General features: G+C 72.8%; 106 protein-coding genes, 1 pseudogene and 1 riboswitch (1 of these 108 running past the window's edge). Of the genes and pseudogenes, 52 read left to right on the plus strand and 55 right to left on the minus strand.

Translation table 11 applies throughout. The features are described 5' to 3' along the window. A pseudogene (locus ACIGAN_RS33105) lies at positions 1–123 on the plus strand (IS481 family transposase); the annotation flags it as partial. On the opposite strand, the gene ACIGAN_RS33110 reads toward ACIGAN_RS33105, so the two are convergent. Beyond that, a complete protein-coding gene (locus tag ACIGAN_RS33110; RefSeq protein ID WP_399863066.1) occupies positions 120–1226 on the minus strand; it encodes an adenylate/guanylate cyclase domain-containing protein in 1107 nt (368 codons plus the stop codon). The pseudogene ACIGAN_RS33105 and the gene ACIGAN_RS33110 overlap by 4 nt on opposite strands. A gap of 269 nt (positions 1227–1495) precedes the next feature. Then, positions 1496–2362 carry a biotin--[acetyl-CoA-carboxylase] ligase gene (locus tag ACIGAN_RS33115; protein ID WP_399863068.1) on the minus strand — a complete coding sequence of 289 codons (867 nt, stop codon included), beginning with the start codon at positions 2360–2362 and terminating at the stop codon, positions 1496–1498. A gap of 110 nt (positions 2363–2472) precedes the next feature. On the opposite strand from ACIGAN_RS33115, the gene ACIGAN_RS33120 reads away from it, so the two are divergent. From ACIGAN_RS33120 to ACIGAN_RS33135, 4 genes are all read left to right on the plus strand, one after another. Further along, positions 2473–4077 carry an acyl-CoA carboxylase subunit beta gene (locus ACIGAN_RS33120; RefSeq protein WP_365087274.1) on the plus strand — a complete coding sequence of 535 codons (1605 nt, stop codon included), beginning with the start codon at positions 2473–2475 and terminating at the stop codon, positions 4075–4077. 15 nt (positions 4078–4092) lie between these two features. Continuing rightward, positions 4093–4302, plus strand: coding sequence for an acyl-CoA carboxylase epsilon subunit (locus tag ACIGAN_RS33125; protein WP_399863070.1), 210 nt, complete (start codon positions 4093–4095; stop codon positions 4300–4302). A 102-nt stretch (positions 4303–4404) separates the two neighbouring features. Further along, complete coding sequence (mmpB, locus tag ACIGAN_RS33130) at positions 4405–4533, plus strand: morphogenic membrane protein MmpB (protein ID WP_285899634.1); 129 nt, start codon at positions 4405–4407, stop codon at positions 4531–4533. 31 nt (positions 4534–4564) lie between these two features. After that, complete coding sequence (locus tag ACIGAN_RS33135) at positions 4565–5185, plus strand: Maf family protein (RefSeq protein WP_399863073.1); 621 nt, start codon at positions 4565–4567, stop codon at positions 5183–5185. On the opposite strand, the gene ACIGAN_RS33140 is transcribed toward ACIGAN_RS33135, so the two are convergent. Further along, positions 5154–5639, minus strand: coding sequence for a hypothetical protein (locus tag ACIGAN_RS33140; RefSeq protein WP_365735377.1), 486 nt, complete (start codon positions 5637–5639; stop codon positions 5154–5156). The genes ACIGAN_RS33135 and ACIGAN_RS33140 overlap by 32 nt on opposite strands. A 336-nt stretch (positions 5640–5975) precedes the next feature. On the opposite strand from ACIGAN_RS33140, the gene ACIGAN_RS33145 reads away from it, so the two are divergent. Then, complete coding sequence (locus ACIGAN_RS33145; protein ID WP_365087281.1) at positions 5976–7748, plus strand: acetyl/propionyl/methylcrotonyl-CoA carboxylase subunit alpha; 1773 nt, start codon at positions 5976–5978, stop codon at positions 7746–7748. A gap of 146 nt (positions 7749–7894) precedes the next feature. Here the strand turns inward: ACIGAN_RS33145 and ACIGAN_RS33150 are convergent, their stop codons facing one another. Beyond that, a complete protein-coding gene (locus tag ACIGAN_RS33150; RefSeq protein ID WP_365087283.1) occupies positions 7895–8872 on the minus strand; it encodes a DeoR/GlpR family DNA-binding transcription regulator in 978 nt (325 codons plus the stop codon). Between the two features lie 165 nt (positions 8873–9037). Further along, the gene (locus ACIGAN_RS33155) at positions 9038–10486 is read right to left on the minus strand and encodes an NAD(P)H-quinone dehydrogenase (RefSeq protein ID WP_365087285.1); all 1449 of its coding nucleotides are present in this window, start codon (positions 10484–10486) and stop codon (positions 9038–9040) included. A gap of 84 nt (positions 10487–10570) precedes the next feature. On the opposite strand from ACIGAN_RS33155, the gene ACIGAN_RS33160 reads away from it, so the two are divergent. The 3 genes from ACIGAN_RS33160 (at position 10571) to ACIGAN_RS33170 (ending at position 13884) form a co-directional block, all read left to right on the plus strand. Next, positions 10571–11008, plus strand: a complete 438-nt coding sequence (locus ACIGAN_RS33160; protein ID WP_333932521.1) for a gamma-glutamylcyclotransferase — start codon at positions 10571–10573, stop codon at positions 11006–11008. Between the two features lie 94 nt (positions 11009–11102). Continuing rightward, on the plus strand, positions 11103–11927 hold the full coding sequence (locus tag ACIGAN_RS33165) for a purine-nucleoside phosphorylase (protein ID WP_309097319.1): 825 nt from the start codon (positions 11103–11105) through the stop codon (positions 11925–11927). Positions 11928–12252: 325 nt separating this feature from the next. After that, positions 12253–13884 carry a phospho-sugar mutase gene (locus tag ACIGAN_RS33170; protein ID WP_399863076.1) on the plus strand — a complete coding sequence of 544 codons (1632 nt, stop codon included), beginning with the start codon at positions 12253–12255 and terminating at the stop codon, positions 13882–13884. Positions 13885–13944: 60 nt separating this feature from the next. Here the strand turns inward: ACIGAN_RS33170 and ACIGAN_RS33175 are convergent, their stop codons facing one another. Together ACIGAN_RS33175 and ACIGAN_RS33180 are read right to left on the minus strand one after the other, a co-directional pair. Continuing rightward, positions 13945–14304 (minus strand): DUF6204 family protein, encoded by a 360-nt coding sequence (locus ACIGAN_RS33175; protein WP_399863078.1) that lies wholly within the window; start codon positions 14302–14304, stop codon positions 13945–13947. Positions 14305–14620: 316 nt separating this feature from the next. Further along, positions 14621–15322, minus strand: a complete 702-nt coding sequence (locus ACIGAN_RS33180) for a PH domain-containing protein (protein ID WP_399863080.1) — start codon at positions 15320–15322, stop codon at positions 14621–14623. Positions 15323–15444: 122 nt separating this feature from the next. Between ACIGAN_RS33180 and deoC the strand changes: the two genes are divergently transcribed. Genes deoC through ACIGAN_RS33195 form a run of 3 tightly spaced genes read left to right on the plus strand, consistent with a single transcriptional unit; the run spans position 15445 to position 18768 of the window. After that, a complete protein-coding gene (gene deoC / locus ACIGAN_RS33185) occupies positions 15445–16407 on the plus strand; it encodes a deoxyribose-phosphate aldolase (RefSeq protein ID WP_365735386.1) in 963 nt (320 codons plus the stop codon). A 20-nt stretch (positions 16408–16427) separates the two neighbouring features. Beyond that, the gene (locus ACIGAN_RS33190) at positions 16428–17864 is read left to right on the plus strand and encodes an aldehyde dehydrogenase family protein (RefSeq protein ID WP_365087296.1); all 1437 of its coding nucleotides are present in this window, start codon (positions 16428–16430) and stop codon (positions 17862–17864) included. Beyond that, on the plus strand, positions 17857–18768 hold the full coding sequence (locus ACIGAN_RS33195; protein ID WP_399863083.1) for an aldehyde dehydrogenase family protein: 912 nt from the start codon (positions 17857–17859) through the stop codon (positions 18766–18768). The genes ACIGAN_RS33190 and ACIGAN_RS33195 overlap by 8 nt, the downstream gene beginning before the upstream one ends. Positions 18769–18836: 68 nt before the next feature. Here ACIGAN_RS33195 and ACIGAN_RS33200 read toward each other — a convergent pair whose 3' ends face one another. After that, positions 18837–19244, minus strand: a complete 408-nt coding sequence (locus ACIGAN_RS33200) for a hypothetical protein (protein ID WP_365735392.1) — start codon at positions 19242–19244, stop codon at positions 18837–18839. A 56-nt stretch (positions 19245–19300) separates the two neighbouring features. Here ACIGAN_RS33200 and ACIGAN_RS33205 point away from each other — a divergent pair, with 56 nt between their 5' ends. Beyond that, positions 19301–20005 carry a uridine kinase family protein gene (locus tag ACIGAN_RS33205; RefSeq protein ID WP_365735394.1) on the plus strand — a complete coding sequence of 235 codons (705 nt, stop codon included), beginning with the start codon at positions 19301–19303 and terminating at the stop codon, positions 20003–20005. A gap of 170 nt (positions 20006–20175) precedes the next feature. Here the strand turns inward: ACIGAN_RS33205 and ACIGAN_RS33210 are convergent, their stop codons facing one another. Next, positions 20176–20967, minus strand: a complete 792-nt coding sequence (locus ACIGAN_RS33210) for a SigE family RNA polymerase sigma factor (protein WP_399863087.1) — start codon at positions 20965–20967, stop codon at positions 20176–20178. A 237-nt stretch (positions 20968–21204) separates the two neighbouring features. Here ACIGAN_RS33210 and afsQ1 point away from each other — a divergent pair, with 237 nt between their 5' ends. The 5 genes from afsQ1 (at position 21205) to ACIGAN_RS33235 (ending at position 25137) form a co-directional block, all read left to right on the plus strand. Next, a complete protein-coding gene (gene afsQ1 / locus ACIGAN_RS33215; protein ID WP_010048893.1) occupies positions 21205–21882 on the plus strand; it encodes a two-component system response regulator AfsQ1 in 678 nt (225 codons plus the stop codon). Then, positions 21879–23471: a HAMP domain-containing sensor histidine kinase gene (locus ACIGAN_RS33220; protein WP_365087306.1), complete on the plus strand. Its 1593-nt coding sequence runs from the start codon at positions 21879–21881 to the stop codon at positions 23469–23471. The genes afsQ1 and ACIGAN_RS33220 overlap by 4 nt, the downstream gene beginning before the upstream one ends. Then, entirely contained in the window at positions 23468–24190 is a 723-nt protein-coding gene (locus ACIGAN_RS33225; RefSeq protein WP_399863089.1) for a hypothetical protein, read from the plus strand. Before ACIGAN_RS33220 ends, ACIGAN_RS33225 begins: the two co-directional genes overlap by 4 nt. A gap of 85 nt (positions 24191–24275) precedes the next feature. Beyond that, a complete protein-coding gene (locus ACIGAN_RS33230; RefSeq protein ID WP_365087310.1) occupies positions 24276–24860 on the plus strand; it encodes a VanZ family protein in 585 nt (194 codons plus the stop codon). Between the two features lie 64 nt (positions 24861–24924). Further along, the gene (locus ACIGAN_RS33235; RefSeq protein ID WP_365735402.1) at positions 24925–25137 is read left to right on the plus strand and encodes a PspC domain-containing protein; all 213 of its coding nucleotides are present in this window, start codon (positions 24925–24927) and stop codon (positions 25135–25137) included. Between the two features lie 84 nt (positions 25138–25221). Here the strand turns inward: ACIGAN_RS33235 and ACIGAN_RS33240 are convergent, their stop codons facing one another. Together ACIGAN_RS33240 and ACIGAN_RS33245 are read right to left on the minus strand one after the other, a co-directional pair. Next, positions 25222–25578: an ATP-binding protein gene (locus ACIGAN_RS33240; protein WP_365735404.1), complete on the minus strand. Its 357-nt coding sequence runs from the start codon at positions 25576–25578 to the stop codon at positions 25222–25224. Positions 25579–25719: 141 nt separating this feature from the next. After that, on the minus strand, positions 25720–26877 hold the full coding sequence (locus ACIGAN_RS33245; protein ID WP_399863092.1) for an adenosine deaminase: 1158 nt from the start codon (positions 26875–26877) through the stop codon (positions 25720–25722). A 123-nt stretch (positions 26878–27000) separates the two neighbouring features. Here ACIGAN_RS33245 and ACIGAN_RS33250 point away from each other — a divergent pair, with 123 nt between their 5' ends. After that, entirely contained in the window at positions 27001–27759 is a 759-nt protein-coding gene (locus tag ACIGAN_RS33250) for an alpha/beta hydrolase (protein ID WP_365735408.1), read from the plus strand. Between the two features lie 59 nt (positions 27760–27818). Here the strand turns inward: ACIGAN_RS33250 and ACIGAN_RS33255 are convergent, their stop codons facing one another. After that, a complete protein-coding gene (locus ACIGAN_RS33255) occupies positions 27819–28772 on the minus strand; it encodes a LysR family transcriptional regulator (RefSeq protein WP_365735410.1) in 954 nt (317 codons plus the stop codon). Positions 28773–28835: 63 nt separating this feature from the next. On the opposite strand from ACIGAN_RS33255, the gene ACIGAN_RS33260 reads away from it, so the two are divergent. Beyond that, on the plus strand, positions 28836–30107 hold the full coding sequence (locus ACIGAN_RS33260) for an MFS transporter (RefSeq protein ID WP_365735412.1): 1272 nt from the start codon (positions 28836–28838) through the stop codon (positions 30105–30107). A 594-nt stretch (positions 30108–30701) separates the two neighbouring features. Then, complete coding sequence (locus tag ACIGAN_RS33265) at positions 30702–31718, plus strand: sigma-70 family RNA polymerase sigma factor (protein ID WP_399863095.1); 1017 nt, start codon at positions 30702–30704, stop codon at positions 31716–31718. Here the strand turns inward: ACIGAN_RS33265 and ACIGAN_RS33270 are convergent. Beyond that, complete coding sequence (locus ACIGAN_RS33270) at positions 31602–31988, minus strand: STAS domain-containing protein (RefSeq protein ID WP_365087326.1); 387 nt, start codon at positions 31986–31988, stop codon at positions 31602–31604. The two genes, ACIGAN_RS33265 and ACIGAN_RS33270, sit on opposite strands and share 117 nt — an antisense overlap. A gap of 135 nt (positions 31989–32123) precedes the next feature. On the opposite strand from ACIGAN_RS33270, the gene ACIGAN_RS33275 reads away from it, so the two are divergent. Continuing rightward, positions 32124–33044, plus strand: coding sequence for an AEC family transporter (locus tag ACIGAN_RS33275; protein WP_365087328.1), 921 nt, complete (start codon positions 32124–32126; stop codon positions 33042–33044). A gap of 7 nt (positions 33045–33051) precedes the next feature. Here the strand turns inward: ACIGAN_RS33275 and ACIGAN_RS33280 are convergent, their stop codons facing one another. Then, positions 33052–33870, minus strand: a complete 819-nt coding sequence (locus ACIGAN_RS33280) for a GbsR/MarR family transcriptional regulator (protein WP_399863100.1) — start codon at positions 33868–33870, stop codon at positions 33052–33054. 220 nt (positions 33871–34090) lie between these two features. On the opposite strand from ACIGAN_RS33280, the gene ACIGAN_RS33285 reads away from it, so the two are divergent. Further along, positions 34091–34759, plus strand: a complete 669-nt coding sequence (locus ACIGAN_RS33285; protein WP_399863103.1) for a DUF4097 family beta strand repeat-containing protein — start codon at positions 34091–34093, stop codon at positions 34757–34759. A 239-nt stretch (positions 34760–34998) separates the two neighbouring features. Here the strand turns inward: ACIGAN_RS33285 and ACIGAN_RS33290 are convergent, their stop codons facing one another. The 8 genes from ACIGAN_RS33290 to ACIGAN_RS33325 all read right to left on the minus strand — a co-directional run bounded on the left by ACIGAN_RS33290 (position 34999) and on the right by ACIGAN_RS33325 (position 44872). Beyond that, complete coding sequence (locus ACIGAN_RS33290; RefSeq protein WP_399863106.1) at positions 34999–36282, minus strand: thymidine phosphorylase; 1284 nt, start codon at positions 36280–36282, stop codon at positions 34999–35001. 72 nt (positions 36283–36354) lie between these two features. Beyond that, the gene (locus ACIGAN_RS33295) at positions 36355–36759 is read right to left on the minus strand and encodes a cytidine deaminase (protein WP_399863109.1); all 405 of its coding nucleotides are present in this window, start codon (positions 36757–36759) and stop codon (positions 36355–36357) included. Further along, positions 36756–38030: an ABC transporter permease gene (locus ACIGAN_RS33300; protein WP_399863112.1), complete on the minus strand. Its 1275-nt coding sequence runs from the start codon at positions 38028–38030 to the stop codon at positions 36756–36758. Before ACIGAN_RS33300 ends, ACIGAN_RS33295 begins: the two co-directional genes overlap by 4 nt. Next, a complete protein-coding gene (locus ACIGAN_RS33305) occupies positions 38027–39148 on the minus strand; it encodes an ABC transporter permease (protein ID WP_365087340.1) in 1122 nt (373 codons plus the stop codon). Before ACIGAN_RS33305 ends, ACIGAN_RS33300 begins: the two co-directional genes overlap by 4 nt. Then, positions 39148–40737 carry an ABC transporter ATP-binding protein gene (locus ACIGAN_RS33310; protein WP_365087342.1) on the minus strand — a complete coding sequence of 530 codons (1590 nt, stop codon included), beginning with the start codon at positions 40735–40737 and terminating at the stop codon, positions 39148–39150. The genes ACIGAN_RS33305 and ACIGAN_RS33310 overlap by 1 nt, the downstream gene beginning before the upstream one ends. A 210-nt stretch (positions 40738–40947) precedes the next feature. Next, positions 40948–41997: a BMP family lipoprotein gene (locus ACIGAN_RS33315; RefSeq protein ID WP_094054953.1), complete on the minus strand. Its 1050-nt coding sequence runs from the start codon at positions 41995–41997 to the stop codon at positions 40948–40950. 275 nt (positions 41998–42272) lie between these two features. Then, on the minus strand, positions 42273–43316 hold the full coding sequence (locus ACIGAN_RS33320; protein WP_365735429.1) for a BMP family lipoprotein: 1044 nt from the start codon (positions 43314–43316) through the stop codon (positions 42273–42275). Positions 43317–43639: 323 nt separating this feature from the next. Continuing rightward, entirely contained in the window at positions 43640–44872 is a 1233-nt protein-coding gene (locus tag ACIGAN_RS33325; RefSeq protein WP_365087482.1) for a M20 family metallopeptidase, read from the minus strand. Positions 44873–45170: 298 nt separating this feature from the next. Between ACIGAN_RS33325 and ACIGAN_RS33330 the strand changes: the two genes are divergently transcribed. Beyond that, complete coding sequence (locus ACIGAN_RS33330) at positions 45171–45872, plus strand: class I SAM-dependent DNA methyltransferase (RefSeq protein ID WP_399863117.1); 702 nt, start codon at positions 45171–45173, stop codon at positions 45870–45872. A 407-nt stretch (positions 45873–46279) separates the two neighbouring features. On the opposite strand, the gene ACIGAN_RS33335 is transcribed toward ACIGAN_RS33330, so the two are convergent. From ACIGAN_RS33335 to ACIGAN_RS33350, 4 genes are read right to left on the minus strand one after another with little or no spacing between them, the layout of a single operon-like run. Then, positions 46280–47473 carry a hypothetical protein gene (locus ACIGAN_RS33335; protein WP_399863119.1) on the minus strand — a complete coding sequence of 398 codons (1194 nt, stop codon included), beginning with the start codon at positions 47471–47473 and terminating at the stop codon, positions 46280–46282. 47 nt (positions 47474–47520) lie between these two features. Further along, positions 47521–48459, minus strand: a complete 939-nt coding sequence (locus ACIGAN_RS33340; RefSeq protein ID WP_311680053.1) for an N-acetylneuraminate synthase family protein — start codon at positions 48457–48459, stop codon at positions 47521–47523. 14 nt (positions 48460–48473) lie between these two features. Then, on the minus strand, positions 48474–49739 hold the full coding sequence (locus ACIGAN_RS33345) for a cytidylyltransferase domain-containing protein (protein ID WP_399863122.1): 1266 nt from the start codon (positions 49737–49739) through the stop codon (positions 48474–48476). A gap of 35 nt (positions 49740–49774) precedes the next feature. Further along, the gene (locus tag ACIGAN_RS33350; RefSeq protein WP_399863124.1) at positions 49775–51121 is read right to left on the minus strand and encodes a DUF6716 putative glycosyltransferase; all 1347 of its coding nucleotides are present in this window, start codon (positions 51119–51121) and stop codon (positions 49775–49777) included. Between the two features lie 198 nt (positions 51122–51319). Between ACIGAN_RS33350 and ACIGAN_RS33355 the strand changes: the two genes are divergently transcribed. From ACIGAN_RS33355 to ACIGAN_RS33370, 4 genes are all read left to right on the plus strand, one after another. Next, entirely contained in the window at positions 51320–52306 is a 987-nt protein-coding gene (locus ACIGAN_RS33355) for a glycosyltransferase family 2 protein (protein ID WP_365087355.1), read from the plus strand. Beyond that, a complete protein-coding gene (locus ACIGAN_RS33360) occupies positions 52306–53640 on the plus strand; it encodes an alpha-2,8-polysialyltransferase family protein (protein WP_399863127.1) in 1335 nt (444 codons plus the stop codon). Before ACIGAN_RS33355 ends, ACIGAN_RS33360 begins: the two co-directional genes overlap by 1 nt. 178 nt (positions 53641–53818) lie before the next feature. Then, positions 53819–54976, plus strand: a complete 1158-nt coding sequence (locus ACIGAN_RS33365) for an acyltransferase family protein (RefSeq protein WP_399863130.1) — start codon at positions 53819–53821, stop codon at positions 54974–54976. A gap of 63 nt (positions 54977–55039) precedes the next feature. After that, positions 55040–55978 carry a class I SAM-dependent methyltransferase gene (locus tag ACIGAN_RS33370; protein WP_399863132.1) on the plus strand — a complete coding sequence of 313 codons (939 nt, stop codon included), beginning with the start codon at positions 55040–55042 and terminating at the stop codon, positions 55976–55978. A gap of 7 nt (positions 55979–55985) precedes the next feature. Here the strand turns inward: ACIGAN_RS33370 and ACIGAN_RS33375 are convergent, their stop codons facing one another. Continuing rightward, positions 55986–56636 (minus strand): TetR/AcrR family transcriptional regulator C-terminal domain-containing protein, encoded by a 651-nt coding sequence (locus ACIGAN_RS33375; protein WP_399863134.1) that lies wholly within the window; start codon positions 56634–56636, stop codon positions 55986–55988. A gap of 74 nt (positions 56637–56710) precedes the next feature. Here ACIGAN_RS33375 and ACIGAN_RS33380 point away from each other — a divergent pair, with 74 nt between their 5' ends. Further along, positions 56711–58123 carry an FAD-dependent oxidoreductase gene (locus ACIGAN_RS33380; protein ID WP_399863136.1) on the plus strand — a complete coding sequence of 471 codons (1413 nt, stop codon included), beginning with the start codon at positions 56711–56713 and terminating at the stop codon, positions 58121–58123. 10 nt (positions 58124–58133) lie between these two features. Here the strand turns inward: ACIGAN_RS33380 and leuE are convergent, their stop codons facing one another. Both leuE and ACIGAN_RS33390 read right to left on the minus strand, forming a co-directional pair. Beyond that, positions 58134–58781, minus strand: coding sequence for a leucine efflux protein LeuE (leuE, locus tag ACIGAN_RS33385; protein ID WP_365087368.1), 648 nt, complete (start codon positions 58779–58781; stop codon positions 58134–58136). A 63-nt stretch (positions 58782–58844) separates the two neighbouring features. After that, entirely contained in the window at positions 58845–60425 is a 1581-nt protein-coding gene (locus tag ACIGAN_RS33390; RefSeq protein WP_399863138.1) for a methylmalonyl-CoA mutase, read from the minus strand. A 137-nt stretch (positions 60426–60562) separates the two neighbouring features. On the opposite strand from ACIGAN_RS33390, the gene ACIGAN_RS33395 reads away from it, so the two are divergent. Further along, positions 60563–61405 carry a L,D-transpeptidase family protein gene (locus ACIGAN_RS33395; protein ID WP_399863140.1) on the plus strand — a complete coding sequence of 281 codons (843 nt, stop codon included), beginning with the start codon at positions 60563–60565 and terminating at the stop codon, positions 61403–61405. A gap of 176 nt (positions 61406–61581) precedes the next feature. On the opposite strand, the gene ACIGAN_RS33400 is transcribed toward ACIGAN_RS33395, so the two are convergent. From ACIGAN_RS33400 to ACIGAN_RS33415, 4 genes are all read right to left on the minus strand, one after another. Beyond that, positions 61582–62763: a hypothetical protein gene (locus tag ACIGAN_RS33400; RefSeq protein WP_399863142.1), complete on the minus strand. Its 1182-nt coding sequence runs from the start codon at positions 62761–62763 to the stop codon at positions 61582–61584. After that, the gene (locus ACIGAN_RS33405; RefSeq protein WP_311680079.1) at positions 62763–63437 is read right to left on the minus strand and encodes an RNA polymerase sigma factor; all 675 of its coding nucleotides are present in this window, start codon (positions 63435–63437) and stop codon (positions 62763–62765) included. The genes ACIGAN_RS33400 and ACIGAN_RS33405 overlap by 1 nt, the downstream gene beginning before the upstream one ends. Positions 63438–63838: 401 nt before the next feature. Beyond that, positions 63839–64888, minus strand: a complete 1050-nt coding sequence (locus tag ACIGAN_RS33410; protein ID WP_399863144.1) for a hypothetical protein — start codon at positions 64886–64888, stop codon at positions 63839–63841. 163 nt (positions 64889–65051) lie between these two features. Next, positions 65052–65669, minus strand: coding sequence for an RNA polymerase sigma factor (locus ACIGAN_RS33415; RefSeq protein ID WP_365087378.1), 618 nt, complete (start codon positions 65667–65669; stop codon positions 65052–65054). Between the two features lie 347 nt (positions 65670–66016). Between ACIGAN_RS33415 and ACIGAN_RS33420 the strand changes: the two genes are divergently transcribed. Beyond that, on the plus strand, positions 66017–67285 hold the full coding sequence (locus ACIGAN_RS33420; protein WP_399863146.1) for a peptidoglycan recognition protein family protein: 1269 nt from the start codon (positions 66017–66019) through the stop codon (positions 67283–67285). Positions 67286–67306: 21 nt separating this feature from the next. On the opposite strand, the gene ACIGAN_RS33425 is transcribed toward ACIGAN_RS33420, so the two are convergent. The 4 genes from ACIGAN_RS33425 to ACIGAN_RS33440 form a co-directional block, all read right to left on the minus strand. Continuing rightward, a complete protein-coding gene (locus ACIGAN_RS33425) occupies positions 67307–67702 on the minus strand; it encodes a hypothetical protein (protein WP_365087382.1) in 396 nt (131 codons plus the stop codon). A 131-nt stretch (positions 67703–67833) separates the two neighbouring features. Further along, a complete protein-coding gene (locus ACIGAN_RS33430) occupies positions 67834–68388 on the minus strand; it encodes a hypothetical protein (protein WP_399863148.1) in 555 nt (184 codons plus the stop codon). Between the two features lie 108 nt (positions 68389–68496). Continuing rightward, a complete protein-coding gene (locus ACIGAN_RS33435; RefSeq protein WP_365735460.1) occupies positions 68497–69003 on the minus strand; it encodes a hypothetical protein in 507 nt (168 codons plus the stop codon). A gap of 96 nt (positions 69004–69099) precedes the next feature. Continuing rightward, positions 69100–70698, minus strand: a complete 1599-nt coding sequence (locus ACIGAN_RS33440; RefSeq protein WP_399863202.1) for a beta-N-acetylhexosaminidase — start codon at positions 70696–70698, stop codon at positions 69100–69102. Between the two features lie 291 nt (positions 70699–70989). Between ACIGAN_RS33440 and ACIGAN_RS33445 the strand changes: the two genes are divergently transcribed. The 13 genes from ACIGAN_RS33445 (at position 70990) to fxsT (ending at position 86135) form a co-directional block, all read left to right on the plus strand. Continuing rightward, positions 70990–71463 (plus strand): 2-oxo-4-hydroxy-4-carboxy-5-ureidoimidazoline decarboxylase, encoded by a 474-nt coding sequence (locus ACIGAN_RS33445; RefSeq protein WP_365735462.1) that lies wholly within the window; start codon positions 70990–70992, stop codon positions 71461–71463. Positions 71464–71683: 220 nt separating this feature from the next. Next, entirely contained in the window at positions 71684–72064 is a 381-nt protein-coding gene (sdhC, locus tag ACIGAN_RS33450) for a succinate dehydrogenase, cytochrome b556 subunit (protein ID WP_037670267.1), read from the plus strand. Positions 72065–72069: 5 nt separating this feature from the next. Continuing rightward, positions 72070–72552 (plus strand): succinate dehydrogenase hydrophobic membrane anchor subunit, encoded by a 483-nt coding sequence (locus ACIGAN_RS33455; RefSeq protein WP_365087390.1) that lies wholly within the window; start codon positions 72070–72072, stop codon positions 72550–72552. Between the two features lie 19 nt (positions 72553–72571). Then, positions 72572–74326, plus strand: coding sequence for a succinate dehydrogenase flavoprotein subunit (sdhA, locus tag ACIGAN_RS33460; RefSeq protein WP_365087392.1), 1755 nt, complete (start codon positions 72572–72574; stop codon positions 74324–74326). Continuing rightward, positions 74326–75105 carry a succinate dehydrogenase iron-sulfur subunit gene (locus ACIGAN_RS33465; RefSeq protein ID WP_365087394.1) on the plus strand — a complete coding sequence of 260 codons (780 nt, stop codon included), beginning with the start codon at positions 74326–74328 and terminating at the stop codon, positions 75103–75105. The genes sdhA and ACIGAN_RS33465 overlap by 1 nt, the downstream gene beginning before the upstream one ends. 153 nt (positions 75106–75258) lie before the next feature. Then, complete coding sequence (locus ACIGAN_RS33470; protein ID WP_399863151.1) at positions 75259–75879, plus strand: Uma2 family endonuclease; 621 nt, start codon at positions 75259–75261, stop codon at positions 75877–75879. Positions 75880–75967: 88 nt separating this feature from the next. Next, positions 75968–76375: a hypothetical protein gene (locus ACIGAN_RS33475; protein ID WP_399863153.1), complete on the plus strand. Its 408-nt coding sequence runs from the start codon at positions 75968–75970 to the stop codon at positions 76373–76375. 13 nt (positions 76376–76388) lie between these two features. Continuing rightward, positions 76389–76958, plus strand: coding sequence for a thiol-disulfide oxidoreductase DCC family protein (locus ACIGAN_RS33480; RefSeq protein ID WP_399863155.1), 570 nt, complete (start codon positions 76389–76391; stop codon positions 76956–76958). 32 nt (positions 76959–76990) lie between these two features. After that, positions 76991–77731: a TetR/AcrR family transcriptional regulator gene (locus ACIGAN_RS33485; RefSeq protein WP_399863157.1), complete on the plus strand. Its 741-nt coding sequence runs from the start codon at positions 76991–76993 to the stop codon at positions 77729–77731. Positions 77732–77897: 166 nt separating this feature from the next. Then, a complete protein-coding gene (locus ACIGAN_RS33490) occupies positions 77898–78968 on the plus strand; it encodes an effector-associated domain 2-containing protein (RefSeq protein ID WP_399863205.1) in 1071 nt (356 codons plus the stop codon). After that, positions 78961–80472, plus strand: coding sequence for a VMAP-C domain-containing protein (locus ACIGAN_RS33495; RefSeq protein ID WP_399863159.1), 1512 nt, complete (start codon positions 78961–78963; stop codon positions 80470–80472). Before ACIGAN_RS33490 ends, ACIGAN_RS33495 begins: the two co-directional genes overlap by 8 nt. A 123-nt stretch (positions 80473–80595) precedes the next feature. Then, positions 80596–81753, plus strand: coding sequence for an AAA family ATPase (locus tag ACIGAN_RS33500; RefSeq protein ID WP_399863161.1), 1158 nt, complete (start codon positions 80596–80598; stop codon positions 81751–81753). Continuing rightward, a complete protein-coding gene (fxsT, locus tag ACIGAN_RS33505; protein ID WP_399863163.1) occupies positions 81750–86135 on the plus strand; it encodes an FxSxx-COOH system tetratricopeptide repeat protein in 4386 nt (1461 codons plus the stop codon). The genes ACIGAN_RS33500 and fxsT overlap by 4 nt, the downstream gene beginning before the upstream one ends. Positions 86136–86163: 28 nt before the next feature. Here the strand turns inward: fxsT and ACIGAN_RS33510 are convergent, their stop codons facing one another. Together ACIGAN_RS33510 and ACIGAN_RS33515 are read right to left on the minus strand one after the other, a co-directional pair. Next, on the minus strand, positions 86164–88065 hold the full coding sequence (locus ACIGAN_RS33510; protein ID WP_399863166.1) for an aKG-HExxH-type peptide beta-hydroxylase: 1902 nt from the start codon (positions 88063–88065) through the stop codon (positions 86164–86166). Further along, on the minus strand, positions 88059–88340 hold the full coding sequence (locus tag ACIGAN_RS33515; RefSeq protein ID WP_399863168.1) for a hypothetical protein: 282 nt from the start codon (positions 88338–88340) through the stop codon (positions 88059–88061). The genes ACIGAN_RS33510 and ACIGAN_RS33515 overlap by 7 nt, the downstream gene beginning before the upstream one ends. Positions 88341–88557: 217 nt before the next feature. Between ACIGAN_RS33515 and ACIGAN_RS33520 the strand changes: the two genes are divergently transcribed. Further along, positions 88558–88932, plus strand: coding sequence for a CU044_2847 family protein (locus tag ACIGAN_RS33520; protein ID WP_365087416.1), 375 nt, complete (start codon positions 88558–88560; stop codon positions 88930–88932). A 52-nt stretch (positions 88933–88984) separates the two neighbouring features. On the opposite strand, the gene ACIGAN_RS33525 is transcribed toward ACIGAN_RS33520, so the two are convergent. Next, on the minus strand, positions 88985–90322 hold the full coding sequence (locus ACIGAN_RS33525; RefSeq protein ID WP_399863171.1) for a metallophosphoesterase: 1338 nt from the start codon (positions 90320–90322) through the stop codon (positions 88985–88987). A 23-nt stretch (positions 90323–90345) separates the two neighbouring features. Beyond that, positions 90346–90585 (minus strand): SCO4848 family membrane protein, encoded by a 240-nt coding sequence (locus tag ACIGAN_RS33530; RefSeq protein ID WP_365087420.1) that lies wholly within the window; start codon positions 90583–90585, stop codon positions 90346–90348. A gap of 91 nt (positions 90586–90676) precedes the next feature. Here ACIGAN_RS33530 and ACIGAN_RS33535 point away from each other — a divergent pair, with 91 nt between their 5' ends. Then, positions 90677–91984: a D-alanyl-D-alanine carboxypeptidase family protein gene (locus ACIGAN_RS33535; protein ID WP_399863174.1), complete on the plus strand. Its 1308-nt coding sequence runs from the start codon at positions 90677–90679 to the stop codon at positions 91982–91984. Here the strand turns inward: ACIGAN_RS33535 and ACIGAN_RS33540 are convergent. Genes ACIGAN_RS33540 through ACIGAN_RS33555 form a run of 4 tightly spaced genes read right to left on the minus strand, consistent with a single transcriptional unit; the run spans position 91932 to position 94747 of the window. Continuing rightward, positions 91932–92849, minus strand: coding sequence for a YihY/virulence factor BrkB family protein (locus tag ACIGAN_RS33540; protein ID WP_399863176.1), 918 nt, complete (start codon positions 92847–92849; stop codon positions 91932–91934). The two genes, ACIGAN_RS33535 and ACIGAN_RS33540, sit on opposite strands and share 53 nt — an antisense overlap. After that, positions 92837–93292 (minus strand): GtrA family protein, encoded by a 456-nt coding sequence (locus ACIGAN_RS33545; protein WP_365087426.1) that lies wholly within the window; start codon positions 93290–93292, stop codon positions 92837–92839. The genes ACIGAN_RS33540 and ACIGAN_RS33545 overlap by 13 nt, the downstream gene beginning before the upstream one ends. Beyond that, on the minus strand, positions 93289–94233 hold the full coding sequence (locus tag ACIGAN_RS33550; RefSeq protein WP_399863178.1) for a decaprenyl-phosphate phosphoribosyltransferase: 945 nt from the start codon (positions 94231–94233) through the stop codon (positions 93289–93291). The genes ACIGAN_RS33545 and ACIGAN_RS33550 overlap by 4 nt, the downstream gene beginning before the upstream one ends. After that, positions 94226–94747: a phosphatase PAP2 family protein gene (locus ACIGAN_RS33555; protein ID WP_365087430.1), complete on the minus strand. Its 522-nt coding sequence runs from the start codon at positions 94745–94747 to the stop codon at positions 94226–94228. Before ACIGAN_RS33555 ends, ACIGAN_RS33550 begins: the two co-directional genes overlap by 8 nt. A gap of 133 nt (positions 94748–94880) precedes the next feature. Here ACIGAN_RS33555 and ACIGAN_RS33560 point away from each other — a divergent pair, with 133 nt between their 5' ends. Together ACIGAN_RS33560 and ACIGAN_RS33565 are read left to right on the plus strand one after the other, a co-directional pair. Continuing rightward, a complete protein-coding gene (locus ACIGAN_RS33560; protein ID WP_365735486.1) occupies positions 94881–96275 on the plus strand; it encodes an FAD-dependent oxidoreductase in 1395 nt (464 codons plus the stop codon). Positions 96276–96295: 20 nt separating this feature from the next. After that, positions 96296–97051: a decaprenylphospho-beta-D-erythro-pentofuranosid-2-ulose 2-reductase gene (locus ACIGAN_RS33565; protein WP_311680125.1), complete on the plus strand. Its 756-nt coding sequence runs from the start codon at positions 96296–96298 to the stop codon at positions 97049–97051. Positions 97052–97068: 17 nt separating this feature from the next. On the opposite strand, the gene ACIGAN_RS33570 is transcribed toward ACIGAN_RS33565, so the two are convergent. From ACIGAN_RS33570 to ACIGAN_RS33590, 5 genes are all read right to left on the minus strand, one after another. Further along, positions 97069–97647 (minus strand): 2'-5' RNA ligase family protein, encoded by a 579-nt coding sequence (locus ACIGAN_RS33570; RefSeq protein ID WP_365087436.1) that lies wholly within the window; start codon positions 97645–97647, stop codon positions 97069–97071. 143 nt (positions 97648–97790) lie between these two features. Continuing rightward, positions 97791–98804 (minus strand): tryptophan--tRNA ligase, encoded by a 1014-nt coding sequence (trpS, locus tag ACIGAN_RS33575; protein ID WP_365735490.1) that lies wholly within the window; start codon positions 98802–98804, stop codon positions 97791–97793. Positions 98805–98904: 100 nt separating this feature from the next. Continuing rightward, a complete protein-coding gene (locus ACIGAN_RS33580) occupies positions 98905–100350 on the minus strand; it encodes a glycine hydroxymethyltransferase (RefSeq protein WP_365735491.1) in 1446 nt (481 codons plus the stop codon). A 31-nt stretch (positions 100351–100381) separates the two neighbouring features. Then, a riboswitch (ZMP/ZTP riboswitch) is annotated at positions 100382–100468 on the minus strand. Between the two features lie 45 nt (positions 100469–100513). Beyond that, complete coding sequence (locus ACIGAN_RS33585; protein WP_399863182.1) at positions 100514–101695, minus strand: glutathionylspermidine synthase family protein; 1182 nt, start codon at positions 101693–101695, stop codon at positions 100514–100516. 14 nt (positions 101696–101709) lie between these two features. Further along, the gene (locus tag ACIGAN_RS33590) at positions 101710–102057 is read right to left on the minus strand and encodes a hypothetical protein (protein ID WP_365087444.1); all 348 of its coding nucleotides are present in this window, start codon (positions 102055–102057) and stop codon (positions 101710–101712) included. 128 nt (positions 102058–102185) lie between these two features. Between ACIGAN_RS33590 and ACIGAN_RS33595 the strand changes: the two genes are divergently transcribed. Beyond that, the gene (locus tag ACIGAN_RS33595) at positions 102186–103031 is read left to right on the plus strand and encodes a hypothetical protein (protein ID WP_399863185.1); all 846 of its coding nucleotides are present in this window, start codon (positions 102186–102188) and stop codon (positions 103029–103031) included. Between the two features lie 123 nt (positions 103032–103154). On the opposite strand, the gene ACIGAN_RS33600 is transcribed toward ACIGAN_RS33595, so the two are convergent. After that, entirely contained in the window at positions 103155–104576 is a 1422-nt protein-coding gene (locus ACIGAN_RS33600) for a MocR-like pyridoxine biosynthesis transcription factor PdxR (RefSeq protein WP_399863187.1), read from the minus strand. 47 nt (positions 104577–104623) lie between these two features. Here ACIGAN_RS33600 and ACIGAN_RS33605 point away from each other — a divergent pair, with 47 nt between their 5' ends. The 3 genes from ACIGAN_RS33605 to ACIGAN_RS33615 are packed head-to-tail and all read left to right on the plus strand — an operon-like array spanning position 104624 to position 106289. Beyond that, positions 104624–105130 (plus strand): carboxymuconolactone decarboxylase family protein, encoded by a 507-nt coding sequence (locus ACIGAN_RS33605; RefSeq protein WP_365087448.1) that lies wholly within the window; start codon positions 104624–104626, stop codon positions 105128–105130. After that, positions 105127–105573: a carboxymuconolactone decarboxylase family protein gene (locus ACIGAN_RS33610; protein WP_399863190.1), complete on the plus strand. Its 447-nt coding sequence runs from the start codon at positions 105127–105129 to the stop codon at positions 105571–105573. The genes ACIGAN_RS33605 and ACIGAN_RS33610 overlap by 4 nt, the downstream gene beginning before the upstream one ends. Then, on the plus strand, positions 105570–106289 hold the full coding sequence (locus ACIGAN_RS33615; RefSeq protein ID WP_399863193.1) for an isocitrate lyase/phosphoenolpyruvate mutase family protein: 720 nt from the start codon (positions 105570–105572) through the stop codon (positions 106287–106289). Before ACIGAN_RS33610 ends, ACIGAN_RS33615 begins: the two co-directional genes overlap by 4 nt. Positions 106290–106292: 3 nt before the next feature. Here ACIGAN_RS33615 and ACIGAN_RS33620 read toward each other — a convergent pair whose 3' ends face one another. The 4 genes in view from ACIGAN_RS33620 to ACIGAN_RS33635 are tightly spaced (at most 32 nt apart) and all read right to left on the minus strand, a layout consistent with a single transcriptional unit that may run on beyond the window. Then, a complete protein-coding gene (locus tag ACIGAN_RS33620) occupies positions 106293–107249 on the minus strand; it encodes an ABC transporter substrate-binding protein (protein WP_399863195.1) in 957 nt (318 codons plus the stop codon). Between the two features lies 1 nt (position 107250). Next, positions 107251–109200, minus strand: coding sequence for an ABC transporter permease (locus ACIGAN_RS33625; RefSeq protein WP_399863197.1), 1950 nt, complete (start codon positions 109198–109200; stop codon positions 107251–107253). Then, on the minus strand, positions 109200–110273 hold the full coding sequence (locus ACIGAN_RS33630) for a glycine betaine/L-proline ABC transporter ATP-binding protein (RefSeq protein WP_399863208.1): 1074 nt from the start codon (positions 110271–110273) through the stop codon (positions 109200–109202). The genes ACIGAN_RS33625 and ACIGAN_RS33630 overlap by 1 nt, the downstream gene beginning before the upstream one ends. Positions 110274–110305: 32 nt before the next feature. Then, positions 110306–111479: the 3' portion of a GMC family oxidoreductase gene (locus ACIGAN_RS33635; RefSeq protein WP_399863199.1), read on the minus strand. 359 nt of this gene lie beyond the right edge of the window; the window shows 1174 of its 1533 coding nt (coding positions 360–1533); its start codon lies beyond the right edge, outside the window — the gene reads right to left on this strand; it ends in the stop codon at positions 110306–110308.

Below are 111479 nucleotides of genomic sequence, written 5' to 3' on the forward strand. Positions count from 1 at the left end.
AACGAACGAACAGCAGCCCTGGCAGACTTCCTGCACACCTACAACCACCACCGCTGCCACACCGCACTCGGCGGCCACCCACCGATCAGCCGCGTTAACAACCCTGCGGGTCAATACAGCTAGGGCGCCCCGTCCCGCCGGGTGAGCAGCCACGGCTCCACGACGCCGAGGCCGCGCACCGGCCGCTGCCACATCGGCTGCAGTGCGAACCGGTACACGGGCGGTTCCTCGCCCTCCTTCTCCGCCGCCGCGGCCTCCTCGGCCGCCTCCGCCTCGGAAGCCGGGGCGTCCTTCGTGCGGATCAGCTCCTCGGCGAACGCGGTGTCGACGAGGACGGCGTCCTTCGGAGCTATCGAGGTGAGCCGGGACGCCAGATTCACGGTCGTGCCGAAGACGTCGCCCATCCGGGTGGTCACGGTGCCGAACGCCATGCCGACGCGCAGCTCCGGCATGGTCTCGTCGTGCGCCATGGTCTCGATCAGCCGCAGCGCGATCTCGGCGGCCGTGCCGGCGTCGTCGGCGGCGTACAGCACCTCGTCGCCGAGGGTCTTGATCAGCCGTCCGCCGTTGGCGGCCACCAGGTCCGCGGCCGTCGTCTCGAAGGCCTCGACCAGTTCGCCGAGCTCCTCCTCCTCCATCCGGCGGGTCAGCCGCGTGAAGCCGACCAGGTCGGCGAAGCCGACGGCCAGCCGCCGGTCGACCATCTCCTCGTCGTCGGCGGCCTGCACGACCCGTCCGGCCGAGGCGGCGAGCTGGCGGCGCCAGACGTAGACCAGGAACTCCTCCAGCTCGGGCAGGAGCAGCTCGACGATCGGGTAGGTCACCTCGGTGCGTGTCATGCCCGGCTCGGGCGGCTCGGTCAGGCCCTCCAGGAAGGAGTCGATCTGCCACTCGGCGAGCCGCGCGGTGGTCTGCCCGGTGGAACGGGCCACCTGGACGGCCATCGCCTCGCTCAGCAGCCCGGCCTCGACCAGACCGGCCAGGCGCCGCAGGGCGAGCACGTCCGCCTCGGTGAGGGCCTTGGCCTGCCCGATGTCGGCGAAGCCCATCGCCCGCCAGAAGCGGGAGGCCAGCTCCATGGAGACCCCGGCGCTGCGGGCCGCCTGGAACGGGGTGTAGCGGCGCTCGGCGCCCAGGATGAGCTGTTCCAGCCGCAGGGCGAGCGGATCCTCGCCGGGGTCGGCGCCCTGCGCGTCCGTGCCGGAGCCCGAGTCGTCGACGGTCACGCGTGCTGCCCTTCCGATCTGTCACGGTCATGTATCGACCGGCCTCAACTCTACGGCAGGTGTGCGCCAGCTCACTCCGTCGGTTCTGCCGACGGGTGAAGGGCCGGGCGCCGCCGGGGCCCCGGGCGTCTTTCCCGCCGCCCCGGGGCCCGCCCGGCCCCGGGCCGCTGGATCCGACTCGGCAGCGGGCGTTCGCAGCGCCGAGCACGCTCACGCGGGATCACGCGGGATCACGCACGCTCACCCGGGATCACGCGGGATCATCGGGCTCACACGGGCCGCACGTGCACGATGTCCCCCGCCCCGACCGGCTCCTGCACCCCCTCCCCGGTGGCCAGCACCAACCGCCCGTCCCCGTCCACGGCCACCGCTTCCCCCACCAGCGCCCGATCCCCCGGCAGCTCCGCCCGGACCACCCTCCCGAGCGTCGCGCATCCGGCGGCATAGGCCTCGTGCAGCCCGCTCACCCCCGGGTCGCCCCCGGCCGCGCGCCACTTCCCGTACCACTCCTCCAGGGCGCGGAGCACGCCGCGCAGCAGCGGATCCCGGTCCGTGCTCACGGCCCCGGCCAGCGCCAGCGACCCGGCCGTCGGCACGGGCAGCTCGTCCGCCCTCAGCGTGACGTTGATGCCGACCCCGATGACGACCCCGTCGTCACCGGCCCGCTCGGCGAGGATCCCGCCCGCCTTGCGTTCCTCTCCCCCGACGTTGACCAGCAGGTCGTTGGGCCACTTCAGCGCCGTGTCGACGCCCGCCGCCCGGGCCAGTCCCGTCGCCACCGCCACGCCCGTGAGCAGCGGCAGCCACCCCCACCGGGCCACCGGCACCTCGGCCGGGGTGAGCAGGACGGAGAAGAACAGGCCGGAGCGCGGCGGCGCGGTCCACTGCCGGTCCAGGCGCCCGCGCCCGGCGGTCTGCTCCTCGGCGACGAGGACGGCGCCCTCCACGGCCTCGCCCCCGGCCGCCCGGGCGACCAGGTCGGTGTTGGTCGAGCCGGTGCGCTGGACGACCTCGACCCCCGACCACAGCCCTCCCTCCCGCACCAGGCCCCGGCGCAGGGCGGTGACGTTCAGGGGCGGCCGGTCCAGGTCGGACCAGCGGCTTCCGTGCGGCTCTGATGCATCTCGCGGCGTCATGCAAGCCACCCTAGGTGTGGTAAACGCCGCACTGCCGATGTGGAGGGCCCCCACTACTCTACGGATGAGTAACCGTCCCCCCTTTTGAGCAGGCAGGGAGCCGCATCCCGATGTCCGAGCCGGAAGAGCAGCAGCAGCCTGACATTCACACGACCGCGGGCAAACTCGCGGATCTGAAGCGCCGCATCGACGAGGCGACGCACGCCGGCTCCGCACGCGCCGTGGAGAAGCAGCACGCCAAGGGCAAGCTGACGGCCCGTGAGCGGATCGGGCTCCTGCTCGACGAGGGCTCGTTCGTCGAGCTCGACGAGTTCGCCCGGCACCGCTCGTCCCACTTCGGCCTCGACAAGAACCGCCCCTACGGCGACGGCGTCGTCACCGGGTACGGCACCGTCGACGGCCGCCCGGTCGCCGTGTTCTCGCAGGACTTCACCGTCTTCGGCGGGGCGCTGGGCGAGGTCTACGGGCAGAAGATCGTCAAGGTCATGGACTTCGCGCTGAAGACCGGCTGCCCGGTCATCGGCATCAACGACTCCGGCGGCGCCCGCATCCAGGAGGGCGTGGCCTCCCTCGGCGCCTACGGCGAGATCTTCCGCCGCAACACCCACGCCTCCGGCGTCATCCCGCAGATCAGCCTGGTCGTCGGGCCGTGCGCGGGCGGCGCGGTCTACTCCCCGGCCATCACCGACTTCACCGTCATGGTCGACCAGACCTCGCACATGTTCATCACCGGACCCGACGTCATCAAGACCGTCACCGGCGAGGACGTCGGCTTCGAGGAGCTGGGCGGCGCCCGGACCCACAACGCGACCTCCGGCGTGGCCCACCACATGGCGGGCGACGAGAAGGACGCGATCGAGTACATCAAGCAGCTGCTGTCGTACCTGCCGTCCAACAACCTCTCCGAGCCGCCGGCCTTCCCCGAGGAGGCGGACCTGGAGGTCACGGACGAGGACCGCGAGCTGGACCTGATCGTCCCGGACAGCGCGAACCAGCCGTACGACATGCACACGGTGATCGAGCACGTCCTGGACGACGCCGAGTTCTTCGAGACGCAGCCGCTGTACGCGCCGAACATCGTCACCGGCTTCGGCCGGGTCGAGGGCCGGCCGGTCGGCGTGGTCGCCAACCAGCCGATGCAGTTCGCCGGCTGCCTGGACATCAAGGCCAGTGAGAAGGCGGCCCGCTTCGTGCGGACCTGCGACGCCTTCAACGTCCCGGTGCTGACCTTCGTCGACGTCCCCGGCTTCCTGCCCGGCGTCGACCAGGAGCACGACGGCATCATCCGCCGCGGCGCCAAGCTGATCTATGCCTACGCCGAGGCGACCGTCCCGCTCATCACGGTCATCACCCGCAAGGCCTTCGGCGGCGCCTACGACGTCATGGGCTCCAAGCACCTGGGCGCCGACCTCAACCTGGCCTGGCCCACCGCGCAGATCGCCGTCATGGGCGCCCAGGGCGCGGTCAACATCCTGCACCGCCGCACCCTCGCCGAGGCGGAGGCGAACGGCGAGGACCTGGAGGCGGTGCGCGCCCGGCTGATCCAGGAGTACGAGGACACCCTCCTCAACCCCTACGTCGCGGCCGAGCGCGGCTACGTCGACGCCGTGATCCTGCCGTCCGAGACCCGCCGGCACGTCGTACGCGGCCTGCGTCAACTGCGCACCAAGCGGGAATCCCTGCCTCCGAAGAAGCACGGCAACATCCCCCTCTAGCCACCAGGAGCCCATATGACGATCAAGGTCGTACGGGGCAACCCGACCCCGGAGGAGCTGGCCGCCGCCCTGGCGGTGGTCAGGGCCCGCGCCGCGGCGGCGGCCGCCACGCCGCCCGGCGCGCCGACGCCGCGCGACTCCTGGTCCGACCCGTCCCGGATCGCCGCCCGCCGCCTGCCCCAGCCGGGGCCGTCGGCCTGGGGCCGCACGTACTGGCCGGCCTGACGCTCCCGGGCGCGGGGTGCCGCGCCCGGCGGAACAAGGCGGGGCGCCGATCTGAGTACCCCTACTCAGGCGCCCCGCCCCGCCAGGCCGCACGCTGGACTCATGCTGTGGTCCGACCCCGAGAACGAACCGCCCGAGGAACTGCGGGACATGCAGGGCATGCTGCGGCGGCTGAGTGTTCTCCTGGCCCTGGCCATGGTGCTGGCGATGCTCGTGATCGGCGTGAGATGAGGGAGCGCGGCGCCGCCGATACGCTGAACGCATGACAGACCAGCCGCGCCGCCGACTCGTTCTCGCCTCCCAGTCCCCCGCCCGGCTCGGCCTGCTCCGCCAGGCCGGCCTCGCCCCCGAGGTGATCGTGAGCGGCGTCGACGAGGACGCCGTCACCGCCCCCACCCCCGCCGAACTGGCGCTCGCCCTCGCCGAGGCGAAGGCCTCCGTGGTGGCGGCCCGGGCGGACGTCAAGGGCGCCCTGGTGATCGGCTGCGACTCCGTGCTCGACCTGGACGGCCGGGCCCTCGGCAAGCCCGCCGACGCCGAGGAGGCCACGGCCCGCTGGAAGGCGATGCGCGGCCGCGCCGGCACCCTGCAGACCGGCCACTGCGTCTACGACACGCTCACCGGCCGGTACGTCTCCGCCACCGCCTCCACCGTCGTCCACTTCGGCGAGCCCACGGACGAGGAGATCGCCGCCTACGTGGCCTCCGGCGAACCCCTCTACGTCGCCGGGGCGTTCACCCTGGACGGCCGCTCGGCCCCGTTCATCGACGGCATCGACGGCGACCACGGCAACGTCATCGGCATCAGCCTGCCCCTGGTCCGGCGGCTGCTGGGCGAACTGGGCGTCGGCATCACGGAGTTGTGGGCGCCGGCGGAGAGGTGACCGGGGGCCCGCCGTCGCCCGCCCCGCCCCGGGGCGCCGCGTCGGCGGGCCCGGCGGGCCCGGCCGGACGGTCGTAGGTCATCAGCAGGAGCACGATCAGGGCGAGCACCAGCACCATGAACAGGAACGCCGGCCAGCCGACGAGTCCCCAGGTGAAGGCGCCCAGCAGCGCGTGCACGACCGCCGCGCTGATCAGCAGCACCCGCCCGAAGCCCGCCGGGGGCCGGTCGCGCACCGCCACGAGCAGCGCGACCAGGCCGCACAGCGCGAAGTAGAGGCCGAAGGCGATCCCGCCGATCTTCGACGACACCGACATCATGTGCGGGTCGAGCCCGGCCAGCGACATCTCCTGCCGGTCGACGACGACCCCCAGGAACCAGTTGAGCGCCGCGACGCCGAACGCCTCGGCGAACAGCACCACCGCCACGACCCACGCCACCGGCCTGCGCACCACCGCGCCCACCCTCTTCCGTTCGGGACAGCGCGAAGGCTACTCACCGGTAAACCTGGGGACAAGGGTCCGGTGACGGGCAAAGAATCATTGGGCCATTCGTAGGGACTCCACAAAGAAACGGAGTGGCCCGCAGCACGTGATGACAGAGACCTTGACCACAGGGGACGGCTAGGGTTTCCCGGAGGAGTACTGCGTTCTGCGGTGCGACAAGGGATTTCGCGGGTCGAGCGGGCCTCGCATCACGCTCCGTGTGGGCAAGCTCACCACTGGGGACGGGTCGAAGTGCCGTGTCGGCAGTCCCTAAACTCGGCTTGTTTCAAGGAGGGAGCCTCAATCGTGCGCAAGGTGCTCATCGCCAACCGTGGCGAAATCGCTGTCCGCGTGGCCCGGGCCTGCCGGGACGCCGGGATCGCGAGCGTGGCCGTCTACGCCGACCCGGACCGGGACGCTCTGCATGTCCGCGCCGCGGATGAGGCGTTCGCCCTGGGCGGTGACACCCCGGGAACCAGCTACCTCGACATCGAGAAGGTGCTGAAGGCCGCCCGGGAGTCCGGCGCGGACGCGATCCACCCCGGCTACGGCTTCCTCTCCGAGAACGCCGAGTTCGCCCAGGCGGTCCTGGACGCGGGTCTGATCTGGATCGGCCCGCCGCCGCAGGCCATCCGCGACCTCGGTGACAAGGTCGCCGCCCGGCACATCGCGCAGCGCGCGGGCGCCCCGCTCGTGGCCGGCACGCCCGACCCGGTGTCCGGCGCCGACGAGGTCGTCGCCTTCGCCGAGGAGCACGGCCTGCCCATCGCCATCAAGGCGGCGTTCGGCGGCGGCGGCCGCGGCCTGAAGGTCGCGCGCACGCTGGAAGAGGTCCCGGAGCTGTACGACTCGGCCGTCCGCGAGGCCGTGGCGGCCTTCGGCCGGGGCGAGTGCTTCGTCGAGCGCTACCTGGACAAGCCCCGGCACGTGGAGACCCAGTGCCTGGCCGACCGGCACGGCAACGTGGTCGTCGTCTCCACCCGTGACTGCTCCCTGCAGCGCCGCCACCAGAAGCTGGTCGAGGAGGCCCCCGCGCCGTTCCTCTCCGAGGACCAGGTCGCCCAGCTGTACCGCGCGTCCAAGGCGATCCTGAAGGAGGCCGGCTACGTCGGCGCCGGCACGGTCGAGTTCCTCGTCGGCAACGACGGCACGATCTCCTTCCTGGAGGTCAACACCCGTCTGCAGGTCGAGCACCCGGTCACCGAGGAGGTCGCCGGCATCGACCTGGTGCGCGAGATGTTCCGCATCGCCGACGGCGAGGAGCTCGGCTACGACGACCCGCCGCTGCGCGGTCACTCCTTCGAGTTCCGCATCAACGGCGAGGACCCGGGCCGCAACTTCCTGCCCGCGCCCGGCACGGTCACGACGTTCGCCCCGCCGTCCGGCCCGGGTGTGCGCCTGGACGCGGGCGTGGAGTCCGGCTCGGTCATCGGCCCGGCGTGGGACTCCCTGCTGGCGAAGCTGATCGTCACGGGCCGCACGCGCAAGGAGGCCCTGGAGCGGGCCGCGCGCGCCCTGGAGGAGTTCCAGGTCGAGGGCATGGCCACGGCGATCCCGTTCCACCGCGCGGTGGTGAAGGACCCGGCGTTCGCGCCCGAGCTGACCGGTTCGACCGACCCGTTCACGGTCCACACCCGCTGGATCGAGACGGAGTTCGTCAACGAGATCAAGCCCTTCACCGCGCCGGCCGACGCCGAGGCGGACGAGGAGCCGGGCCGCGAGACGGTGGTCGTCGAGGTCGGCGGCAAGCGCCTGGAGGTCTCCCTCCCGTCGTCGCTGGGCATGTCCCTGGCCCGCACGGGCCTCGCGGCGGGCGCCAAGCCCAAGCGCCGCGCGGCGAAGAAGTCGGGCCCCGTCGCCTCCGGTGACACGCTCGCCTCGCCGATGCAGGGCACGATCGTCAAGGTCGCGGTCGAGGAGGGCCAGGAGGTCAAGGAGGGCGACCTGGTCGTCGTCCTGGAGGCCATGAAGATGGAGCAGCCCCTCAACGCCCACAAGTCCGGCACGATCAAGGGCCTGTCGGCGGAGATCGGCGGGTCGGTGACGTCGGGCGCGGCGATCTGCGAGATCAAGGACTGACCCACCACGGCATCACCCACGGCGCGGCCCCTCAGGGGCCGCGCCGTTGCGCTGCGGGCAGTCGTCCCCAGCGCCTCAAGGGCTTGAGAGGTGCCCGCAGGGGCGGCACGGACGGTCGCGGCGACCGCCCCCCGCCGCCGCGACGCTCACCGCCGCCGTAGATCCGCCACCCGGGCCCGCTCCGCTCCCGGCCCCTGCTCGCCGAGCATCGAGGTGGAGCGCAACCCACCGCTCCCGCCTCCCGGCACCTGCCGCCGGGGCCCGGGCAACGGCACGTCCCGGCGCTGCTGACGCGCCGGGGCGGCATCACCCCCGGGGCCCGAAGACCCCGCGGAACCCCCCTGCCCGCCGGCCACGGCGATCTGCACGCCCTGGTCGGCCAGTGCCTGGAGCTCCGTGGCCGCACGCTCGTCGTGGGCGGGCGGCTCGTCCGTCACGAGGCGCGTGATGAGGTCCGTCGGCACGGTCTGGAACATCGTGTCCGTCCCGAGCTTGGTGTGGTCCGCGAGGACCACGACCTCCGCGGCGGCCTGCACCAGCGCCCGGTCGACGGACGCCGACAGCATGTTGGACGTGGACAGCCCCCGCTCGGCGGTCAGCCCGGCCCCGGAGAGGAAGGCCCGGGACACGCGCAGCCCGTGCAGGGACTGCTCGGCCCCGCTGCCCACCAGGGCGTAGTTCGAACCGCGGAGCGTGCCGCCGGTCATCACGACCTCGACCCGGTTGGCGTGGGCCAGGGCCTGCGCCACGAGCAGCGAGTTGGTGACGACGGTCAGGCCGGGCACCCGGGCGAGCCGGCGGGCCAGCTCCTGGGTCGTCGTACCCGCCCCGACCACGATCGCCTCCCCCTCTTCCACGAGATTCGCGGCGAGGTCGGCGATGGCGGTCTTCTCGGCGGTCGCGAGATGGGACTTCTGCGGAAAGCCGGACTCCCGCGTGAAACCGCCCGGCAGTACCGCACCGCCGTGCCGGCGGTCGAGGAGTCCTTCTGCCTCCAGCGCGCGCACGTCCCGCCGTACGGTCACTTCGGAGGTCTGGACGACGCGGGCGAGCTCACGGAGCGACACGGCCCCGTTCGCTCGCACCATTTCGAGGATCAATTGGCGACGTTCTGCAGCGAACACGAAACTGACAGTAACGCCAGCGACCGTCTGCTTTCAGCAGTTTGCGCTGAATAGCAGAAGATGTTCGCACCGAGCAGCGGGAAGTGGTATAGGACCTAGTCGCCCCGCCTATGCCGTACGCATGGTCGAACACTCCCCGTGACCAGCGGGGAGACGGTTTCGGCCTCAGCCGTCGCCGTTCATCTTCCGGGTGTGCAACTGCCGTGCCACCTCGGCGATCGAGCCCGACAGCGAGGGGTAGACGGTGAAGGCGTTCGCGATCTGTTCGACCGTCAGATTGTTGTCGACCGCGATCGAGATGGGGTGGATCAGTTCCGAGGCGCGGGGCGCCACGACCACGCCGCCCACAACGATGCCCGTGCCCGGCCGGCAGAAGATCTTGACGAAGCCGTCGCGGATGCCCTGCATCTTGGCGCGCGGGTTGCGCAGCAGCGGCAGCTTCACGACCCGGGCGTCGATCTTGCCCGCGTCGACGTCGGCCTGCGTGTAGCCGACGGTGGCGATCTCCGGGTCGGTGAAGACGTTCGACGAGACCGTCTTCAGGTTCAGCGGGGCCACGGCGTCGCCGAGGAAGTGGTACATGGCGATGCGTCCCTGCATGGCGGCCACGGACGCGAGGGCGAAGACCCCGGTCACGTCACCGGCCGCGTACACGCCGGGAGCGGTCGTGCGCGAGACCTTGTCGGTCCAGATGTGACCGGACTCGCGCAGCCGGACGCCGGCCTCCTCCAGCCCCATGCCGGAGCTGTTCGGAACCGCGCCGACGGCCATGAGGCAGTGCGACCCGGTGATGACCCGCCCGTCGGAGAGGGTCACCTCGACCCGGTCCCCGACCCGCTTCGCGGACTGCGCCCGGGTGCGTCCCATGACGTTCATGCCGCGCCGCCGGAAGACCTCCTCCAGCACGGCGGCCGCGTCCGGGTCCTCACCCGGCAGCACCCGGTCCCGCGACGACACGAGCGTCACCTTCGACCCGAGCGCCTGGTAGGCACCGGCGAACTCGGCGCCGGTCACACCCGACCCGACCACGATCAGCTCCTCGGGGAGCTCGTCGAGGTCGTACACCTGGGTCCAGTTCAGGATCCGCTCGCCGTCGGGCTGGGCGTCGGGCAGCTCGCGGGGGTGCCCACCCGTGGCGATGAGCACGGCATCCGCCGTCAGGGTCTCCTCGGTCCCGTCGGCGGCGCGCACCACGACCTTGCGCGACCCGTCGAGCGCCTGCATGCCCTCCAGTCGCCCGCGCCCGCGCAGGACGCGCGCCCCGGCCCGGGTCACGGAGGCGGTGATGTCGTGGGACTGGGCGAGCGCCAGCCGCTTCACACGCCGGTTGACCTTGCCCAGGTCGACCCCGACGACCCGGGCGGCCTGCTCGATGTGCGGGGTGTCGTCGGCGACGATGATGCCCAGCTCCTCGTAGGAGGAGTCGAAGGTGGTCATCACCTCGGCCGTGGCGATCAGGGTCTTCGACGGCACGCAGTCGGTGAGCACCGACGCCCCGCCGAGGCCGTCCTGGTCGACGACGGTCACCTCCGCGCCGAGTTGGGCGGCCACCAGGGCCGCTTCGTATCCGCCGGGTCCGCCACCGATGATCACGATCCGAGTCACGTACTCCATTGTCCCGCACCCCCCGGTGCGGCACCGCCCCGGGGCGGCTCTGTTACGCGAGTGACGCCGTTCGGCCTGCCGTACGCTCTCCCCATGTCGCTCTACGCCGCGTACGCCGGCAACCTCGACGCGCGGCTGATGTCCCGCCGCGCCCCGCACTCGCCGCTGCGCGCCACCGGCTGGCTGAACGGATGGCGACTGACCTTCGGCGGCGAGCACATGGGCTGGGAGGGCGCCCTGCCGACGATCGTGGAGGACCCCCTCTGCCAGGTCTTCGTCGCGCTCTACGACATCGCCCCGATGGACGAGGAGTCGCTGGACCGCTGGGAGGGCGTGGGGCTCGACATCTACCGCCGCACGCGCGTACGGGTGCACACCCTGGACGGTGAGGAGTCCGCCTGGGCCTTCACCCTGAACGCGTACGAGGGCGGCCTGCCCTCCGCCCGCTACCTGGGCGAGATCGCGGACGCGGCGGAGTCGGCCGGCGCCCCGCACGACTACGTCATGGAACTGCGCAAGCGCCCCTGCTGAGCGACCGCCTCGTCGGAAACGACAAGACAACGATCGCCACCCCGTCAGCTCCACCATCTACGCGCGTAGGCAATCACCGGCTACCCTCGTCGGCGTGAACGCATCTCTTCTTCCGGACGACATCCAGGGCGACCCCCACGCGGCCGCCGACGCCGCCGCGGCCCGCCTGCGCGAACTCACGGGCGCCGAGACCCATGACGTCGCCCTCGTGATGGGCTCCGGCTGGGCCCCGGCCGTCGACGCCCTGGGTGCCCCCGAGGCCGAGTTCCAGGTCACCGAACTGCCCGGCTTCCCGCCGCCGGCGGTCGAGGGGCACGGCGGCAAGATCCGCTCCTACCGGATCGGCAACAAGCGCGCCCTGGTCTTCCTGGGCCGCACGCACTACTACGAGGGCCGCGGGGTCGCCGCCGTCGCCCACGGCGTCCGCACCGCCGTGTCGGCCGGCTGCAAGACGATCGTCCTGACCAACGGCTGCGGCGGCCTGCGCGAGGGCATGCGCCCCGGCCAGCCGGTCCTGATCAGCGACCACATCAACCTCACCGCCACCTCCCCCATCATCGGCGCCAACTTCGTCGACCTCACCGACCTGTACTCCCCGCGCCTGCGCGCCCTGTGCAAGGAGGTCGACCCCACGCTGGAGGAGGGCGTCTACGCCCAGTTCCCCGGCCCGCACTACGAGACGCCGGCCGAGATCCGCATGGCCCGGGTCATCGGCGCGGACCTGGTGGGCATGTCGACGGTCCTGGAGGCCATCGCCGCACGCGAGGCGGGCGCGGAGGTCCTCGGCATCTCCCTGGTGACGAACCTGGCCGCCGGCATGACGGGCGAGCCCCTCAACCACGAGGAGGTCCTCCAGGCGGGCCGCGACTCCGCCACCCGCATGGGCTCCCTGCTCGCCCAGGTCCTGGGCCGCCTGTAGAGGCACCCGGCGGGCGCTGATCCACAGCCGGCAGGGCCGGAAGCCGGGACGCGCCCGCACTCGCCGGACGGCGTAAAGGGCCGTGCCGGGGGGTGTCCGCCCGCAGCGGTCGGCGCGTCAACGGACGGCGAGTCGGTACGCAAGTCGATCGCGCCGTTCCGAGGACGGGCACCCCCCCGCGCGGGCCCCCCCCCCCCCCCCCCCGCCGCGGCCCCGCCCCACCCCCCACCGTCAGGCGAAGACGCGCACCCCGCCCAGTCCGCCGCAGGCATCCGCACCCGCACCCACACCCACACCCACGACAACCGGAGAGGCTGACCACACCGTGCACGACGAACTCATCGCACAGGCCCAGGCGTGGCTCACCGAGGACCCCGACCCGGACACCCGCGCCGAGCTGGCCCGCCTCATCGAGGCCGGGGACCACGCCGAACTCGCCGCCCGCTTCGGCGGCACGCTCCAGTTCGGCACCGCCGGCCTCCGCGGCGAACTCGGCGCCGGCCCCCTGCGCATGAACCGCACGGTCGTCATCCGCGCCGCCGCAGGCCTCGCCGCGTACCTCAAGAAACAGGGCCACGACGACGGCCTGGTCGTCATCGGCTACGACGCCCGGTACAAGTCGCGCGACTTCGCCCTCGACACCGCCGCCGTCATGACCGGCGCGGGCCTGCGCGCGGCGATCCTCCCCCGCCCGCTGCCCACCCCCGTCCTCGCCTTCGCGATAAGGCACCTCGGCGCGGTCGCCGGCGTGGAGGTCACCGCCAGCCACAACCCGCCCCGCGACAACGGCTACAAGGTGTACCTCGGCGACGGCTCCCAGATCGTCCCGCCGGCGGACGTCGACATCGCCGCGGAGATCGCCGCCGTGCCGTCCCTCACCGCCGTCCGCCGCCCCACCGAAGGCTGGGACACCCTCGACGACAGCGTCCTGGACGCCTACCTCGCCCGCACGGACGCCGTCCTCGCCGAGGGCTCCCCGCGCACCGCTCGCACGGTGTACACGGCGATGCACGGTGTCGGCAAGGACGTCCTGCTGGCCGCCTTCGCCCGCGCCGGCTTCCCGGAGCCGGTCCTCGTCACCGAGCAGGCCGAGCCCGACCCGGACTTCCCGACCGTCGCGTTCCCCAACCCGGAGGAGCCGGGCGCGATGGACCTGGCGTTCGCGAAGGCCCGCGAGGCCTCCCCGGACCTGATCATCGCCAACGACCCGGACGCGGACCGCTGCGCCGTCGCCGTACCGGACGGCGGCGACTGGCGCATGCTCCGCGGCGACGAGGTCGGCGCGCTCCTCGCCGCCCACCTGGTCCGGCGCGGCGCGACCGGCACCTTCGCCGAGTCGATCGTCTCGTCGTCCCTGCTCGGCCGTATCGCCGAGAAGGCGGGGCTGCGCCACGTCGAGACGCTGACCGGCTTCAAGTGGATCGCCCGCGCGGAGGGCCTGCGCTACGGCTACGAGGAGGCCCTCGGCTACTGCGTCGACCCCGACGGCGTCCGCGACAAGGACGGCATCACCGCGGCGCTCCTGGTCACGGAACTGGCCTCGCAGCTGAAGGAGGAGGGCCGCACCCTCCTGGACCTGCTGGACGACCTGGCGGTGGAGCACGGCCTGCACGCGACGGACCAGCTGTCGGTCCGCGTGGAGGACCTCTCGCTCATCGCGGCGGCGATGACCCGTCTGCGCGAGCAGCCCCCGACCGAGCTCGCCGGCCTGCCGATCACCCGGACCGAGGACCTCACCCAGGGCTCGGAGACCCTCCCGCCGACGGACGGCCTGCGATACACGCTCGAAGGCGCCCGGGTGATCGTCCGCCCGAGCGGCACGGAGCCGAAGCTGAAGTGCTACCTGGAGGTCGTCGTCCCGGTCGCCGAGCGCGCCGGCCTGCCCGAGGCCCGAGCGAAGGCGACGGACGTACTGGAGTCGATCAAGCGCGACCTGTCGGCGGTCGCGGGCATCTGACCCGAGCGGCGCCCGGTCGGCCTCCCGGGCGCCCCCGGGCCCGCCCGTCGCCCACCCCGGTCAGCAGCCCCGCTTCGCGGCCTTCCGCCGCTGCCGCTTGCCCAGGGGTGCCAGGGAGAGGTCCTCGGCCGACGACCTGAGGTTCTTGTAGCCGTAGCCGCGCTGCTCCAGCCAGGCCCGCGCGGCGCTCTCGGCCCGCTCCGTCGCCTCCAGGATGTCCTCCTCGGCCTCCCCTGAGTCCAGGAACCGGAACGTGAAGGCGGGGCGGGCGGCCACGTCGTAGGCGAGGTGTCCCCCGGGCGTGAACGCCGCGCGCAGCATGTCGTGCTCGGCGGCGCGCTCCAGCAGCGCGGCCCGCTGCTCGTCGCTCAGTCCGTCGAAGACCCCGCGCACGGTGACGCGGAAGGTGCGAGTGCTCATCCCCGCAACGTAGGCCCGCGGCCCCACCCACTCCACCACTTTTCCGCCCACCCGCCTCACCGCACCGGCGACCACCCGGCCCGCCGAACCCCCGCCCGGCAGCCGTCCGCCCCACCGGCACCCTCGGCCGCCCGCCGGAACCCTCGGCCCACCGCCACCGGAGCCAACGCCTCCGGCGCCACCCGGCCCGCCGAACCGTCACCGCACAGCCACCGGAACAGACGCCAGGACCGGGCCCCCGGGACCAGCCCAGGCCACCCGAGGCACCCGCGGCTGCCCCAGGCCACCCGCGGCTGTCCAGGCCCCCCGGGGCCCCTCAGCCCAGCGCCACCAGGATCAGCACCAGCACCGCCCCCGCGGCCGCCGGGCCCAGGATCTCCCAGGCCCATCGCACGGTCACCTCACCCTGCGCCGACGCCGCCTCGCGCCGGTCCTCGTGCAGCGCGCGCAGATCGTCCATGATCCGGTCGGTCTCGGCCCGCACCGGCCCGTCGGACACGGGCCCCGCCTCGAAGCCGCCGAGCCCGGACCGCGTTCCGGCCGCGCCGCCGCGGCCGCCGTCCTGCCCCAGCTGCCGCCGCGCCTGCGCCGTCGCCCGCATCTCGCGCCGCGCGGCTCTCTTGCGGGCGCGCAGCGAGACGGGGACGGCCCACAGCTGGTACTTCGCGCCGGACTCGGTGAGAACCTCGTTCGAGTAGGCGGACCTCAGCGAGGCGACCCGCCCCCAGGGCACCACGACGACCCGCCAGGGGTTACGGATGCGCAGCCGGTCGCGGCCCACGAACACGGCGGGCCGCAGCGTGAAGGCGACGACCAGCGGTACGACGAGGAGCAGCACGGCGAGGGCCAGCCAGGGCGAGCGGCCCTCGCCGTTGATCACCGCGTCGATGCCGATCCACGCGGCGATGGCGAGCAGCATCGCGCCACCGGCGATGGCCGGAACCGACCGGTGTACCCGGTCCTCGGACTCGGGTTCCGACGGCTGCGGCGCTGGTGACTGGGGTTCGGGGCTCGTCATGTCTCGATTCTGCCGGACCGCTTCCGCGCGTCCGCCATCCGCCCGGGGCAAGGGCCGATCCGTCCGGGAAGGACCGGGGGCTGTACAGCCGCTACGCGCGTAGATATGCTCGTCTGGTGACCATGCCCAGTTCTGCACTCACCGCAGCTCACCCCCTCAAGGACGTCGCCTCGTCCGACAGCGCGCTGCGCCGCTTCCTCCACGGGCTCCCGGGCGTCGACGCGGTCGGGCTCGAAGCGCGTGCGGCCTCCCTCGGGACGCGTTCGATCAAGACGACCGCCAAGGCGTACGCGATCGACCTCGCCATCTCGATGGTCGACCTGACGACGCTGGAAGGCGCGGACACCCCGGGCAAGGTCCGGGCGCTCGGCGCCAAGGCGGTCAGGCCCGACCCGACGGACCGTACGGCGCCGGCGACGGCCGCGGTCTGCGTCTACCCCGACATGGTGGGCGTGGCCAAGGAGGCCGTCGCAGGCTCCGGCGTGAAGGTCGCCTCGGTGGCCACGGCGTTCCCGGCCGGCCGCGCCTCGCTCGACGTGAAGCTGACCGACGTCCGCGAGGCCGTCGCCGCCGGCGCCGACGAGATCGACATGGTCATCGACCGCGGGGCGTTCCTCGCGGGGCGATACTTGAAGGTGTACGACGAGATCACCGCCGTGAAGGAGGCCTGCGGCGGCTCGGCGCGCCTGAAGGTCATCTTCGAGACGGGCGAGCTCTCGACGTACGACAACATCCGCCGCGCGAGCTGGCTCGGGATGCTGGCGGGGGCGGACTTCATCAAGACCTCCACCGGAAAGGTCGCGGTCAACGCGACCCCGGCGAACACGCTGCTGATGCTGGAGGCGGTGCGCGACTTCCGCGCCCAGACCGGCATCCAGGTCGGCGTGAAGCCGGCCGGCGGGATCCGCACGTCCAAGGACGCCATCAAGTTCCTCGTGCTGGTCAACGAGACGGCGGGCGCGGACTGGCTGGACAGCCACTGGTTCCGCTTCGGCGCCTCCTCGCTGCTCAACGACCTGTTGATGCAGCGCCAGAAGCTGGCCACCGGCCGCTACTCCGGTCCCGACTACGTGACGGTGGACTGAGCCCCATGACCATGGACAACGTGTCATCCGTATTCGCCTACGCCCCGGCCCCCGAGTCGCGCGCGATCGTCGACATCGCGCCCTCCTACGGCCTGTTCATCGACGGCGAGTTCGTCGAGGCGGCCGACGGCAAGGTCTTCAAGACCGTCTCGCCGTCCTCCGAGGAGGTCCTGTCCGAGATCGCGCAGGCCGGTTCCGAGGACGTCGACCGGGCGGTGAAGGCCGCGCGCCGGGCGTTCGCGACGTGGTCGGCGCTGCCCGGCTCGGAGCGCGCCAAGTACCTGTTCCGCATCGCGCGGATCATCCAGGAGCGTTCGCGCGAGCTCGCCGTCCTGGAGACCCTGGACAACGGCAAGCCGATCAAGGAGACCCGCGACGCGGACCTGCCGCTGGTCGCCGCGCACTTCTTCTACTACGCGGGCTGGGCCGACAAGCTCGACCACGCCGGCTTCGGCGCGAACCCGCGCCCGCTCGGTGTCGCGGGCCAGGTCATCCCCTGGAACTTCCCGCTGCTGATGCTGGCGTGGAAGATCGCCCCGGCGCTGGCGACGGGCAACACGGTCGTCCTGAAGCCGGCCGAGACCACCCCCCTGTCGGCCCTGTTCTTCGCGGACATCTGCCGCCAGGCGGGCCTGCCGAGGGGCGTCGTCAACATCCTCCCCGGCTACGGCGACGCGGGCGCGGCGCTGGTCGGCCACCCGGACGTGGACAAGGTGGCCTTCACCGGCTCCACCGCCGTCGGCAAGGAGATCGCCCGCACGGTCGCCGGCACCCGCAAGAAGGTCACGCTGGAACTGGGCGGCAAGGGCGCCAACATCGTCTTCGACGACGCCCCGATCGACCAGGCCGTCGAGGGCATCGTCAACGGCATCTTCTTCAACCAGGGCCAGGTCTGCTGCGCGGGCAGCCGGCTGCTGGTGCAGGAGTCGATCCAGGAGGAGCTGCTCGACTCCCTCAAGCGCCGCCTGTCCACGCTGCGCCTCGGCGACCCGCTGGACAAGAACACCGACATCGGCGCGATCAACTCCGAGGAGCAGCTCACCCGCATCACCTCGCTCGTCGAGCAGGGCGAGGCGGAGGGCGCCGAGCGCTGGTCCCCGGCCTGCGAACTGCCCGAGAGCGGCTACTGGTTCGCCCCGACGCTGTTCACGAACGTCACCCAGGCGCACACGGTCGCGCGGGACGAGATCTTCGGCCCCGTCCTGTCGGTGCTGACGTTCCGCACCCCGGACGAGGCGGTCGCCAAGGCGAACAACACGCCGTACGGGCTGTCCGCCGGCATCTGGACGGAGAAGGGCTCGCGCATCCTGGCGGTCGCGAACAAGCTCCGCGCGGGCGTCGTGTGGGCCAACACGTTCAACAAGTTCGACCCGACCTCGCCGTTCGGTGGCTACAAGGAGTCGGGCTTCGGCCGCGAGGGCGGCCGCCACGGCCTGGAGGCGTACCTCGATGTCTGAGAAGACCGAAAAGACCGAGCGTTTCGACCGCCTGTCGGTCTTCAAGACCTACAAGCTGTACGTCGGCGGGAAGTTCCCGCGTTCCGAGAGCGGCCGGGTGTACGAGGTGACCGACGCAAAGGGCAACTGGCTGGCCAACGCGCCCCTCTCCTCCCGCAAGGACGCCCGGGACGCGGTCGTCGCGGCCCGCAAGGCGTTCGGCGGCTGGTCCGGGGCGACGGCGTACAACCGGGGCCAGGTGCTCTACCGCGTCGCCGAGATGCTGGAGGGCCGCCGGGACCAGTTCGTGCGCGAGGTGGCCGACGCGGAGGGCCTGGGCAAGTCCAAGGCCGCCGCGGTCGTGGACGCCACGATCGACCGCTGGGTCTGGTACGCGGGCTGGACCGACAAGATCGCCCAGGTGGTCGGCGGCGGCAACCCGGTCGCGGGCCCGTTCTTCAACCTGTCCTCGCCCGAGCCGACGGGCGTGGTGGCGGTGCTGGCGCCCCAGGAGTCGTCCTTCCTGGGCCTGGTGTCGGTCCTCGCCCCGGTGATCGCGACCGGCAACACGGCGGTCGTGGTGGCCAGCGAGAAGGCCCCGCTGCCCGCGCTGTCCCTGGCCGAGGTGCTGGCCACCTCGGACGTGCCCGGCGGCGTGGTCAACGTCCTGTCCGGCCGCACGGCGGAGATCGCCGCCCCGCTCGCCGCGCACCAGGACGTCAACGCGATCGACCTCGCGGGCGCCGACGCGGCGCTGGCGAAGGAGCTGGAGATCGCCGCGGCCGACAACCTCAAGCGCGTGCTGCGTCCACAGCCTGTGGATTACGCGCAGACGCCGGGGATCGACCGCATGACGGCGTTCCTGGAGACCAAGACGGTCTGGCACCCCACGGGTTCGCTGGGCGCGTCGGGCGCCTCCTACTAGACGCCCGCACAGCCGGAGCCCCGGCCCTCCTCCGTCCGGGAGGGCCGGGGCTTCTTCCGTCCGCGCGCCTACTGCCGCGACAGCAGCCCCGCGGCCTGCCCCACCACCGGAATGCTCGCGATCGACTGGGCCTGCGCCACCGGCGCCGTCAGCGCCTGGGACGTCAGCGGCTTGAAGTCGGCGAGCTGGGTGCCGACGCCGTTGTCGAGCGGGTCGACTCCCGTGCCGGCGAGCGGGTTGGGCTTGAGGCCGGCGACCGGGCCGGTGACGTAGCCGAGGGTGCCGGTCGCGGCCTGGAGTCCGGACTGCGGGTCGATCCTGCCGAGGTCGGTGGGGCGGGTGTTGACCACGCCGAGGAGGGACGTGGTGTCCGCCGCGGCCGTCGTCGTGCCCGCGCCCAGCGCCGCCCCCGCGGTGGCGAGGAGGGCCAGAGCCCGCCGGGCGGTCGGCTTCTTGGGGGAGTCGTGTCGGGCCATCGCTGCCACCTTCTGATGCACTCGGTAACCGAATCAACGCGAAGGGTAGTTGAGGTGTGACGCGCGCATCAAAGCCGACCCGCGGGGTCGTACGGCCCCCGATGGATGCCTCACACTGGTGTCCCGTGAGTTCCCCTGTGCCCATACCCACGCGAGTCGTGCTGCTCTGCGGCCCCTCCGGCTCCGGCAAGTCCCTCCTCGCGGCCCGCTCCGGCCTCCCGGTGCTGCGGCTCGACGACTTCTACAAGGAGGGCCACGACCCGACCCTGCCCCTGGTCGCGGGGAGCTCCGACATCGACTGGGACCACCCCGACTCCTGGGACGCGGACGCGGCCGTCGCCGCGATCACCGAGCTGTGCCGCACGGGCCGTACGGACGTGCCCGTCTACGACCTCGCGCTCAGCGCCCGGACCGGCGCGGAGACGGTCGACATCGGCCGGACCCCGCTGTTCATCGCGGAGGGCATCTTCGCCGCCGAGATCGTCACGCGCTGCCGGGAACTCGGCGTCCTGGCCGACGCGCTGTGCCTGAGCCGCGGACCGGTGAAGACGTTCCGCCGCCGTTTCCTGCGGGATCTGCGGGAGGGCCGCAAGTCGGTGCCGTTCCTGCTGCGCCGCGGCTGGCGCCTGATGCGCCAGGAGCGCTCGATCGTCGCCCGCCAGACCGCGCTGGGCGCGTACGCCTGTGACCGCGACGAGGCGATGGGCCGGCTGGCGGACGCGGCGGCGGGCCGCTGCGCGGGGCTGCGCACGGCGGCCTGACCGGACGGCAGGCACACGGAAAAGCGGGACTGGACGGACCCCCCGGCCCTCCAGTCCCGCTCCCCGTTTCCCCCGTGTCCCCCGTGTCCCCACTCTCCCGCGCAGACGCCCCCCAGCGTCTCCACGGATCCCCCGTGGGCCCCCTCCTGTGGTGCTCCCCCCCCGTACCTTCAGGCGACGAGCTCGCCGAAGGCGTCCTCCTCGTCACGGCCGAAGCTGAGGACCTCGTCCTCGCGCAGCCGGCGGAGCGACCGCCAGATGCTGGACTTCACCGTGCCGACACTGATGTCGAGGATCTCCGCGATCTCCGGGTCCGTGCGGCCCTCGTAGTAGCGCAGGACCAGCATGGTGCGCTGGAGCTCGGGCAGCCGGGCCAGCGCCTGCCACAGGACCGCGCGCAGCTCGGTGCCGCGCATCGCGTCCGTGTCGCCGGGCGTCTCCGGCAGTTCCTCGGTCGGGTACTCGTTGAGCTTGCGGCGCCGCCAGGCGCTGATGTGCAGGTTGGTCATGGTGCGGCGGAGGTATCCGCCGACCGCGGCCTTGTCGCTGATCCGGTCCCATGCCCGGTAGGTCGAGAACAGCGCGCTCTGCAGCAGGTCCTCGGCCTCGAAGCGGTCACCGGTCAGGTGGTAGGCGGTGGCGTACAGGGAGGCGCGGCGCTCCTGGACGTAGGCGGTGAACTCCGCCTCCGTCAGCGAGCGACGCTCCCCCGAGTCCTCCCCGTACGCGGCTCCCCCGTGAACCGCCCCCGTCCCCTTGCTCTCCCCCGTGCGGGCGTCGACCACCGTCATGAACCCGGTGTGCTGACGCCCGGTGCCGCGAGCGCACCCCCGCCCTCCCCCACGCTCGAAACCGCTCGCGCGGGAGGGACCCCCGTCGGCACCGGACTTCTCCGTACCCCGGTGCACGTCGTGCAGACGCGTGATCACTGCGCTGGAGCTGGTGCCGTGCAGCGTGTTCATCTCGCGCCCCCCGTCGTGGACTTCCGGTGTGCGGCCCGCCGGTCGGGCGGGCTTCCTTGCCTGTGCCGAAAAGCTTGCCGGGCCACTTTCATGGCCGTGTCCGCCGACTGTCACAGACCTGTCACAGGGACCGGTCACAGGACGAACACATCTCGTCCACAGGGTTCGCCGGTACCGGCGGCATCCCGTCGGGCCCACCGGTCGAACCCCGAGCCCTCCATGGGCCAGAATGAGCCCGTGCCTTCCCTGTTGCTGATCGAGGACGACGACGCCATCCGGACGGCCCTGGAGCTCTCTCTGACGCGCCAGGGCCACCGCGTGGCGACCGCTGCCAGTGGTGAGGACGGTCTGAAGCTGCTGCGCGAGCAGCGGCCGGATCTGATCGTGCTGGACGTGATGCTGCCCGGCATCGACGGGTTCGAGGTGTGCCGGCGCATCCGGCGCACGGACCAACTGCCGATCATCCTGCTGACCGCGCGCAGCGACGACATCGACGTGGTGGTCGGGCTGGAGTCCGGTGCCGACGACTACGTGGTGAAACCGGTGCAGGGGCGGGTGCTGGACGCCCGGATCCGGGCGGTGCTGCGGCGCGGCGAGCGGGAGTCCAACGACGCGGCGACGTTCGGCAGCCTGGTCATCGACCGCTCGGCGATGACCGTGACCAAGAACGGCGAGGACCTCCAGCTCACGCCGACCGAGCTGCGGCTGCTGCTGGAGCTGAGCCGGCGGCCCGGGCAGGCGCTGTCGCGGCAGCAGCTGCTGCGGCTGGTGTGGGAGCACGACTACCTGGGCGACTCGCGGCTGGTGGACGCCTGTGTCCAGCGGCTGCGCGCCAAGGTCGAGGACGTGCCGTCGTCCCCGACGCTGATCCGTACCGTGCGGGGTGTCGGCTACCGGCTGGATCCGCCTCAGTGACCCAGCAGGACCCGGGGGGTAACCGCGGCTGGACCGCGGCACGCAAGGGAGTTCTGTCGCGGCTGCGCTTCACCAGCCTGCGGCTGAGGCTGGTCCTCGTCTTCGGCCTGGTGGCCCTGACGGCGGCCGTGTCCGCGTCCGGCATCGCCTACTGGCTCAACCGCGAGGCCGTCCTCACCCGCACCCAGGACGCCGTGCTGCGGGACTTCGAGCAGGAGATGCAGAACCGGGCGAGCGCGCTGCCCGAGCGGCCGACGCAGGACGAACTGCAGCACACCGCGGGCCAGATGGCCGGCAGCGACCAGCGCTTCAGCGTGCTGCTGGTGGCCCGCAACGCCGACGGGAAGACCGTCTACGGCAGTTCCGGCGGGCTGAGCGGCTTCTCGCTGCGGGACGTGCCGGTGTCGCTGCGCACGGCGGTGAACAAGCGGCAGCAGGCCGACGGGGCCGACAAGCACCCGTACCACCTGTACTGGCAGCGGATAGTCGACCACGACACCCCCTACCTCGTGGCGGGCACGCGGGTGATCGGCGGCGGCCCGACCGGCTACATGCTCAAGTCGCTGGAGCCGGAGGCCAAGGACCTCAACTCGCTGGCCTGGTCGCTGGGGATCGCCACCGCTCTCGCGCTGATCGGCTCGGCGCTGCTCGCGCAGGCCGCGGCGACGACCGTGCTGAAGCCGGTGCAGCGGCTCGGGGCGGCCGCGCGGCGGCTCGGCGAGGGCAAGCTGGACACCCGGCTCAGGGTGTCCGGCACCGACGAACTGGCCGACCTGTCACGGACGTTCAACAACGCGGCCGAGGCGCTGGAGAAACGGGTCGCCGACATGGCCGCGCGGGACGAGGCGTCCCGGCGGTTCGTGGCGGACATGAGCCACGAGCTGCGGACGCCGCTGACCGCCATCACCGCCGTCACGGAGGTGCTGGAGGAGGAGCTGGAGGCGGAGACCGGCAGCATGGACCCGATGATCGAGCCGGCCGTACGGCTCGTCGTCAGCGAGACCCGGCGGCTGAACGACCTGGTCGAGAACCTGATGGAGGTCACCCGCTTCGACGCGGGCACCGCCCGGCTCGTCCTGGACGACGTCGACATCGCCGACCAGATCACCGCCTGCATCGACGCCCGCGCCTGGCTGGACGCGGTCGAACTGGACGCCGAGCGCGGCATCCACGCCCGGCTGGACCCCCGCCGGCTGGACGTCATCCTGGCGAACCTCATCGGCAACGCGCTCAAGCACGGCGGCTCCCCGGTGCGGGTGTCCGTGCGTGAGGAGGACGACTCGCTCGTCATCCAGGTGCAGGACCACGGGCCCGGCATCCCCGAGGACGTGCTGCCGCACGTCTTCGACCGCTTCTACAAGGCCAGCGCCTCCCGGCCGCGCTCCGAGGGCAGCGGCCTGGGCCTGTCCATCGCCCTGGAGAACGCCCACATCCACGGCGGCGAGATCACCGCGGCCAACTCCCCCGACTCCGGCGCGGTGTTCACCCTGCGCCTGCCCCGCGACTCCGCCGAGCCCGGGGAGCCCGCCGGGGACGGCGAGGGGCCGGGGGACGACACGGCTGAGGACGTGAAGGGGGACGCCCGATGACCGTACGACGTCCACGGGGCGCGGCGGGGGCACGCGGTGCGGGCCCGGCGGCGCCCGCCGGGGCCCTCGCGGGCCCGGCGGCGAGGACGGCTCGCGACGGGCGGTGGCGCCGCCCGGCGCGCGTGTCCCGGCTGGCCGGTCTCCCGGTGCTCGCCGTGCTGCTCGCCGGGTGCGGGATCCGGGCCACCGAGGTGCCGACGAACTTCGGGCCCGCGCCCTCGCGGGTGCAGTGTTCGCTCGCCGAGCCGGACGGGTCGGCGCGAGCCGCCCGGGGCCTGCCGGTGCAGGTGTTCCTGCTGTGCGGCTCCCAGCTCGTCACCGTCGACCGGACCGTGCGGGTGCCGGACGGCGCGGCCGACTCCGAGCGGCGCATCCTGGTCGCGCAGGGCCTGCTGGACCAGCTCGCGCAGCCGCCGTCGCCGGCCGAGAAGGAGGCCGGGTACAGCACGGACGTCCGCGGCGGCATCACGGTGGGCGGGCCCCGGCCCGGCGACCCGGACGACACGCTGCGGCTGGGCACGGCGCCGGACAGCCTCACCTCGTACGCCCTCGCGCAGATCGTCTGCACCTTCTCCGACTCCACCGCCGCCGAGGGCGACGGCTCGGTGGTCCTGGCGGGCCCCGGCGCCGAGCGGCCGCGCCGCTACGCGTGCACGGACGAGGTGCGGGCCCGCCCGGGCAGCACGGAACCGCCCTCCAAGGAGGTCGCCGCGGAGTGACCCGGGCCCGTTGTGGCGCATGCCTCACCGGTGTACCGGGGCGCCCGCCGGAACCGATCCCGCCGGCGGCGGCGTCTAGGGGGGCGTGCAGCGTCAAGGCTCCATCGGCGGCAGCGCCGCGTTCCGTGTCCGGGTGACAGGAGGTGTCCTCCTCGTCGCGCATCTCGCGTTCGTCGCCTGGCTGACGCTGCGGCCCCTGGACGTGCCCTGGGTGATGCCCGCCAACCTGCGGCCCTTCGCCGGCATCCGGGCCGATCTGGCCCTGGGGTGGCCCCGGGCGGTCCGCCCGATCGGCGAGAAGCTGGCCCTGCTCGCCCCGCTGGGCCTGCTGCTGCCGATGGCGAGCGGCCGGCTGACCGTCTCGCCCCTGGTGTCCCTGCTGCGCACCGCCGCGGCCGGCGCCCTGCTGTCGCTGGGCATCGAACTGCTGCAGACCGGCGTCCCCGGCCAGGTCGTCGACGTGGACTCGCTGTTCCTCAACACCGCGGGCGTCGTCCTGGCGCACCTCGCGCTGGTGCCCGCCGGCCGCTCCTGGCTGCGCCGCCGCGTACCCGTCTACCCGCCCCGCGCGCCCCTGGCCGTGGAGGAGCCGGCTCAGGGTCGGACCCCGACGATTCCCAGGGTCGGGATCGCCCCGTGGAGCGACGCTTTGCCCCCTTCGTCTCCGTAGCGTGGAGTGCAGATGGGGTACTCGGAAAGAGGCCTCACGCACACCGACGTTGAAGGAGCCGCACATGTCCCGCCTCGCCCGCCCCACCCACGGCCGCATGATCGGCGGAGTGTGCGCCGCACTGGCACGGCGCTTCGGCACCTCCGCGACCACGATGCGGGTCATCTTCCTGGTCTCGTGCCTGCTGCCCGGCCCGCAGTTCCTGCTCTACATCGCCCTGTGGATCCTGCTGCCCGCGGAGAGCGGGACGCAGAGCAAGGCGCAGACGGCCTGGTGACCCACCCGCGCGACACACGCCGATGGGGCGCACCCCGTGTCCGAGGGGTGCGCCCCATCGGCGTGTGTCCGCCTGGGCGTACGGTCAGCCGACCGGCACGCCGTTCACCGGCAGGCCGTGCGTGGGCAGGCCCTGCAGCGGCAGGCCGCCCAGCAGCTTGGCGGCGGGGCCGGTCGGGCCCTCGGCCAGCAGCTGCTCGGCCACCGGCTGGGCGGCGGCGAGACCGGCGCCGGCCGCCGTCTGCCCCTGGCCCAGCGCCTCGCCCGAGCCCGGCAGCGTCTGGGAGAGCTGCTCCGCCGGAAGGGCCGTGGTGACGGTCTCGAGCGTCTGGGCGGTGTCCGGGAGGGCCGGGGCGGCGGCGTTGGCGGCACCGGCGCCGGCGGCGGCGAAGGCGGCACCGAGAGCGGCGACACCGAGGGACTTGGCAGCAGACTGCTTCATGAAAGGCGTCCTCGTAATGGGATGTCGGGGTGTGTGAGCGGTCCAGCGACCGTAGACACCCCGCACCGCTCGCCGCAAACATCGAAATGCGGACGGATTGTGAACACCGCCCGCATCCGCTGTGCGCCGATTTCCTTCCGGTCAGTCCTCGGAGGGTGAAGAACCGCTGGTGGAGGCGGTTTGACGGAACAGCCATTCGGATTTCAGCTCGGCATATCCGGGCTTGATCACGTCATTGATCATGGCCAGTCGTTCATCGAAAGGAATGAACGCTGATTTCATCGCATTGACGGAGAACCACTGCATGTCGTCGAGCGTGTAACCGAATGCCTCGACCAGGTGCTCGAATTCCCGGCTCATGCTGGTGTGGGACATCAGACGGTTGTCCGTGTTCACCGTGGCGCGGAAGTGCAGCCGGCGCAGCAGTCCGATGGGGTGCTCGGCGTAGGAGGAGGCCGCTCCCGTCTGCAGGTTGGAGCTCGGGCACAGCTCCAGCGGGATGCGCTTGTCCCGGACGTACGAGGCGAGCCGCCCCAGTTCGACCCGGCCGTCCTCGTGGACCTGGATGTCGTCGATGATCCGCACGCCGTGCCCGAGCCGGTCGGCGCCGCACCACTGCAGGGCCTGCCAGATGGACGGCAGCCCGAAGGCCTCGCCGGCGTGGATGGTGAAGTGGTTGTTCTCGCGCTTGAGGTACTCGAAGGCGTCCAGGTGCCGGGTGGGCGGGTAACCGGCCTCGGCGCCCGCGATGTCGAAGCCGACGACGCCCAGGTCGCGGTAGCGGTTGGCGAGTTCGGCGATCTCCAGGGACCGGGCGGCGTGCCGCATGGCGGTGAGCAGGGCGCCGACGCGGATGCGCAGTCCGGCCTCCCGGGCGCGCCGCTCCCCTTCCCGGAAGCCCTCGTTGACGGCCTCGACGACCTCTTCGAGACCGAGCCCGCCCTCCAGGTGCTGCTCGGGGGCGTAGCGCACCTCGGCGTAGACGACGCCGTCGGCGGCGAGGTCCTCGGCGCACTCGGCGGCGACCCGGACCAGGGCGTCGCGGGTCTGCATGACGGCGACGGTGTGCGAGAAGGTCTCCAGATACCGCTCCAGGGAACCGGAGTCGGCGGCCTCGCGGAACCAGAGGCCGAGCTTGTCCGGGTCGGCCTCGGGAAGCCGGGTGTAGCGGTTGTCACGGGCGAGTTCGACGATGGTGGCGGGGCGCAGGCCGCCGTCGAGATGGTCGTGCAGCAGAACCTTGGGCGCCCGGCGGATCTGGTCCGGAGTCGGGGTGTTCGCGATGGTCTGGCTCGTCATTTCCGCACTCTAACTCCTACGCGCGTAGACGGCGCGTGCTCGGCTGCTTGACGTTTCCGTCGATATGTAACGGTGACCGCCGGGACAGGTCGAGTACACCCGGCCTTCTGACACTGTTCTGTCATGGCACACCAAGCGACGCCGGAGCGCAGGGCCCGGTTGGGAAGGACACTCGGACCGGAGCCGGCGGCGGTGAGCGGCGTGGTGCTGCTGCTTCCCGGGGGTGACGAGGTCTCCAGCCGCAGACCGTCGCCGCTGCTGGCGACCGCCTCCGTGCGCGCCCTGGGGCGCCGGCTGGCCCGCGCGGGCCGGGAGGACGGCTTCGCCGCGCACGTGGTGCACTACCGCTGCCGCGGCTGGAACGGCAGCGAGGCGAATCTCGCGCGCGACGCGGCCTGGGCGGCGGACGAGGCCGTACGGCGCTACGGGGACGTCCCGGTCTGCCTCGCCGGGGTCGGCATGGGCGGGCGGGCGGCGCTGCACGCGGGCGGGCACGAGGCCGTCAACTCCGTGGTCGCGCTCGCCCCGTGGCTCCCGGCGGAGGACGCGGCGGCACCACCCGAACCGGTGAAGCAACTGGTGGGCCGGCAGGTGCTGATCGTGCACGGCACGCACGACGGGCGGACGGACCCGGAGCTGTCGTTCCGGCTGGCGGCGCGGGCGAAGAAGGCCAACCGGGACGTGTGCCGGTTCGAAGTGCACGCGGACGGGCACGGGTTGCACCAGTACCGGGACGAAGTGCTCGCGCTGGCCGAGGACTTCGTGATGGGCGCGGTGTTCGGGCGGCCCGTGTCGCGGCCCGTGCGGGACGCGCTGGCCGCGCCGCCGCCGTTGGGGTTGCGGATGCCGCTGGCGGCGGGGTTCAGCCCGTCCCGGCGGTAGCGCCGTGCCGGGGCCGGCACGGGCCGTCCGCGGCTCGCCGCGCGGTTCCCCGCGCCCTCTCAGGTGGCGAGCAGGCTGCCTCTTCTGGAGAGCAGGAACTTCTTGAAGGCGGCCACCGGGGGCGTGTCGGGGTGGCCCTCCAGCCAGGCGACGCCGATCTCGCGCACGGCACGGGGAGCCGTGACCGTCAGTTCGGCCACTCCCGGGCGCGGGACCGCAGGCGGTGGCAGGAGGGCGACCCCCAGGCCCGCCGCGACCAGGCCTCGCAGGGTTTCCGCCTCCTCGCCCTCGAAGGCGATGCGGGGCTTGAAGCCGGCCTCCTCGCACAGGTCGTCGGTGATGCGGCGCAGGCCGTAGCCCGGCTCCAGGGTGACGAAGGTTTCGTCGGCCGCCTCGGCGAGGCGGATGCGGCGGCGGCCGGCCAGGGCGTGGTCGGCCGGGACGACCAGGCGGAGTTTCTGTTCGTCCAGACGGCGGGCGACCAGGTCCGGGGCGTCGGGGACCGGGGACGTCAGGCACAGGTCGAGGTCGCCGGCGCGCAGGCGTTCGAGCATGGCCTCGCCGTAGTTCTGGACGAGGCTGAAGCGGACGCGGGGGTGGTCGGCGCGGAAGGCCTGGAGGAGGCCGGGCACCGTCTCGGCGCCCATGGTGTGCAAGAAGCCGAAGGCGACCTTGCCGGTGGCGGGGTCGGCGTCGGCCCGGACCTCCTCGGCGGCGCGCCCGATCTCCGCCAGGGCGCGTTCGACGGAGGCGAGGAAGGTGCGGCCGGCCGGGGTGAGGGAGACCGTGCGGCCGTGCCGGGCGAACAGGTCCACGCCCAGGTCCTGCTCCAGCCGGGCCATGGAGCGCGAGAGCGTCGACTGCGGGACGTTCATCTCCCGGGCCGCGCGGGTGACGTGCTCGGTGCGGGCCACGCCGGCGAAGTACGCCAGGCGGGGCGCGAGCGTCGTCACCATGTCTTCTGTGTCACCGGACGGTGACAGCCGCTCCGCTGAACTGGGTTGATGCACCATGGGAACGATTATGACCGTTCCGTGCATTGGACGGATGAGTGGGCGGGTCCGTACGTTCGAGGCATGTCTCCCGCCAGTACCGGGGCGTCCACCGTCGTGGGCGCCGCTGCCTCCGTCCCTGTCTCCGACTCACGCATGTCCCCGGGCGGGCCCGGTTACCGCCGGATGAGCCTCGCCCTCTTCCTCGCGGGTGTCGCGACCTTCGCGCTGCTGTACTCCACCCAGGCCCTGCTCCCGCTGATCTCCGGCGAGTTCGGGGTCGCGGCGAGCGACGCGAGCTGGACCGTGGCCGCCGCGACGGGCGGGCTGGCGCTGTTCGTACTGCCGATGAGCGCGCTGTCCGAGCGCTTCGGGCGGCGCACCGTCATGACGGCCTCGCTGGCCGTGGCGGTGACCGTGGGGTTGCTGGTGCCCTTCGCCCCCTCGCTGGGCGTCCTGGTCGTGCTGCGGGCGCTGCAGGGCGCCGCGCTGGCCGGGCTGCCGGCCTCGGCGACGGCGTACCTCGCGGAGGAGGTCAGTCCCAAGGCGCTGGTCACCGCGATCGGGCTGTTCGTCGCGGGCAACAGCGTCGGCGGGATGAGCGGCCGGGTCGTCACGGGCTGGGTCGCGCAGGAGTGGGGCTGGCGGGTCGCCGTCGGGGTCGTCGGTGTGATCGCCGTGGTCTGCGCGGTGGCGTTCCGGGCGCTGCTGCCCGCCCCGCGGCACTTCACGGCCGGCTCGCTGCGGCCCCGCGTGCTGGCCCGCACGGTCCGCGACCACCTGTCCGACCCGCTGCTGTGCCGGCTGTACGGGATCGGCGCGCTGTTCATGACGGTGTTCGGCGGGGTCTACACCGTCATCGGCTACCGGCTGACCGAGGCCCCGTTCTCCCTGCCGCAGGGCATCGTCGGCTCGATCTTCCTGGTGTACCTGGTCGGGACGGTGTCGGCGTCGACGGCCGGGCGCCTGGTGGGCCGGCTGGGCCGCCGGGGCGCGCTGTACGCGGCCGGAGGGACGACCGCCGCGGGCCTGCTGGTGTCCCTGGCCGGCTCCCTCCCACTGGTCCTGCTGGGCCTGGTCCTCATCACCGCGGGCTTCTTCGCGGGGCACGCGGTGGCGTCCTCGGCGGTCGGCAAGACGGCCACGCACGGCCGCGCCCAGGCCTCCGCGCTGTACCAGTCCGCGTACTACGTCGGCTCCAGCGCGGGCAGCACGGCCGGCGCCGTCGCCTTCCACGCGGGCGGCTGGGCCGGGACCGTCGGGGTGGGGCTGCTGGCGGTCCTGGGCGTCGTGGCGATCACGGTGCTGGGGACCCGGGCGGCCCGGCACCAGCGGCACCTCGCCGCGCCCGCCTGAGTCCCGGGGCGGGGCGGAAACCTCCGGGGGGTAGGACCGGGCGCGGTGGGTCGGACCGGGCGCGGTGGGTCCGACCGGGCACGTTGGGTCGGCTCGGGCGCGGTAGGCCGGCTCGCCCGGTGGGCCTGGATCGTCGGGTGGGGCCCGATCGTCGGGTGGGGCCGGTGTGAGCGGGCCGCCCTCGGGCTGGCCGACTCGATAGCGAGTGCCGGTGGGGTCCGCCGGGGCCGGGGAGCCTGTGTGAGCGGGGCCGTCGCCGGATGGGGTCCGCCGGGTCCGGGGAGCCTGTGTGCGGGCCGTCGCCGGTGGGGCCCGCCGCAGCCGGGGGGCGACCCGCTTGAGCGGGCCGTTGCCAGGCGCGGCCCGCCGTGTCCAGGGGCCCGGGTGAGCGGGTCGTCGACAGAACGCGCCGGATGTCCGGGCCGTTGCCGGGGGAGCCGGTGGGGAGTCCGGCGCCGTGCGCGGCGGTGTGGATCACCGGTCCTGACCTGCGCCTTCGCGCGCTCGGGGGGCCGTTGTCAGTGGGCTGCGGTAGCTTCCGAAGTGCTGGGGCGCGATGGCGCGTGAACAGACGGTCCACAGGGGTGGGTGGAGATGGCGAACGGCACGGCGGCACCGACGGATCTGGACACCAGGCTGGAGGCGCACCGCAAGGAGCTGACCGGCTACTGCTACCGGATGCTCGGCTCCTCCTTCGAGGCGGAGGACGCGGTGCAGGACACGATGGTCCGCGCCTGGCGCAGCTACGACAAGTTCGAGGGCCGCTCCAGCCTCCGCTCCTGGCTCTACCGCATCGCGACGAACGTGTGCCTGGACATGCTGACCGCGGGCAACAAGCGCGCCCGGCCCATGGATCTGACGGGCTCCACCCCGCTGGCCCAGGCGGCCCTCTCCCCCCGACCGGACAACACCTGGCTGGAGCCCATGCCGGACGCCCGTGTGCTGCCCACGACCCACGACCCGGCGGAGGCGGCCGTCGCCAAGGAGTCCGTGCGGCTCGCGTTCATGGCCGCCCTGCAGCAACTCCCGGCCAAGCAGCGGGCCGTGCTGATCCTGCGCGAGGTGCTGGCCTGGAAGGCCAGCGAGGTCGCCGAGCTGCTGGACACGTCGGTGGCCTCGGTCAACAGCGCCCTCCAGCGGGCCCGGGCCACCCTCGCCGAGCGGCAGGAGCCGGGCGCGGACGCGGCCGTCTCGGACCCGCTCGACGAGGACCAGCAGAAGCTGCTGGACCGCTATGTCGCGGCCTTCGAGGGCTACGACATGACGGCGCTGACGGCCCTGCTGCACGAGGACGCGGTCATGACGATGCCGCCGTTCGACCTGTGGCTGACCGGCGTGCGCGACATCACCGGCTTCATGACCACGCTCGGGGCGCCCTGCGCGGGCTCCCGGCTGGTCCCGGTCCAGGTGAACGGCCTGCCCGGCTTCGCCCAGTACAAGCCCGACCCGGAGAAGGGCGGCTTCACGCCCTGGGCGGTGCAGGTGCTGGAGATCTCAGACGGCCGGATCACCGGGTTCCACTGCTTCCTCGACACCCAGCGCTGGTTCCCGCTCTTCGACCTGCCCCTCCACCTCGAAGCGGAGCCCGACCAGGTCGAGCAGGGCGCATAGGGCCGGGTCGGGGTCACGCAGCCGGATCCGCCCCCCGGCTCGGCGGGCCGCCAGCTGAAGCCGCGCCAGCAGGTCCACGGCGGCCAGCCCCGGCGGGCCCAGCCCCGCGACGTCGCAGACCACGACCCGGGCACCGCCGGTCCGCAGCAGTGCCCGTACGTCCTCGCTCAGCCCGGTCACCTCGTCCCGGGTGACGGGTCCGGGCAGTACGAGCACGGGCGGTGTCATGGCGTCCACGAGCGGTAGACCGGGCGGGCGGCGGTAACTCATCGGGCGGTCCGTTCCGCCGGCGCCGCGAGGATCACATTGACCCGGGTGCGGCCCGGCCCCGAGGGTTTGCTGTATGCCCCATGCATCTGCCCCTGCCGCGCCGTGTGACTCCCCCTTCGCCGGTCGGGGGGTGCCGTGCAAGGGGTGCTGAGCGGTTTCGCCGTCATCGCCGTCGTCATCGCGGTCGGGTATCTGATCGGCCGCCGGGGGTATCTGGGGGACGGCGGGCGCGAGGTGCTGACGAAGCTCGCCTTCCACGTGGCCTCCCCGGCCCTGCTGTTCACGACGCTCGCCCGGGCCGACCTGTCGGTGATCTTCTCCGACCGGCTGCTGGTCACGGCGCTGAGCACGGCAGCGGCGGCGGGCGTCTTCGTCGCCGTGGGCGCCGCGCGCGGCTGGGGCGTGGGCCGGACGACCATCGGCGCCCTGTGCTCCAGCTACGTCAACTCCGGGAACCTGGGCATCCCGATCGCCGTGTACGTGCTGGGCGACGCCTCGCTGGTCGCGCCGGTGCTGCTGTTCCAGCTGGTCGGTGTCACACCGGTGGCGCTGACCGTCCTGGACCTGGCGAGCGGCGGGGCGAAGCGGCCGCTGTGGCAGCGTCTGCTCACCCCGTTGCGCAACCCGATAGCGCTGGGCTCCCTCGCGGGGGTGGCGGCGTCCGGGTCGGGCCTGACGGTGCCGGGGCCGTTGATGGACCCGCTGACCCTGATCGGCAACATGTCGGTCCCGGCGGTGCTGCTGGCCTTCGGCATCTCGCTGCGCGGCAGCACGCTTCCGCTGCGGGGCGCGGAGCGGGCCCCCGTGCTCCTGGCCGTGGCCCTCAAGTCGGTCGTCCAGCCCGCGGTCGCCTGGGCCCTGGCGGCGGGCGTGTTCGGTCTGCGCGGGGCGCCCCTGCTCGACGTGGTGGTCACCTCCGCCCTGCCGGCGGCGCAGAACCTGTTCACGTACGCGAGCAGTTACCGGGTGGGCGAGGTGCTGGCCCGGGAGGCGATCCTGCTGTCGACGGTCCTGGCGGTGCCGGTGCTGGTGGTGGTGGCCACACTGCTCGGCTGACGACTCCTCAGCGGGCCCCTGCCGCCGGGTCGGTGACGGCGCCTCGGCCGGTCGCCGCCTCCCGGTCCGAGGCGGTGCCCGCCGGGGCCGGTCCGGCGCTGTCCTCCTCGGGCGCGGGGGGCTTCGTGTAGAGGATGTCACGGGCCTGTTCCGCCGCACGGGCCATGCTCTCGGTGACGAAGTCGACGAAGCGGGCGATGCCCTCCAGGCGGACGGCGGCCGGGGTGCCGGGGCCGAGGATGCCGACGCCCTCCCGCGCGGCCTCGGCGATCTCGGCGCTGCCCCGGGCTGCGGCGATCATCGACTGGTACCAGACGTCGTCGTCGACGATGTAGTGCTCGCGGCGGCGCTCGTCGCGCTCGCGCCGGATGAGGCCCTGGCTCTCCAGGAACGCCACGGCCTTGGAGACGGACGCGGGGCTGACCTGGAGGCGGCGGACCAGTTCGGCGGCGGTGAGGCTGCCCTCGTCGGTGGTGTAGAGGCAGGTCAGCACCCGGGCCATCATCTTGGGCAGGCCCTGGCGCATGAAGAGGGTGGTGAAGACCTCCTCGTACCGGCGCACCGCCTCGGGGTCCCGGCCGTGGGGCATCGGGGGCAGACCGGCGTCCCGGGGCGCCGCCCGTCTGCGGCGGTGGGCGCGCTGTTCGGTGGCGCGGTGGGCCAGGTCGGCCCGGTAGGCGGTGGGGCCGCCGTTGCGCATGACCTCGCGGGTGATGGTCGAGGTCGGGCGGTCCAGGCGTCGGGCGATCTCGGCGTAGGCGAGTCCGTCGGCCAGGCCCAGCGCGATCTGCTGGCGTTCCTGCTGGGTGAGCCTGCCTCCCGGCATCGCGATCTCCTCTGTGCTGCGTGGACGCCCCACAGTAGCGTTCACCGCGTTTCGTTGCAACGCACACCACCACGCCTTGTTGCGTTGAGATCTCGTCGATTGCAACGAAATACCTCGCTCTACCTGTATCAACGCATCTACTACGCAACGAACTTGTTGCCGCACCCATGAACGCAACGTAGCGTTTGCGATGCCAGAAACATCGACGAAGGAGTGCACGATGCAGACGTTCCCCACCCCCGCCCCGGTCTCCGCCGTCCTCGACATCCCCGCCGGGGCCATCCGCTTCATCGCCGCCGACCGCGCCGAGACCACGGTCGAGGTCCTGCCCGCCGACGCCTCCAGGAGCCACGACGTGCGGGCAGCGGAGCGGATCGAGGTCGCCTGCGCCGACGGCGTCCTGCGCGTTTCGGCCCCGGAGGCCGGGCACCGGATGCTCGGGCAGTCCGGAGCCGTCGAGATCACCGTCCGGCTGCCGGCCGGCTCCCGCGTGGAGGCGAAGGCCGCCGCCGGCGAACTGCGCGGCGTCGGCCGGCTCGGGGACGTCGTCTCCGAGAGCGCGCAGGCCACGGTCAAGCTCGACGAGGTCGGCCGTGCCCGGCTGACCCTGGCGGCCGGCGACGTCTCGGTCGGACGCCTCCACGGCGACGCGGAGATCAGCACCCGCAAGGGCGACATCGGCGTCGCCGAGGCCCTGCGCGGCGCGGTGACCCTGCGCACCGAGCACGGCGGCATCACGGTCGGCGCCGCCCGCGGCGTCAGCGCCTCCCTGGACGCCGGCACCTCCTACGGCCGGATCCACAACGCGCTCCGGAACGCCGACGGCTCCCCCGCCCTGACCATCCACGCGACCACCGCCTACGGCGACATCACCGCCCGCAGCGTGTGACCACCCCGAGTCTGTGAGGGAGCACCTCCCCATGACCGACCGACCTGGCCGCCCTTGACGGCGCGGGCTTCTCCCCGCTCGGCCCCGACGGCGCCGGCCACGCCACCCATCCGCGGGCCGTGCGGGCCGCGCCGGAACGACGAGGGCGGCGCACACCGACGGTTCGCCGGCGTGCGCCGCCCTCTGCGCTTCCCCGCGGGGCCGCGACGACGTCACGGCGCTGCTGCGGGGCCCCCGGGTCAGGCGATGCGCTCCAGCACCACCGGCGACGGCGTGAAGTCCGTGCCGTCGGCCGCGATGTCGTAGGAGCCCTCGATCGCCTGGAGGGCGTAGTCGAAGCGGTCCGGGGTGTCGGTGTGCAGGGTCAGCAGCGGCTGGCCCTCCGTCACCGTGTCGCCCGGCTTGGCGTGCATCTCGACGCCCGCGCCCGCCTGCACCGGGTCCTCCTTGCGGGCCCGGCCCGCGCCGAGCCGCCAGGCGGCGACGCCGATGTCGTAGGCGTCGAGCCGGGTGAGGACGCCCGACGCCGGGGCCTTGATCACATGCTGCTCGCGGGCCACCGGCAGCTCGGCGTCCGGGTCGCCGCCCTGGGCCGCGATCATCCGCCGCCAGACGTCCATCGCCGAGCCGTCGGCCAGCGCCCGGGCCGGGTCGGCGTCCTTCACGCCGGCCGCGTCCAGCATCTCGCGGGCCAGGGCGATCGTCAGCTCGACGACGTCGGCGGGACCGCCGCCGGCCAGGACCTCCACCGACTCGCGGACCTCCAGGGCGTTGCCGGCGGTGAGGCCGAGCGGGGTCGACATGTCGGTGAGGAGCGCGACCGTCCGCACGCCGTGGTCGGTGCCCAGGCCGACCATGGTGGAGGCCAGTTCGCGGGCGTCCTCGATGGTCTTCATGAAGGCGCCGGTGCCGACCTTGACGTCCAGGACGAGCGAGCCGGTGCCCTCGGCGATCTTCTTCGACATGATCGAGGACGCGATCAGCGGGATCGCCTCGACCGTGCCGGTGACGTCGCGCAGCGCGTACAGCTTCTTGTCGGCGGGGGCCAGGCCGTCGCCCGCCGCGCAGATCACCGCGCCGGTGGTGTCCAGGACGTGCAGCATCTCCTCGTTGGACAGCAGCGCCCGCCAGCCGGGGATCGACTCCAGCTTGTCGAGGGTGCCGCCGGTGTGGCCGAGGCCGCGGCCCGACAGCTGCGGGACGGCCGCGCCGCACGCGGCGACCAGCGGGGCCAGCGGGAGAGTGATCTTGTCGCCGACGCCGCCGGTGGAGTGCTTGTCGGCGGTCGGGCGGGACAGCGACGAGAAGTCCATGCGCTCGCCGGAGGCGATCATCGCGGCCGTCCAGCGGGCGATCTCGCGGCGGTTCATGCCGTTGAGCAGGATCGCCATGGCGAGCGCGGACATCTGCTCGTCGGCGACCTCCCCGCGGGTGTACGCGTCGATGACCCAGTCGATCTGCTCGTCGCTGAGTTCGCCGCGGTCCCGCTTGGCGCGGATGACGGAGATGGCGTCCATGGCCATGGCTTGGCTTCCTTCCGAGGGTTCCACAAGCCGTACGGCCCCCCTGATCGACTCAGGAGGGCCGCACGGGAGTTACTTGCTGAGGTGGCCCGGCCCGAAGGCCTGCGGCAGCATCTCCGACAGCGGCAGGATCCCCTCCGGGGTCTCCAGCAGGAGGTCCGGGCCGCCGAACTCGTACAGCAGCTGGCGGCATCGGCCGCACGGGACGAGCGGCGCGCCGTCGCGGTCGACGCAGGCGAAGTGCGTCAGCCGGCCGCCGCCGGTGTTGTGCAGCTCGGAGACCAGGCCGCACTCGGCGCACAGGCCGATCCCGTACGAGGCGTTCTCGACGTTGCAGCCGGAGATGATCCGGCCGTCGTCGACCAGGGCCGCCACGCCGACCGGGTAGCCGGAGTACGGGGCGTAGGCCCGGGACATGGCCTGCCGGGCCACCTCCCGCAGCCGCTCCCAGTCCACGGCCGGGCGGGCGTCGGTCACTTGCCCTGTCCCTTCCGGTACGGCAGTCCGTCCGCCTTCGGCATGCGCAGCCGCTGGGCGGACAGCGCGAGGACCACCAGGGTGATGACGTACGGCGTGGCGGAGACGACCTGGTTGGGGACTTCGTCGGTGGAGGCGTACCAGGCGAACACCAGGGCGGCGACGACTGCGGTGATCACGGCGGGGACGTACTTCTTGCGGACCACCAGCCAGATCACGCCGATGATCAGCAGCAGCGCGCCGAGCAGCAGCAGGGCGTGCACGTTGGCGGAGCCGCCGCGCAGGTTGAGGCTGTCGGTGTAGCCGAACAGGCCGGCGCCCAGGGCGAGGCCGCCCGGCATCCAGTTGCCGAAGATCATCGCCGCGAGTCCGATGAAGCCGCGGCCGCTGACCTGGCCCTCCAGGTAGAAGGGGTTGGCCACGATGGACAGGAAGGCACCGCCGAGACCGGCCAGTCCGCCGGAGACGACGACGGCGATGTACTTGTACTTGTAGACGTTCACGCCCAGGGACTCGGCGGCGACCGGGTTCTCACCGCAGGAGCGCAGCCGCAGGCCGAAGGCCGTGCGCCACAGGATCCACCAGGTGGCGGGGACCAGCGCGACGGCCAGCAGGGTCAGCCAGGAGACGTTGGTGACCAGGCCGCCGAGCAGGCCGGCGATGTCGGAGACGAAGAACCAGCCCTGGTTGTTCAGGTCCCGCAGGGCGTCGGACAGCCCGGGCACCGTGAAGTGGCCGAGGGAGTCCACCGCCGGGGACTGCTTGGCGGAGCCGCCGGTGTGTCCCTCGAAGGCGAGGGGCGCGAGGTAGCGGGTGGCGCCGAGGGCGAGGATGTTGATCGCCACACCGGAGACGATGTGGTTGACGTTGAAGGTGACGGTGACGAAGGCGTGCAGCAGGCCGCCGATCGCGCCGCCGAGGATGCCGACCAGGACACCGGTCCACGGGCCCCACTGGAAGCCGGCCCAGGCGCCGAACCAGGTGCCGAGGATCATCATGCCCTCGAGGCCGATGTTGACCACGCCCGCGCGCTCGGCCCACAGGCCGCCCAGACCGGCGAGGCCGATCGGCACGGCGAGCTGGAGCGCGGTGGACATCTGGCTGACGTTGGTGATGCCGTCGGCGCCGGTGATGAGGCGGACGATCGAGGTGAGCGCCAGTCCGCCGGCGATGATCAGCAGCAGGACGGGCCACGACAGGCGGCGGCCGGTCGGCGCCGCGGGCTGCAGCGTGGGCTGGTTGACGTCGGTCGCCGAGGTAGGAGCGGTCATCGGCCAGCCACCTCCTTCGTGGTGTTGTGGGCGCCGAGGACGTGACCGGCGGCCAGTTCGGCGCCGACGCGGCGCTGCTGGCGGCGCAGGCCCCATTCGCGGACGGCCTCGTAGGAGACGACGACCGAGAGGACGATCAGGCCCTGCATGATGACCGCGATCTCCTTGTCGTAGCCGTGGAAGTCCAGCTCGGGCGAGGCCTTGTCGAGCCAGGCCCACAGCAGGGCCGCGAAGGCGATGCCGACGGGGCTGTTGCGGCCGAGCAGGGCGATGCCGATGCCGAGGAAGCCGATCCCGGTGGGGAAGTTCAGGCTGTAGGTGTGGGTGTCGCCGAGCAGGATCGGCAGGCCGGCCAGGCCCGCGATGCCGCCGGAGATCAGCATGGCGCTGAGCACCATGCGCCTGGGGTCCACACCGCTGGCCGCGGCGGCGGTCTGCGAGGCGCCGGAGGCGCGCAGGTCGAAGCCGAAGCGGGTGCGGTTGAGGACGACCCAGTAGCCGATGCCGAGCAGCACGGCGAGCAGCACCAGTCCGTAGATCTCGCCCGCGGCGCCCATGGGGATGCCGGGGATCCAGCCGGACTCGTACATCTCGCCGGTGGTGTTGTTGTTGCCGACCTTCACGCCGAAGACGTCCGGCAGCCACAGGTAGGCGATCACGGAGGTGGCGATCGCGTTGAGCATGATCGTGGCGACGACCTCGCTGACGCCGCGGGTGACCTTGAGGACACCGGCGATGCCGGACCAGAAGGCGCCGGTGAGGACGGCCGTCAGGAGCAGCAGCGGGATCTGCAGGGCGGCCGGCAGGTTCATGTGGGCGCCGACGATGGCGGCCATCATGGCGCCGAGCTGGTACTGGCCGTCGACGCCGATGTTGAACAGGTTCATCCGGAAGCCGATGGCCACCGCGAGCGCCGCGATGTAGTACATCGACGCCTGGTTGATGACCAGCACCTGGATGTCCGAGAAGCCGATCTGCTCGAACATCAGGGCGAAGGGCTCGACCGGGCTCTTGCCCGACGCGATCAGCACGATCGCGCTCAGGACGAAGGCCACGGCGAGCGCGATGACCGGTCCGGCCACCGCGAGGAGCACGCGCTCCTTGTCGAACTTCTTCATCAGCGGGCCTCGTCTTCCGGAGACTCGGACGGCTCGGGGGCCTTCGCCGGGGTCTCGGGGGTCTCGTCGGCGGTCTCGTCGTGTTCGAGGTGTCCGGTGGCGGCGCCGGTCATGGCCGAGCCGAGCTCCTCGGGGGTGATGGTGGCCGGGTCGGCGTCCGCGACCAGCTTGCCGTTGTAGATCACGCGCAGCGTGTCGGACAGGCCGATCAGCTCGTCCAGGTCGGCGGAGATCAGCAGCACGGCCAGGCCCTCGCGGCGGGCCTCGCGGATGTGGTCCCAGATGGCCGCCTGCGCGCCGACGTCCACGCCGCGGGTGGGGTGGGCGGCGATGAGGAAGCGCGGCTTGTGGCTCATCTCGCGGCCGACGATCAGCTTCTGCTGGTTGCCGCCGGACAGGGAGGCCGCGGTGACGTCGATGCCGGGCGTGCGGACGTCGTACTCGGTGACGATCCGGCGGGTGTCCTCCTGGGCCGCCTTCGGGTCCAGCCAGACGCCCTTGGCCAGGGGCTTCTCGGTGACGTGGCCGAGGATGCGGTTCTCCCAGAGGGGCGCCTCCAGCAGCAGGCCGTGGCGGTGGCGGTCCTCGGGGATGTAGCCGATGCCCTGCTCGCGGCGCCTGCGGGTCGGCCAGGAGGTGATCTCCTCGTCGGCGAGCCGGATGGTGCCGGAGTCGGCGGCCCGCAGGCCGATCAGCGCGTCGACCAGCTCGGTCTGGCCGTTTCCCTCGACGCCGGCGATGCCGAGGACCTCGCCCGCGTGGATGGTGAAGGTGATGTCGTCGAGGAGGGCCTTGCCGCCGGGGGCCGCCAGGTGCAGCTTCTCGACGCTGATGACCGGGCGGTCGGTGACCGTGGACTCGGCCGTCTCGGGCGTGGGCAGCTCGCTGCCGACCATCATCTCGGCGAGCTGGCGCGGGGTGGTCTCGGCCGGGACGGCGGTGCCGACGGTGGTGCCGCGGCGGATGACGGTGATCTCGTCGGCGACGGAGAGGACCTCGCCGAGCTTGTGCGAGATGAAGATGACCGACAGGCCCTCGGACTTCAGTTCGCGCAGGTTGGCGAAGAGGGCGTCGACCTCCTGGGGCACGAGCACGGCGGTCGGCTCGTCCAGGATGAGGGTGGTGGCGCCGCGGTAGAGGACCTTGAGGATCTCCACACGCTGGCGGGCGGCGACGCCGAGTTCCTCGACCAGCAGGTCGGGCTCGACGTCGAGGCCGTAGCGCTCGGAGAGTTCCTTGATCCTGCGGCGGGCCTTGGCGCCGATGCCGTGGAGCTTCTCGCTGCCGAGGACCACATTCTCCAGGACCGTGAGGTTGTCGGCGAGCATGAAGTGCTGGTGGACCATGCCGATGCCGCGGGCGATGGCGTCGGCCGGGGACGAGAAGGCGACCTGCTGCCCGTCGACGGCGATGGTGCCCTCGTCCGGCTTCTGCATGCCGTAGAGGATCTTCATCAGGGTCGACTTGCCGGCGCCGTTCTCGCCGACGAGGGCGTGCACGGTGCCCTTGCGGACGGTGAGGTGGATGTCGTGGTTGGCCACGACACCGGGGAAACGCTTGGTGATCCCGGCGAGCTCGACAGCGGTCACCGATTCGTTGACCGCCGCTCCGGCCGGAGGGCTGCTGGACGCGTTGATGGCGCACTCTCCTGGGGACGGGGGCCGTCTACGCGCGTAGCGCCCCTACGGCATACAAAGGGGCCGACGCCCCGCGGCAACGGGGTACGAGGAGCGGCTCCCCGTACCCCGTCGAGCGGACGTAACCCCGGGGGTTACCGCCTGCTTCGAGGCAGTCACTCGTCAGCTGCTCTTGACCTTGATCTCGCCGCTGATGATCTTCTCCTTGGCCGTCTTGATGGCTTCCTGGAGCTCGGCGTCGTCCGCGAACTTCGGGTTGGAGTTCGACAGGCTCACCTCGCCGGTCTTCAGATCGCCACGAACGATACCGGTCTCGGGCTTGCCGTCCTCGACCGACTTCGCCAGGTTGTACACCGCCTTGGCGACGTCCTTCATCGCCGAGGTCAGGATCGAGTCCTTGTACTTGGCGAGGGCTTCCTGCTGGTACTGGTCGGAGTCGACGCCGATGGCCCACACCTTGTTGGCGGCGGCGGCCTCGATCACGCCCTGACCGGACAGGCCGGCGGCCGCGTAGACCACGTCGGCCTTCTTCTCGATCTGGCCCTCGGCGGCCGTCTTGCCCTTGTCGGGGCTGGAGAAGCCGCCCTCCTCCGCCGTCTGGGTCAGGTACTGGGAGAGGACCTTGACCTTCGGGTTCGTGTCCTTGACGCCCTGCTCGAAGCCCGCCTGGAACTTGTGGATGAGCGGGATGTCCACACCGCCGACGAAGCCGACGACGTTCGACTTGGTGCTCTTGGCGGCGGCGACACCGGCCAGGTAGGAGGCCTGCTCCTCGCTGAAGACCAGGTCGGCGACGTTCTTGGAGTTGATGGTGGCGTCGTCGACGATGCCGAAGGTGGTGTCCGGGAACTTCTCGGAGGCACCCTTGATGGCCGCGGCGTACGCGTAGCCGACGCCGATGACCGGGTTGTAGCCCTGCTTCGCCAGCGAGGCGAGGCGCTGCTCCTTGTCGGCGTCCGTCTCGCCCTCGGTGGGCTCCACGTCGGCCGTCTGGTACCCGAACTCCTTCTTCGCCTGCTCCAGGCCCGCGTACGCGGCGTCGTTGAAGGACTGGTCGCCCTTGCCGCCGACGTCGTACGCGATGGCGAGGCCCTTGTCGCCCTTCGAGTCCGACGACCCGGCGGAGGTCGAGGTGCCGCCGCAGGCGGAGAGCGCGAGGGCCAGGGAGGCGGTCGCTGCGCCTGCGACCGTGATCCGGGAAATCCGGCGCATGTGTGGGTGCTCCTGTCGTACAACCGAGGTCGCACAGCGCCGGGACGGTTCAGCTTCAGCGCTGGCTTCGCCGCAGATTAACGCGCGTAGACCGGCCTGAAAACCCCTTCTGTCCACCTTGTTATAGGCCCGTGGCCTAGCCATCACCGGGCCTTGGCCCGGGTGTTGCCGACCGCAAACAGGAGGTGGCGCTGGGTGATCCGCGCGCCCGGGAAACGCGGAACGGGCGGACACCCTGAGGTGCCCGCCCGTCCTGGTGCCCTGTGCGGGCCGAGCTACTCGGTCTTCACCGTGATGGAGCCGTCGTTGATGCCCTGCTTCGCCTTGTCCACGGCCTCCTTGAGGCCCGCGACCTTGGCGAACTCGGGGTTCGACTCCGACAGGCCGACGCCGTCGACCTTCAGGTCGAAGGTCTGCGTGCCGGTCAGCGGCTTGCCGTCCTTGACCGACTTGGCCAGCGCGTAGACCGCTCCGCCGACGTCCTTGAGCGCGGAGGTGAGGATGTAGTTCTTGTACGGCGCGAGAGCGGCCTGCTTGTACTGGTCGGAGTCGACGCCGATCGCCCAGACCTTCGCCTTGGCGGCGGCCTCGATCACGCCCTGCCCGGACAGGCCGGCGGCCGCGTAGAGCACGTCGGCCTTCTTCTCGATCTGGCCCTCGGCGGCGGCCTTGCCCTTGTCGGGGCTGGAGAAGCCGCCCTCCTCGGCCGTCTGGGTCAGGTACTGCGACAGCACCTTCACACCGGGCTTGGTGTCCTGGACGCCCTGCTTGTAGCCGGCCTCGAACTTGTGGATCAGCGGGATGTCCACACCGCCCACGAAGCCGACGACGTCGCTCTTGGTGGCCTTGGCGGCGGCGACACCGGCGAGGTAGGAGGCCTGCTCCTCGGCGAAGACGAGGGAGGCGACGTTCTTGCCCTCGACGACCGAGTCCACGATGCCGAAGGTGGTCTTCGGGTACTTGGAGGCCACCGCCTTCATGGCCGGGCCGTAGGCGAAGCCGACGCCGATGACCGGGTTGTAGCCCTGCTTGGCCAGCGAGGCGAGGCGCTGCTCCTTGTCGGCGTCCGTCTCGCCCTCGGTGGGCTCGATGTCGGCCGTCTTGTAGCCGAACTCGTCCTTGGCCTTCGTCAGGCCGGCGTAGGCGGCGTCGTTGAAGGACTGGTCACCCTTGCCGCCGACGTCGTAGGCGATGGCGACGCCGCGGTCGCTGCTGTCGCTGTCGCCGCTGTCACTGCTGGTGCCGCCACAAGCCGTGGCGACGAGCCCCAGCGACGCGACCCCCACCGCGACGCGGGTCAGTTTCGAAATCCGACGCATCTGAAGTTCCCCATTCTCCGAAGCTCCGCAGCGGGTGCTCAGTTCGGCGCACATTAACGCGCGTAGACACTCCTGGGAACGGGTCGCCGCGGGGCCGTTATCCATTCGTGCCGATGGCCGGTTACGCCCTTGTGAACCACGGGATCGAACGGGGTCGAAAGGTGTACTCGGGGACCCGGCGCGTGCCTGCTGGTCACGCGCACCAGGCTGCCCCCGGGTTGCGCCGCTCGCAACCGGGGGCCGCCGCGGGGGGCGGCGCGGGCGTCATCCCGGCGCGGCGCCGCCGTGGCTCGTCGCGCGGTTCCCCGCGCCCCTGACGGGGTTCACCGCAGGCCGTTGACCAGAGCTGCCGCCGTGAAGAGTTCGACGCCCACGGTGATGGCCGATTCGTCGACGTCGAAGTCGCCCTGGTGGAGGTCGCGGATCTGGCGTTCGCCGGGGGTGCGGACGCCCAGGCGGGCCATCGCGCCGGGGACGTGCTCCAGGTACCAGGAGAAGTCCTCACCGCCGAGGCTCTGCTCGGTGCCCACGACGGAGTCGACCCCGCGCCGGGCGATCATCGCGTCGCGCAGCAGCTCGGTCACACCGGGCTCGTTGACGACGGGCGGGACGCCGCGCACGTAGTTGATCTCCGACTTGGCGCGGTGCAGGTTGGCGATCTCGTCGATCGCCGCGACGACCACGTCGGGGGCCTGCCGCCACGCCTCGATGTCGAGGCAGCGCACGGTGCCGGAGAGCTCGGCGTGCTGCGGGATGACGTTCGGTGCGTGTCCGGACTCGATGCGGCCCCAGGTGATGGCGAGCCCGCTGCGGGTGTCGAAGCGCCGGCCGACCAGGGCGGGCACGTCGGTGACCACCCGGGCCGCCGCGGTGACCAGGTCGGTCGTCAGGTGCGGACGAGCGGTGTGGCCGCCCGGGCCGTCAAGGCCGATCTCCAGCCGGTCGCAGGCGGAGGTGATGGGGCCTTCCCGGAGCCCGATCTTCCCGGCGTCCACGCGGGGGTCGCAGTGCACGGCGATGATCGCGCCGACGCCTTCCAGCGCGCCGCCCTTGATGGCGTCGGCGGCTCCGCCGGGCAGCACTTCCTCGGCCGGCTGGAAGACGAGCCGGACGGGGCGGGGCAACTGGCCCCGCTTGTGCAGCTCCGCGAGGACCAGGCCGGCGCCGAGGACGACGGTGGTGTGCACGTCGTGACCGCAGGCGTGCGCGCGGTCGGGCACGGTCGAGCGGTACGCGCAGTCGGTCTTGGTGTCCGGGATGGGCAGGCCGTCGATGTCGGCCCGCAGGGCGAGCATGCTGGGACCCCCTTCCCACTGCTCGCCCGGGACGCCGATGTCACAGACGAGCCCGGTCCCGACGGGGAGGACGCGCGGCTTGAGGCCGGCCTTCTCCAGCCGTTCCTTGATGGCCGCGGTCGTGCGGAACTCCTGGTTGCCGAGCTCCGGGTGCATGTGCAGATCGCGCCGGAACGCGATGAGCTCGGCGCGCAGGGCCTCGGGAAGCGCGCCGGGAAGCACGGCTCCCGCGGGAAGGTCGACCTCGGACTCCAGTGACATCAGTGGCTTCACCCTCTGAAGGGTAGGGCGCCGGGGTGGGCGCCCGACCCTGGATCAACAAAACTTCAACCCGTTAGGGGAAGAAAATATGACTGCCGGCCGCATAGCTATCGACTGAGATGGGTAAACTCGCCCGCCTTTCAGGCCGAGTCGGCGGCCGCGACCACTGGTTGTGACTTCGGCCACACCCGACTCGGTGCTTCGGTATCCATCCATCCTCCTTCACGGATACCACGCCCTGCGCGCCGAACACGGGCGCGTTCATCTGGCGGACGCGTGCGCCGATAGGGTGCGCCCCGTGCGCGCCGACAGCCCCGAGTTCCTCGCCCCGACACGGGCCTCCTACGACGCCGTCGCCGAGGCCTATGCCGCCGAGCACCCGGACAGCCTGGCCGGCAGACCGCTGGAGAGCGCGCTGCTCACGGCGTTCGCGGCACTGGCCGGTGCGGTCGGGGGATCCGCGCGGCCCCCGGTGGCCGACCTCGGCAGCGGCCCCGGGTATGTGACGGCCCGGCTGCGCGACCTGGGGCTGCCGGTGTTCGGGGTGGACCTCTCGCCCCGCATGGTGGCCCTGGCCCGCCGGGCGCACCCGGAGCTGCGGTTCCACGTCGGTTCGATGACCGCGCTGGACCTGCCGGACGCGTCGCTCGGGGGCGTCGTCGCGCTCTACTCGATCATCCATGTGCCCGACGCCCACCTGCCGTCGGTCTTCGCCGAGTTCCACCGCGTCCTGGTGCCGGGCGCGCCCGTCCTGCTCGCCTTCCAGTCCGGCACGGCGGACGGGCACCGGCGCCTGACGGAGCGCTTCGGGCAGGAGATCTCGCTCGACTACTACTGGCGCACCCCGGAGTCGGTGGCCGGCCGCCTGCGGCAGGCGGGGCTCGACCTCTACGCCCGGGTCGTACGGGAGCCCGAGGACGAGGAGAAACTGCCCCGCGCGTTCCTGCTGGCCCGCAAGCCGGGGTCGGCGGCCGACGGGGCCGCGCCCCCGAGGGCTTGAACCGAACGGGCCCTACGGCCGGTGGTCACCCGGCCCGGCCGTCCCGGGATCCCGTCCCGGACCCCGGGGGGATCGCGGGAGACCCGCGCCCCCTCGGCCGCGAGGTCCGCGGCGGTGCGGCGGCCCGCAGCCCGCGGCCCGCGAGCAGGTCGGACCCACCTGCGACTGCGGCGGCCGTGGCCGGACGGCGGAACCGCCTCGGCGGCGGCCGCAGCCGGGCGGCGGAACGGGCCAGCGGCAGCCCTGGCCGGGCGGCGGGACCGGGGTGGTGGTGGCGGTCGCACTTCGTGGACGGCGTCACCGGCGGGATCACGGGTGCCGAGAGGTGGCCGGCCGGCGGGATCAGGGGTGCCGGAGGGGGCCGGCCGGCGGGCCCGCGCCGCCGGGCGGGGCAGGCCGTCGCCGTTTTACCCCGCGGCCACCGCGCCCGCCGCACCCGTCGCGCCCGCCGTGCCCGTCGTGAGGTGCGGTACGGCCGTGAAGGGCGCCGGGGCCGGCGGGGCGGCCGGAGGGGGCGGGGCGGTGGAGGGCTCGGGGCCTGCCGGGGCCGCCGTCGTCAGGCCGTGGGTCTCGCGGGCCGAGCCCGTGACGCCGGAGAGGAAGCCCTGGGCGCGGGGGGAGGCGTGGTCGGTCAGCCAGGCCGGGTCGATGTCGCAGACGGCGACGCGGACCTCCGTGCCGGACAGGGCCAGCGGGAGGGTGTGGACCACCGTGGAGGGGAAGCTGAGGATGGTGCGGCCGATGGGGCCGCGGCGGGCGATCAGTTCCAGCGGAAGCTCGGGGCGGACGATCTCCAGGCCCGTCTCGACCGCCAGCCGGTGCAGCTTGTCGGTGCTCTCACGGCGGTGGGCGAAGTAGCGCGTGGCGCCGTGGGCCTTGGCCAGGGCGCGGACGGCCTGAAGGTAGCGGCCGTCGTCCACCACGCCCGTCTCCACCAGGGACGTGCCCACCATGTCCGCGCCCTTGGTCAGGCGCGGCGGGCCGAAGCGGGCCCGGGTCCAGGCGAAGGCGTTGGCCCGGACCGTCACGCCCGCCGGGGTCTCGTCCATCGGCATGGAGGAGAAGATCTCGACCTGCCGGCCGTCCCCCGGGGTCAGGCGGCGGCGCGCCGAGGCGGACACCGGCGCGAAGAGGACGTCCCGCGGGCCGGGGCGGCCGCCCTTGCGGTGCCAGCGCACCAGGCGTTCGCCCCGGGCCAGCTGCCCGACGAACTCCATCGTGGCCGTGCCGTCGTCGACGACGGCCAGGTCACGGGCGCGGGTGATCGTCAGCAGCAGCTGGACGTAGCGGGAGAAGGGGTCCCCCAGCACGACGCGGCGCGCCCTGCGGAGCAGGCCGGCCAGGCCGCCGATGGTCTGGAAGGGCGCCAGCGGACCGCCGCGCGCCTCCTCCCAGCGGACCTCGTGCCCCTCGTCGCGGGCCAGGTCGGACATCCGCCGCAGCTGGCCGCGCGTCATCGGGTCGACGGGGGACAGCACCACGAGGGTGAGCCCCGCGCCGGGGGCGTGCGCGTGCGCCCACTCCAGCACGTTCAGCAGCTGTACCGGGCTCTCGACGAAGGCGAGAGTGTGGGGGCCGGCGTTCCCGGCGCGGGGGCTCATCGACGTACGACCGTCCCGTCGTAAGGGGGGTGGTGGGGGTGGTGCGCTCAGACGCCGACCGGCTCGCCCGCGGCGTCGGCGATCTCCGCCTCGGCGACCACGCCGGCGACGCGGCGCAGCTTCTTCATCGGGCCCAGCTCGGACTCGTAGACCTTCTTGACGCCGTCGCCGAGGGAGGCCTCGATGGTGCGGATGTCGCGCACCAGGCGGGTCAGGCCCTGCGGCTCGACGGAGGCGGCCTGGTCCGAGCCCCACATGGCGCGGTCGAGGGTGATGTGGCGCTCGACGAAGGTGGCGCCGAGGGCGACCGCGGCGAGGGTGGTCTGCAGGCCGGTCTCGTGGCCGGAGTAGCCGATCGGGACGTTCGGGTACTCCTGCTGCAGGGTGTTGATCACGCGCAGGTTGAGCTCCTCGGCCTTGGCCGGGTAGGTCGACGTGGCGTGGCACATCAGGATGTTGTCCGAGCCGAGGACCTCCACCGCGTGGCGGATCTGCTTCGGCGTCGACATGCCGGTGGAGAGGATCACCGCGCGGCCGGTGGCGCGCAGGGCGCGCAGCAGCTCGTCGTCGGTGAGGGAGGCGGAGGCCACCTTGTGGGCGGGCACGTCGAACTTCTCCAGGAAGGCGACGGCCTCGGTGTCCCACGGGGAGGCGAACCAGTCGATGTTCTTGGACTTGCAGTAGTCGTCGATGGCGCGGTACTCGTCCTCACCGAACTCCACGCGGTGGCGGTAGTCGATGTAGGTCATCCGGCCCCAGGGGGTGTCGCGCTCGATGTCCCACTGGTCGCGCGGCGTGCAGATCTCGGGGGTGCGCTTCTGGAACTTGACGGCGTCGCAGCCGGCCTCGGCGGCGGCGTCGATCAGCTTGAAGGCGTTCTCCAGCTCGCCGTTGTGGTTGATGCCGATCTCACCGCAGACGTAGACCGGACGGCCCGGGCCGACCTCGCGCGAACCGAACTGGCGGATACGGGAGTTGGTGCTCATGGCAGGAGATGTCCTTACTTGGTGAGGGAATCGAGAGAGGGGCCGAGGATCCAGCTGGCGATCTCTCGGATCGCGCCGTCGCCACCGGGGACGGTGGTGACCGCGCGTGCGGCGCCGCGCACGACGTCGTGGGCGCTCGCGACCGCCACGGGCCAGCCGACGAGGGCGAAGCACGGGAGGTCATTGACGTCGTTGCCGACGTAGAGCACGCGCTCCGGCGCGATGCCCTGCTCCTCGCACCACTGCTTCAGCGCGAGGTCCTTGCGGTCGATGCCGTGCAGCACCGGGAGCTTGAGCTTCCGGGCTCGGGCGGCGACCACAGGGTTCTGTTCCGTGGACAGGATCAGCATCTTCAGGCCGCTCCTGCGCAGGGCGGCGATGCCGAGTCCGTCCCCGCGGTGCACGGAGACGAACTCCCGTCCGTCGGAGTCGACGAGCACCCGGTCGTCGGTCTGGGTGCCGTCGAAGTCGAGGACGACCGCGTCGATGTCGTCGGCGGTCGGGAGGGCGCCGGGGCGGTCCGCGTCGAACAGCGGCGCGAGGGCCCGGGCGCGGGCGAGGTCGTGCGGGTCGTCGATCTCCAGCACGCGTGCCGGGTCGGTGCGGACCAGTTCGGTGCGGCCGAAGAAGCGGTGCCGGTGCTCGCGGAAGCCGGTGGCCTCCATGGCGTAGGCGGCGCCGGTCTCCAGCAGGTCCTGGGGGCGGTCCTGGCGGCGGGGCCGGAAGGACTTGTCGTGGTTGACGCCGTAGCCGCCGCCGGTCGCGGCGTCGGACTCCGCGACGGAACCGGCCGTGACCTCGTCGTCGGCGTCGCGCCAGAGGAAGCCGTGGAAGGGCGCGACGGTGACGGCGGTGTCGGCGCCGTTCTCGACGATCGCGCCGGCGACCCCGTCGATGTCCTCGCGGAGGATGAACGGGCTGGTGCACTGCACGAGCAGCACGACGTCCACCGGCGCCCCGTGCAGGGCCTCGTGGGCGTCCATGGCGTGCAGGACGGCGGCCTCGGAGGTGGCGGTGTCGCCGGCGATGGCGGCGGGCCGCAGCACGACCTCGGCGCCGGCCTCGCGGGCGGCGGCGGCGATGGCCTGGTCGTCGGTGGAGACCACGACGTCGGTCACGAGCCGCGCGGCGCGGCACTCGCGGACCGCCCGCGCCACCAGCGGCACGCCGCCGACGGGCAGGAGGTTCTTCGCGGGCACGCCCTTGGAGCCGCCGCGGGCGGGGATCACCGCCAGCACGCGGCGCACGGAGGCGCCTGGGCCGGCTTCCGGTCGGGACATCGGGTCTACTCCTCGGGCAGGGGTCTCTTGGCGGCTCACAGCTCGCCCATCCGCCGGATGACGGGCGCCACGCGTTGCACGCCGTGCCGGTAGGCGCCGCGCGCCGCCCGGCGCACGATCTGCCGGACCGGTCCGGGCTCCTTGTCGGCGGCGGGCGCGCCGGGCAGGGGCGTGCCGTCGGGGCCGAGGTGGTGGCGGGCGAGGAGCCCGGGCAGATAGCCGGGCGCGGTGGCGGGGGTGTAGTACGGGGTCAGCGGGGGCAGGCCGCCGGGCCGGTCGAGCAGCTCGGCGATGCGTTCGCGGGCCGCGTCGAAGGCGGCCTCGTAGGAGCCGTCGGCTGCGACGCCCTGCCGGGCGACCCACTCCTCGTCGGGGACCGGCCGGTGTCCGGCGTCGAGCTGGTCCCAGGAGGCGAGGCAGCCGGAGCCGATGAAGTGGTGGTTGCCGAGCGACTCGCGGATGCCGAGGTCGGTCAGCACGACCGTGGGGATGCGGCGGTGCAGCGACTCCAGGGCGGCCGTGGAGCTGACCGTCACCAGCAGGTCGGTGCGGTCCAGGACCTCGCCCATGTTGCCGTACACCAGGCGGAAGTTGGCCGGGGGGTCGAGGCGCTGCATCAGCTTCTGGTAGGGCAGTTCCTCGATGTGGGTGGTGTGTTCGCCCGGCTTGGAGCGCAGCTTCAGCAGCACCTCGCGCTCGGGGTGCCGGCGGGCGTGCTCGACCAGCCGGTCGAGCAGGTAGGTGCGGTCCTTGCGGCTCTCGGGGACCGAGGGCTGGGCGGCGAAGACGACCGTGTAGGGGGTGTTCTCGCCTTCGTACGGCGCACCGCCGAGGAACGGCAGGGCCACCTCCGTCACCGCGGAGGCGTCGGCGCCGACCCCTTCGTAGACGGCCCGGAAACGCTCGGCGTCCTGCCGGGAGTTGGCGAGGACGAGGTCCGCGCCGTGGCGCAGCAGCAGGCCGTCGGCGAGCTTCTCGTAGACGACGCCGACGTAGCCGGTGACGACGACGGGCCGTGAAGTGCGGCCGTGCCAGGCGTGCTTGAGGCCGTGCAGCATCGCCTGCACCCCGCCGCCCACCAGGGACAGCACGAGGACGTCGTAGGACTCCTCCGCCATGACGCGCAGGAACTCGACCGCGGTAACCTCCCGCAGGGAGTCGGCGCGCACGCCCACTTCCCTGAGCTGGCGCGGGGTGGGCGTGGCCCGGCCGCGCAGCAGGAATCCGTCGAGGACGGGGCCGACTTGCGCGTCCTGAGGCGCTGCGGTTTCCATGGACGGCCCGGGGGCGATGCGGTGCGCGGTCAGCGCACCCCATTTCCATCGGGTGTCGGAGTCCGCGAGGACCGCGATGCGCGGGCGCTTCGGTGTACTTGCTGGCACGTCGATGACGCTAGGAAGCGAATCCTAGGTATGGCGGAACCGCGACTCAACGAGAAGTTAACAACACCCCTCCGGAAGCCGAACTGGCCCGCCGGAAAGCGGGAAGTACACGGGGTGCACCGTTCTGACACATGGAGTTCACCCGGTGTACGTTCACCGGAAAGTTCCGCTGCCGGGCGGGCTCCTAACGTTTTGCGGGTGCCTAAGCTTTCCGTGATCGTGCCGTTCTACAACGTGCAGCAATATGCCCCGGACACCCTCAGAAGCCTTCGGCTGAACGCCGACCGCGATTTCGAGTTCATCCTGGTCGACGACCATTCGAAGGATGAAACCCCGGCCATTCTCGAACGGGCGGCCGAGGAGCTTTCGGATGTCGCGCAGGTGCGTTACATCCGACACGAGAAGAACGGCGGCCTCGCCACCGCCCGCAACACCGGCCTGGACGCGGCGCAGGGCGAGTACCTGACGTTCCTGGACGGTGACGACTGGCTGGCCCCCGGTTATCTCACCGAACTGGTGTCCGCCATGGACCGGTTGGGATGCGACTTCGTGCGCACCGACCATGTGCAGGCCACCGCCCGCGCCCGCTCGGTGCACCGGGTCCCGGTCGGCCGCCGCTGGGAGGCGTTCGACCCGCGCGAGGCGATCCTCCCGGCCCACCGCTCCACGTCGGTGGACTACGCCTACGCCTGGGCCGGCGCCTACCACCGCCGCCTCGTCGACAAGGGCGTGCTCCACTTCACCGACGGGCTGCGCACGGCCGAGGACCGGCCGTGGATCTGGAAGCTGCACCGGGAGGCGGAGTCGTTCGCCGTGGTGAGCCTGCTGGGCGTGTTCTACCGGCGCGGGGTCGCCTCGTCCCTGACCCAGATCGGCGACGTCCGCCAGCTCGACTTCATCCGCGCCTTCGACCAGGTGATCGAGGAGACCGCCGCGGACCGCGAGGCCGACCGGCTGCTGCCCAAGGCGGTGCGGACCTACTGCGCGATCATCGCCCACCACCTCTCCAACGAAGACAGGTTCGAACCGGCCGTGGCGCGACAGCTGCGGTCGATGAGCGCGGCCGCCATCAAGCGGATGCCGCAGGACGCGCTCCGTGACGCACTGGAGGCCATGGACATGGACCGCGCGTCCAAGCTGCGGCGGCTGCGCCGCCGGGTGACCACGACGGGAGCGGCCGCCTGATGCCCGGGACCACTCAGATCTTCTGCGCCTCGACGCTGTACGGCGTGGCCACCCTGGCCGCCGCGATCGACTCGGACCTGTTCGAGGAGCCGGACCGCCGGGTGCTGCTGGTGTTCAACAACTCCGCGACCCCGGAGACCACCCCGGCGCTCGACGAGATGCCGGGCTTCGCCCCGCTGCGCGAGCACTTCGACGAGGTGCTCTCCTGGAACGAGGCCATCCGCCCCTTCCACCCCGGGGCCTGGACCCCACGCGCCGACGACATCCCGCTCTTCGAGCGCTACCTGCGGATGCTGTGGAACCTCGGCGACGACCACGTCAGCCTGGTCCTGGAGTCCATCCAGGTGGCCCCCGCCCTCACGGTGGCCCAGCTGTTCACCGACGCCCCGATCGACGTGTACGCCGACGGCCTGATGAGCTACGGCCCCACCCGCAACAAGCTCGACCCGCTGGTCGGCACCCGGGTGGGGCGGCTGCTCCACCTGGACCTGGTGCCGGGGCTGACGCCGATGCTGCTGACCGAGTTCGGCGTGCCGGCGCACCTGGTTTCGACGCCCGCGTTCCTGAAGGTGCTGGGCGAGGTCACCGAGACCGTGTCCGACCTGCCCGCCCTGCCCGGCGACTCGGCGCTGCTGCTCGGCCAGTACCTGTCGGCGCTGAACATCCTCTCCCCCGAGGAGGAGGAGGACCTGCACGTGCGGATGATGCGGGGCGCCGTCGCCCGCGGCCACCGCACGGTCGTCTTCAAGCCACACCCGACCGCCCCGGCCCGCTACAGCCGCGCCCTGGAGACCGAGGCGGAGAAGCTCGGCGTCGACCTCACCGTGCTGGACACCCCCGTCCTCGCCGAGGTCCTCTTCGACCGGGCCCGGCCCGCCCTGGTCGTCGGCTGCTTCTCCACCGCCCTGTTCACGGCGTCGGCCTTCTACGACCTGCCGGTCGCCCGCATCGGCACCGAGCTGCTGCTGGAGCGGCTGACGCCCTACCAGAACAGCAACCGCGTCCCCACCACCCTGGCGGACGCGCTGCTGCCCGGTCTGGAGAGCGGCGCGGAGGACGACGTCCTGCTGGCCGAGCGGCTGCCCGGCCTGCTCACCGCCGTCGGGTTCACCATGCAGCCGCAGATCTATCCGGAGCTGCGGGACCAGGCCGAGCAGTTCCTCGCCCGGCACCTCGGTCCGCGCACCCGGCGCTACTTCAAGAAGCGCCGCCTCACCGCGCTCGGACTGCCCGGCGGAATTCCGCAGCGGCTGGCGTTCCTGCCGCGCAATTCCACGGCGCGCCGGGTGGTCCGGCGGGCGCGGGCGCTGCGCAACAAGGCGGTGCGCCGCTGAGGAAGACGGGCCCCGCCGCCGTTCTCGGCGACATCCAGATGAACCCGTGGAAACCGGCGGGCGAAGCCTGTCTCCATCGAACATGATTCCGTCAACTCTCGTCCTAGGGTGACAGGCGCCCTGCCCGCCCCCAGGCGGCCCAGGTAGAGGACATACGAGCCACACAGAGGTTTCCAGCGTGACCGAGACGGTCGTCAGCACCCCCAAGCCCCGGCCCGGCCCCACCGTGCCGGTCCAACCATCGGGCGCCACGACCGTCCCACGGCGCCGGGAGAAGAGGCCCGCGGGCCGGCTGCGCGCCCTCGACGGCCTGCGGCTGGTGGCCGCGCTGATGGTCGCGGCGTACCACTACGGCGGGCGCGACGGCGAGGTCACCGAGGCCTGGGGCTCCTCGCCCAAGCTGCAGTTCCCGACGCTGCACGAGTTCCTCGCCTACGGCTGCCTCGGCGTGCAGGTGTTCTTCGTGATCAGCGGGTTCGTGATCTGCATGAGCGGCTGGGGCCGGCCGCTGAAGTCGTTCTTCGCCTCCCGCGCCTCCCGGCTGCTGCCCGCCTACTGGGCGGCGGTCCTGCTCGTCACGGCCGTCTTCGCGCTGCCGGTGGTCGCCTACCGGGCGGTCTCGCCGAGCGACGCGCTGGTGAACCTCACCATGCTGCAGCTGCCGCTGGGCGCGGACCGGGTGCTCGGGGTGTGCTGGACGCTGTGGGCGGAGGTCCGCTTCTACGCGCTGTTCGCGCTGTGCGTCGTGCTGCCCGGGGCCACCCGGCGCCGGGTGATCCTGTTCTGCGCGGGCTGGACGCTGGCCGCGGTGATCGCCGACAACGCGCACACGCCGCTGCTCGACATCGTCCTGATGCCCGAGTACGCCCCGTTCTTCATCGGCGGTGTCGGGCTCTACCTCGTCCACCTCGACCGGCGGGACGTCTACGGCTGGGGCATCGTCGCCGTGAGCTGGCTGCTCGGGCAGCACTACGCGGTGCAGGACCTGTGGCACGCGCCGGGGGCGGGCGGCTTCTCGTACCGCTCCTCGCTCGGCATCGTGCTCGTCGTCACCGTCGGCTTCGTGGCGGTCGCGGCGATCGCGCTGGGCTGGCTGCGCCGGGCGGACTGGCGCTGGCTGACGGTGGCGGGGGCGCTGACGTACCCGTTCTACCTGGTCCACGAGCATCTCGGCTGGGTGGTGATCCACGCCCTGCACCGCGGTCTGGGGCTGCCGTCGGCGGTGACTTTCTCCCTGACGGTGGCGTCAATGCTGCTGCTGGCGTGGTTGCTGAACAAGTATGTGGAGAAGCCGCTGACACCACGGCTGCGGGAGCTGCTGGCCAAGGCCCGCTGAGCTGTTCACGGGCCGTTCAACCCACCGTCGGTTCGGGCAACGCTCACAGAGAAGGCTCGTCTCATGACCAACGCACACGTGACCGACAAGCACCCCGGTGAACTGGCGGACGTCCCGGGCTGGTTCCCGGCGCTGGACCAGATGCTCTTCACCTGGTTCCTGGAGCGGCAGCGGGAGCAGGGGATCCGCGGCGACCTGCTGGAACTCGGCGTCTATCTGGGCAAGAGCGCGATCCTGCTCGGCCACCACCTGCAGCCGGGCGAGACGTTCACGGTCTGCGACCTGTTCGAGGGCGAGGCGCCCGACGGCGCCAACCAGGCGGAGGCGGCGAAGTCGTACGCCTCGCTGACCCGGCAGGCCTTCGAGCGGAACTACCTCTCCTTCCACGACAGCCTGCCGACGGTGATCGCGGCCCCCAGCTCGGTGGTGCCGCAGAGGGTCGCCCCGGGCACCTGCCGCTTCGTCCACATCGACGCCTCGCACCTGTACGAGCACGTGTACGGCGACATCGGCGCGGCCCACGACGTCCTGCGGCCGGAGGGCGTCGTGGTCCTCGACGACTTCCGCTCCGAGCACACGCCGGGCGTCTCGGTCGCCGCCTGGGAGGCGGTGCTCAACCGCGGTCTGCGGCCGATCTGCCTCAGCACGCAGAAGCTCTACGGCACCTGGGGCGATCCCGAGCCGCTCCAGGAGGACCTGCTGGAGATGCTGCGCGAGCGCACGGACGTCGGGCTGAGCGTGCAGGAGGCGGCCGGGCACCGGCTGATCCGGACCCGCTCCCGGGGCATGGAGCCGCCGCCCTTCCCGACCTCGCGGCACTACGTGGCGCCCGTCCCCGTGCAGACTCCCGCCCCCGGGGCCGCCGGGACCACCGGGGCCGTCGAGGCCCGTGCCGCGCGTCCGGCCCGGCCCGCCCCGTCCCGGGCCCGCCGGCTCGTCAGGGACCTGCTGCCGCCCGTGGTCACCCGGGCCGTACGGCGGGCCCGTGCGAAGCGGTCCTGACAGCGGGTCATGAGACGCCGTAGCGCGTCCCGATCCCGTCGATCAGCAGGGCCAGCCCTTCCTCGTAGTGCCGGTCGAAGTCCTCGAAGATCTCCGCGCCCGCCCGGGCCGACAGCGGGAAGTCGGCCATCAGGCGGGCGCGTTCGTCCATGTCGTAGCCCTCGCGGCGCTCACCCGGCAGGGGATGCACGCCCTGCTCCTCGGTGACGAAGCCCAGCGTGTACAGGTAGACCGTGGTGAAGGCGCGGGCCGCCTGCGGGAGCGTGAAGCCGGCCGCCGTGAGCAGGCGCAGGTTGTCCTCCATCTGCGCGGCGTGCTCGATGCCGGTGAAGCGCGAGCCGCTGAACACCTTCGCGCCGTCGCGGTAGCCGAGCAGCGCCGTGCGCAGCCCGCGGTTGGCCTTCAGCAGCCGCTCCCGCCAGGTGTCGGCCGGGTCGAGCGCGGTCCCCGCGATCATCCGGCGGTACATCTCGGTCGCCATCTCGTCGAGCAGCGCCTGCTTGTCCTTGAAGTGCCAGTAGAGGGCGGGCGCCTTCACGTCCAGCTCCCGGGCGATGGCGCGCAGGGTCAGGCCGTCCAGGCCCACCTCGTTCAGCAGCCGCAGCGCGGTGTCCGCGACCCGGCGGCGGTCCAGGGGCGCGCGTCGTTCCGTACTCACGCTTGACAACTTAACACCGTTAAGGCCACGCTCGTGCCCCAGCAGCACTTAACGGCGTTAAGGAGTGAGGGCACATGGATACGGTCCCGGACACGGACGTCCTGGTGGTGGGCGCGGGCCCGGCCGGGCTGGCGCTCGGCATCGACCTCGCCCGGCGGGGCGTGGCCGCACGGGTCGTGGAGCGGGCCGGGGCACTGTTCCCGGGCTCACGCGGCAAAGGGCTCCAGCCGCGCACCATGGAGGTCTTCGACGACCTGGGCGTCCTCGACGCCGTCCGCGCGGCGGGCGGCACCTACCCGGTCGGGATGGTCTGGCAGGACGGCAGGCGCAGGGGCGAGCACCGGATGTTCGACCCGGCCGAGCCGAGCGAGGACGCGCCGTACAACGAGCCGTGGATGGTGCCGCAGTGGCGCACGCAGGAGATCCTGCGGGCCCGGCTGGAGGAGCTGGGGGGTGAGGTCGCCTTCGGCCGGGAGGTCGTCGGCCTGACGCAGGACGCCGACGGGGTCCGCGCGGAGTTCGCCTCCGGCGGGGCCCTCACCGCCCGGTACCTCGTCGCCGCGGACGGCGGCCGCTCGACCGTGCGCCGGCTGCTGGGCATCGGCATGACCGGCGAGACCGTCGACCCGAAGCCGACGCTGGTGGCGGACGTCCGCGTCAGCGGCCTGGACCGGGAGCACTGGCACCTCTTCCCGCCGGGCCCGGACGGCTATCTCGCGCTCTGCCCGCTGGCCGGCACCGAGGACTTCCAGCTGACGGCCCAGTTCCCGGAGGGCACGGTCCCGGACCTCTCCCTGGAGGGCGTGCGCAAGGTCGTCGCCGCCCGCACGCACCTCGCGCCGGAGGCCGTCACGGAGCTGCGCTGGGCCTCGGACTTCCGCCCCCGGGCGGCGCTGGCCGACCGGTTCCGCTCCGGGCGGGTCTTCCTCACCGGCGACGCGGCCCACGTGCACTCCCCGGCCGGCGGCCAGGGCCTCAACACCAGCGTCCAGGACGCCTACAACCTCGGCTGGAAACTGGGCGCGGTCCTGCGCGACGGCGCGTCGGCGGACCTGCTGGACACCTACGAGGAGGAGCGGCGGCCCGTCGCTGCGCAGATGCTCGGGCTGTCCACGCGGGTGCACCGCGGCGAGACCCGGCGCGGCGACGCGACCCGCCAACTCGGGCTGGGCTACCGGGAGTCGACGCTCACCCGCGAGACCCGCGCCGCCCCGGGTCCGCTGCGCGCCGGGGACCGCGCACCCGACGGGACGGTGGCGGGCGTGCGGCTCTTCGACGCCTTCCGCGGCCCGCACTGGACCCTGCTCGCCCTGGGCGAGGCCGCACCGGCCGCCCCGGACCCGGGCCCCCGGATCCGGGTCGTACGGGGCCCCGCGCCCGGGCCCTACGGACCCGGGCTGTACCTCGTCCGCCCCGACGGCTACCTCGGCTGGGCGGGCGACACGGCGGCCGGACTCGCCGGCCACCTGGCCCGCTTCGGCCTGTGACGGCGGGGCGTCACGAACCCGCCAGCGACAGCTTCACGGCGAACCCCAGGAACAGCGCGCCCGCCGCCGAGGTCGCCCCCGCCGACAGACGCCTGCGGCGGCGGAAGGCCGCGGCCAGCCGGGTGCCGCCGAAGATCAGTGCGCTCAGGTACAGCACGCTGGCGAGCTGGGCGAGCACGCCGAGGACGACGAAGGACAGGGCCGGGTAGGCGTACGCCGGGTCCACGAACTGCACGAAGAAGGCGACGAAGAACAGGATCGCCTTCGGGTTCAACAGGCTGACGACGAAGGCACGCCGGAAGGGCCGCTCCTCCGCGGGCGCGGCGTCCTCGGCACGGGCGGTCCGCTCCCCGCGCGTCCGCCACATGCCCCAGGCGGCCCGCAGCATGCCGATCGCCAGCCAGGTCAGGTAGCCGGCCCCCGCGTACTTCACGATCCCGAACAGCACGGCGTTCGCCTGCAGCAGCGAGGCGACGCCGGCCGCGGACAGGGTCATCAGCACCGTGTCCCCGCACCAGACGCCCGCGGCGGCGGTGTACCCGGCGCGCACGCCACGGCGGGCGGCCACGGACAGCACGTACAGGGAGTTGGGACCGGGCAGCAGGATGATCAGGACGAGGCCCGCCAGGTAGGTGGGCAGATCGATGACACCGAACATGGAAGGGAGTGTCGCACGGAGCCCGGGATTCAAGACCCGGTGCTCCCCGGCTTCCCGCGCCGGTCAGAAGGAGTCCGTGGGGACGTACGCCCCCCAGACCTCCCGGAGCGCACCGCACACCTCGCCCACCGTCGCCCGGGCGCGCAGCGCCTCGCGCATCGGATACAGGACGTTGTCGTCGCCCTCGGCGGCCTTGCGCAGGGCGGTGAGGGCGGTGGTGACGGCCCGCCGGTCGCGTTCGGCGCGCAGGGCGGCCAGGCGCTCGGTCTGCCGGGCCTCGATGGCCGGGTCGACCCGCAGCGGCTCGTAGGGCTCCTCCTCGTCGAGCCGGAAGCGGTTGACACCGACCACGACCCGCTCGCCGGAGTCGGTCTCCTGGGCGATGCGGTAGGCGTTGCGCTCGATCTCGCCCTTCTGCAAACCGCGTTCGATGGCCTCGACCGCCCCGCCCAGCTCCTCGACCCGGCCCATCAGATCCAGCGCCGCCGCCTCCACGTCGTCCGTCAGCCGCTCCATGACGTAGGAGCCGGCGAAGGGGTCGACGGTGGCCGTCACATCCGTCTCGTGGGCCAGGACCTGCTGGGTGCGCAGGGCGAGCCGGGCGGATCGGTCGGTGGGCAGGGCGATGGCCTCGTCGAAGGAGTTGGTGTGCAGCGACTGGGTGCCGCCCAGCACCGCCACCAGCGCCTGCACGGAGACGCGCACCAGGTTCACCTCCGGCTGCTGGGCGGTGAGCTGGACCCCGGCGGTCTGGGTGTGGAAGCGCAGCATCAGCGACTTGGGGTTCCGCGCCCCGAACTCCTCGCGCATCACCCGGGCCCAGATCCGGCGCGCGGCACGGAACTTGGCGACCTCCTCCAGGAGCGTGGTGCGCGCGACGAAGAAGAACGACAGCCGCGGTGCGAAGTCGTCCACGTCCATCCCGGCCGCCACCGCCGTGCGTACGTACTCGATGCCGTTGGCCAGCGTGAAGGCGATCTCCTGCACGGGCGAGGCCCCGGCCTCGGCCATGTGGTAGCCCGAGATCGAGATCGTGTTCCACCGCGGCAGCTCGGCCCGGCAGTACCGGAAGATGTCCGCGGTCAGCCGCAGCGACGGCTTGGGCGGGAAGATGTACGTGCCGCGGGCGATGTACTCCTTCAGGACGTCGTTCTGGACGGTGCCGGTCAGCCGGCCGGGCCCGGCCCCCTGCTCCTCGGCGACCAGCTGGTACAGCAACAGCAGCACCGCCGCCGGGGCGTTGATCGTCATCGACGTCGAGACCCGCTCCAGCGGGATCCCGCCGAACAGCACCCGCATGTCGTCGACCGAGTCGACCGCCACGCCCACCTTGCCGACCTCGCCGTGCGCGAGCGGCGCGTCGGAGTCGTGGCCCATCTGCGTGGGCAGGTCGAAGGCGACCGACAGCCCGGTGGTGCCGTGCGCGATCAGCTGCCGGTAGCGCGCGTTGGACTCGCTCGCCGTGCCGAAGCCGGCGTACTGGCGCATCGTCCAGGGCCGGCCGGTGTACATCGTCGGGTACACGCCCCGCGTGTACGGGTACGCCCCCGGCTCCCCCAGCTTCTCGGCCGGGTCCCAGCCGTCCAGGGCCTCGGGCCCGTAGACCGGCTCGATCGGCAGTCCCGACTCCGACTCGCGCGCCATGGTGGATGCCTCCCGGAAGCAGTGACCTCGCTCACCACCATGCCCTCTGGTTCGCGACGGGTCACGCCCGGGGAACATCTCAGGTGACATCCGGGCGGACCGGTGAGACGACGGGGGGCCGTGTGCGTACCACGGGCATGGGGAGATCGACGGTGGCGGCGGTCGCCGTGCTGGCCGCGCTGACCGGCTGCACCGTGCAGACGCCCGACGGCGACGGCAAGGGCCGCTCGCCGGTGCGCATCGAACTGCCCGACGGCACACCGTCCCCCGCGCGCAGCCCCGCCGGCGAGGGTGCGGGCCGGCCGAGCACCGCCCCGCCCGCCGGGGACACGCCCGGGGCCGCCGCGCCCCGCGTGCTGTGGTCGCGCGGCGACACGGGCCGGGACGTCCGCGAACTCCAGGCGCGGCTGCGGCAGGTCGCCTGGCTGTTCGACGGCCCGACCGGGACGTACGACGGGGCCACCGAGCGGGCGGTCAGCGGCTTCCAGGGCAGGCGCGGCCTGCCGCGCACCGGGCGGACCGACACCGTCACCTGGGAGCGGCTGCGGCGGATGACCCGCGAGCCGGGCCGCTGGGAGCTGTACCTGATGGGCGGCCAGCCGGCCGATCCGCCGGACGCGCGCTGCCGCAGCGGCCGGGTGCTGTGCATCGACAAGACCAGCCGGACGCTGCGCTGGATGGTCGACGGGCGGACCCTGTCGACGATGGCCGTCCGCTTCGGCTCGGAGTACACCCCGACGCGGGAGGGCGTCTTCTCCGTCTACTGGAAGTCCCGCGACCACGTGTCGACGCTCTACGACTCCCCCATGCCCTACGCCATGTTCTTCAGCGGCGGCCAGGCGGTGCACTACTCGGCGGACTTCGCCGCCCGGGGTTACGCGGGCGCCTCGCACGGCTGCGTCAACGTCCGGGACGAGGCGGCGATCGCGAGCCTGTATGCGCAGGTGCGCAACGGCGACAAGGTCGTCGTGTCCTGGTGAGACGGTCGTGTCCGGGTGGGACCGGGGCGAGGAGTGTGGGGCGCGGGCGGGACCGGGGGAACGTGTCCCGCCCGCGCTCAGGTGCACGAGCCGTAGGTACGGGGGGAACCCCGGCTCCGTGCGACAGCCGATGACCAGTCGGCTCACTCATTACTGCGCCGGAGCGTCCGAAAACGTCACACCCTCGGCCAAGGAATTCTCACGGAGTACGAAACCGCAGGTCGCAGGGGTGCGAGGGAGTGTCCGGCACGGCTGTGGCCGGCACCGTCCGCGACGTCGGCCGCCTTCGCCCCGGCCTGCCGCCTGGCCTTCCGGTCGGCTTTCCGGTCTGCTTTCCGCTCGGCCTTCCGCTCCGCCTTGTCCGACCGGCGGTCCTTGCCCTGGCCCTGGCCGTTCCCCTGGCCCTGGCCTGTCCCCTGGCCCTGGCCGTTCCCCTGGCCGTTCCCTTGACCCTGGCCATTCCCCTGGCCCTGGCCATTGCCTTGTCCCTGACCTTGGCCCTGGCCCTGCCCTTGTCCCTGACCCTGACCCGTGCCCTTCCCGCCGGGCTCGCCGGAGCGGGGGTCGGCCATGAACAGGACGCCCTTGCAGTACTTCCACACGCGCGTGCCGCCCGCCGCGTCCCGCAGGGCGCGTCTGCGGTCGTCGTCCAGGCGCTTGCCGTCGCGCAGGTCACGGCAGGCCTGGGCGATCGCCTCCCGGCTGCCGGGGCGGTCCTCCCGGCCGTCGCCCTGCCCGGTCGTGTCCTCGGCGGCCCCGTCGTCTCCGGAGTCACCGGCGCCGCCGGTCGCGGCGCTGTTCGGGGCGTCGTCGCCGGGAGCCCCCTCGCCCTGCCCGGCGCCGGTCGGCGACGGTGAGCGCTCGGACGGAGTGGCGGCGGCCGAGACGGAGGCACCGGGGTCGGTCCCGTCGCCGCCGAAGGGTGCCCCGAGGACTCCGGTTCCGGCCACGACGGCGGCTCCGCCGACCGTGCCGACGGCGAGCGAGGCGGCCAGCGCGAGACCGGCCGGACGGACCCGGCGGGAGCGCCGGACGCCACCCGGGACGCCGCCGCGCGGGCCGCCGATCCGGACCAGCCCGGCGTCGGCGGTGCCGGCGGAGGCGCGTCCGCCGGTGGCGGCGGAGGCGGTCACGGCGTCGGCGCGTTCCTCGCGGGCCTTGCGGAACGCGGCCACCGCGGCGGCCTCACCGGGGAGTTCCTCGCTGGTCGGCGGGGGTGGCACGGACAGCGCGCCGAGTGTCCTGGCGAGCCGTTCGGCCTCGCCGCGGTGGGCGCCGTCGACAGCCTCCGGTGGCTCTCCGCTCAGCAAACGCTCCGCCGTTTCGCGGTCCAGCCACCCGTACTGCTCGTCGGCCATCACACATCCTTCTGCGTCCGCGCAACGCTGTGCGTCACACCTGCGGACGTCACCGCACCGCCACGCGGTTCTCGCTGGGGCGGCAGGGCGTCGAGCACCCCGGCCGATTCCGGATCGGCCTGAGGATTGTCGCCCAGCAGCTCGGCGAGCCGCTTCAGGCCCCGGTGCGCCGCCGTGCGGACCGCGCCCGGGCGCTTGCCGAGCGTCTCCGCGGCGGTCTTGGCGTCGAGCCCCACGACCACGCGCAGCACCACCGCTTCGGCCTGGTCCTGCGGCAACCGGGAGATCAGGGAGAACGTGCCGTCGGTGGCGAGCGCCTCGATGGCCTCGCCGGCGGTGTCACACTCGGCGGCGCGGCCGGTCAGCTCCGTCTCGTCGCCGCCGATGGCGGGGCGCCGCCCGCGCATGCGTATGTGGTCCAGCGCGCGGTTGCGGGCTATCCGGGCGGCCCAGCCGCGGAACCGGTCCGCGTCGCCGGTGAACCGCTCCAGGTCACGGGCTATCTGCAGCCACGCCTCGGACGTCACGTCCTCGGCGTCGGGATCGCCGACGAGCGTCCGTACGTATCCCAGCAACCGCGGGTGCACGGCGCGGTACACAGTACGGAACGCGGTCTCATCCCCGTCCTGTGCCGCACGCACCGCGGCGGTCAGCTCCGCGTCGTCCCCCAGCACCGCGTGCCCTTCTGCGCCTGAGCCGGCGCCGCTCACGCGGCCCGGGTTCTCGCCGTCGTCGTTCCTCGTTGATCATTGCGGTTCACAAGCCCGCAGGTCGTTGCGGTGGTCTTGCTGCCTCCGGTGTGGCGCGAAAGGCACGTTACGACCTGAAACCACTCCCCGTCCATGTCCCCCCGAGATGCAACTAAGCCGTGACACGGAGGGGTGTGACACAAAACGCACTCCGGGCGCTGTAGGTAGTACGGGCCGCCGCGCGGCCCGTACCGCGCGACGGCCGGGGCCTCTCCTGTGGGGGGTGGCGGCCCCGGCCGTTGCCATGGCGGGGGCGGACCGGCGCCCCGGGCGTGCTTGGCGGGGCCCCGGGTACCGTACACCGCAGGTCGCGCCGCCGAACTCCCTTACGGGCGGCGGGAATCGGGCTGGGCGGGCTTGCCCTTGCCTCCGGAGGAACCGCTGCCGGCGGCGTCCTCTCCACTGTTGCGGGCGGCGGATTCCGATCCGCCGCGTCCCGTGCCCGACCCGCTCTGCCCGGCACCCGCGTCGCCGTTCCCGGCGCCCGTGCCACGGCCGTCGCCGCTCGATCCGTTGCCCGCGTTCCCGGAGCCGCCGGTGCTGCCCGCGTTCCCGGAGCCGGCGCCGGCCGCGTTCTCGGAGCCGGCGCCGGCGTTGCCCGCGTTCCCGGAGCCGGCGGAGCCCGGGGTTCCCTTGCCCCGGTCGGGTGTGGCGGTGCCGGCGGGCTCGTCCCGGGCGCCGGCCAGTTGCCCGGCGCAGTACGCGGGGACGTTCCTCTCGCCGCCCGCCGCCTCGACGAGGCGCTGCCAGGCCGTCGCGCCCAGGGCCCTGCCGCGGCCGCCGACCCGCTCGTAGGCGCGGCAGTGCGCCTCGGTGTCCCGGGCGGTGCCGGGGCGGTCCGGGCGGGCGGAGCCGGATCCGGCCGGGCCGCCGGTGGCCGCGCCGGCCGAGGGGCCGGGGGCGCGGGTGACGGCCGGCGGGCGGCCCCGCTCGCCGGGATCGTCCGTGGACGCCACCGAGCCGATCGCCGCCACGGCGGCACCGCCCAGCGTGAGACTGGCGAGCAGCACGGACAGCGTGGCCTTGAGCGAACGCCCCGGAAGCCGGCGCTCCCGGGCCCGCCAGTCGTCCCGGCGGCGGGCGGCGGACCGGTGCGCGCCCGCCTCCCGGGCGGCCCGGAACGCGGCGACGGCCCGCTGCTCGGCCTCGGCGTCGATGCCCTCACGGATAAGAGCGGCGGCGATCAGCGCCTCCAGCTCGGCCTCCCGCAGAGCCGGGGAGGAGCCGGGGCGGCCCGGGCCGCCGGGCCCGGCCGTCCGGGCCGGACCGGCGGGCCGTTCGCCGCCGTCCGGCACGGCCCGGCGGGTGTGCGCGGAGTCCGCGGGGTGCACCTGCCGACGGCCGGGGAGCCCGCCGTCGCTTCGATGTTCACCCATGTCCGGTTCCGTCCCTGCTCGATCCACGCGTACCGCACGGCCCGCCGTGTGCCCACGACCCGGCCGGCCCGGCCCGGTGCCCCGGGCTCCATCCATACGTCCGGCCCGTCCGCCCTGTTCAGGGCGGCGGCCCCGGCGGCCGCCCCCGGGCCGCCGACGCCGTTCATGTCGACTCCCCCAGCGTCCGGGGCGCCTCATCCGTCACACCTTCGGCGCCCAACTGGGCGGCGAGACGTTTCAGCCCGCGGTACGCGGCGGTGCGCACCGCCCCCGGCCGCTTGCCGAGGACGCGGGCGGCGGCGGGGCCGTCGAGGCCCACCACGACCCGCAGCAGCACGGCCTCGGCCTGGTCCTGCGGCAGACCGCCGACCAGCCGCAGCGCGTGCGCGGTGGACAGCGACTCCAGCGCCTGGTCGTGGGTGCTGTGCGGCCCGGGCAGGTCGAGGACGTCCTGTTCCAGCGCGGAGGGCCGGGGCCGTACGCGCTGGCGGCGCAGGTGGTCCAGCGCCCGGTGCCGGGCGATGGTCGCCGTCCAGCCCCGGAAGCCGGCCCCGTCGCCCTTGAACCGCCCGAGGTCCCGGGCGATCTCCAGCCAGGCGTCGGAGGCCACGTCCTCCGCGTCCTCCCCGACCAGGCCGCGCAGGTAGCCGAGCAGGCCCGGCTGCACGATCCGGTAGGCGACCGCGAAGGCCGCCTCGTCACCGTCCTGGGCCCGCGCGACGGCCGCGCCCAGTTCCCCGTCGTGCGCCTGCCCCCGCCGGGGTTCCCCTCCCTGGCCCAAGAACCGTCCTCGTCCGTACCGAGCGCGGCGCGTCCGTGCCACGTCCTCCACGCTGATCAGCGCCGGACCGCCGAGAAGTGTCACAGCGGACCGGGCGCACCACGGCGGCTCCGGTGCCCGCGACCCGACCGCCCCGGGCAGGCCCACGGACCTCCGGTCCGGGCGGAACCTGACGCCGTGACACCCCGGACGCCCGCTCGCGGACGGGGAGACCGTGCGCCGCGCGGGGCCCCTCGGTCGTCCTCCGTTCGCCGGATTTCTCCCGGCGGGCGACCGGACGGCCCGGCGGGCGGGAAGGACGATCAGGACATCCCGCCCGCCCGCAAGTGGACCGGAGACGAGCCCTCATGACACGCCTTCTGCTGCGCACCGCCGTCGCCACGGCCCTGGCCCTCGGCGCCCTCGGCCCGGCCCGCCCCGCCCTCGCCGCCTCCTCCGACGGCGTGCACACGCTGCGGGTGCCGGACGGCGATCCGCACGACAGGGCCCTCGCCCCGCGCACCACCGAGCCGTTCAGCCTGCTCGGCATCACCTGGGACGACCCGCACGAGACCCTGGAGGGCACCGCCCACGTGCGCACCCGCTCGCGGGAGAGCGGGGCGTGGAGCGCGTGGCGCCCCCTGGAGACCGACGTGCGGATGCCCGAGACGGGGCCGGACCGCGCCCGGGCCGGAGTGCGCGGCGCCACCCAGCCGCTGTGGGCGGGACCGTCGGACGGCGTCCAGGTGCGCGTCTCGGGCGAGCGGCTGCCCGAGGGGCTGCGCGTCGAGCTGGTCGACCCCGACGGCGGACCGGACCACGCCGTGCACGTCGTGGAGCCGGGCCCGGTGGAGCCGGACGTGACGGAACCGGGCGTGACGGAACCGGGCGTGACGGAACCGGGCGTGGCGGGGCCGGGCGTCGTCCCACCGGCCGCCGGGCCGCTCGCCCCGGACCGTCCCGCCGTCACCGCGCGTTCCGCCTGGGGCGCCGACGAGTCCCTGGTGAAGGACCCACCCACCTACACGGGCGACACCAAGGCGGTGTTCGTCCACCACACCGCCGGCACCAACGACTACGCCTGCTCCGAGTCGGCGTCCATCGTGCGCGGCGTGTTCCTGTACCACGTCAAGAGCAACGGCTGGAACGACATCGGCTACCACTTCCTGGTCGACAAGTGCGGCACCGTCTTCGAGGGCCGCGCGGGCGGCATCGACAAACCCGTGCTCGGCGCGCACGCCTACGGCTTCAACACCGACACCAGCAGCGTCTCGGTGCTCGGCGACTACTCCGCGACGACCGCGAACGCCGCCGTGAGGGAGTCGGTCGCCAAGGTCGCGGCGTGGAAACTCGGCCTGTACGGCATCGACCCGACCGGCACGGTGGTGCTGACCGCCGGGGCGAACAACGGCAAGTACAAGCTGGGCGAGAAGGTCACGATGCACCGCATCTCCGGCCACCGCGACGGCTACCCGACCGAGTGCCCCGGGCAGCACCTCTACGCCGACCTGCCCCAGATCCGCACCCTCGCCGGGAACGCCGCCAAGCCCGCCGAGCCCACCCCGCCGGCACCGGACCCGTCCACACCGGACCCGTTCACGCCGGACCCGTTCACGCCGGACCCGGCCGGGCGCTGAGGCTACGGCCGGGCGCTGAGGTTACGGCCGGGGCGTGCCGCTCGCCGCGTCCCGGCACAGCAGCCGCAGCGAGCCGTGCCCGGCATACGCGCGGCGGGCCTCGTCGATCGGGTCCCACAGGCGTCCGTCGGGCGTGCGGACCCAGTGGTCGCCGCCGCTCGCCCACCACTCGGCGCCGGCCTGACGCGCCATCACCTCGCCCGCGTAGGCGCCGAAGCCGCGCAGCACCGTCTCCACGGCGGCCAAGGGCGCTCCCTCGCGCCGAATCTCCTCGATCATCCGGTCGACGCTCCACAGGCTCTGCGCCGAGTAGTCGAGGCGCAGCCGTGCTCCCTCGCGCATCGTCGCCACTGTGTCCGCCGCCCACCGCAGGGGCTTCGTCGCCGCCGACGGCCTGGTCTCCGTTTGAGTCGTCACATCCCCAAGAGCGCTCGGGAGAAGCGTTTCGTCACCCGGATTCCAGCGGCTGCCCGGAAGCGGCGCAGGACCGCCCCACCGCACCCCGAGGACGGTCACAGGACTCTCGCAGGATCGGGGTTTCGGGCGTTTCAGCCCTGGTGCCGGCTGCGGCGCGACACCACCGCGCGCAGCACCCGCCGCCCTTCCGTCGACACCTCCAGCGCCCGGCGCAGCCCGGCCTGACCGTGTCCGGCGAGGACCTCCAGGACCACGACCTGCCGGCGCAGTTCGGCGGCGACGAGGGGCGACATGCCCTCCGTACGGCCCTCGCGGCGGGCGGAGACGGAGGTGGTGCCGTCCTCGCAGGGGTCGAGCAGCCGGTGGATCTGCAGGGCGGCGACGGAGCAGGCGTCGGCCCACACGCGCACCGCGGCGGCGGACCGCTCGGCGGGAGCGGCCCGCAGCATGCGGCCGGCGAGCACGACCGCCTCGTCCTCGTCGCCGACGGCGTCCAGCTTCGCCCGGGCCTGCTCCAGCCGCTCGCCCCACTCGCCGGCGCCGGCGCCGTCGGTCAGGCTCGCCCACAGCGGCCGCAGGGTCTCGTCGTCGCCGCCCAGCAGGGGCACGCACCGATCCAGACAAGCCAGCCCGCTCGCGGCCAGCCCGCGTTCGTCGGCCTGTGCGATCAACTCCACCAGGCTCATCCACGCCTCCCTCCGCGGGCCTTCTCCGGGGCCCTGCCAGGCCACTTCCGGCCTTCACCCCTCACGGAACCCGCACTTCCCCTTACTGCGTGCGACGGCCCCGGAGTGTCACAGGGGCACCACGCCCAGCCGGTCGAGGAAGCGGAACAGGAGATTTTCGGCCAGGGGATCGGGGTCTGACACGAGTACGTCCAGGAGGGTCTCGGCGTTCACCTCGTGCCCGGCCTCGGCGGCCCAGCGCACCGCGCGCTCGGCGGCGTCGCGGGGTTCCAGGAAGTAGTCCTCCAGGGTCAGGCCCTCCCGGCCGGCCCCCAGGTACCCGGCCATGGCCGCCCGGGCGAGGCAGGTCGTCCACGCCCCGCTCTCCGGCGCGGCGGCCTCCAGCACCACGCACTCGCTGTTCATGACGTACCCGAACAGCGCGGGCGCGCCGGTCTCGTCCGCGAGGGCGTTCATGTTCCCCACGTCACCCTCGGCGCCCGGGTGTTCCCAGACCTGCCATCCGTCCGGCGCCGAGGTGTGGCGTGTCAGCCCCTCCGCCGCACCCGCCAGCGCGGTCAGTCCGGCCAGCGGCCGCTCCCCCCGGCCGACGACGAAGTATCCCCAGTAGCCCATGTTCCGGTTCCCCCCGGCATATTCGATTCGGCTCGCCTCAGAAGACCACCACAGCCGTACGGGCGTTCGCAGCCGTATGGGCCAATTCGAGCGGACTCAGCCGAGCCTGTCCGCGAGCGCCCGGAACTCGGCCCAGGACAGTTCGGGCCTGTCCGGGTCCCACAGTTTCTGCACGGTCGCCCGCAGCGGCATCCGGATGCCGGCCGCGACCTGGTCCTGCGTCTGGGAGTTCGCCAGATCGCACCAGACCGCGAAGGAGCCGCCGAGGATCTGCCCGTCGTAGCGGGCCGGGACGGCCGCGGTGCCGCGCAGCACGCGGGGTGTCCACTGCTCGTAGATCCGCTGCCCGGTCGGGTAGACGAAGGTCTGCGGCTCGCCGAGGACGTAGTACAGGAACTCGTCGTTGTAGTTGAGCACCTTGCGGCCGGCCTCCAGGTACTCCAGCGGCGGCCGGGCACCGATCTCCTTGCCGGTCCAGTAGGCGACCTGGATGTCCTTGTCGGCCTGGACCGACCCGCCGCGGAAGAAGCCGTCGTTCCAGGCGCGCGGGACGCGCTGGTGCTTGCGGACGGTGGCGGCCCGGTCGTTCAGCCAGCCGGTGGTGAGGTCGGCGACCGTCGCGCCGGAGCCGTACTTCGCCCGCGCCGCGGCGGCCAGCTGCGGGAAGGACGCCTCCGGGTCGGAGCGCACCAGCGCCTGGTACTCGTCGGCCCCCAGGTGCCAGAGCCCGCCGGGGAAGAGCTCCGCGTACTCGTTCAGCAGCCCGTCGACGATCTCGGCGCTCTCGGGCTTGGAGATGTCGATGGCGCCCTGCACCGCCGAACCCTGCGCGGTGCGCAGCTGCAGGCCGGGGTGGGCGCGCAGGACCGCGCCCAGGTGCCCGGGCGAGTCGATCTCGGGCACGACGGTGATGTGCCGGCTCTCCGCGAGGTCGACGATCTTCCGCACCTGCGCCTTGGTCAGATGCGGCTGGGACACGATCTCCGGCTGGGTGTCGGACTCGATCCGGAATCCCTGGTCGTCGGAGAAGTGCAGCCCCAGCTCGTTGAACTTCAGGTCGCCCAGCTCACGGATCCGGTCCTCGATCCAGCCGGCCGTGAAGTTCTTGCGCGCGATGTCCAGCATGAACCCGCGCCGCTCCTTGGCCGGCTCGTCGCGCACCACGCCCTCGGGCGCGGTGCCGCCGTCGTGGGTCTCCTGCTTGAGCGTGCGGGTGCCGTAGAAGACACCGGCCTGGGCGGGCCCGCTGATCTCGACGCGCCCGTCGCGCACGGTCATCACGTACGACTCCGGGTTCGCGCCCTTCTTCGCCGCCAGCGTCAGCCGCAGGTCCCCGTCCCGGTCGTCGTCCTTCTCGCCGGCGTAGGACAGGCCCAGCTCGCCGGCGATCAGCCGCCCCTCGTCGGCGAGCGCCGGGTCGTTCACGACCACGCGGTCGCCGTCCTCGGGCTTCCAGCCGGGGCCGCGGGCGGGGGTGTGGTCGCGCACGGCCGGGATGGTGCGGGGCGCGGTGGACAGGGGGTACGAGCGGCTGGGACTCGGGCTGGGGCTCTTACCCGGCCCGGTCGTGGTGGGGGCCGCGGCGGCCGCGCCCCGGGACGATCTCGCCTCCGGCCCGGTGGACCCGCCGCCGCCCGAGGCCGCCCACAGCCCCAGACTCACCCCGGCCGCGACCACGACCAGGGCTACCGCCATGGCCACGACCAGCACCTGCCGCTGTTTCACCTGCTTCGCCGAAGCCCGGCGCCTGTGCTGACTCACACCGCCAACCTAAGACCCGGCGCGCCGCGGCGCGCGTCCACCACGCGTTCCGAAACTCTCTCCCCCGGGTGAAATTCGGGCATCCGTCGGACACGCCGCGGTCGCACTCGATAGCGTGACGTCACAACTCCCACAACAATGCCCTGCCGACACACGTGACGCCCACGAGGACCCACGCTGCCCGCGCACCGTCTCCCAGATCTCCCCGGCCGGCCGGCCATACCGGTGGAGCACTTCAACGCAGCCTCGGCGGAGGACCTCGAACGGACCCTCCTCGCGTGTCTGCGCAGCCCCCGCTGGGCACGCCGCGTGGCGGAGCACCGCCCCTACCCGGACCTGGACTCCCTGCTGGCCGCCGCCGACGAGGCGGCCTACGACCTGACCTGGTCCGACCTCACCGAGGCCCTGGCCGCCGAGCCGCTGCCCACACTGCCGCCGGACACGTACTCCGCGGCCCACACGGCCCTGGACGCGGCCCACGCCGCCTACGAGGCCCGCTTCGGACACGTGTTCGTCATCTGCCTGGACGGTCTGTCCCCCTCCCAGGTGCTCGACCGCATCCTGGAGGCGATCCGGTCACGATTGACCAACGATCCGGAGGAGGAGCGGGTCGTGACGGCCGAGGAACTCCGGCGCCTGGCGAGGGGACGCCTGCTGGAGGCCCTCAGGGGCGCGGGAAACTGCGCGCTCAGCCGCTGACGGCCCGCACCCGGCACCACGCGGACGCCGCACCGGCGCCGGGCCGCACTAGCCCACCCGTACCCCTTTGCGTGCCAGTTTGATCACACCCAGGGACCCCCGCTCAGCCCAGCGGCGGCGTCTCGCTACGATGCTGGGGGCCGGTGGACCGTACCCGGCCGGGCCCGACCGACAAGGAAAGCCGGCGCGGCCCCAATCACCGCTCCCGGAGGAAACTTCCGTGCCGGCTGGAACGCTGTACCGCGGCCGGGAAGGAATGTGGTCCTGGGTGGCTCACCGAGTCACCGGCGTCCTCATTTTCTTCTTCCTGTTCGTCCACGTGCTGGACACCGCCCTCGTGCGGGTGTCCCCCGAGGCCTACGACAAGGTCGTGGCCACGTACAAGACGCCGATCGTCGCGCTGCTGGAGTACGGCCTCGTCGCCGCCATCCTCTTCCACGCGCTCAACGGCCTGCGTGTCATCGCCGTCGACTTCTGGATCAAGGGCGCCCGCTACCAGAAGCAGATGCTCTGGACGGTCGTCGCCCTGTGGGTCGTGCTGATGCTCGGGGCGATCTACCCCGTCCTCGGCCACGCCGCTCGTGAACTGTTCGGGAGCTGACGCCAATGTCCACGACCGATAAGACCGCCGCAGGCGTCGGCCCCGTCGAGGGCGGCGCCGTCTACACCGTCGACAACCCGGCGCCCTTCATCGAGGCCCCGCGCAAGCGGACCAGGAAGTCCCCGAAGAGCACCCGGGGCAACTTCGAACTGGCCGCCTGGCTCTTCATGCGCCTGTCCGGCGTCGTGCTGGTCGTCCTGGTCCTCGGCCACCTGCTGATCCAGCTCGTCCTGGACGGCGGCGTCTCCAAGATCGGCTTCGCCTTCGTGGCGGGCCGCTGGGCGTCCCCGTTCTGGCAGGTCTGGGACCTGCTGATGCTGTGGCTGGCGATGCTGCACGGCGCCAACGGCCTGCGCACGGTCATCAACGACTACGCGGAGCGCGCGAACACCCGGCTGTGGCTCAAGGGCCTGCTCTACACGGCCACGGTGTTCACCATCCTGCTGGGCACGCTGGTGATCTTCACCTTCGACCCGAACATCCGCTAGGCACGGGGCTGCGAGAATCATGAAGATCCACAAGTACGACACCGTCATCGTCGGCGCCGGTGGCGCGGGCATGCGCGCGGCCATCGAGTCCACCAAGCGCAGCCGCACGGCCGTCCTGACGAAGCTCTACCCGACCCGCTCCCACACGGGCGCCGCGCAGGGCGGCATGGCCGCCGCGCTGGCCAACGTGGAGGAGGACAACTGGGAGTGGCACACCTTCGACACGGTCAAGGGCGGTGACTACCTGGTCGACCAGGACGCCGCCGAGATCCTGGCGAAGGAGGCCATCGACTCCGTCCTCGACCTGGAGAAGATGGGCCTGCCGTTCAACCGCACGCCGAACGGCACCATCGACCAGCGCCGCTTCGGCGGTCACAGCCGCAACCACGGCGAGGCCCCGGTCCGCCGTTCCTGCTACGCGGCCGACCGCACCGGCCACATGATCCTCCAGACGCTGTACCAGAACTGCGTCAAGGAGGGCGTGGAGTTCTACAACGAGTTCTACGTCCTGGACCAGCTGATCACCGAGGTCGACGGCGTCAAGAAGTCGGCCGGTGTGGTCGCGTACGAGCTGGCCACCGGCGAGATCCACGTCTTCCACGCCAAGTCCGTGATCTACGCCTCCGGCGGCTGCGGCAAGTTCTTCAAGGTGACGTCCAACGCGCACACGCTGACCGGTGACGGCCAGGCCGCGGTGTACCGGCGGGGCATCCCGCTGGAGGACATGGAGTTCTTCCAGTTCCACCCGACCGGCATCTGGCGCATGGGCATCCTGCTGACGGAGGGCGCCCGCGGCGAGGGCGGCATCCTGCGCAACAAGGACGGCGAGCGCTTCATGGAGAAGTACGCGCCGGTCATGAAGGACCTCGCGTCCCGTGACGTCGTCTCCCGCTCCATCTACACGGAGATCCGTGAGGGCCGCGGCTGCGGTCCCGAGGGCGACCACGTCTACCTCGACCTCACGCACCTGCCGCCGGAGCAGCTGGACGCCAAGCTCCCGGACATCACCGAGTTCGCCCGCACCTACCTCGGCATCGAGCCCTACACGGACCCGATCCCGATCCAGCCCACCGCGCACTACGCGATGGGCGGCATCCCGACCAACGTCGAGGGCGAGGTCCTGGCGGACAACACCACGGTCGTCCCGGGCCTGTACGCGGCCGGCGAGGTCGCCTGCGTGTCCGTGCACGGCGCCAACCGCCTGGGCACCAACTCGCTGCTGGACATCAACGTGTTCGGCAAGCGCGCGGGCATCGCCGCCGCCGAGTACTCCCAGAAGGCGGACTTCGTCGAGCTGCCCGAGAACCCGGCGGACTTCGTGGTCGGGCAGGTGGAGCGGCTGCGCAACTCCACCGGCGCCGAGCGCGTGGCGGAGCTGCGGCGCGAGCTGCAGGAGACCATGGACGCCAACGTCATGGTGTTCCGCACCGAGCAGACCATCAAGACGGCGGTCGAGAAGATCGCGGAGCTGCGCGAGCGCTACAAGAACGTCTCGATCCAGGACAAGGGCAAGCGGTTCAACACGGACCTGCTGGAGGCCATCGAGCTGGGCAACCTGCTCGACCTCGCCGAGGTCATGGCCGTCTCCGCGCTGGCCCGCAAGGAGTCCCGCGGCGGTCACTACCGCGAGGACTACCCGAACCGCGACGACGTCAACTTCATGCGGCACACCATGGCGTACCGCGAGGTCGGCGCCGACGGCACCGAAACCGTCCGTCTCGACTACAAGCCGGTCGTCCAGACCCGCTACCAGCCGATGGAGCGTAAGTACTGATGGCTACCCCTGTTCTGGACAAGGAAGACGCGGCCGGCAAGCCCGAGCCCGGTTTCGCCGACTCCCCCTACATCACGGTCACCTTCCGGGTCCGCCGCTTCAACCCGGAGGTCGCGGCGGAGGCCACCTGGGAGGACTTCCAGGTCGAGATCGACCCGAAGGAGCGTGTCCTCGACGCCCTCCACAAGATCAAGTGGGACCTGGACGGCTCGCTGACGTTCCGCCGCTCCTGCGCCCACGGCATCTGCGGCTCGGACGCCATGCGGATCAACGGCAAGAACCGTCTGGCCTGCAAGACGCTGATCAAGGACATCAACCCCGAGAAGCCGATCACGGTCGAGCCCATCAAGGGCCTCACGGTCCTGAAGGACCTCGTGGTCGACATGGAGCCGTTCTTCCAGGCGTACCGGGACGTCATGCCCTTCCTCATCACGAAGGACACGAACGAGCCCACGCGCGAGCGGCTGCAGTCCGCCGAGGACCGCGAGCGCTTCGACGACACCACGAAGTGCATCCTGTGCGCGGCCTGCACCACGTCGTGCCCGGTCTTCTGGAACGACGGCCAGTACTTCGGCCCGGCCGCCATCGTCAACGCGCACCGCTTCATCTTCGACTCGCGCGACGAGGCCGGTGAGCAGCGCCTGGAGATCCTGAACGACCGCGACGGCGTGTGGCGATGCCGCACGACCTTCAACTGCACGGACGCCTGCCCGCGCGGCATCGAGGTCACGAAGGCGATCGCCGAGGTGAAGCGGGCGCTGATCACGCGCCGCTACTGAGCCCCGCAGGTTGCTGATGAGGGCCCCGTTTCCGCTGGAAACGGGGCCCTCTGGCATATGCCACACCATCGGGTGAACGAGTCCGGGACCGGCCGTGCGGGCGGCGTCCGGCCTACGATGATGCTCTCGACACCAGCCCCCAGGAGGCACCTGATGTCCGCAGCTTCCGTCGAGCAGCCCTTCCACGACGAAGAGCCGGTCACCCTGACGACCATCGCCGACGAGATCATGGAGCGCCATCCGGGCTACCGCGTCGAGATCATCGGAGGCCATCTCCTCGTGACCCCGTCCCCGGATGCACCTCATGCCCGTGCCCTCACCGGCATCATGATCCCGTTCATTGCCGCAGGCCTGCACGGCGGAGAGACCGAGATCTTGCAGAACGTCGGGCTGTGGCTCCCCACCGGCGCCGAGGACTACACCATCCCTGACCTCGCGGTGGTGGACGCAGACATCGACGACCACCTCGTCGAGAACAACGCGTACGACCCCGCCTGCTTCCGTCTCGTCCTCGAGGTCACCTCCGGCAACTGGAAGGACGACCTCAGGACGAAGGCCGCCGCCTACGCCGAGGCGAAGGTGCCCGTCTACGTGGTGGTCGACCGCAAGCACCAGCGCCTCCACGTCCTGACCGACCCGGTGGGAAGCGGCTACGAGAACCACCGCCCGCACGCCCCCGGCGAGCTCGTCACCCTCCCCGACTCCATCGGCGCGAAGGTGACCCTCGACGTGACCGAGATCCTCAAGGCCGGTCAGGCGAGGACGAGCGACTGAGGCTCACACCGCCTGTTGAACACGTTCAAAAAGAGGTCTACAGTCACCCCTGACAGCGTTTTGAACGTGTTCAAGAAGGGTGGGGGCAATGGACCGCACGGTCGTCGCCTACGTCATCTACCTGCTGGTCAGCATCGGTCTGACCATCTGGGTGGCCCGCACGCTCAGCCGGAACGGCAGGATCTTCCTCGCCGACGTGCTGCACGGCAACGAAAAACTCGCCGAGGCCGTCAACCACCTGCTGGTGGTGGGCTTCTACCTCGTCAACCTCGGGTTCGTCGCGCTGTACCTGAGCGACGACGAGACCATCACCGACACGCGCGGGATCTTCGAGGCCCTGTCGGCCAAGCTCGGTGTGGTGCTGCTGGTGCTCGGCGTGATGCACCTGGCCAACGTCTACGTGCTCAACCGGATCCGGCGCCGGGGCGCCATGGAGCGGGAGCAGGTGCCGCCGGTGCCGCCGCAGGGCTGGGTCGCCCCGCAGGCCCGGGCCTGAACGGAGACGGCACATGAACGCCACCGCACCGGACCCGCGGCCGGGCGCCGCACCGGATCCACGGCCCGGCGCCACCCCGGGCCGTCCCGGGCCGGGCGCCGTCCCGGTCCGTCGGCTCACCGTCCTCTACGACGCCGAGTGCTCCCTGTGCGCGTTCCTGCGCGACTGGCTCCTGCGGCAGCCCCGTCTGGTGCCGCTGGAGGCGGTCCCGGCCGGTTCCGCCGAGGCCCGGCGGCGCTTCCCCGGGCTCGATCACGGCGCCACGCTCGACGAGATCACCGTCGTCGGGGACGCCGGGCAGGTCTACCGGGGCCCGGCCGCCTGGGTCGTCACCCTGTGGGCGCTGCGCGAGCACCGGCCGCTCGCCCACCGGCTGAGCACCCCCGCCGGCGCCCGGCTCGCCAGGGGCGCCGTGCTCGCCGCCGCCAAGTGGCGCGGAGCGCAGTGGCACGGGGGCCGGCCCGGCCCGGGCCAGTGGGGCGGCCGGGTGTACCGGCGGGCCGACGGGTGGGCGTACGACCCCGGCGCCGGCTGGACCCACACCGCTCCGGGCTGCGCCGACGGCACCTGCGCCCCCCGGTAGCGGCACCGGTCCTGGCATTAGGCTCTCTTCCCGTGCCCGAGAAGAACGACGGCCCCGACGACGGCGCCACCCCGAGCAAGTCCGAGCAGACCCGCGCCCTGATCCTGGAGACGGCCATGCGGCTGTTCCAGGAACGCGGCTACGACAAGACGACGATGCGGGCCATCGCCCAGGAGGCCGGGGTCTCGGTCGGGAACGCCTACTACTACTTCGAGGGCAAGGAACACCTGATCCAGGGCTTCTACGACCGGATCGCCGCCGAGCACCGGGTGGCCGTCCGGGAGATCCTGCGGCAGGAGACCGACCTGGAGGCCCGGCTGGCGGGCGTGCTGCGGGCCTGGCTGGACATCGCCACGCCGTACCACGAGTTCGCGGTGCAGTTCTTCAAGAACGCCGCCGACCCGGACAGCCCGCTCAGTCCCTTCTCGCCCGAGTCGGAGCACGCGCGCGTGGAGGCCATCAGCGTCCACCGTCAGGTGCTGGCCGGGACGAAGACGAAGGTGCCCGAGGAACTGCGGGACATCCTGCCCGAGTTGATGTGGCTGTCCCAGATGGGCCTGTGCCTGTACTGGATCTTCGACCGGACCGAGGGCCGCGAGCGCAGCTACCGGCTCGCCGAGCGCGGCGCCCGGCTCACCGCGCGCGGGGTCGCCCTGGCCCGCTTCCGGGTACTGCGCCCGCTGGTGCGGGAGGTGCACGAACTGTTCACGGACTTCCTGCCGGGCATGACCCGCGCGTTCCCGGACCCGGCACGGCGCGCCGCGGAGTCCTGAGGAGCAGCCCCGGGGCCGCCCCTGGTCGGGGCGGCCGTGATTCCCGTGGGGCCCGGTGCCGTGCGCGGACCGTACCCTCGCCCGTCTCTTCGGCTTAACCTGGCAGGCCGAGGCAGCAAGCGCGGCACGCTGCCCGAACCACGCGTGAGGGGGACACAGAAACGTGGTGCGAACGGGGTCGGGCGGAACGAGGCAGGATTCCCGGGCGGCGACGGAGGCTCCGTGGCGATTACGGGTTCTCGTCCGCACGGACGAGGCAGGCACGGCGGACGACGTCACCGGCCGGCCGGAGGCGGGGCGCAGACGCACGCGGGTCGCCGGGGCGGCCGTCCTGCTGTCCGGTGGACTGGCCGTGACGTGCGCGCACGTCGTGGAGGCGGCGCTGCGCCGCCCCCGGCTGGAGGAGGCTCCCGAGGACACCGTCCAGGTCGACTTCCCCGCCGTCCCGGGCGCCGGGCCGGTGGCGGCGCGTGTCGCCGGGGAGGGCTGGTTCCGCCGGGCTCCCGCGAGTGACCTCGCCGTGCTGCGGCTCACCGGTCCTCCGCCGCCCGGCACGGCGGCCGCCCCGGTGGACGCGACCGCCCCGGGAGCCGACGTACCGGTCCTGGTCTTCGGTCATCCGCCCGACGCGCCGGACGGGGTGTGGGCGCGCGCCCGGACGGTGGCCGCGGGCGGGCCGCAGGCCCGATGGCTGCAGCTGGACAGCGACGACGGTCTGGGAGCACGGATCGAACAGGGCTTCAGCGGGGCCGGGGTCTGGGACCGGCGCAGCCACACGGTGACCGGTGTCGTCTCGTCCGTGCTGAACCGTGCCGCCCCGATCCCTACGCGCGTCGCATGGATGATCCCGTTCGCCCTGCTGTCCGCGTCCCGGTTCGCACCGGACCTCGGGGGCAGCGGCGAACCGCTCGGCGCCGCCGGGCCGGCCGACCCCTGGGACGTGGTCGACGCGCTGCTGGCCACGGGTGCCGTCACCCCCGACGGCGGCAGCGGCCTGCTGTCCCTGCTGCCCGGCCACATAGCGGGCGGCGTGCCCCGGGCGGACCGGCCCCGGCTGCAGGTGTTCCATCTGGTGCGCAGGTGCGGCGACTTCGGCGACGGACCCGGAGAGCTGGTGCGAGCGGTGCGCGAGCTGGAGGGGGACAGCATCTCCGTACGGCACTTCGTCGACGCGGCGAAGCGCCTGTGGCCGGACCGGCTGGGCGGGATCGACGGAGGCCCGGGTCACCATGGCTGAGTACCCGACCTACGCTCCGCGGCCCGCCGAGGTCGTCGATCCGCTGGGTGCGGAACGGGCGGCGCATCTGGTGGACGCCCTCATGAAGGTGCCCGTGCTGGACGACCTCCGGTCCCGCAGGCTGTGCGTGGACATCGCGCTCGACCGGCTGCGGCAGCGCCTTTCCGTGGCCGAGTTCGAGGACAAGAAGCTCCACCTGGCCGAGATCGTCCGGATGTTCGGGACAGCGCCCCGGGGCTGGGAACGGCTCGCCGACACCGTGCGCTTCCTCGCCGACTACGACCTGCCGTCGGAGCAGGCGGCCGCCCTGGTGCACGGCCCGGCGCACCCCATGGGCGATCCGGCACAGCGGAGCGAACTCGCCGCGCTGCTCGGCGGTCTCGACCGCCGTACCGTCCCGGACCTGGCGACGATCTTCTCCTTCGCGGCCGGGGACGGCTTCGACCCGCTGCCCGAGGGCGTGCGCACGGCCTGGGAGGCCTACGAGCTGCTGGAGCAGTGCAACGTACCGACGGACGGCGTACCCCGGACCGTGCGCTTCGTCCAGGAGGTGGCCTACGCCGTCGGTCCGGGCCTCGGGGATCCGCTGCGCCGCTGGCTCAGCCGCCACGTCCGCATGATGACGGACCAGGGTGTCGACGCCATGCGCGTGCTGGGCAACACCCGCCGCACCACCGGAGCGTGGCGCCGGAAGGCGCAGGGCTGCGCCTATGTGGTCATCCGGCTCCAGCCCTGTTCGGACGCGCGCGACGACGTCTGGCTCACCTGCTGGACGAGCACCGGCGACACCTGGGAGCCACGACAGCGGGACGACCGGCGGCTGCCGTTCGCCAACGCGCCGGCGCACGTCGCCGAGCTGCTCGACAGGGAGGAGGCACGGCTGCGCAACCACCACGGGGGCATCGTCGTCGAGTTCGTCCTGCCGGTGGGCATGGTCGACGAGCCGGTCGAGGACTGGCCCCGGACCAGCCCTTTCCGCGAGGTGCCCGGAGGAGCGTCCTTCACGCCCTCGCTGGGGGCGGACTACAAGGTGGTCATCCGCAGTCTCGAGCGCATGGAGGCACTGCAGCTGCACCGGGTGTGGAACGAGCGCTGGCAGGTACTCACGAGCGGCACGCAGGGGCGCGTACACCGGTGCAAAACCGGCGATGGCGCCCAACAAGGTTTGCTATACGCCAAGTTGAAGCAAGACCCGGCCATAGTTCTGATGACTCTGGGCTCCTCGCCCCAGGAGCCCGAGGGGCGCAATGAGCTGCTGCTGGGTCTGCAGGCAGGTCTGCCCGTGCTGCTCTGGGCACATCAGGGGCACCTCGACGCACGAGAGCACGCAACCGCCGACCATGTCGCCGAGACGGGCGCCTGGGACGCCCTTCTCGACCACGTCACGCGCTTGCGCTTGGCTCCCGATCCACGGGACGATGGGCAGGGCTGCATCCGGTCTCGCGTCGCTGTGCTGTGGGACGATCCGAACCGCCTTCCCGAGGCCCCGGAGTCGGTGATTTGAGCTCCCGGCGGATACCCGACAAGCTACGTCGGGCCTGGGGCACCGCGGGTTCGCCGGGACCACGGCTGGAGAGGTACGAGCGTGCACTGATCGCGCAGGACTCAGGGTGAGGGGGAGGCGCTGATGGCCGAACGGGGTCTGCACGATCCGACGGCGGCCGACGGCACAACCGTCGATCCGGGGGCGTGGCACATCTATCGCGGGACGGGCCGGCCCCGTGCCGACGCACCGCTGTCCGAGCTGCTGCCCCCGGCCCCGCCGTGGCGCAGGTTCCCCGGCGGACCGTTGATCACGACCGAGGCGCCCCCGGACGAGGCGGAGTTCACCCGGCGCCTGGGACCGCCCGACGCGCCGGTGGCCCGCCGGGCCTCTCCGCAGGAGCGGGACCTCGTCAACGCCGCGCTCTTCCTGCGCCGCCCCCTGATCGTGGCCGGCCCGCCCGGGATCGGGAAGTCGAGCCTCGCCCACTGCATCAGCCGTGAGCTCGGGTTAGGCCGGGTGCTGCGCTGGTCGATCACCAGCCGCAGCACCCTCAAGGAGGGCCTGTACGCCTACGACGCCATCGGCAGGGTCCAGGAGGCCGCGGCCCGCGGCGCACTGCGCGGCACCACGCCGGGCGCCGGATCGCTCCCCGACTCCGCGGACCCGGACCCGGAAGAAGCGAAGACGCCGCCGCCCGAGCCGGACGGTCTGCACAACCTCGGTGACTACATCCAACTCGGCCCGCTCGGCACGGCTCTGCTTCCTCGTGCCGTCCCTCGCACGCTGCTCATCGACGAGATCGACAAGGCGGACATGGACTTCGTCGGCGATCTGCTCAGCGTCTTCGAGGACGGCGAGTACCGCATCCCCGAACTGGCGCGCGTACGCTCCCGGTTGCCCGACGTCGAGGTGCACACCGACGACCCGGACGGCACGGCCGTGATCCACCATGGCTGGGTACGCTGTGCCGCCTTCCCCGTCGTCGTGATCACCAGCAACGGCGAGCGCTCCCTGTCCCCGGCCTTCCTGCGCCGCTGCCTGTATCTGGACCTGCCCGCGCCGGACGCCGACCAGCTGGCGGCGATGCTCGCCGCGCAGTTGTCCCACGGTGACGACGAGGGCCGGACGACCATGATCCGGGACTTCCTGGCCCGGTCCCGGGCAGGGGGGACCCTGGCCGCGGACCAGTTGCTCAACTCCGAGTATCTGCGCACGGCACCGGCGGGTCCCGGCGAGCATTCCTGGAACGAGCTGCTGCACGCGCTGTGGCGCCGACTCGACGAGGGCGAAACTGGATGACCCGGTTGCCCTTCCGAGGCGGCGGGGGGCACGACGGTGACGGGCCGGGTGCCGCCTCACGGGCTGCGCTGCACGGACCGCCGTCCGGTGCCGCACCCCTGTGGTTCGAGGTCGGCGAGGCCCTGTGGCTCGCGGCACAGCGGTACCGGCTGCTGGGTGAGGCGGCCGCGGCCGGCCGCGAGAACGGCGCGGCCCGCCCGGACCAGCCGCCCGGCCCCGACGAGCGTGTCGTACCGCCCGGGCGGTACGGCACCGATCCCGCCCCCACGCCGGCCGAACCCGACGCGACGCCGGCACCGCCTCCCGAGCAGCGGCCCCCTCATACCGGCCCCAGCCCCCTCCCCCGGCCCGACGACACCCCGGGCCCCCAGCCCTTCGAGACCGCCGACCGGTCGCGGGCGGACCGCATGGAGTCCGTCCTCATGGAGCTCGGCCGGCAGCTGGCGCTGGACCGCGCGCGCTCCGTCGAGAAGTCGATGCTGCCGCTGAAACGGCGGATCGACTCACGGCACCGGTTCCTCCTGGACGAGGAGGCCACCGCCGAGACCGCGGCGGAACAAGGGGTGTGGCTTCCCCGGGAACGGGCGGCCCAGGAACGCTGGCTGACGCTGACCCTCCTGGTGGACACCGGCGACTCGATGCGGCTGTGGGCCCCCACCGCCCAGCGGCTGCGGGACACCCTGCACGGCTCCGGGGCGTTCCGTGACGTGCGCCTGGTGCACTGGTCCCGAACCCGCGGCTCCGGCCGGCCCCCGGTGCCCGGCAGCGACGGGCGCCACGTCCTGCTGGTGCTCACGGATCTGCACGCCGCGCACTGGGCCGACGGCAGCGCACCCCACCGGCTGGCGCTCTGGGCCCGGGACCTGCCCGTGGCGCTCGTGCACACCCTGCCGGAGCACATCTGGGCCCGGACGGGCACCTACGCCCACCGGGTCGAGCTGACCAGCCCGTACCCCGCCGCCGCGAACGGCACATGGGCCGTCACGCACGACGAGTTGCTCCTGGCCGCCGAGGAACCGTGGCAGCAGCGGGCCGCCGGCGGCATCGCCCTGCCGGTGCTCACGCTGTCGCCGGAAGGGCTGGGCCGATGGGCCCGCTTCACGGCGGGCGAACTCTCCGGCGCGTACGCCGTAAGGGCGTTGCTCGCGTCCACCGCCGCCCCGGCCGCCCTCCCCGCCCCCCTGCCGGAACCGCACCCGGACGTCCAGCCCCGGACGTTGCGCGCCAGGCTGTCGCCGACCGCCTACCGCCTCGCCCGGCTGTGCGCCGCCCTGCCCCTGCTGAACCTGTCGCTGCTGCGGCTCGTGCAGGCCCGGCTGCTGCCCGAGGCCCGCACCTGGCACGTGGCCGAGCTCCTGCTCAGCGGCATGCTGCGGCACGTCCCCGCCGACCCGGAGGTGCCCGCCCAGGCCCGGGCCGAGCTCGAGATCGGGGAGGGTGTGCGGCGCGAGCTGCTCTCGGAGGGCACCCGCCGCGAGACCGCCCTGACCATCATGCTGGCCGCGGACCACATCGCCGCGACCGCACAAGGGCCAGTCGGGTACAGCTTTTCCCAACTCGGACGAGTGGTCCGCGATCCCGCGCGCGCCGCTCGACTGCCCGTGGAAGTCTTGAAACCGTGGTTTTCCTCGGTTTTGCCCGCTTTTGTGGCCATGGGAGCCCCGTACGCGACAGCCGTGGCCCAACTCAGTGAACGACTGTCGGCGGCGTCGGCCGTCGAGCGGCCTCCTCCGGCTGCCCAGGAGGCCGAAACCTCGGATGAGGCGACCCCGTTAGGCGTGGGGATCGAGGACTCCGGGTTCGACGAAGAAGAGTCCGGGTTCGACGAAGAAGGGAACATGACAGTGAGCGGCTTGCAGTCCGCACAAGCCGGATCGAGGAGTGACGGGCTGCAGAAACCGCCACCCGTCTGGGGAAATGTGCCTCCGCGCAATCGTACGTTCACCGGTCGGGTCCAGCTCCTGGAGGACCTGCACCGCAGACTGCAGGAAGGCACCACGGCCGTGCTGCCCGAGGCGCTCCAGGGCATGGGCGGCGTGGGCAAATCCCAACTCGCCGTGGAATACGTGTACCGCCATATGCACGAGTACCAGGTCATCTGGTGGATCCCCTCCGAGCAGCCCCAGCAGATCCGCCAGTTCCTCGTGATGCTGGCGGGGCGGCTTGGGCTGAATGTGGGAAGCGGCGAGGCCAACACGGCAGTCCCCGCGGTGATAGAAGCGTTGCGTATCGGCGAACCGTACAAGAATTGGCTGCTGGTATTCGACAACGCAGAAAACCCCGAGGCCGTGCGCGATTTCTTCCCCACCAATGGACCGGGCCGGATTCTCGTCACCTCGCGCAACGCCCAATGGGCAGCATCGGCACGTCCGCTGGAGGTCGATGTGTTCACCCGGGACGAGAGCCGGTCGCTGCTGCAGCTGCGAGCGCCGATGCTGGACGACGAAACGGCCGACCGGCTCGCGGAGACCCTGGGGGACCTGCCCCTGGGGATCGAACAGGCAGCCGTGTGGCTCGCCGAGACCGGCATGCCCGCCGAGGAGTATCTCCGCCTGTTCGAGCAGCAGGCCAACGAGCTGATGCTCAGCGACCCGCCGCCGGACTACCCCCTGTCCGTGGCGGCCGCCTGGAACGTCTCCCTGGAGCGGCTGCGCAAGAACCACCCGGCCGCGCTCCAGCTGCTGCAGGTCTGTGCCTTCTTCGCCCCCGAGCCGATCTCGCGCCGCCTGTTCACGGGCGTCCGCGACGCCCCGGTGCCACCGGAGCTCGGCGCGGCGCTGAGCGACCCCATCCGGCTCAGCCGGGCCATCCGTGAGATCAACCGCTACGCACTGGCGCGCATCAACCACAACACCAACACCATCCAGCTGCACCGTCTGGTCCAGCGGGTGCTGATCAACCAGATGCCGGACCAGCTCAAGAGCCAGATGCGGGCCGGCGCCCACTGGCTGCTGGCCCAGGGCGACCCCGGCGAGCCGACGGCGTCCCACCAGTGGCAGCAGTACGGGGAGCTGCTGCCGCACGTCCTGCACAGCAGGGCCCTGGAGTCGACCGACCCGTGGGTGCGTCAACTCGTGCTGAACGAGATCCAGTACATGTTCTCCTGGGGCGACCACGAGGGGTCGCTCGACCTGGCCGAGCAGACGTACCACACGTGGCAGAGCGAGCCGGGCGGAAGCCCGGAGCAGACCCTGGCCGCCGCCAAGCTCTTCACCGACGCGCTGCGCATCCTGGGCCGCTACTCGGAGGCCTTCGAGCTGGACCAGCGGACCCTGGCGGAGATGACCGAGGTGCTGGGCCCGGAGCACGAGTCCACGCTGGAGATCACCAGCATGCTCGCCTGGGACCACCGGTTGCGCGGCGAGTTCCAGCGCGCCCTGGAACTCGACAAGCACGCCTACGAGACCTGCGAGCGGCTCTTCGGGCCCAACGACCTGTCCACGCTGCTGTCCGCCCACCGCCACGCGCTCAACCTGCGGTTCATCGGGGAGTTCCGGCAGGCGCTGGAGATCGACCAGGTCACGCACCGGCGGAAGGTCGAGGAACTGGGCGAGAACGCCCTGTCCACGCTGAACACCATGGCCGCCGTGACGCTCGACCTCCAGGAGGCCGGCGAGTACGTCCGCGCCCGCGACGTGGCCGAGGACGTGGCGGACCGCTCCGTGTACAACTTCGGCGAGAACCACCCGCACTCGATCGCGGTCACCAAGATCCTCTCCGTGGCGGAGCGGCGGGCGGGGCACCACCAGGAGGCGCTGGAGCTCTCCGGCAGGGCGCTGGCCCTGTTCCGGACCCGGTACGGCGACAAGTACCCGGCGACGGTCAACGCGCTCCTGGCGCACGCCGTCGACGTCCGTCACTCGGGCGACCTGGAGCGCGCCCTGGAGCTGGGCCAGCAGGGGTACGAGGGATACGAGGCCCTGCTGGGCGGGGACCATCCGCACACGATCGCGGCACGGGTCAACCACGCGGTCTGCCTGCGCCTGGTGGGCCGGGTCGAGGAGGCCCGGGCCGTGGACGAGACGGCCTACCGGCAGCTGGCCGAACTGCTGGGCGAGGACCACCCCAACACCCTGTCCTGCGTGGTCAATCTCGTCGCCGACCTGTATGAACTCGGCGAGGTCCAGGCCTCGGTGGATCTCGCGGCCCGCGGGCTGGAGCACAGCCGCCGCCGCATCGGGGAGAACCACCCGGTCAGCCTGGCCATGGCACTCAACCTCTCGATGGGCCTGCGGCTGCTGGGGCGCGACGACGAGGGGGAGGCACTGTACGCCGAGACGCTGGCCCGCTACCGGCAGACGCTGGGCGAGGAGCACCCGGCCTGCCACGCCGCGGCGGAGGGGAAACCGGCCAACTGCGACGTCGACCCGCTCCCGGCGTGACCCGGCTGCCGTGTCCGGGGGCCGTGGCTCAGCCGTGGTCACCGGACGCGCACAGGCCGGGCACGCGCCCGAGCCACCGGGACAGTCCTTCGGGGTCGGGGGTGCTCCCGGTACGGGCACGGACCGCCAGGGCCACCGCGCGCACCACCTCCGGGCGGCGCAGCAGCGCGCGGGAGGCCGGGCCCTGCCCGGCGGCCTCCAGCGCGAGGCCCAGGCCGACCCAGGCGGCGGGGCGGTCGGGATCCTCGGCGAGCAGCGTGCCGTACGCGTGCCGCGCGTCGGCCGCCTCTCCGCTCACCAGCAGCCGGTCGACGGCGAGCAGGGCGGGATCGCGGTCGTAGGAGAGCGGGCGGGCGGCGGGCGGCGGTGCCGCTCGCAGGGCGGACGGCCCTTCGGCGAGCCGGACGCGGCGTAACTCCCCGCGCGGCTCGGGCCAGTGGAACAGCGGGGTGTCGCGCATGACCGACCGGGGGGCGGCCGCCTCCTCGGCGGCCGCCCCGTCCAGCCACCGTTCGGCCAGCCGGGCGCAGGCGGGCGGACGGGCCGTGAGGTGGCGCATGCGCCAGGTGGCTCTGAGGTCCGCCAGTTCGGTCCGGGCGAGGGAGCTCGGCTCGTCCGGCACCACGTCGTGCCGCCAGGGCGCGGTCTGCTCCACCAGGTGCCGTACGAAGCGCCGCCCCCACTCGGTGATGCCGTGCCGGGTGGGCAGTGCGGTGAGCACCTCGGTCAGCGCGTCCCGCAGCACCGCGTACTCGAAGTGGGCGAGGCCGGCCGCGGGGCCGCGCAGCGCCGCCCGTTCGGTGCGCCAGAACTCCGCGACACCGGTGAAGGCGTACGCGCCGTGCAGGATGCCCCACAGCGGCCGGGCGTCCATGCGCCACGGGGCGTAGATGAGGGCCTCCCGCTGTCCCGGTTCCGGCGGCTCGACGAGCCGGACCTGGTGGTCGAGCCCATTGAGGGCGGAGTGCCGCGCCTCGTGGACCAGGGTCACGGCGAGGTCGACGCCGTCGTGCGGGAGGCTGATCAGGGCGCTGCCCACGGCTTCGGAGTAGGAGGCGCTCGCGGTCCGGAAGCGGGGCATGGCGGGCAGGGGCACCACGGTCCGCAGCATGAGGGACACCATGCGCGCCGCGTGCGGGTGCCTGCGGAGCAGGACGTCCGCCGCGTCGCGGAAGAGGTCGCGCCACCGGTCCGCCTCGTCGTCGGGCAGCGGTGCGCGCGCCGCGTGCGGGGAGCGGAAGTCCCGGTACGGGTCGGTGTCCTCCAGGAGCAGGTCGGGCGCGGGTGCGGTGCCGGGGCCGGTGCTCCAGGCCAGTCGCCGGGGCGGCAGCCACACCGCGCGCGACGTGCGGGCCCGTGGCCGCTCGTCACCGGGCCGTATGAGCAGGCGCTGGTCTCCCAGGGAGAGGGTGGCCGTCCCGCGCCCGGTGACGTGGAGCAGGGCGACGTCGCAGCCTGCCGGCCCGTCCGGGAACACGGCGTGTCCGACGGTCGGCAGCGTGACCGTGCCGGCCGTCGCGGGGACACGCAGCACGCCGGGCAGGCCACTGCGCAGCGCTGCCGCACCCGCCAGGGCGTGGGCGTAGCCGAGCAGGTGCCACGAAGGCGGCTGGTGGCCCGCCGTCCCGCCGTCCTGCAGGTGCCGCAGGGCGCTGACCGTCCACACGCCGACCGGGGGGTGGGACAGGACCGCGAGGACGGCCTCCGGGCAGAATCGTTCCGCCTGAGCGAGGACGTCGAAGGCCTCGGCCACCGGAGGCAGGGGGCTGTCGTCCACGGCGGCCTCGGGCTCGGCGGCGGCGATGGCGCGGAACATCAGCAGACGCCGGCTGCGTTCCGCCGAGGCGATGCGTGCCACCGACGCGGCCGTGAGCCGGCCGGTCGCCACCGCGTCCAGATCGCCGACCGGGGTCCGGTGGCTGCTCAGCACGGGGCTTCGGGGGCCAACGGCGGCTCGGACACCGGCGTGCGCGCCGGGTGCTCCTGTGCGGCGGCAAGCTCCTGCCGGTCCTGCTGCTGGGCGGCGAAGTAGGGACTTCCCGAACCGTCGCCGCCCCTCAGCCCGACCGCGTGGTCCACGAGGTGCCGGAGCAGCGTGTTCTGCGCCTGAACGAGCTGGGGGTCCCTGAGTGCCATGACCTCCCGAAGACTCCAACCGCTGAGATCGACGAGGTCGGTCTCGATGTCGGTCGCAGACAACCTCACGTCAGACTTCCCCCTGTCGGCTCCGGCCCGCGGCCCGGCCAAGCGCAGGCGCTCTTTCCATAGTGGCCCGCGACGGCGCATGTCGAAAGGGCCCTCGGCGGCCACGGCGGCCGGAATCTTTCCAACCGCCGCGCTGTGCTCGGCACTTGCGCTGCCGCCGGGGCTCCGGGTCGCTACCGTTGGCGTACCTTTCGGACCGGCTGCCTCAGGGGGATGCGTGGGAACTCTGGTGCGTTTCGACCTGGGCGACGGGGACTCGGTCGTCGCCGAACTGGAGCGCGTCGACGGCGGGGTGGTGGACGCGGCCACACCGTCCGACCTGGTGGCCCGGGCCACCGGTTCCTTCGCGGCGGCGCTGGAGCAGGTGCGCTCGGTCGCCGCGCTCACCATCCGGCGCATGCGCGACCTGCCCCAACGCCCCGACGAGGTCACCGTCGACTTCGGCATCCAGCTCGACGCCGAAGTGGGCGCGGTCCTGGCCCGGACCGGTGCCCAGGGCCACCTCCAGGTCCAGCTCACGTGGCGACGCGACGAACAGCCGCCTGCCGCGCCCCCGGCCCCGGAACCGGAGGGCCAGGCGCCGCCGGCCTAGACCGGTACGGCACGCGGTGCCGTCGGGTTCGCCACCGGGCGGCACGCCCGGGTCACGCCTGCTTCGACGCCAGTTCGATCAGGGTGATGTCCGAGGGTGCGCCCACGCGCGTGGGCGGGCCCCAGGCTCCGGCGCCGCGGGAGACGTAGAGCTGGGTGTCGCCGTAGCGCTCCAGGCCCGCGAGGGTGGGGTTGGCGCCGGAGGCGATGAGGTTGCCGGGCCAGAGCTGGCCGCCGTGGGTGTGGCCGGAGAGCTGGAGGTCGACGCCGTGCTCGACGGCGTCGTGGATCTGCACGGGCTGGTGCGCGAGGAGCACGCACGCGCGGGCCCGGTCCCGGTCGCCGAGGGCCCGCGCGAAGTCGGGGCCCTGGCCCTCGTCCTCGCCGGCGATGTCGTTGACCCCGGCCAGGTCGAAGAACGGCAGCTCGCGGCGGGCGTTCTCCAGGGGCGTCAGGCCGAGCCGCCGGACCTCCTCGACCCACTGCCCGGCGCCGGAGAAGTACTCGTGGTTGCCGGTGACGAAGTAGGAGCCGTGACGCGCTCTCAGCTGGGCCAGCGGGGCGGCGGCGGGGCCCAGGTCGTGCACGCTGCCGTCGACCAGGTCGCCGACGACCGCGATCAGGTCGGGCTGGGTGGCGTTGATGGTGTCGACGACCTTCTGCGCGAAGCCGCGGCCCAGGACCGGGCCGAGGTGCACGTCGCTGACCACGGCGATCCGGTACCCGTGCGCGCCGCGCGGCAGCTTGGCCAGCGGCACGGTGACCCGCTTGACCTTCGGGCCGCGCAGCACGCCGTACGTCCCGTACCCGACGGTGCCGACGGCGGCGGCGGCCGCCGCCCCGCCGACGACCCGGGAGACGAAGAGGCGGCGGGAGGGGCCGGTGGGCGCGGGGGTGCCCGCCGGGTCCGTGGGGGTGGGCGGCTGGGCGGGTTCCCCGGCCGGGCCGGGCGCGGGCCGCGGGCCGGGCGCCACGGGTTCGGCCGCCCCGCCGGGCACGGTGAGCTTCCCGGTCGGCACCGCGGCCGCCGGCACCGGGCCGGGCTGCGCGCCCCGCTCCTTGGCTGCGTCCCGCCGCTCCAGGAAGCTCCGCAGCAGCGGCCGGACGATCTCGCCGGCGAGGACCGCGAGCAGCAGGTACATCGACAGCGCCAGCCACAGGAAACCCGGCCAGGCGAGGACCTGCTGGAGCCAGAAGGGCGCGCCGGTGCGTTCCGCGACCAGGGCCGTGATCGCGAGGACCCAGCCACCGGCGATCAGGACCGCGCCCGCGCGGCGGGGGAGGCCGGGACCGCGGGTCGTGTCGCGGAACAGGCGGCGCCACACGTACCAGTTGGCCGTCACGATGACGGCCAGGACCAGCAGGGCGACGAGTACGAAGACGATGGCCACGGTGTCGTGTCTCCCGATTGCCGTTATGACGTCCGGCGCAGTGCGCGCAGACCACGCAACCCGATGGCCCCGACGACCGTCCCCAATACGAAGGAGACGACGGCGAGCACCAGGTGCACCCAGAAGTACGCCGTGGGACGACCGTCGTCGAACGCGAGTCCGCTGCCGTCCTTGACAAGGTTCTTGACGAAAGTGATCCAGATGACCCAGCTCCACACCCCGAAGGCGAGCAGGAACCAGGACACGGGGCGGCTGAGCTTCATGCACCCAGTATCGCCAGGGGCTGTCCGGTTCCTTGCCCGGGGTGGGGACGGAAGCGGGACTTCCCTTCGCACGGCATGTACGTTTCCGACCGTGCCCGCACCGAAGAAGACCGCCCAGCGATCCCTGCTGGTCGCCTCCGCCGTCCTGTCGTCCCTCGCCCTGGCCGCGCCCGCCGCCGTCGCGGCCCCCAATCCCTCGGGCAGCCCGTCGGCGAGCCCGTCGGCCACTCCCCCGGCGTCGATGTCGACCGTCGGCGGCGCCCGGCTCGGCCGGCCGGGCACGCAGGTGAACCTGGCGAGCGGCGTGCCGGTGCTGCCGAAGGACCTGAGCGCCCGCTCCTGGATCGTCGCCGACGCCGAGACCGGTGACGTGCTGGCCGCGCACAACGCGCACTGGCGCCTCGCCCCGGCGAGCACGCTGAAGATGCTGTTCGCTGACACGCTGCTGCCGAAGTTCCCGCGCACCACCCGGCACAAGGTGGTGCCCTCCGACCTGGCCGGCATCGGTCCGGGCTCCAGCATGGTCGGCATAAAGGAGAACGAGACCTACACCGTCCACGACCTGTGGCTCGGCGTCTTCCTGCGCTCCGGCAACGACGCGGTGCACGTGCTGTCCGCGATGAACGAGGGCGTCGAGAACACCGTCCGGGAGATGAACGAGCACGCCGAGGAGCTGCAGGCCCTCGACACGCACGTGGTCAGCCCGGACGGCTACGACGCGGAGGGGCAGGTCTCGTCGGCCTACGACCTGACGCTGATCGCCCGCTCCGGGATGCAGAAGCCGGACTTCCGCGAGTACGCCTCGACGGTCACCGCCAAGTTCCCCGGCGAGACGAAGAAGAACAAGAAGGGCAAGAAGGTCCGCAAGCCCTTCGAGATCCAGAACACCAACCGGCTGCTGTCCGGTGACGCGGACCTGCCCGTCTACCAGGGCATCGCCGGCGTCAAGAACGGCAACACCACCAACGCCGGCGCCACCTTCACCGGGGTCGCCGAGCGGGGCGGCAAGGTGCTGCTGGTGACGGTGATGAATCCGGAGAAGGACGAGCACAACGAGGTCTACAAGGAGACCGCCCGGCTGTTCGACTGGGGCTTCAAGGCCGCCGGGAAGGTGCAGCCGGTCGGCGAGCTGGTGCCGCCCAAGAGCGCCGCGCAGGCCGGTGCCCGGCCCGACGCGAACCCCTCCGGCGAGGCCGGCGGCTCCGGGGACGGCGGGAAGGGCACGGCCGGGACGGGCGCCAAGCCGGTGGCCAGCGCCCCGGCCGCGGACGGTTCCAGCGGCATCGGTGTCGCGCTCGGCGTCACCGGGGGTGCGCTGGTGCTGCTCGCGGGCGGCGCGTTCCTGGTCAACCGCCGGTGGCCGCTGCCGGATCTGGTGCGCCGCCGGACCCGCCCGTGAACTCCGGGACCTCGTCCTGCTTGCTCCGTGTCGCCGTCCAGGAGGCGCAGAACAGCACCAGCTTCGAGGTGAAGTTGATCCACAGCAGCAGCGCGACGGGCACACCGAACGCGCCGTACATGCTCTTCGCGGCCACGCCCTGGAGGTAGCCGCTGAGCAGCAGCTTCAGCAGTTCGAAGCCGACCGCGCCGGTCAGGGCCGCCACGAGCAGGCGGTGGCGCGTCGGCTCGACGCCGGGCAGCAGCGTCAGGACGTAGAGCAGCAGCAGGAAGTTGGCGAGGACGGCGAGCAGGAACGCGACGGCGTGCAGCAGCACCCCGCCCCAGCCGCCCTCGTCGACGCCGAGTTCCCGGGTGACCCAGCCGATCATCGCGGAGGCGACGGCGGAGGCGGCGATGGTGACCAGGAGCGCGCCGCCCAGACCGATCAGGACGCCCGCGTCCTTGCCGTAGCGCACGACCGGGTTCTCCTCGTCGTCGGACAGCTCCCACACCGCCCGCAGGCACTCGCGCATCAATCCGGCCCAGCTGACGCCGGTGAAGAACAGCAGCGCGCCGGCGATGAGCCCGATGGTGCCGGCGTTCTCCACGAGTCCCGCGATGTCCAGCTGGTCGGAGATGCCGGGCACCTGCTCGGCGATCTTGTCCTGCAGCTTGGCCTGCTGCTCGGTGCTGAGGGTGGCGGCGGCGATGGTGGCCGACACCGTCAGCAGCGGGAACAGCGCGACGAAGCTCGTGAAGGTCATCGCGGCGGCCAGCCGCGTCCACTTCACGCGGTCCAGCCGCTCGTACGACCGCCAGGCGTGGGTGATCATCAGCCGTGCCGCCCACGGCCCCACCAACGGGAGCTTTTTCAGCCAGTCCATGATCCGACTCTGCCCTCCGCCGCCCGGAACACCCATGTACGGGTACCCCAGAACCGCAGGACCGTGGCCAGGGCCATGCCGACGATCGCGCCGGAGACGGTGTCGGCGCGCTGCGAGGTGAGTCCGAGGCCGTAGTGGCTGACGGCCAGGCAGAGCAGCTGGACGGCGGCCCCGGCGAGGTTCACGGCGAGGAACAGGGCGAGGGGGCGCAGGCCGCGGGGGCGCGCGGCCCGGTAGGGGCCGAGGGCGTTGCCCGCGTAGGCGACCGCGCAGGCGGCCAGGAAGGACAGGGACTTGGCGGTGAGCGGGCCGAGCCCGCCGGGGCCGCGCAGCCAGGTGAACAGGGCCAGGTCGACCGCGTAGGCGAGGAGGCCGGCGGCTGCGAAGCCCAGCAGTTCCCGGCGCAGCGCGGGCGCGGGGGCCGGCCACGCGCGCGTGGTCACCAATTGGCCACCGCCAGGCCGTACATCGCCACCCAGACCACACCGATGAGGGCGAGCGCCCGGTCGCGCAGGACGACGTCCTCGGGCTCGCCCGCGGTGCCGCGGTCGGCGAAGACGGCGTAGCGCAGGATCGCCAGGATGAAGGCGATCATGGACAACTGCCGCCAGGGCAGCACGCTGGTGTGCGGGACGCCGCCCTCCTCCATGGCCCACAGGCAGTAGCCGAGGACGGCGACCCCGGCCGCGAGCTGCCAGACGAAGCGGAGGTAGCCGGTGGTGTACTCGGTGAGCAACGCCCGTGTGGCGCCCGCCTTCCCGGCCATCTGCACGGCCTCCGAGTAGCGCTTGGCCGACACCATGAACAGCGCGCCGAACCCGGTCGTGATCAGGAACCAGCGCGAGAGCGGGATGCCGAGGGCGAGCCCGCCGACCATGGCCCGCATCAGGAACCCGGTGGTGACGACGGCGAGGTCGACGACCAGGACGTGCTTGAGGCTGATGCAGTAGGCCAGTTGCAGGGCGAGGTAGGCGGTGAGCAGGGCGGCGACGGCCGGGCCGCACAGCCGGGCCGCGGCGACGGGCGCGAGGACGCCGAGGAGGCCGCCGACGGCGTAGGCGACGGGCACCGGGACCTGTCCGGCGGCGACCGGGCGGTGCCGTTTGACGGGGTGGGCGCGGTCGGCGTCGGCGTCGCGGGCGTCGTTGACGAGGTAGACGGCGGCGGCGCAGGCCGTGAACAGGACGAAGACCAGCGCGAGTTGGATCAGGGCGTGCCGGGAGAACAGTTCCCCGGCGGCGGCCGGGGCGGCGACCACGAGGACGTTCTTGACCCACTGCCGGGGGCGTGCGGTTCTGAGCAGACCGGCCAGGAGACCGCCCCGGCGAGAGGGCGCGGGCGGCTGCTCGGGGGCGCGCTGGCGGAGGATGGCCGTCTCAGTCATGGTGGGCCCCTCCGCGCATCCAGCGGGCGCCGAGCCGGGCCGTGAGGGCGCCGAGGGCCGCGCCGGCGGCGACGTCCGAGGGGTAGTGGACACCGACGACCAGGCGGGAGACGCACACGGCGGCGGCGAGCGGCCCGGCCGCGGGGACGCCCAGGGCGCCGAAGGCGACGGCGGCGGCCGCGGACGAGGTGGCGTGCGAGCTGGGGAAGGAGTGCCGGCCGGCGGTGCGCACCAGGGGGTCGACGTGCGCGGGGCGCGGGCGGCGCACGATCCGTTTCACTCCCATGCTGACCAGGTGCGCCCCGGCGGTGAGGGCGGTGCCCCGCAGCCAGGCGCCGCGTCTGCGGGGGTCGACGGCGGCTCCGGCGAGCCCCGCCGCCAGCCACAGTGCCGCGTGCTCCCCCGCCCAGGACAGGGCGCGTGCGGCGCCGGCCACGCGCGGGTCGGTGCCGCACGCCCTGAGCGCCGAAACGATCCGGTGGTCCATGTCGTGCAGGTCGTCGAGGTCGTCCATGTGGACTCACTGTTCACGCCCGACTCGCCTGAACTCCGTCACTATTGAGCGACATCCCATTAATCACCCATTTCGGGGAGGGATGCCATGTTCCCGAACTCATCGCCCACACTAGGGCGATACGGTCACCGACATGTCTGCCGACACCGACTCCGTCCCCGATTCCGTCCCGGACGTCCCGGGTCTCGACCACACCACCGTCACCGGCTGGGGCCGCACCGCTCCCACCGCCGCCCGGCTGATCCGCCCGCGGACGTACGAGGAGGCGGCGGCGGCCGTCCGCGGCTGCGGGGAACGCGGCGGAATCCCCCGGGGCCTGGGCCGGGCGTACGGCGACGCCGCGCAGAACGCGGGCGGGGCCGTGCTCGACATGACGGGTCTGGACCGGGTGCACGCGATCGACGCCGACGGCGGCACCGTGCTGTGCGACGCGGGCGTGTCCCTGCACCGCCTGATGGAAGTGCTGCTGCCCCTCGGCTGGTTCGTGCCGGTCACGCCCGGAACCCGCTACGTCACCGTCGGCGGGGCGATCGGCGCCGACATCCACGGCAAGAACCACCACGTCTCGGGCTCCTTCGCACGGCACGTGCTCGCCCTCGAACTGCTCACCGCGGACGGCGAGATCCACACGGTGATCCCCGGCACGCCGCTGTTCGACGCGACCGCCGGCGGCATGGGCCTGACCGGGGTGATCCTCACCGCCACGATCCGGCTCCAGCCGGTCGAGACCTCGCTGATGTCGGTCGACACCGAACGCGCCACCGACCTCGACGACCTGATGGCCCGGCTGGCCGCCACCGACCACCGCTACCGCTACTCCGTCGCCTGGATCGACCTGCTGGCCCGCGGCGCCGCCACCGGCCGCGCGGTCCTCACCCGCGGCGACCACGCGCCCCTGGACGCGCTCCCCGCCCGCATGCGCCGCGACGCGCTCTCCTTCCGCACCTCGCGCCTGCCCTCCGCCCCCGCCGCCCTGCCCGAGGGCCTGCTCAGCCGGACCACCGTGGGCCTGTTCAACGAGCTCTGGTACCGCAAGGCCCCCCGGGCACGCAGGGGCCGGCTCCAGCGGATCTCCGCCTTCTTCCACCCCCTGGACGGCGTCCCCCACTGGAACCGCGTCTACGGCCGGGGCGGCTTCGTGCAGTACCAGTTCGTGGTCGGCTACGGCCAGGAGGACGCCCTGCGCCGCATCGTGCGCCGGATCTCCGAACGCCGCTGCCCGTCCTTCCTGGCCGTCCTCAAGCGCTTCGGCGAGTCCGACCCGGGCTGGCTGTCCTTCCCGGTGCCCGGCTGGACGCTGGCGCTGGACATCCCGGCGGGCCTGCCCGGCCTCGGCGCGTTCCTCGACGAGCTCGACGAGGAGGTCGCCGCCGCGGGCGGGCGCGTCTACCTCGCCAAGGACGCCCGGCTGCGCCCGGAGTTGCTCGCGGCGATGTACCCCCGCCTGGACGACTTCCGGGCCCTGCGCGCCGAGCTGGACCCGCACGGGGTGTTCGTCTCCGACCTGGCCCGCCGCCTCCACCTCTGAAGCGATCCCTAGGAGCTGTCATGAAGGACGCCTTCGGCCTCCCCCAGTCCCTGCTCGTCCTCGGCGGTACGTCCGAGATCGCGCTGGCCACCGCCCGCCGGCTGATCGCCCGCCGCACCCGCACGGTCTGGCTGGCGGGCCGTCCCTCACCCGCGCTGGAGGAGGCCGCCGGGCAGTTGCGCGGACTCGGGGCGGACGTGCACACCGTCGCCTTCGACGCGCTCGACCCCGCCTCCCACGAGGCCGTGCTCGGCAAGGTCTTCGCCGAGGGCGACATCGACCTGGTGCTGCTCGCCTTCGGGCTGCTCGGCGACCAGGCCCGTGACGAACGGGAGCCGGAGGCGGCGGTGCGGGTCGCGCAGACCAACTACACCGGCGCGGTCTCGGCGGGCCTGGTGTGCGCCCGCTCGCTGCAGTCGCAGGGGCACGGCTCGCTGGTCGTGATGTCCTCCGTCGCGGGCGAGCGGGCCCGCCGCGCCAACTTCATCTACGGCTCCAGCAAGGCCGGCCTGGACGCCTTCGCGCAGGGCCTGGGCGACGCGCTGCACGGCACCGGCGTGCACGTCATGGTCGTCCGCCCCGGCTTCGTGCGGACGCGGATGACCGCCGGGCTGCCCGAGTCACCGCTGGCGACCACGCCCGAGGCGGTCGCGACGGCGGTGGAGCTGGGGCTGCGCCGCCGCTCGGAGACGGTGTGGGTGCCGGGAGCGCTGCGCGTGGTGATGGCGGCGCTGCGCCACCTGCCACGCGGAGTGTTCCGCCGCCTGCCGATCTGACCTTCAGGCCCTGGCGGTCAGCGCGTGGGGACCGAGCCGTGATCGAAGCGGCCGGCCTGCGAGGGGACGACGGGGCCGCCGAAGGGGAACTCGCGCAGCTTGCGCCAGACGCCGTCGGCGCCCTGTTCGTAGAGCGCGAAGCCGGTGCAGGGCCATTCGGCCGCGTAGCCGGCCAGCTCCTCGAAGGCGCGGTCCATGGCGGCCTCGTCGATGCCGTGCGCCACGGTGACGTGCGGGTGGTACGGGAACTGCAGTTCGCGTGCGATCGGCCCGGCGGGGTCGCGGACCTGCTGCTGGAGCCGGGTGCAGGCCTCCGCCCCGGCGACGACCCGGACGAACACCACCGGCGACAGGGGCCGGAAGGTGCCGGTGCCGGACAGCCGCATCGGGAAGGGCCGGCCGGCCGCGGCGACCTCGGTGAGGTGCGCCTCGACGGCCGGCAGCGCGGCCTCGTCGATCTCCGTCGGCGGCAGCAGGGTGACGTGCGTGGGGATGCCGTGAGCAGCGGCGTCGCCGAAGCCCGCGCGCAGCTGCTGGAGCTCGCTGCCGTGAGGCTCCGGGACCGCGATCGACACACCGATCGTTACGGTCCCCACGTCGTCTCCTGTCGTTTCAGTTGGCGGGCCGCTGATACGACCACCCGGTTATCGACTGTACGGCCACGACCGGGTTACGGGCAGGCGCAACCGGAGTGATGTACAGCGCTGTTCGGTGGTACGGCTGTGCGCGGGGGTGGCGTTCAGTGCTTGGCGGGCAGGAAGCCGACCTTGTCGTACGCCTGCGCGAGGGTCTCGGCGGCGACGGCACGGGCCTTCTCGGCGCCCTTGGCCAGGACCGCGTCGAGCGTCTCGGGGTCGTCCAGGTACTGCTGGGTGCGCTCCCGGAACGGCGTGACGAACTCGGTCATGATCTCGGCGAGGTCCGTCTTCAGCGCGCCGTACATCTTGCCGGCGTACTTCTCCTCCAGCTCGCCGATGGTCTCGCCGGTGAGGGTCGAGTAGATCGTGAGGAGGTTGCTGACGCCCGGCTTGTTCTCGGCGTCGTAGCGGATCACCGTGTCCGTGTCCGTGACGGCGCTCTTGACCTTCTTGGCCGTGGTCTTCGGCTCGTCCAGGAGGTTGATCAGGCCCTTCGGCGTGGACGCCGACTTGCTCATCTTGATCGACGGGTCCTGGAGGTCGTAGATCTTGGCCGTCTCCTTGAGGATGTACGGCTTGGGGACCGTGAAGGTGGGGCCGAAGCGGCCGTTGAAGCGCTCGGCGAGGTCGCGGGTCAGCTCGACGTGCTGGCGCTGGTCCTCGCCGACGGGGACCTCGTTCGCCTGGTAGAGCAGGATGTCCGCGACCTGGAGGATGGGGTACGTGAACAGGCCGACGGAGGCGCGGTCGGCGCCCTGCTTGGCGGCCTTGTCCTTGAACTGGGTCATCCGGGACGCCTCGCCGAAGCCGGTGAGGCAGTTCATGACCCAGGCGAGCTGGGCGTGCTCGGGGACGTGGCTCTGCACGAAGAGCGTGCAGCGGTCCGGGTCGAGACCGGCCGCGAGGAGCTGGGCGGCGGCCAGGCGCGTGTTCGCGCGCAGGTCCTCGGGGTCCTGCGGGACCGTGATCGCGTGCAGGTCGACCACCATGTAGAACGCGTCGTGCGACTCCTGCAGGGCCACCCACTGGCGGACGGCGCCGAGGTAGTTGCCGAGGTGGAACGAGCCGGCGGTGGGCTGGATGCCGGAGAGCACGCGGGGTCGGTCAGAGGCCATGCCGCTTATTGTCTCAGAGGGCCGTGGGTGGTTTCGGCAGTGGGGAACCGCGGACCCTTGTGGCTGGTCGCGCGGTTCCCCGCGCCCCTCACGGGACGCTTCAGCCGAGGTCGATCTCCGGGTACAGCGGGAAGCCCGCCACCAGGTCCGTGGCGCGGCGGGAGATCTCGTCGGCCACCTTCGCGTCGAGGACGTGGGCGGCCTTGGAGGGGGCGCCCGACTTGGTGGTGCCCGGCTCGGTGGTGGTGAGGACGCGGTCGATCAGGCCGGCGACCTCGTCCATCTCGGCCGTGCCGAGACCGCGGGTGGTCAGGGCGGGGGTGCCGATGCGGATGCCGGAGGTGTACCAGGCGCCGTTCGGGTCGGCGGGGATCGCGTTGCGGTTGGTGACGATGCCCGACTCCAGCAGGGCGGCCTCGGCCTGGCGGCCGGTGAGGCCGTAGGAGGAGGCGACGTCGATCAGGTTCAGGTGGTTGTCCGTACCGCCCGTGACCAGCGTCGCGCCGCGGCGCATCAGGCCTTCGGCCAGGGCGCGGGAGTTGTCGACGATGCGCTGGGCGTAGTCGCGGAAGGACTCCTGGCGGGCCTCGGCGAGGGCGACGGCCTTGGCGGCCATGACGTGCGGGAGCGGGCCGCCGAGGACCATCGGGCAGCCGCGGTCGACCTGGTCCTTCAGCGAGTCGTCGCACAGGACCATGCCGCCGCGCGGGCCGCGCAGCGACTTGTGGGTGGTCGTCGTCACGATCTGGGCGTGCGGCACCGGGTCGAAGTCGCCGGTGAGGACCTTGCCCGCGACCAGGCCGGCGAAGTGCGCCATGTCGACCATCAGCGTGGCGCCGACCTCGTCGGCGATCTCGCGCATGATCCGGAAGTTCACCAGACGGGGGTAGGCCGAGTAGCCCGCGACGATGATCAGCGGCTTGAACTCGCGGGCCGTGGCGCGCAGGGCCTCGTAGTCCAGCAGGCCGGTGGCCGGGTCGGTGCCGTAGGAACGCTGGTCGAACATCTTGCCGGAGATGTTCGGGCGGAAGCCGTGGGTGAGGTGGCCGCCGGCGTCCAGGGACATGCCGAGCATGCGCTGGTTGCCGAAGGCGCGGCGCAGCTCCGCCCAGTCCTCCTCGGACAGCTCGTTGACCTGGCGGGCGCCGGCCTTCTCCAGGGCCGGGACCTCCACGCGCTGGGCCAGGACCGACCAGAAGGCGACGAGGTTGGCGTCGATGCCGGAGTGCGGCTGGACGTAGGCGTGGCGGGCGCCGAAGAGTTCCTTGGCGTGCTCGGCGGCGAGCGACTCGACGGTGTCGACGTTGCGGCAGCCGGCGTAGAAGCGGCGGCCGATGGTGCCCTCGGCGTACTTGTCGCTGAACCAGTTGCCCATCGCCAGGAGCGTGGCCGGGGAGGCGTAGTTCTCGGAGGCGATCAGCTTGAGCATCTCGCGCTGGTCGGCGACCTCCTGGCCGATGGCGTCCGCCACGCGCGGCTCCACGGCGCGGATGACGTCGAGGGCGGCGCGGTAGGCGGTGGAAGCGGGGCTGAGCTCTGCGGACATGAGGACCTCCGGACGTTGCGTTCAGCGTTCACGGTACGGCCCAGGCGCACGGCTCTGTTCTGCGCGGGCCGCTCCCCGATGGTTCGTCCATCCCAGCGCGCCAGTCACGGCCCCCGGTCAGCCTACCGGGTCACCCCGCGCGGCCGGGCGCGGGTTTCGGCCCTCAGAGGATCACGTGGGGCAGGAATCTCGCGTACTCGTCCGTGATCAGGCCCGAGGACTCGCGGATGCCCAGGCCCGCCGACTCGTTCTGCACCACCCAGGCGCCCAGGACGACGCGGTTGCCGTCGAAGTCGGGCAGCGGGGCCAGTCGCTGGTAGCAGCAGGGCTCGTCGCGCGGGGTGGGGTCCGTGCCGGACTCGTGGATCGTGACGCCCGCTCCCTCGCGGCCCAGCAGCGGCTTGGCGACCCAGCCGGTGGCGGCCAGTTCCCGGGGGCCGTCCAGGTACGCGGGCAGCAGGTTGGGGTGGTCCGGGTAGAGGTCCCACAGGATCGCCAGCAGGGCCTTGTTGCTGAGGAGCATCTTCCAGGCCGGTTCGATCCACAGCGTGGAGCCCGTGCCGCCGCCGTTGTCCAGGGTGTCCAGGACGTGCCCGGCGAAGCGGTCGGTGGTGAGCCACTCCCAGGGGTAGAGCTTGAAGACGCTGCGGATGAAGCGCAGGCGCTGGTCGACGAAGCGGCCGGAGAGGCGGTCCCAGCCGATCTCCTCCATGGAGATCCAGTCGGTGGAAAGGCCGGCCTGCTCGGCGGTCTCCTTGAGGTAGGCGACCGTCATGAGGTCCTCGCCCAGTTCGTCGGCCGAGGAGTAAGCGAAGTAGAGGGGGCTGCCGGGCGGGAGGAGGTCCGCCTGGTTCTTCCAGGCGTCGATGAGCCGCTCGTGCAGGGAGTTCCACTGGTCGGCGCCGGGGAAGCGCTCCTCCATCCAGAACCACTGCGGGGACGCGGCCTCCACCAGGGACGTGGGGGTGTCGGCGTTGTACTCCAGCAGTTTGGCCGGGCCCGTGCCGTCGTAGTGGAGGTCGAAGCGGCCGTAGAGGGAGGGGAGTTCGGCGCGGCGGTGCCAGGCCTCGGTGACCGCGCGGACCACCCGCGGGTCGGTGATGCCCAGGTCGGCGAAGCGGTCCTCGGTGACGATGTGCTCGGCCGCCGCCAGGCACATGCGGTGCAGCTCCTCGACCACCTCCTCCAGGGCCTCGATCTCGGGCAGGCCGAAGACGTAGTAGGCGCTCTCGTCCCAGTAGGGGCGCAGGGAGCCGTCGGGGTAGCGGGTCAGGGGGTAGATCAGGCCCTGTTCCTCGACGGTCTGCTGCCAGCCGGGGCGCGGTGTGGTGGTACGGCGTTCCATCGCTGCGCGTCCGGTCAGCCGCCGCCGCTGCCGCCCGAGCAGCCGAAGCCGCCCCGGTCGACGGCCTCGCTGCGGCTGAAGGTGCCGTTGTCCGCGTAGCCGTTGCTGACGTCGGCGTCGTAGTACCAGTCGGCGTTCGTGGCCCCGCCGCGGGCCTTCTTGCGGCTCTTGCCGGTGGAGGAGGAACCCGACTTGCAGTTCTTGTCGGCCACGATCTTGTAGCCGTTGATGTAGTCGTAGCTGTCGCGGTCCACGCAGCGGCGGTCCGGGTCGGAGCCGCAGGCGGACAGGGCCGCCGCGAGGACGCCCATGCCGCCGAGGACCACTGTGCTCGAACGCAGTCGCCGCCGTGTCTCCGCCATACCGCTGCCACTCCCCCGTGCGCTGCCTGTCATGTACTGCTAACGGTCAGCCTAGAGATCGGTGCGAGCGGCCGTGCAGGGCCCCCCTGTCCCGCCCCCTCCCCTAGGGTCGATTTGTGATCTTTGGAATGGTGTGTGCCCTGGGTGCGGCGGTCTGCTTCGGCACAGCGACGGTGCTGCAGGCGATCGCCGCGCGGGCGGCCGCGGCGAGCGGGCCGGGCGGGGACGTGGCGCTGCTGTGGCGGGCATTGCGGCAGTGGCGGTACCTGGCCGGGCTCGCGCTGGACGGGGTCGGTTTCGTCCTGCAGGTCCTCGCGCTGCGGTCGGTGCCGATCTATGCCGTGGGGGCGGCCCTGGCGGCAAGCCTCGCCGTCACGGCCGTCGTCGCGGCACGGCTGCTCAAGGTGCGGCTGAGCCGGGTGGAGTGGGCCGCGGTGGGGGTGGTGTGCGCCGGGCTCGCGCTGCTGGGGCTGGCCTCCGGCGCCGAGGGCGACGAGTCCGGGCCGGGCTGGCTCGAGTGGGCGCTGCTCGGGGCGGTGGCCGGGGTGCTGCTGCTCGGGGCGGCCGCCGGACGGCTGCCGGAGCGGGGGCGGGCGCTCGCGCTGGGTCTGGGCTCCGGGCTGGGGTTCGGGGTGGTGGAGGTGGCGGTCCGGCTGATCGACGGCCTGACGCCCGTCGCGCTGCTCACCGACCCGGCGGTGTACGCGCTGCTGCTCGGCGGCGGGGCCGCGTTCCTGCTGCTGACCTCGGCCCTGCAGCGCGGGTCGGTGACGACGGCCACCGCCGGGCTCGTCCTCGGGGAGACGGTCGCGCCCGCGCTGATCGGCGTGGTGTGGCTCGGGGACCGGACGCGGCCGGGGCTCGGCTGGCTGGCGGTCGCCGGTTTCGCGGTGGCGGTGGCGGGTGCGCTGGCGCTGTCGCGGTTCGGGGAGGCCCCGGTGGAGGAGCGGGCCGGGGCGGACGGGCCTGCGTGAGCGGAGGGGGTGGTCGGGGGTGGGCCGTTCCTCGGCCGGGTGGCAGCTTGGCCGGGTGTCGCCGCGGCGCTGGCCGGCGGCCCGCGGTCAGTGCGTCCGGGTCGGCCGGGAAGGGGCCGTTCCTCATCCGGGCAGGACCGCGCACAGCGCGTCCAGCGCTCCCGACCAGGCGTGGTCCGGCGGGGTCCCGTATCCGACGACCAGGGCGTCGACCGGCTCGGCGGCCGTGTCGGCGTGCCGGTAGCCGGCCAGCCCGTGAACCGACAGGCCGCGCCAGTGCGCGGCCTGGACGACCGACTGCTCGGTGCCCGGCGGCAGCCGCAGCAGGACGTGCAGTCCGGCGGCGATGCCGGTGACCCGGGCCTCGGGGGCCCGGGCCGCCACGGCGGCGACCAGGGCGTCCCGGCGGCGCCGGTAGCGCAGGCGGGTGGCGCGCACGTGCCGGTCGTAGGCGCCGGAGGTGAGGAACTCGGCCAGGGTCAGCTGGTCGAGCACCCCGCAGGTGTCGACGCCGCCCTTGGCCGCGGCCACCTCCTCCCCGAGGTCCGGCGGCAGCACCGCCCAGGCCAGCCGCAGCCCGGGCGCGAGGGACTTGCTCGCGGTGCCCAGGTAGACCACCCGGTCGGGGTCCAGCCCCTGGAGGGCGCCGACGGGCTGCCGGTCGTAGCGGAACTCGCCGTCGTAGTCGTCCTCCAGCACCAGCCCGCCGGTGCGGCGCGCCCAGTCGACGACGGCGGACCGGCGGTCGCGGTGCAGTGGCACACCCATGGGGAACTGGTGGGCGGGGGTGAGCAGGACCGCGTCGGCTCCGGTCAGTGCGCCGGGGTCGGTGCCCCGGTGGTCGAAGGGCAGCGGGACCGTGCGCAGACCGGCGTCGGCCAGCAGCCTCCAGTGCACGTCCAGGCCGTACGACTCCACCGCGACCGTCCGGGCCCCGCGCGCCCGCAGGACCGCGCCGAGCAGCCTCAGGCCGTGCGCGCATCCGCCGCACACCACGATCCGCTCCGGGTCGGCGCGCACGCCCCGGGCCCGGGCGAGGTACCCGGCGAGCGCGGTCCGCAGCTCGGGGCGGCCGCGCGGGTCGCCGTAGTCCAGGGCGTGGTAGGGGGCGGCGTCGAGGGCGCGGCGGGCGGCCTTGAGCCACTCGGCGCGCGGGAAGGACGCCAGGTCGGGGCTGCCGGGGCGCAGGTCGTAGGCGGGGCGGGCCGGTGCGAGGGGGCGCGGTGCCGTCCTCGCCTGCGGGACGGCGGTCCTGCCCCACGGCCGTGCGGGTGGGGCGGACATCCCGGTCGCGACCCGGGTGCCGGAGCCCTGACGGGCCGTGAGCCAGCCCTCGGCGACCAGGTCGGCGTAGGCGCCGGCGACCGTGTTGCGGGCGATGCCCAGGTCGGCGGCGAGCGAGCGGGAGGAGGGCAGCCGGGTGCCCGGGGCCAGCCGGCCGGAGCGCACCGCCTCGCGCAGGGCGTCGGTGAGCCCTTTGCGCAGGCCCGGGCCGGACGGCTCCAGGTGCAGGTCGACGCCCAAAGTGGCCCACTGATCCGCCATGGAAATGGACCATACTCCTGGGCTGCTTCCTCCCTAGGGTCGAGGGCATGACGACACACCTCGACGAGACGGGCCGGACGTACGCTGCCGAGCAGCCCGCCCGCCTGGACTGGGCCAAGCACGCACCCGAGGTCTACAAGGCGATGGTCCGGCTGGACATCGCGGCCCGGCAGGGCCTGGACCACACCCTGTACGAGCTGGTGAAGATCCGCGCCTCCCAGATCAACCACTGCGCCTTCTGCATCGACATGCACACCAAGGACGCCCTGGCGGCGGGCGAGCGGGTGGAGCGGATCGTGCAGCTCAGCGCCTGGGAGGAGTCGCGGCACTTCTACACGGAGAAGGAGATCGCGGCGCTGGAGCTGACGGAGGCCGTGACGGTCCTGACGGACGGGTTCGTCCCGGACGCCGTGTACGAGAACGCCGCCCGGCACTTCGAGGAGGCCGAACTGGCGCAGCTGCTCGCGGCGATCACCACGATCAACGCCTGGAACCGGTTCGGGGTGACCTGCCGCATGGCGCCGGGGCACTACCAGCCGGGCCAGTACAAGTGACGGCCCGGACGCGGGCCCTCGACGCGGCGGTGGCCCGGGCCCTGTCGGCCCTGAGCGCCGCGGCGAAGGAGGGCCTGGGCGATCCGGCCCTGGCGGAGCTGGTCGTGATCCGCGCCTCGCAGCTCAACCGGTGCGCGTTCTGTCTCGACATGCATCTGGCGATCGCCCGGCAGTACGGGGTGAGCGAGCGGCAGCTCGACCTGCTCGCCGCCTGGGAGGAGGCCGGGGACGTCTTCGGCGAGCGGGAGCGGGCGGCGCTGGCGCTGACCGAGGCGGTGACCGTGCTGACCGGGGGCTTCGTGCCGGACGAGGTGTTCGAGCGGGCCGCCGAGCACTTCGACGAGGCCCGGCTGGCCCATCTGGTCGGCCTGATCGTCGCCATCAACAACTGGAACCGGATGATGGTCGCCCGCCGGATTCCGCCGGGGGGTCACACACCATGAGCAAGGCCGACGCGTTCCGCGCGCTGCACCGGCACCGGACGCCGGACGATCCGCTCGTGCTGCCCGGCCCCTGGGACGCCGCCAGCGCCCGGGTGTTCGCGGAGGCCGGGTTCCCGGCGCTGGCCACGCCCAGCGCCGGGGTCGCCGCCTCCCTCGGGTACGAGGACGGGCAGGTCCCGGCCGACGAGATGTTCGCGGCGGTCGCCCGGATCGTCCGCGCCGTCGACGTGCCGGTGTCGGCGGACGTGGAGGGCGGCTACGGGCTCGCGCCCGCGGAACTGGTGGAACGGCTGCTGGAGACCGGCGCGGTCGGCTGCAACCTGGAGGACTCCGGGAAGGGGGTGCTCAAGGACCCGCACCGGCACGCCGAGTGGCTCGCCGAGGTGCGGGCGGCGGCCGGTGACCGGCTCTTCGTCAACGCCCGGGTGGACACCTTCGCCTGCGGGGTCGCCGATCCCGCACGGGCCATCGAGCGGGCCGCGCTGTACGTGGCGGCGGGCGCCGACTGCGTCTACCCGATCAAGGCGCCCCTGGAGGTCCTGCCCCTGCTGCGGGCCGGGATCCAGGGGCCGGTCAACGCGGGGGTCTTCACCGAGGACGGCCCCTCGCCCGCCGAACTCGGCGCGCGAGGGGCCACCCGGGTCACCTTCGGGCCGGGACTCCAGCGGCGGGCCACCCACGCGCTGCGGGAGATCGCCGGCCGGCTGCTGCGGTGAACGTCAGGACAGCCACTTCCGCCACGTGGACTCGTGGCTGTCCACCCACTTCTTCGCCGCGTCCTCGGGGGACATCTTCTGCTCGGCGATCATCAGGGAGACCTCGTTCTGGTCCTCCGTCGTCCACTGGAACTTCTTCAGGAAGGCCGCCGCCTCACCGCCCTTCCTGGCGAAGTCCGCGTTGAGGTACTTCTCCAGCGGCGTGTGCGGATAGGCGCAGGCGACCTTCTCCGGATCGGCGTCGCAGCCCTCCTTGTACGGCGGCAGCTCCACCTCGGTCATCGGGACCTTCTCGAACAGCCACTGCGGCGAGTACCAGTAGGTGAGGAAGGGCTTCTTCTCCTTGGCGAACTGCTTGATCTGGGTGATCTGCGCCGCCTCGGACCCGGCGAACACCACCTGGTAGTCCAGCTTCAGGTTCTTCACCAGGGCCTTGTCGTTGGTGACGTAGGACGGCGAACCGTCCATCAGCTGGCCCTTGTCGCCGCTCTCCGGGGTGCGGAAGAGGCCGGCGTACTTGTTCAGGTTCTTCCAGTGGGTGATGTCCGGGTGCTGCTCGGCGAGGTACGTCGGGACGAACCAGCCGATGTGGCCGGTGACGCCGAGTTCGCCGCCGCGGGCGATCGTCTTCTTGTCGTCGACGTAGCGCTTCTCCTGCTCGGGGTGGCCCCAGTCCTCCAGGAGCGCGTCGACCCGGCCCTGGCTGAGCGCGTCCCAGGCGGGCACCTCGTCGACCTGGACGGTGTCGACGCGGTAGCCCAGCTCGTGCTCCAGGAGGTACTGGGCGACGGCCACGTTGGCCTGCGCGCCCACCCAGGACTGCACGGACAGGGTCACGGTCTTCGCGCCCCGCGCGTTGGCGAAGGGCGAGGCCTGCTTGGTCATGTCGGCGGCGCCGCAGCCGGTGAGCAGCGTCAGGGAGCTCACCGCGGCGATCGCGGCGGTGGTACGGACGCGCATGTCAGGCTCCCTTCCGCGCGCGGCGTTCGGTGGGCTGGGTCACCCGGTCGAGCATCAGGCCCAGGCAGACGATCGCCGCGCCGGCCACCAGACCGGTCGCCAGGTCGCCCTGGGCGAGGCCGAAGACGACGTCGTAGCCGAGGGCGCCGCCGCCGACCAGGCCGCCGATGACGACGACGGCGAGGACCAGGACGAGGCCCTGGTTGACGGCGAGCAGCAGGGCCGGGCGGGCCAGCGGGAGCTGGACCTGCCGCAGTTGCTGCCAGCTGGTCGCGCCGAGCGAGCCGGACGCCTCCAGGGCGGCCGGGTCGACCTGGCGCAGGCCCTGGGTGGTGATGCGCACGACGGCCGGCAGCGCGTACACGATCGCGGCGGCGACCGCCGGGGCGCGGCCGACGCCGAACAGGGCGACGACCGGGATCAGGTAGACGAACTGCGGCATCGTCTGGAGGACGTCGAGGACCGGGCGCAGTGCCCGCTCAAGACGGTCGCTGCGGGCCGCGGCGATCCCGACGGCGACGCCGGCGACGAGCGTGACGGCGACGGCCGCGAGCACCTGGGACAGGGTGTCCAGGGACGGCTTCCAGACGCCGAGGACACCGATCGCGGCCATGGCGAGGACGGCGGTGAGCGCGGTGCGCCAGGTGCCGATCACCCAGGCCAGGGCGGCGACGGTCAGCAGGACCGCCCACCAGGGCAGCGCCTGGAGGCCGTCGCGCACCGGGTCGAGGACCCAGGTGGTGAAGTGGCCGGCCCAGTCTGCGGTGCCGCCGACGACGGGCACGCCCGAGTACAGGTGCGCGGTCATCCAGTCGACGGCCCGGTTGACGGGCTCGGCGATGCCGACGACCCACGCGTCGGGCCAGTCGAGGCGGCCCGCGAGCCGCCCGGCGACCGCCACGGCGACGACACCGGCGAGGGCGTAGAGCCAGCCGCGCCCGCTGTGCGCCTCGGGTTCGGCGCCCAGCTTCTCCCCCGCCGCGCCGGTGACGCGGTCCAGGACGACGGCCAGCAGCACGATCGGGATGCCCGCGGCGAGCGCGGCACCGACGTCGACGGAGGCCAGGGCCTGGTAGACGCGGTCACCGAGACCGCCCGCGCCGATGACGGCGGCGATGACGGCCATGGACAGCGCCATCATGATCGTCTGGTTGACGCCGAGGAGGAGTTCCTTGCGGGCCAGCGGGATGCGCGCGGTCAGCAGCCGCTGGCGGGCGGTGGCGCCGAGCGACTCGACGGCCTCCAGCACCTCCTTGTCGGCGCCGCGCAGACCGAGCGAGGTCAGCCGGGCCATGGGCGGGGCGGCGTAGACGACGGTGGCCAGGACGGCCGCCGGGACGCCGATGCCGAAGACGAGGACGACCGGCAGCAGGTAGGCGAAGGCGGGCAGCACCTGCATGGTGTCCAGGACCGGGCGCAGGGCGCGGTCCATCCGGTCGGACAGCCCGGCGGCGAGCCCCAGCAGCGCACCCACCACGATCGAGGCGAGGACCGCGACGACCATCAGGGCGAGGGTCTGCATGGTCGGCACCCACATGCCGAGCAGGCCGCAGGCGAGGAAGGCGACGGCCGTGCCGAGGGCCAGCCGCACGCCCGCGACGCGCCAGGCGACCAGCGCGCCCAGGGCGGTGACGCCTGCCCAGCCGACGGCCAGGAGGGTGAGGTAGACGGCCCGTACGGCGATGACGACGACGTTGCTGACGTGGCCGAAGAAGTACAGGAACAGCGGGTGGCTGTCGCGGTTGTCGATGATCCAGTCGCTGGTCCTGGCCAGCGGGCCGGACAGGTCGACGGTCAGCGCGGCCGGCCAGCTGCCGCTCGACCAGCGGGCGTCGGCCAGCGGCACGAGCACCGCGGCGGCGACGGCCAGCAGCAGCAGCTTGCGCACGGTCGCGTTCTTCAGCAGCCCGGGCAGGCCGGGGCGGGGCGGGTTCGCGGTGACGGTCGCCATCACAACGCCTCCTCGGGCTGCTCCGTCCCCGGTGGTGCGGGCTGCTGCGTTCCGGCGACGACCCCGAGGAGGGTGTCGGAGTCGACCATGCCCACGCACCGGCCGTGGTCCATGACCCGGGCCGGAGCGCCGGCGCGGGCGACCGCCTCGATGGCCTCGGAGACCGTCGCCTCGGGCCGGACGGCCGGTCCGCTGCCGTCCAGCTCCGCCGACGGGCGGCGCATGGCCGTGCGGACCGTCATGACCTGCTCGCGCGGGACGTCCCGGACGAACGCGCGGACGTAGTCGTCGGCGGGCGCGCCGACGATCTCCTCGGGGGTGCCGAGCTGCACGACCCGGCCGTCGCGCATCAGGGCGATGCGGTCGCCGAGCTTGAGGGCCTCCTGGAGGTCGTGGGTGATGAAGACCATCGTGCGGCCCTCCTCGCGGTGCAGCCGGACGACCTCCTCCTGCATGTCGCGCCGGATCAGCGGGTCGAGCGCGCTGAACGGCTCGTCGAACAGCAGGACTTCGGGGTCGACGGCGAGGGCCCGGGCGAGGCCCACGCGCTGCCGCTGGCCGCCGGAGAGCTGGCCGGGGCGGCGGTGCTCCATGCCTTCCAGGCCGACCTTGGCGACGATCTCCGCGGCCCGCTCGCGCCGCTCGGCCTTGCCCACGCCCTGGATCTCCAGGCCGTAGGCGACGTTGTCGAGGACCGTGCGGTGGGGCAGCAGGCCGAAGTGCTGGAAGACCATCGCGGCGCGGTGGCGGCGCAGTTCGCGCAGCCGGGAGCGGTCCATGGCGCGGACGTCCTCGCCGTCGATGGCGATCGTGCCGGCGGTGGGCTCGATCAGCCGGGTCAGACAGCGCACCAGCGTGGACTTGCCGGAACCGGACAGGCCCATGACGACGAAGACCTCGCCCTTGCGCACGTCGAAGCTGACGTCCCGGACGGCGGCGGTGCAGCCGGTGCGCTCCCGCAGCTCGGCGGGGTCGAGCGCGGTGAGCTCGGGGTCGCCCGGGACGCGGTCGGCCTTGGGGCCGAACACCTTCCACAGGTTCTGGACCGAGAAGACGGGAGCGGTGGTGTCCATGGTCTGCTCCGCCGGGGGTTCGAGGGTCGCGGTCACTCGGCACCACCACCGATCAGCTCGGCGGCCTTCTCCCCGACCATGAGCACGCCGATCATCGGGTTCACGGTGGTCATGGTGGGGAACACGGAGGCGTCGGCGACGCGGATGCCCTCCAGGCCGCGGATGCGCAGCTCGGGGTCGACGACGGCCAGCCGGTCGTCGGCGGCGCCCATCCTGCAGGTGCCGGCCGGGTGGTAGACGGTGTGCGCGGCCTTGCGGGCGTACTCGCTCAGCTCCTCGTCGCCGGTGACGTCCGGACCGGGGCAGACCTCGCGCTTGAGCCAGCCGGCCAGCGGCTCGGTCTTCGCGATCTCGCGGGCGATGCGGATGCCGTCGACGAGGGTGCGGCCGTCGTAGTCGTCCTCGTCGGTGAAGTAGCGGAAGTCCAGGGCGGGCTTGACCTCGGGGTCGGCGCTGGTGAGGTACAGCCGGCCGCGGCTCTTCGGCTTGGGGATGTTCGGGGTCATGGAGACGCCGAACTCGGGCCGCTGGTAGCCCAGTCGCTCCGGGTTGTCCGTGAAGGGGATCTGGTAGAAGTGGAACATCAGGTCGGGGTGCGCCAGTTCGGGGTCGCGGCGCACGAACAGGCCCGCGTCGGAGTCCATCGCGGAGTTCTCCGGGATGGGGCCGTTGGTCTCCCAGACGATGACCGACTCGGGGTGGTCGAGCAGGTTCTCCCCGACGCCCGGCAGGTCGTGCGTGACGGGGATGCCGAGCTTCTCCAGGTCGGTCTTCGGCCCGATGCCGGAGTGCAGCAGCAGCCGCGGCGAGTCGACGGCCCCGGCACACAGCACGACCTCGTTGCGGGCCCTGACGAGGATCTCCTCGCCGTCCTTGGTGCGCACGTGCACGCCCTCGGCGCGGTTGCCGTCCAGCTGCAGCTTGTACGCCCAGGTCTCCAGCAGGATCGTCAGGTTGGGCCGCTCGTCCATCACCGGGTGCAGGTAGGCCACCGACGCCGAGGAGCGCTTGTTGGTCTCGGGGTGGTAGGCGAGGTCGAAGAAGCCGACGCCCTCGGTGAACGGCTCCTTGTTGAAGCCCTCCACGCGGGGCACGCCCAGTGCCTCCTGGGCGGCGTCGACGAAGTCCCGGGCGATGGCGTTCCGGTCCTTCTCGTCGACCGGGACGATGTTGTTGAGCAGCCGTGCGTAGTACGCCTCCATCTGC

Source organism: Streptomyces sp. NPDC085931, assembly GCF_044540565.1.
In the GTDB taxonomy this organism is placed as follows: domain Bacteria; phylum Actinomycetota; class Actinomycetes; order Streptomycetales; family Streptomycetaceae; genus Streptomyces.

Coding starts and splice junctions, on each gene's coding strand:
- ACIGAN_RS33590 (WP_365087444.1), bottom strand. CDS start 102,057: ATGGCGGAGACACGGCGGCGACTGCGTTCGAGCACAGTGGTCCTCGGC.
- ACIGAN_RS33605 (WP_365087448.1), top strand. CDS start 104,624: ATGACGACACACCTCGACGAGACGGGCCGGACGTACGCTGCCGAGCAG.
- ACIGAN_RS33395 (WP_399863140.1), top strand. CDS start 60,563: ATGGGGAGATCGACGGTGGCGGCGGTCGCCGTGCTGGCCGCGCTGACC.
- ACIGAN_RS33435 (WP_365735460.1), bottom strand. CDS start 69,003: ATGGGCTACTGGGGATACTTCGTCGTCGGCCGGGGGGAGCGGCCGCTG.
- ACIGAN_RS33370 (WP_399863132.1), top strand. CDS start 55,040: ATGACCAACGCACACGTGACCGACAAGCACCCCGGTGAACTGGCGGAC.
- ACIGAN_RS33325 (WP_365087482.1), bottom strand. CDS start 44,872: ATGTCACTGGAGTCCGAGGTCGACCTTCCCGCGGGAGCCGTGCTTCCC.
- ACIGAN_RS33225 (WP_399863089.1), top strand. CDS start 23,468: ATGACCGTACGACGTCCACGGGGCGCGGCGGGGGCACGCGGTGCGGGC.
- ACIGAN_RS33555 (WP_365087430.1), bottom strand. CDS start 94,747: ATGGACGACCTCGACGACCTGCACGACATGGACCACCGGATCGTTTCG.
- ACIGAN_RS33260 (WP_365735412.1), top strand. CDS start 28,836: ATGTCTCCCGCCAGTACCGGGGCGTCCACCGTCGTGGGCGCCGCTGCC.
- ACIGAN_RS33115 (WP_399863068.1), bottom strand. CDS start 2,362: ATGACGCCGCGAGATGCATCAGAGCCGCACGGAAGCCGCTGGTCCGAC.
- ACIGAN_RS33285 (WP_399863103.1), top strand. CDS start 34,091: ATGCAGACGTTCCCCACCCCCGCCCCGGTCTCCGCCGTCCTCGACATC.
- ACIGAN_RS33315 (WP_094054953.1), bottom strand. CDS start 41,997: ATGCGCCGGATTTCCCGGATCACGGTCGCAGGCGCAGCGACCGCCTCC.
- ACIGAN_RS33550 (WP_399863178.1), bottom strand. CDS start 94,233: ATGACTGAGACGGCCATCCTCCGCCAGCGCGCCCCCGAGCAGCCGCCC.
- ACIGAN_RS33620 (WP_399863195.1), bottom strand. CDS start 107,249: ATGCGCGTCCGTACCACCGCCGCGATCGCCGCGGTGAGCTCCCTGACG.
- ACIGAN_RS33560 (WP_365735486.1), top strand. CDS start 94,881: ATGTCTGCCGACACCGACTCCGTCCCCGATTCCGTCCCGGACGTCCCG.
- ACIGAN_RS33335 (WP_399863119.1), bottom strand. CDS start 47,473: ATGAGCCCCCGCGCCGGGAACGCCGGCCCCCACACTCTCGCCTTCGTC.
- leuE (WP_365087368.1), bottom strand. CDS start 58,781: ATGTTCGGTGTCATCGATCTGCCCACCTACCTGGCGGGCCTCGTCCTG.
- ACIGAN_RS33320 (WP_365735429.1), bottom strand. CDS start 43,316: ATGCGTCGGATTTCGAAACTGACCCGCGTCGCGGTGGGGGTCGCGTCG.
- ACIGAN_RS33420 (WP_399863146.1), top strand. CDS start 66,017: ATGACACGCCTTCTGCTGCGCACCGCCGTCGCCACGGCCCTGGCCCTC.
- ACIGAN_RS33250 (WP_365735408.1), top strand. CDS start 27,001: ATGGCACACCAAGCGACGCCGGAGCGCAGGGCCCGGTTGGGAAGGACA.
- ACIGAN_RS33300 (WP_399863112.1), bottom strand. CDS start 38,030: ATGACCGCTCCTACCTCGGCGACCGACGTCAACCAGCCCACGCTGCAG.
- ACIGAN_RS33615 (WP_399863193.1), top strand. CDS start 105,570: ATGAGCAAGGCCGACGCGTTCCGCGCGCTGCACCGGCACCGGACGCCG.
- ACIGAN_RS33390 (WP_399863138.1), bottom strand. CDS start 60,425: ATGGCGCGCGAGTCGGAGTCGGGACTGCCGATCGAGCCGGTCTACGGG.
- ACIGAN_RS33480 (WP_399863155.1), top strand. CDS start 76,389: ATGAACGCCACCGCACCGGACCCGCGGCCGGGCGCCGCACCGGATCCA.
- ACIGAN_RS33265 (WP_399863095.1), top strand. CDS start 30,702: ATGGCGAACGGCACGGCGGCACCGACGGATCTGGACACCAGGCTGGAG.
- ACIGAN_RS33290 (WP_399863106.1), bottom strand. CDS start 36,282: ATGGCCATGGACGCCATCTCCGTCATCCGCGCCAAGCGGGACCGCGGC.
- ACIGAN_RS33175 (WP_399863078.1), bottom strand. CDS start 14,304: ATGAGCACTCGCACCTTCCGCGTCACCGTGCGCGGGGTCTTCGACGGA.
- ACIGAN_RS33500 (WP_399863161.1), top strand. CDS start 80,596: ATGGCCGAACGGGGTCTGCACGATCCGACGGCGGCCGACGGCACAACC.
- ACIGAN_RS33160 (WP_333932521.1), top strand. CDS start 10,571: ATGTCGCTCTACGCCGCGTACGCCGGCAACCTCGACGCGCGGCTGATG.
- ACIGAN_RS33135 (WP_399863073.1), top strand. CDS start 4,565: ATGACAGACCAGCCGCGCCGCCGACTCGTTCTCGCCTCCCAGTCCCCC.
- ACIGAN_RS33430 (WP_399863148.1), bottom strand. CDS start 68,388: ATGAGCCTGGTGGAGTTGATCGCACAGGCCGACGAACGCGGGCTGGCC.
- fxsT (WP_399863163.1), top strand. CDS start 81,750: ATGACCCGGTTGCCCTTCCGAGGCGGCGGGGGGCACGACGGTGACGGG.
- ACIGAN_RS33380 (WP_399863136.1), top strand. CDS start 56,711: ATGGATACGGTCCCGGACACGGACGTCCTGGTGGTGGGCGCGGGCCCG.
- ACIGAN_RS33255 (WP_365735410.1), bottom strand. CDS start 28,772: ATGGTGCATCAACCCAGTTCAGCGGAGCGGCTGTCACCGTCCGGTGAC.
- ACIGAN_RS33240 (WP_365735404.1), bottom strand. CDS start 25,578: ATGAAGCAGTCTGCTGCCAAGTCCCTCGGTGTCGCCGCTCTCGGTGCC.
- mmpB (WP_285899634.1), top strand. CDS start 4,405: ATGCTGTGGTCCGACCCCGAGAACGAACCGCCCGAGGAACTGCGGGAC.
- ACIGAN_RS33305 (WP_365087340.1), bottom strand. CDS start 39,148: ATGAAGAAGTTCGACAAGGAGCGCGTGCTCCTCGCGGTGGCCGGACCG.
- ACIGAN_RS33195 (WP_399863083.1), top strand. CDS start 17,857: ATGTCTGAGAAGACCGAAAAGACCGAGCGTTTCGACCGCCTGTCGGTC.
- ACIGAN_RS33630 (WP_399863208.1), bottom strand. CDS start 110,273: ATGGACACCACCGCTCCCGTCTTCTCGGTCCAGAACCTGTGGAAGGTG.
- ACIGAN_RS33180 (WP_399863080.1), bottom strand. CDS start 15,322: ATGACGAGCCCCGAACCCCAGTCACCAGCGCCGCAGCCGTCGGAACCC.
- ACIGAN_RS33340 (WP_311680053.1), bottom strand. CDS start 48,459: ATGAGCACCAACTCCCGTATCCGCCAGTTCGGTTCGCGCGAGGTCGGC.
- ACIGAN_RS33600 (WP_399863187.1), bottom strand. CDS start 104,576: ATGGCGGATCAGTGGGCCACTTTGGGCGTCGACCTGCACCTGGAGCCG.
- ACIGAN_RS33475 (WP_399863153.1), top strand. CDS start 75,968: ATGGACCGCACGGTCGTCGCCTACGTCATCTACCTGCTGGTCAGCATC.
- ACIGAN_RS33345 (WP_399863122.1), bottom strand. CDS start 49,739: ATGTCCCGACCGGAAGCCGGCCCAGGCGCCTCCGTGCGCCGCGTGCTG.
- ACIGAN_RS33595 (WP_399863185.1), top strand. CDS start 102,186: ATGGTGTGTGCCCTGGGTGCGGCGGTCTGCTTCGGCACAGCGACGGTG.
- ACIGAN_RS33625 (WP_399863197.1), bottom strand. CDS start 109,200: ATGGCGACCGTCACCGCGAACCCGCCCCGCCCCGGCCTGCCCGGGCTG.
- ACIGAN_RS33440 (WP_399863202.1), bottom strand. CDS start 70,698: ATGGCGGTAGCCCTGGTCGTGGTCGCGGCCGGGGTGAGTCTGGGGCTG.
- ACIGAN_RS33400 (WP_399863142.1), bottom strand. CDS start 62,763: ATGGCCGACGAGCAGTACGGGTGGCTGGACCGCGAAACGGCGGAGCGT.
- ACIGAN_RS33245 (WP_399863092.1), bottom strand. CDS start 26,877: ATGACGAGCCAGACCATCGCGAACACCCCGACTCCGGACCAGATCCGC.
- ACIGAN_RS33585 (WP_399863182.1), bottom strand. CDS start 101,695: ATGGAACGCCGTACCACCACACCGCGCCCCGGCTGGCAGCAGACCGTC.
- deoC (WP_365735386.1), top strand. CDS start 15,445: ATGCCCAGTTCTGCACTCACCGCAGCTCACCCCCTCAAGGACGTCGCC.
- ACIGAN_RS33580 (WP_365735491.1), bottom strand. CDS start 100,350: ATGTCCGCAGAGCTCAGCCCCGCTTCCACCGCCTACCGCGCCGCCCTC.
- ACIGAN_RS33410 (WP_399863144.1), bottom strand. CDS start 64,888: ATGGGTGAACATCGAAGCGACGGCGGGCTCCCCGGCCGTCGGCAGGTG.
- ACIGAN_RS33465 (WP_365087394.1), top strand. CDS start 74,326: ATGGCTACCCCTGTTCTGGACAAGGAAGACGCGGCCGGCAAGCCCGAG.
- ACIGAN_RS33540 (WP_399863176.1), bottom strand. CDS start 92,849: ATGGACTGGCTGAAAAAGCTCCCGTTGGTGGGGCCGTGGGCGGCACGG.
- ACIGAN_RS33125 (WP_399863070.1), top strand. CDS start 4,093: ATGACGATCAAGGTCGTACGGGGCAACCCGACCCCGGAGGAGCTGGCC.
- ACIGAN_RS33155 (WP_365087285.1), bottom strand. CDS start 10,486: ATGGAGTACGTGACTCGGATCGTGATCATCGGTGGCGGACCCGGCGGA.
- ACIGAN_RS33210 (WP_399863087.1), bottom strand. CDS start 20,967: ATGAACACGCTGCACGGCACCAGCTCCAGCGCAGTGATCACGCGTCTG.
- ACIGAN_RS33530 (WP_365087420.1), bottom strand. CDS start 90,585: ATGAAGCTCAGCCGCCCCGTGTCCTGGTTCCTGCTCGCCTTCGGGGTG.
- ACIGAN_RS33360 (WP_399863127.1), top strand. CDS start 52,306: ATGCCCGGGACCACTCAGATCTTCTGCGCCTCGACGCTGTACGGCGTG.
- ACIGAN_RS33470 (WP_399863151.1), top strand. CDS start 75,259: ATGTCCGCAGCTTCCGTCGAGCAGCCCTTCCACGACGAAGAGCCGGTC.
- ACIGAN_RS33280 (WP_399863100.1), bottom strand. CDS start 33,870: ATGCCGGGAGGCAGGCTCACCCAGCAGGAACGCCAGCAGATCGCGCTG.
- trpS (WP_365735490.1), bottom strand. CDS start 98,804: ATGGCCTCTGACCGACCCCGCGTGCTCTCCGGCATCCAGCCCACCGCC.
- ACIGAN_RS33495 (WP_399863159.1), top strand. CDS start 78,961: ATGGCTGAGTACCCGACCTACGCTCCGCGGCCCGCCGAGGTCGTCGAT.
- ACIGAN_RS33200 (WP_365735392.1), bottom strand. CDS start 19,244: ATGGCCCGACACGACTCCCCCAAGAAGCCGACCGCCCGGCGGGCTCTG.
- ACIGAN_RS33565 (WP_311680125.1), top strand. CDS start 96,296: ATGAAGGACGCCTTCGGCCTCCCCCAGTCCCTGCTCGTCCTCGGCGGT.
- ACIGAN_RS33120 (WP_365087274.1), top strand. CDS start 2,473: ATGTCCGAGCCGGAAGAGCAGCAGCAGCCTGACATTCACACGACCGCG.
- sdhA (WP_365087392.1), top strand. CDS start 72,572: ATGAAGATCCACAAGTACGACACCGTCATCGTCGGCGCCGGTGGCGCG.
- ACIGAN_RS33270 (WP_365087326.1), bottom strand. CDS start 31,988: ATGAGTTACCGCCGCCCGCCCGGTCTACCGCTCGTGGACGCCATGACA.
- ACIGAN_RS33235 (WP_365735402.1), top strand. CDS start 24,925: ATGTCCCGCCTCGCCCGCCCCACCCACGGCCGCATGATCGGCGGAGTG.
- ACIGAN_RS33455 (WP_365087390.1), top strand. CDS start 72,070: ATGTCCACGACCGATAAGACCGCCGCAGGCGTCGGCCCCGTCGAGGGC.